The organism is Rahnella sp. AA, from assembly GCF_002834385.1.
Classification (GTDB): Bacteria; Pseudomonadota; Gammaproteobacteria; order Enterobacterales; family Enterobacteriaceae; genus Rahnella.
In genome coordinates, this window is sequence record NZ_PITQ01000001.1 from 115,344 (window position 1) to 230,686 (window position 115,343).

Annotated in this window: 111 protein-coding genes and 1 other RNA gene (2 of these 112 cut by a window edge); 50 read left to right on the forward strand and 62 right to left on the reverse strand. The window is 51.8% G+C overall.

Translation table 11 applies throughout. The features are described 5' to 3' along the window. The 6 genes from CWS43_RS00520 to msrP all read right to left on the reverse strand — a co-directional run. Positions 1–39: the start of a M60 family metallopeptidase gene (locus tag CWS43_RS00520; RefSeq protein ID WP_101074927.1), read on the reverse strand. The gene continues 1,884 nt to the left of window position 1, outside the view; 39 of the gene's 1,923 nt are visible here — the first part of the coding sequence; the start codon lies at positions 37–39; its stop codon lies off the left edge, out of view. Between the two features lie 192 nt (positions 40–231). Continuing rightward, positions 232–1,581, reverse strand: a complete 1,350-nt coding sequence (gene accC / locus CWS43_RS00525; protein ID WP_101074928.1) for an acetyl-CoA carboxylase biotin carboxylase subunit — start codon at positions 1,579–1,581, stop codon at positions 232–234. Between the two features lie 11 nt (positions 1,582–1,592). Beyond that, the gene (gene accB / locus CWS43_RS00530; protein WP_101074929.1) at positions 1,593–2,057 is read right to left on the reverse strand and encodes an acetyl-CoA carboxylase biotin carboxyl carrier protein; all 465 of its coding nucleotides are present in this window, start codon (positions 2,055–2,057) and stop codon (positions 1,593–1,595) included. Between the two features lie 32 nt (positions 2,058–2,089). Next, a complete protein-coding gene (gene aroQ / locus CWS43_RS00535; protein WP_013577295.1) occupies positions 2,090–2,542 on the reverse strand; it encodes a type II 3-dehydroquinate dehydratase in 453 nt (150 codons plus the stop codon). A 241-nt stretch (positions 2,543–2,783) separates the two neighbouring features. Continuing rightward, positions 2,784–3,386 (reverse strand): protein-methionine-sulfoxide reductase heme-binding subunit MsrQ, encoded by a 603-nt coding sequence (gene msrQ / locus CWS43_RS00540; RefSeq protein ID WP_101074930.1) that lies wholly within the window; start codon positions 3,384–3,386, stop codon positions 2,784–2,786. Positions 3,387–3,402: 16 nt separating this feature from the next. Then, on the reverse strand, positions 3,403–4,404 hold the full coding sequence (gene msrP, locus CWS43_RS00545) for a protein-methionine-sulfoxide reductase catalytic subunit MsrP (protein WP_101074931.1): 1,002 nt from the start codon (positions 4,402–4,404) through the stop codon (positions 3,403–3,405). Positions 4,405–4,798: 394 nt separating this feature from the next. Here msrP and csrD point away from each other — a divergent pair, with 394 nt between their 5' ends. From csrD to tldD, 8 genes are all read left to right on the forward strand, one after another. Beyond that, the gene (gene csrD, locus CWS43_RS00550) at positions 4,799–6,733 is read left to right on the forward strand and encodes an RNase E specificity factor CsrD (protein WP_101074932.1); all 1,935 of its coding nucleotides are present in this window, start codon (positions 4,799–4,801) and stop codon (positions 6,731–6,733) included. Between the two features lie 355 nt (positions 6,734–7,088). Continuing rightward, the gene (gene mreB / locus CWS43_RS00560; RefSeq protein WP_013577291.1) at positions 7,089–8,132 is read left to right on the forward strand and encodes a rod shape-determining protein MreB; all 1,044 of its coding nucleotides are present in this window, start codon (positions 7,089–7,091) and stop codon (positions 8,130–8,132) included. Between the two features lie 255 nt (positions 8,133–8,387). Beyond that, positions 8,388–9,395, forward strand: a complete 1,008-nt coding sequence (gene mreC / locus CWS43_RS00565; protein WP_101074933.1) for a rod shape-determining protein MreC — start codon at positions 8,388–8,390, stop codon at positions 9,393–9,395. Further along, positions 9,392–9,880, forward strand: coding sequence for a rod shape-determining protein MreD (mreD, locus tag CWS43_RS00570; protein WP_101074934.1), 489 nt, complete (start codon positions 9,392–9,394; stop codon positions 9,878–9,880). Before mreC ends, mreD begins: the two co-directional genes overlap by 4 nt. 7 nt (positions 9,881–9,887) lie before the next feature. Beyond that, entirely contained in the window at positions 9,888–10,481 is a 594-nt protein-coding gene (locus tag CWS43_RS00575; protein WP_101074935.1) for a nucleoside triphosphate pyrophosphatase, read from the forward strand. Continuing rightward, complete coding sequence (gene rng, locus CWS43_RS00580; protein ID WP_013577287.1) at positions 10,471–11,940, forward strand: ribonuclease G; 1,470 nt, start codon at positions 10,471–10,473, stop codon at positions 11,938–11,940. The genes CWS43_RS00575 and rng overlap by 11 nt, the downstream gene beginning before the upstream one ends. A gap of 98 nt (positions 11,941–12,038) precedes the next feature. Then, a complete protein-coding gene (gene yhdP, locus CWS43_RS00585) occupies positions 12,039–15,866 on the forward strand; it encodes an AsmA2 domain-containing protein YhdP (RefSeq protein WP_101074936.1) in 3,828 nt (1,275 codons plus the stop codon). Positions 15,867–16,008: 142 nt separating this feature from the next. Beyond that, a complete protein-coding gene (tldD, locus tag CWS43_RS00590; RefSeq protein WP_101074937.1) occupies positions 16,009–17,454 on the forward strand; it encodes a metalloprotease TldD in 1,446 nt (481 codons plus the stop codon). A gap of 46 nt (positions 17,455–17,500) precedes the next feature. Here tldD and aaeR read toward each other — a convergent pair whose 3' ends face one another. Next, positions 17,501–18,451, reverse strand: a complete 951-nt coding sequence (aaeR, locus tag CWS43_RS00595; RefSeq protein WP_101074938.1) for an HTH-type transcriptional activator AaeR — start codon at positions 18,449–18,451, stop codon at positions 17,501–17,503. Between the two features lie 286 nt (positions 18,452–18,737). Here aaeR and aaeX point away from each other — a divergent pair, with 286 nt between their 5' ends. The 3 genes from aaeX to aaeB are packed head-to-tail and all read left to right on the forward strand — an operon-like array spanning position 18,738 to position 21,853. After that, positions 18,738–18,941, forward strand: coding sequence for a p-hydroxybenzoic acid efflux pump operon protein AaeX (gene aaeX / locus CWS43_RS00600; protein WP_101074939.1), 204 nt, complete (start codon positions 18,738–18,740; stop codon positions 18,939–18,941). 7 nt (positions 18,942–18,948) lie between these two features. Continuing rightward, the gene (aaeA, locus tag CWS43_RS00605) at positions 18,949–19,884 is read left to right on the forward strand and encodes a p-hydroxybenzoic acid efflux pump subunit AaeA (RefSeq protein ID WP_101074940.1); all 936 of its coding nucleotides are present in this window, start codon (positions 18,949–18,951) and stop codon (positions 19,882–19,884) included. 10 nt (positions 19,885–19,894) lie between these two features. Then, positions 19,895–21,853: a p-hydroxybenzoic acid efflux pump subunit AaeB gene (gene aaeB / locus CWS43_RS00610; protein WP_101074941.1), complete on the forward strand. Its 1,959-nt coding sequence runs from the start codon at positions 19,895–19,897 to the stop codon at positions 21,851–21,853. Positions 21,854–22,323: 470 nt separating this feature from the next. Here the strand turns inward: aaeB and CWS43_RS27445 are convergent, their stop codons facing one another. Beyond that, the gene (locus tag CWS43_RS27445; RefSeq protein WP_232776595.1) at positions 22,324–22,827 is read right to left on the reverse strand and encodes a substrate-binding domain-containing protein; all 504 of its coding nucleotides are present in this window, start codon (positions 22,825–22,827) and stop codon (positions 22,324–22,326) included. Further along, positions 22,824–23,228 carry a LysR family transcriptional regulator gene (locus CWS43_RS27450; RefSeq protein WP_232776597.1) on the reverse strand — a complete coding sequence of 135 codons (405 nt, stop codon included), beginning with the start codon at positions 23,226–23,228 and terminating at the stop codon, positions 22,824–22,826. Before CWS43_RS27450 ends, CWS43_RS27445 begins: the two co-directional genes overlap by 4 nt. A 519-nt stretch (positions 23,229–23,747) precedes the next feature. On the opposite strand from CWS43_RS27450, the gene CWS43_RS00620 reads away from it, so the two are divergent. After that, positions 23,748–24,926 carry an MFS transporter gene (locus CWS43_RS00620; protein WP_101074942.1) on the forward strand — a complete coding sequence of 393 codons (1,179 nt, stop codon included), beginning with the start codon at positions 23,748–23,750 and terminating at the stop codon, positions 24,924–24,926. 245 nt (positions 24,927–25,171) lie between these two features. Here the strand turns inward: CWS43_RS00620 and CWS43_RS00625 are convergent, their stop codons facing one another. Together CWS43_RS00625 and CWS43_RS00630 are read right to left on the reverse strand one after the other, a co-directional pair. After that, positions 25,172–25,753, reverse strand: coding sequence for a maltose acetyltransferase domain-containing protein (locus tag CWS43_RS00625; RefSeq protein ID WP_101074943.1), 582 nt, complete (start codon positions 25,751–25,753; stop codon positions 25,172–25,174). Positions 25,754–25,844: 91 nt separating this feature from the next. After that, positions 25,845–27,443 carry an APC family permease gene (locus CWS43_RS00630; protein ID WP_101074944.1) on the reverse strand — a complete coding sequence of 533 codons (1,599 nt, stop codon included), beginning with the start codon at positions 27,441–27,443 and terminating at the stop codon, positions 25,845–25,847. A gap of 555 nt (positions 27,444–27,998) precedes the next feature. On the opposite strand from CWS43_RS00630, the gene CWS43_RS00635 reads away from it, so the two are divergent. Continuing rightward, entirely contained in the window at positions 27,999–28,448 is a 450-nt protein-coding gene (locus tag CWS43_RS00635; RefSeq protein ID WP_101074945.1) for a ribonuclease domain-containing protein, read from the forward strand. Positions 28,449–28,453: 5 nt separating this feature from the next. After that, positions 28,454–28,747 (forward strand): barstar family protein, encoded by a 294-nt coding sequence (locus CWS43_RS00640; protein WP_101074946.1) that lies wholly within the window; start codon positions 28,454–28,456, stop codon positions 28,745–28,747. Between the two features lie 47 nt (positions 28,748–28,794). Here CWS43_RS00640 and yjgA read toward each other — a convergent pair whose 3' ends face one another. After that, on the reverse strand, positions 28,795–29,346 hold the full coding sequence (gene yjgA / locus CWS43_RS00645) for a ribosome biogenesis factor YjgA (RefSeq protein WP_101074947.1): 552 nt from the start codon (positions 29,344–29,346) through the stop codon (positions 28,795–28,797). Between the two features lie 216 nt (positions 29,347–29,562). On the opposite strand from yjgA, the gene pmbA reads away from it, so the two are divergent. Next, positions 29,563–30,903, forward strand: coding sequence for a metalloprotease PmbA (gene pmbA, locus CWS43_RS00650; RefSeq protein WP_101074948.1), 1,341 nt, complete (start codon positions 29,563–29,565; stop codon positions 30,901–30,903). 162 nt (positions 30,904–31,065) lie between these two features. Further along, on the forward strand, positions 31,066–31,452 hold the full coding sequence (gene cybC / locus CWS43_RS00655) for a cytochrome b562 (protein ID WP_101074949.1): 387 nt from the start codon (positions 31,066–31,068) through the stop codon (positions 31,450–31,452). A gap of 685 nt (positions 31,453–32,137) precedes the next feature. Here the strand turns inward: cybC and rnk are convergent. Beyond that, complete coding sequence (gene rnk, locus CWS43_RS00660; RefSeq protein WP_101074950.1) at positions 32,138–32,548, reverse strand: nucleoside diphosphate kinase regulator; 411 nt, start codon at positions 32,546–32,548, stop codon at positions 32,138–32,140. Positions 32,549–32,947: 399 nt separating this feature from the next. Between rnk and CWS43_RS00665 the strand changes: the two genes are divergently transcribed. From CWS43_RS00665 to CWS43_RS00705, 9 genes are all read left to right on the forward strand, one after another. Further along, complete coding sequence (locus CWS43_RS00665) at positions 32,948–33,298, forward strand: PRD domain-containing protein (RefSeq protein WP_101074951.1); 351 nt, start codon at positions 32,948–32,950, stop codon at positions 33,296–33,298. A gap of 46 nt (positions 33,299–33,344) precedes the next feature. Further along, a complete protein-coding gene (locus tag CWS43_RS00670; RefSeq protein ID WP_101074952.1) occupies positions 33,345–33,710 on the forward strand; it encodes an SFCGS family glycine-rich protein in 366 nt (121 codons plus the stop codon). Further along, a complete protein-coding gene (locus CWS43_RS00675; RefSeq protein WP_101074953.1) occupies positions 33,710–34,009 on the forward strand; it encodes a DUF4312 family protein in 300 nt (99 codons plus the stop codon). The genes CWS43_RS00670 and CWS43_RS00675 overlap by 1 nt, the downstream gene beginning before the upstream one ends. A 32-nt stretch (positions 34,010–34,041) precedes the next feature. After that, the gene (locus CWS43_RS00680; protein ID WP_101074954.1) at positions 34,042–34,818 is read left to right on the forward strand and encodes a DUF4311 domain-containing protein; all 777 of its coding nucleotides are present in this window, start codon (positions 34,042–34,044) and stop codon (positions 34,816–34,818) included. 12 nt (positions 34,819–34,830) lie between these two features. After that, positions 34,831–35,478 carry a DUF4310 family protein gene (locus tag CWS43_RS00685; protein ID WP_101074955.1) on the forward strand — a complete coding sequence of 216 codons (648 nt, stop codon included), beginning with the start codon at positions 34,831–34,833 and terminating at the stop codon, positions 35,476–35,478. A 70-nt stretch (positions 35,479–35,548) separates the two neighbouring features. Next, a complete protein-coding gene (locus tag CWS43_RS00690) occupies positions 35,549–36,682 on the forward strand; it encodes an amidohydrolase/deacetylase family metallohydrolase (protein ID WP_101074956.1) in 1,134 nt (377 codons plus the stop codon). Beyond that, positions 36,672–37,799: a DgaE family pyridoxal phosphate-dependent ammonia lyase gene (locus tag CWS43_RS00695; protein WP_101074957.1), complete on the forward strand. Its 1,128-nt coding sequence runs from the start codon at positions 36,672–36,674 to the stop codon at positions 37,797–37,799. Before CWS43_RS00690 ends, CWS43_RS00695 begins: the two co-directional genes overlap by 11 nt. Next, positions 37,796–38,536: a KDGP aldolase family protein gene (locus CWS43_RS00700; protein WP_101074958.1), complete on the forward strand. Its 741-nt coding sequence runs from the start codon at positions 37,796–37,798 to the stop codon at positions 38,534–38,536. Before CWS43_RS00695 ends, CWS43_RS00700 begins: the two co-directional genes overlap by 4 nt. A 128-nt stretch (positions 38,537–38,664) precedes the next feature. Next, positions 38,665–40,584, forward strand: coding sequence for a transcription antiterminator (locus CWS43_RS00705; RefSeq protein ID WP_198555751.1), 1,920 nt, complete (start codon positions 38,665–38,667; stop codon positions 40,582–40,584). Positions 40,585–40,718: 134 nt separating this feature from the next. Here CWS43_RS00705 and npr read toward each other — a convergent pair whose 3' ends face one another. The 11 genes from npr to CWS43_RS00760 form a co-directional block, all read right to left on the reverse strand. After that, positions 40,719–40,991, reverse strand: a complete 273-nt coding sequence (gene npr, locus CWS43_RS00710) for a PTS phosphocarrier protein NPr (RefSeq protein WP_056776243.1) — start codon at positions 40,989–40,991, stop codon at positions 40,719–40,721. After that, positions 40,988–41,842, reverse strand: a complete 855-nt coding sequence (gene rapZ, locus CWS43_RS00715) for an RNase adapter RapZ (RefSeq protein WP_101074959.1) — start codon at positions 41,840–41,842, stop codon at positions 40,988–40,990. The genes npr and rapZ overlap by 4 nt, the downstream gene beginning before the upstream one ends. A 145-nt stretch (positions 41,843–41,987) precedes the next feature. Further along, complete coding sequence (ptsN, locus tag CWS43_RS00720; RefSeq protein WP_198555752.1) at positions 41,988–42,470, reverse strand: PTS IIA-like nitrogen regulatory protein PtsN; 483 nt, start codon at positions 42,468–42,470, stop codon at positions 41,988–41,990. A gap of 98 nt (positions 42,471–42,568) precedes the next feature. Next, positions 42,569–42,856, reverse strand: coding sequence for a ribosome hibernation promoting factor (gene hpf, locus CWS43_RS00725; RefSeq protein ID WP_101074961.1), 288 nt, complete (start codon positions 42,854–42,856; stop codon positions 42,569–42,571). Between the two features lie 23 nt (positions 42,857–42,879). Further along, entirely contained in the window at positions 42,880–44,313 is a 1,434-nt protein-coding gene (rpoN, locus tag CWS43_RS00730; RefSeq protein WP_101074962.1) for an RNA polymerase factor sigma-54, read from the reverse strand. Positions 44,314–44,415: 102 nt separating this feature from the next. Beyond that, positions 44,416–45,141, reverse strand: coding sequence for an LPS export ABC transporter ATP-binding protein (gene lptB, locus CWS43_RS00735; protein ID WP_101074963.1), 726 nt, complete (start codon positions 45,139–45,141; stop codon positions 44,416–44,418). Between the two features lie 6 nt (positions 45,142–45,147). Beyond that, positions 45,148–45,705 carry a lipopolysaccharide ABC transporter substrate-binding protein LptA gene (gene lptA / locus CWS43_RS00740; protein WP_101074964.1) on the reverse strand — a complete coding sequence of 186 codons (558 nt, stop codon included), beginning with the start codon at positions 45,703–45,705 and terminating at the stop codon, positions 45,148–45,150. Next, positions 45,683–46,252: an LPS export ABC transporter periplasmic protein LptC gene (gene lptC / locus CWS43_RS00745; RefSeq protein WP_101074965.1), complete on the reverse strand. Its 570-nt coding sequence runs from the start codon at positions 46,250–46,252 to the stop codon at positions 45,683–45,685. Before lptC ends, lptA begins: the two co-directional genes overlap by 23 nt. Then, the gene (gene kdsC / locus CWS43_RS00750; RefSeq protein WP_101074966.1) at positions 46,249–46,815 is read right to left on the reverse strand and encodes a 3-deoxy-manno-octulosonate-8-phosphatase KdsC; all 567 of its coding nucleotides are present in this window, start codon (positions 46,813–46,815) and stop codon (positions 46,249–46,251) included. The genes lptC and kdsC overlap by 4 nt, the downstream gene beginning before the upstream one ends. Positions 46,816–46,831: 16 nt before the next feature. Further along, entirely contained in the window at positions 46,832–47,818 is a 987-nt protein-coding gene (gene kdsD, locus CWS43_RS00755) for an arabinose-5-phosphate isomerase KdsD (RefSeq protein ID WP_101074967.1), read from the reverse strand. 19 nt (positions 47,819–47,837) lie between these two features. After that, positions 47,838–48,815: a calcium/sodium antiporter gene (locus tag CWS43_RS00760; RefSeq protein WP_101074968.1), complete on the reverse strand. Its 978-nt coding sequence runs from the start codon at positions 48,813–48,815 to the stop codon at positions 47,838–47,840. A 308-nt stretch (positions 48,816–49,123) separates the two neighbouring features. Between CWS43_RS00760 and mlaF the strand changes: the two genes are divergently transcribed. From mlaF to murA, 7 genes are all read left to right on the forward strand, one after another. Further along, positions 49,124–49,927 (forward strand): phospholipid ABC transporter ATP-binding protein MlaF, encoded by an 804-nt coding sequence (gene mlaF, locus CWS43_RS00765; protein WP_101074969.1) that lies wholly within the window; start codon positions 49,124–49,126, stop codon positions 49,925–49,927. A gap of 15 nt (positions 49,928–49,942) precedes the next feature. Then, positions 49,943–50,740, forward strand: a complete 798-nt coding sequence (gene mlaE / locus CWS43_RS00770; RefSeq protein ID WP_101074970.1) for a lipid asymmetry maintenance ABC transporter permease subunit MlaE — start codon at positions 49,943–49,945, stop codon at positions 50,738–50,740. Between the two features lie 3 nt (positions 50,741–50,743). Next, positions 50,744–51,292 (forward strand): outer membrane lipid asymmetry maintenance protein MlaD, encoded by a 549-nt coding sequence (mlaD, locus tag CWS43_RS00775; RefSeq protein ID WP_101074971.1) that lies wholly within the window; start codon positions 50,744–50,746, stop codon positions 51,290–51,292. Between the two features lie 41 nt (positions 51,293–51,333). Further along, positions 51,334–51,966: a phospholipid-binding protein MlaC gene (mlaC, locus tag CWS43_RS00780; RefSeq protein ID WP_101074972.1), complete on the forward strand. Its 633-nt coding sequence runs from the start codon at positions 51,334–51,336 to the stop codon at positions 51,964–51,966. After that, positions 51,963–52,271 carry a lipid asymmetry maintenance protein MlaB gene (gene mlaB / locus CWS43_RS00785; RefSeq protein WP_101074973.1) on the forward strand — a complete coding sequence of 103 codons (309 nt, stop codon included), beginning with the start codon at positions 51,963–51,965 and terminating at the stop codon, positions 52,269–52,271. The genes mlaC and mlaB overlap by 4 nt, the downstream gene beginning before the upstream one ends. A 160-nt stretch (positions 52,272–52,431) precedes the next feature. After that, positions 52,432–52,686: a BolA family iron metabolism protein IbaG gene (gene ibaG, locus CWS43_RS00790; RefSeq protein ID WP_013577246.1), complete on the forward strand. Its 255-nt coding sequence runs from the start codon at positions 52,432–52,434 to the stop codon at positions 52,684–52,686. Between the two features lie 65 nt (positions 52,687–52,751). Beyond that, complete coding sequence (gene murA, locus CWS43_RS00795; protein WP_101074974.1) at positions 52,752–54,011, forward strand: UDP-N-acetylglucosamine 1-carboxyvinyltransferase; 1,260 nt, start codon at positions 52,752–52,754, stop codon at positions 54,009–54,011. Between the two features lie 81 nt (positions 54,012–54,092). On the opposite strand, the gene degS is transcribed toward murA, so the two are convergent. From degS to zapG, 3 genes are all read right to left on the reverse strand, one after another. Beyond that, positions 54,093–55,160 (reverse strand): outer membrane-stress sensor serine endopeptidase DegS, encoded by a 1,068-nt coding sequence (gene degS, locus CWS43_RS00800; RefSeq protein WP_101074975.1) that lies wholly within the window; start codon positions 55,158–55,160, stop codon positions 54,093–54,095. A gap of 87 nt (positions 55,161–55,247) precedes the next feature. Further along, positions 55,248–56,615 (reverse strand): serine endoprotease DegQ, encoded by a 1,368-nt coding sequence (gene degQ, locus CWS43_RS00805; protein WP_101074976.1) that lies wholly within the window; start codon positions 56,613–56,615, stop codon positions 55,248–55,250. A gap of 158 nt (positions 56,616–56,773) precedes the next feature. Further along, positions 56,774–57,175, reverse strand: a complete 402-nt coding sequence (gene zapG, locus CWS43_RS00810) for a Z-ring associated protein ZapG (RefSeq protein ID WP_101074977.1) — start codon at positions 57,173–57,175, stop codon at positions 56,774–56,776. A 285-nt stretch (positions 57,176–57,460) separates the two neighbouring features. Between zapG and zapE the strand changes: the two genes are divergently transcribed. From zapE to sspB, 5 genes are all read left to right on the forward strand, one after another. Beyond that, positions 57,461–58,600 carry a cell division protein ZapE gene (gene zapE / locus CWS43_RS00815; RefSeq protein WP_101075761.1) on the forward strand — a complete coding sequence of 380 codons (1,140 nt, stop codon included), beginning with the start codon at positions 57,461–57,463 and terminating at the stop codon, positions 58,598–58,600. A gap of 318 nt (positions 58,601–58,918) precedes the next feature. Beyond that, positions 58,919–59,347, forward strand: coding sequence for a 50S ribosomal protein L13 (gene rplM / locus CWS43_RS00825; protein ID WP_013577239.1), 429 nt, complete (start codon positions 58,919–58,921; stop codon positions 59,345–59,347). Positions 59,348–59,363: 16 nt separating this feature from the next. Next, entirely contained in the window at positions 59,364–59,756 is a 393-nt protein-coding gene (gene rpsI / locus CWS43_RS00830; protein WP_017494267.1) for a 30S ribosomal protein S9, read from the forward strand. 334 nt (positions 59,757–60,090) lie between these two features. Further along, on the forward strand, positions 60,091–60,732 hold the full coding sequence (gene sspA / locus CWS43_RS00835) for a stringent starvation protein SspA (RefSeq protein WP_101074979.1): 642 nt from the start codon (positions 60,091–60,093) through the stop codon (positions 60,730–60,732). Between the two features lie 3 nt (positions 60,733–60,735). Further along, complete coding sequence (gene sspB / locus CWS43_RS00840) at positions 60,736–61,230, forward strand: ClpXP protease specificity-enhancing factor (RefSeq protein ID WP_101074980.1); 495 nt, start codon at positions 60,736–60,738, stop codon at positions 61,228–61,230. A gap of 137 nt (positions 61,231–61,367) precedes the next feature. On the opposite strand, the gene CWS43_RS00845 is transcribed toward sspB, so the two are convergent. Continuing rightward, positions 61,368–62,786 carry a glutamate synthase small subunit gene (locus CWS43_RS00845; RefSeq protein WP_101074981.1) on the reverse strand — a complete coding sequence of 473 codons (1,419 nt, stop codon included), beginning with the start codon at positions 62,784–62,786 and terminating at the stop codon, positions 61,368–61,370. Between the two features lie 9 nt (positions 62,787–62,795). Beyond that, positions 62,796–67,253, reverse strand: coding sequence for a glutamate synthase large subunit (gene gltB, locus CWS43_RS00850; protein WP_101074982.1), 4,458 nt, complete (start codon positions 67,251–67,253; stop codon positions 62,796–62,798). Positions 67,254–68,125: 872 nt separating this feature from the next. On the opposite strand from gltB, the gene arcB reads away from it, so the two are divergent. Both arcB and mtgA read left to right on the forward strand, forming a co-directional pair. Further along, complete coding sequence (gene arcB / locus CWS43_RS00855) at positions 68,126–70,468, forward strand: aerobic respiration two-component sensor histidine kinase ArcB (protein WP_101074983.1); 2,343 nt, start codon at positions 68,126–68,128, stop codon at positions 70,466–70,468. 895 nt (positions 70,469–71,363) lie between these two features. Then, positions 71,364–72,086: a monofunctional biosynthetic peptidoglycan transglycosylase gene (gene mtgA / locus CWS43_RS00860; RefSeq protein WP_101074984.1), complete on the forward strand. Its 723-nt coding sequence runs from the start codon at positions 71,364–71,366 to the stop codon at positions 72,084–72,086. A gap of 65 nt (positions 72,087–72,151) precedes the next feature. Here mtgA and dolP read toward each other — a convergent pair whose 3' ends face one another. The 4 genes from dolP to CWS43_RS00880 form a co-directional block, all read right to left on the reverse strand. Continuing rightward, on the reverse strand, positions 72,152–72,727 hold the full coding sequence (gene dolP, locus CWS43_RS00865; protein ID WP_101074985.1) for a division/outer membrane stress-associated lipid-binding lipoprotein: 576 nt from the start codon (positions 72,725–72,727) through the stop codon (positions 72,152–72,154). Positions 72,728–72,736: 9 nt separating this feature from the next. Beyond that, positions 72,737–73,327 (reverse strand): DnaA initiator-associating protein DiaA, encoded by a 591-nt coding sequence (diaA, locus tag CWS43_RS00870; RefSeq protein ID WP_013577230.1) that lies wholly within the window; start codon positions 73,325–73,327, stop codon positions 72,737–72,739. Between the two features lie 30 nt (positions 73,328–73,357). Further along, a complete protein-coding gene (locus CWS43_RS00875; RefSeq protein ID WP_101074986.1) occupies positions 73,358–73,726 on the reverse strand; it encodes a YraN family protein in 369 nt (122 codons plus the stop codon). A gap of 65 nt (positions 73,727–73,791) precedes the next feature. After that, positions 73,792–75,816: a penicillin-binding protein activator gene (locus CWS43_RS00880; protein ID WP_101074987.1), complete on the reverse strand. Its 2,025-nt coding sequence runs from the start codon at positions 75,814–75,816 to the stop codon at positions 73,792–73,794. A gap of 61 nt (positions 75,817–75,877) precedes the next feature. Here CWS43_RS00880 and rsmI point away from each other — a divergent pair, with 61 nt between their 5' ends. Further along, positions 75,878–76,747 carry a 16S rRNA (cytidine(1402)-2'-O)-methyltransferase gene (gene rsmI, locus CWS43_RS00885; protein ID WP_101074988.1) on the forward strand — a complete coding sequence of 290 codons (870 nt, stop codon included), beginning with the start codon at positions 75,878–75,880 and terminating at the stop codon, positions 76,745–76,747. Between the two features lie 25 nt (positions 76,748–76,772). Further along, positions 76,773–77,151, forward strand: an RNA gene (gene rnpB, locus CWS43_RS00890) — RNase P RNA component class A. A gap of 86 nt (positions 77,152–77,237) precedes the next feature. Here the strand turns inward: rnpB and CWS43_RS00895 are convergent. Then, complete coding sequence (locus CWS43_RS00895; protein ID WP_101074989.1) at positions 77,238–77,942, reverse strand: pirin family protein; 705 nt, start codon at positions 77,940–77,942, stop codon at positions 77,238–77,240. Positions 77,943–78,052: 110 nt separating this feature from the next. Between CWS43_RS00895 and CWS43_RS00900 the strand changes: the two genes are divergently transcribed. Beyond that, on the forward strand, positions 78,053–78,958 hold the full coding sequence (locus CWS43_RS00900; RefSeq protein WP_101074990.1) for a LysR family transcriptional regulator: 906 nt from the start codon (positions 78,053–78,055) through the stop codon (positions 78,956–78,958). Between the two features lie 56 nt (positions 78,959–79,014). Here CWS43_RS00900 and CWS43_RS00905 read toward each other — a convergent pair whose 3' ends face one another. The 10 genes from CWS43_RS00905 to CWS43_RS00950 all read right to left on the reverse strand — a co-directional run bounded on the left by CWS43_RS00905 (position 79,015) and on the right by CWS43_RS00950 (position 86,005). Next, the gene (locus tag CWS43_RS00905; RefSeq protein ID WP_101074991.1) at positions 79,015–80,001 is read right to left on the reverse strand and encodes a glutathione S-transferase family protein; all 987 of its coding nucleotides are present in this window, start codon (positions 79,999–80,001) and stop codon (positions 79,015–79,017) included. A gap of 133 nt (positions 80,002–80,134) precedes the next feature. Beyond that, positions 80,135–80,527, reverse strand: a complete 393-nt coding sequence (locus CWS43_RS00910) for a DoxX family protein (protein WP_101074992.1) — start codon at positions 80,525–80,527, stop codon at positions 80,135–80,137. A gap of 242 nt (positions 80,528–80,769) precedes the next feature. After that, positions 80,770–81,054, reverse strand: coding sequence for a YqjK-like family protein (locus tag CWS43_RS00915; protein ID WP_101074993.1), 285 nt, complete (start codon positions 81,052–81,054; stop codon positions 80,770–80,772). Continuing rightward, positions 81,051–81,458 carry a phage holin family protein gene (locus CWS43_RS00920; protein WP_101074994.1) on the reverse strand — a complete coding sequence of 136 codons (408 nt, stop codon included), beginning with the start codon at positions 81,456–81,458 and terminating at the stop codon, positions 81,051–81,053. The genes CWS43_RS00915 and CWS43_RS00920 overlap by 4 nt, the downstream gene beginning before the upstream one ends. Before the next feature lie 2 nt (positions 81,459–81,460). After that, complete coding sequence (locus CWS43_RS00925; RefSeq protein ID WP_101074995.1) at positions 81,461–81,763, reverse strand: YqjD family protein; 303 nt, start codon at positions 81,761–81,763, stop codon at positions 81,461–81,463. A gap of 148 nt (positions 81,764–81,911) precedes the next feature. After that, positions 81,912–82,289, reverse strand: a complete 378-nt coding sequence (locus CWS43_RS00930) for a DUF1090 domain-containing protein (RefSeq protein WP_101074996.1) — start codon at positions 82,287–82,289, stop codon at positions 81,912–81,914. A 20-nt stretch (positions 82,290–82,309) separates the two neighbouring features. Beyond that, positions 82,310–82,693 carry an EnvZ/OmpR regulon moderator MzrA gene (gene mzrA / locus CWS43_RS00935; RefSeq protein WP_101074997.1) on the reverse strand — a complete coding sequence of 128 codons (384 nt, stop codon included), beginning with the start codon at positions 82,691–82,693 and terminating at the stop codon, positions 82,310–82,312. Continuing rightward, the gene (locus CWS43_RS00940) at positions 82,690–83,373 is read right to left on the reverse strand and encodes a DedA family protein (protein ID WP_101074998.1); all 684 of its coding nucleotides are present in this window, start codon (positions 83,371–83,373) and stop codon (positions 82,690–82,692) included. Before CWS43_RS00940 ends, mzrA begins: the two co-directional genes overlap by 4 nt. Positions 83,374–83,746: 373 nt before the next feature. Further along, complete coding sequence (exuR, locus tag CWS43_RS00945) at positions 83,747–84,523, reverse strand: transcriptional regulator ExuR (RefSeq protein WP_101074999.1); 777 nt, start codon at positions 84,521–84,523, stop codon at positions 83,747–83,749. 189 nt (positions 84,524–84,712) lie between these two features. Further along, positions 84,713–86,005, reverse strand: a complete 1,293-nt coding sequence (locus tag CWS43_RS00950; protein WP_101075000.1) for an MFS transporter — start codon at positions 86,003–86,005, stop codon at positions 84,713–84,715. 971 nt (positions 86,006–86,976) lie between these two features. Here CWS43_RS00950 and uxaC point away from each other — a divergent pair. The 4 genes from uxaC (at position 86,977) to CWS43_RS00970 (ending at position 92,139) form a co-directional block, all read left to right on the forward strand. After that, positions 86,977–88,389, forward strand: a complete 1,413-nt coding sequence (gene uxaC / locus CWS43_RS00955; RefSeq protein ID WP_101075001.1) for a glucuronate isomerase — start codon at positions 86,977–86,979, stop codon at positions 88,387–88,389. A gap of 141 nt (positions 88,390–88,530) precedes the next feature. After that, on the forward strand, positions 88,531–89,982 hold the full coding sequence (locus CWS43_RS00960; RefSeq protein ID WP_101075002.1) for a tagaturonate reductase: 1,452 nt from the start codon (positions 88,531–88,533) through the stop codon (positions 89,980–89,982). 10 nt (positions 89,983–89,992) lie between these two features. Further along, a complete protein-coding gene (locus CWS43_RS00965) occupies positions 89,993–91,483 on the forward strand; it encodes a UxaA family hydrolase (RefSeq protein ID WP_101075003.1) in 1,491 nt (496 codons plus the stop codon). 92 nt (positions 91,484–91,575) lie between these two features. Beyond that, a complete protein-coding gene (locus tag CWS43_RS00970) occupies positions 91,576–92,139 on the forward strand; it encodes a YgjV family protein (RefSeq protein WP_101075004.1) in 564 nt (187 codons plus the stop codon). Positions 92,140–92,163: 24 nt separating this feature from the next. Here CWS43_RS00970 and CWS43_RS00975 read toward each other — a convergent pair whose 3' ends face one another. The 13 genes from CWS43_RS00975 to arcA all read right to left on the reverse strand — a co-directional run bounded on the left by CWS43_RS00975 (position 92,164) and on the right by arcA (position 103,746). After that, positions 92,164–92,895 carry a proteasome-type protease gene (locus CWS43_RS00975; RefSeq protein WP_101075005.1) on the reverse strand — a complete coding sequence of 244 codons (732 nt, stop codon included), beginning with the start codon at positions 92,893–92,895 and terminating at the stop codon, positions 92,164–92,166. 31 nt (positions 92,896–92,926) lie between these two features. After that, entirely contained in the window at positions 92,927–93,721 is a 795-nt protein-coding gene (locus CWS43_RS00980; RefSeq protein ID WP_101075006.1) for a transglutaminase family protein, read from the reverse strand. After that, entirely contained in the window at positions 93,721–94,662 is a 942-nt protein-coding gene (locus CWS43_RS00985) for an alpha-E domain-containing protein (protein WP_101075007.1), read from the reverse strand. The genes CWS43_RS00980 and CWS43_RS00985 overlap by 1 nt, the downstream gene beginning before the upstream one ends. Further along, entirely contained in the window at positions 94,656–96,107 is a 1,452-nt protein-coding gene (locus tag CWS43_RS00990) for a circularly permuted type 2 ATP-grasp protein (RefSeq protein WP_101075008.1), read from the reverse strand. The genes CWS43_RS00985 and CWS43_RS00990 overlap by 7 nt, the downstream gene beginning before the upstream one ends. A 300-nt stretch (positions 96,108–96,407) precedes the next feature. Next, positions 96,408–96,794, reverse strand: a complete 387-nt coding sequence (gene ridA / locus CWS43_RS00995) for a 2-iminobutanoate/2-iminopropanoate deaminase (RefSeq protein ID WP_101075009.1) — start codon at positions 96,792–96,794, stop codon at positions 96,408–96,410. 53 nt (positions 96,795–96,847) lie between these two features. Then, positions 96,848–97,312, reverse strand: a complete 465-nt coding sequence (gene pyrI, locus CWS43_RS01000) for an aspartate carbamoyltransferase regulatory subunit (protein ID WP_101075010.1) — start codon at positions 97,310–97,312, stop codon at positions 96,848–96,850. Between the two features lie 19 nt (positions 97,313–97,331). After that, complete coding sequence (gene pyrB / locus CWS43_RS01005; protein ID WP_101075011.1) at positions 97,332–98,267, reverse strand: aspartate carbamoyltransferase; 936 nt, start codon at positions 98,265–98,267, stop codon at positions 97,332–97,334. Positions 98,268–98,269: 2 nt separating this feature from the next. Beyond that, positions 98,270–98,464: a hypothetical protein gene (locus CWS43_RS01010; RefSeq protein ID WP_101075012.1), complete on the reverse strand. Its 195-nt coding sequence runs from the start codon at positions 98,462–98,464 to the stop codon at positions 98,270–98,272. Positions 98,465–98,530: 66 nt separating this feature from the next. Beyond that, entirely contained in the window at positions 98,531–99,037 is a 507-nt protein-coding gene (locus CWS43_RS01015; protein WP_101075013.1) for an arginine repressor, read from the reverse strand. 62 nt (positions 99,038–99,099) lie between these two features. Then, positions 99,100–100,503: a YfcC family protein gene (locus tag CWS43_RS01020; protein WP_101075014.1), complete on the reverse strand. Its 1,404-nt coding sequence runs from the start codon at positions 100,501–100,503 to the stop codon at positions 99,100–99,102. 55 nt (positions 100,504–100,558) lie between these two features. Beyond that, positions 100,559–101,566, reverse strand: coding sequence for an ornithine carbamoyltransferase (gene argF, locus CWS43_RS01025; protein WP_101075015.1), 1,008 nt, complete (start codon positions 101,564–101,566; stop codon positions 100,559–100,561). Positions 101,567–101,590: 24 nt separating this feature from the next. After that, positions 101,591–102,502, reverse strand: a complete 912-nt coding sequence (gene arcC / locus CWS43_RS01030) for a carbamate kinase (protein ID WP_101075016.1) — start codon at positions 102,500–102,502, stop codon at positions 101,591–101,593. A 23-nt stretch (positions 102,503–102,525) separates the two neighbouring features. Beyond that, complete coding sequence (gene arcA / locus CWS43_RS01035) at positions 102,526–103,746, reverse strand: arginine deiminase (protein ID WP_101075017.1); 1,221 nt, start codon at positions 103,744–103,746, stop codon at positions 102,526–102,528. 690 nt (positions 103,747–104,436) lie between these two features. Between arcA and CWS43_RS01040 the strand changes: the two genes are divergently transcribed. Then, positions 104,437–104,907 carry a YhcH/YjgK/YiaL family protein gene (locus tag CWS43_RS01040; RefSeq protein WP_101075762.1) on the forward strand — a complete coding sequence of 157 codons (471 nt, stop codon included), beginning with the start codon at positions 104,437–104,439 and terminating at the stop codon, positions 104,905–104,907. 7 nt (positions 104,908–104,914) lie between these two features. Here the strand turns inward: CWS43_RS01040 and CWS43_RS01045 are convergent, their stop codons facing one another. Together CWS43_RS01045 and argF (CWS43_RS01050) are read right to left on the reverse strand one after the other, a co-directional pair. Continuing rightward, positions 104,915–106,687 carry an alpha-amylase family glycosyl hydrolase gene (locus tag CWS43_RS01045; RefSeq protein WP_101075018.1) on the reverse strand — a complete coding sequence of 591 codons (1,773 nt, stop codon included), beginning with the start codon at positions 106,685–106,687 and terminating at the stop codon, positions 104,915–104,917. Positions 106,688–106,848: 161 nt separating this feature from the next. Further along, positions 106,849–107,856, reverse strand: coding sequence for an ornithine carbamoyltransferase (argF, locus tag CWS43_RS01050; protein ID WP_101075019.1), 1,008 nt, complete (start codon positions 107,854–107,856; stop codon positions 106,849–106,851). Between the two features lie 168 nt (positions 107,857–108,024). Here argF (CWS43_RS01050) and rraB point away from each other — a divergent pair, with 168 nt between their 5' ends. The 3 genes from rraB to CWS43_RS01065 all read left to right on the forward strand — a co-directional run bounded on the left by rraB (position 108,025) and on the right by CWS43_RS01065 (position 111,654). Further along, positions 108,025–108,450: a ribonuclease E inhibitor RraB gene (gene rraB, locus CWS43_RS01055; protein ID WP_101075020.1), complete on the forward strand. Its 426-nt coding sequence runs from the start codon at positions 108,025–108,027 to the stop codon at positions 108,448–108,450. A gap of 198 nt (positions 108,451–108,648) precedes the next feature. Beyond that, positions 108,649–110,079, forward strand: coding sequence for a glycoside-pentoside-hexuronide (GPH):cation symporter (locus CWS43_RS01060; RefSeq protein WP_101075021.1), 1,431 nt, complete (start codon positions 108,649–108,651; stop codon positions 110,077–110,079). Between the two features lie 15 nt (positions 110,080–110,094). After that, a complete protein-coding gene (locus tag CWS43_RS01065; RefSeq protein WP_101075022.1) occupies positions 110,095–111,654 on the forward strand; it encodes a glycoside hydrolase 43 family protein in 1,560 nt (519 codons plus the stop codon). Between the two features lie 57 nt (positions 111,655–111,711). Here the strand turns inward: CWS43_RS01065 and CWS43_RS01070 are convergent, their stop codons facing one another. The 3 genes from CWS43_RS01070 to CWS43_RS01080 form a co-directional block, all read right to left on the reverse strand. Continuing rightward, positions 111,712–113,145, reverse strand: coding sequence for a 6-phospho-beta-glucosidase (locus tag CWS43_RS01070; protein ID WP_101075023.1), 1,434 nt, complete (start codon positions 113,143–113,145; stop codon positions 111,712–111,714). A gap of 57 nt (positions 113,146–113,202) precedes the next feature. Beyond that, positions 113,203–114,735 (reverse strand): PTS transporter subunit EIIC, encoded by a 1,533-nt coding sequence (locus CWS43_RS01075; RefSeq protein WP_101075024.1) that lies wholly within the window; start codon positions 114,733–114,735, stop codon positions 113,203–113,205. Between the two features lie 147 nt (positions 114,736–114,882). Continuing rightward, positions 114,883–115,343, reverse strand: the 3' portion of a protein-coding gene (locus CWS43_RS01080; protein WP_101075025.1) for a MurR/RpiR family transcriptional regulator. The gene runs 280 nt beyond the window's last position; only the last 461 of its 741 coding nucleotides appear in the window; the start codon falls outside the window, past its right edge; it ends in the stop codon at positions 114,883–114,885.

Genomic DNA, 115,343 nt, shown 5'->3' on the forward strand with positions numbered 1-115,343 from the left:
GAATAATAAACGCCTTTTAGATAATTTTTTAATATACATTAGCTACTCCTTGCTCTAAATAATAGGACAGGAATATTAGCAGAATAATAAGGCGATTTTAACTATAGATTTATTAGTCGAAATTTGATGAGTATATTATTTATATCAATATCAATATCAATATCAATATCAATATCAATATCAATATCAATAAAAAAACCTCAACGGATTCGTTGAGGTTTTATCGAGGAATTATTTTTCCTGCAAACCGAGTTTCTTTTCCAGATAGTGGATATTGGTTCCACCGTGCTGGAAGTTCTCGTCGTCCATGATACGCATTTGCAGTTCAATGTTGGTTTTGATGCCGTCAATGATCAGCTCAGCCAGCGCATTTTTCATGCGGGCAATAGCCACTTCACGGGTTTCACCGTAAGTGATCAGTTTACCAATCATGGAATCGTAGTACGGAGGCACAGTGTAGCCTGCGTAAATGTGCGATTCCCAACGAACACCGAAACCACCAGGCGCATGGAAACGAGTGATTTTGCCCGGGCTCGGCAGGAAGGTGTTGGGATCTTCCGCGTTAATACGGCATTCCACCGCATGGCCTTTGACATGCACGTCGCTTTGTTTGATTGAAAGAGGTTGGCCGGACGCAATGCGCAGCTGCTCTTTAATCAAATCCACACCGGTGATCATCTCGGTAACCGGATGCTCAACCTGGATACGGGTGTTCATTTCGATGAAGAAGAACTCACCGTTTTCGTACAGGAACTCGAAAGTACCCGCACCGCGGTAGCCGATATCCACACAGGCTTTGGAACAACGTTCGCCGATGAAACGACGCAGTTCTTCCGTAATGCCTGGTGCTGGCGCTTCTTCCACCACTTTCTGGTGACGACGCTGCATGGAGCAGTCACGTTCAGCCAGATACACGGCGTTGCCCTGACCATCTGCCAGTACCTGAATTTCCACGTGACGTGGGTTTTCCAGGTACTTTTCCATGTAAACCATGTCGTTGTTGAAAGCCGCTTTGGCTTCCGCACGGGTCATGTTGATGGACTGTTCAAGGTCTTTATCGCTACGCACAACACGCATACCACGACCACCGCCGCCGCCAGAGGCTTTGATGATGACCGGATAACCGATGCGTTTTGCGAAGCCACGGTTTAAATCCATGTCGTCGCCCAGCGGGCCGTCAGAGCCGGGCACGCAAGGTACGCCGGCGGCTTTCATCGCGTGGATTGCGGAAACTTTGTCACCCATCAGGCGGATAGTTTCAGCTTTCGGGCCGATGAAGATAAAGCCAGAACGTTCAACCTGCTCTGCGAAGTCCGCATTCTCGGACAGGAAACCGTAGCCAGGGTGGATAGCCACCGCGCCAGTGATTTCCGCCGCTGCGATGATGGCAGGGATGTTCAGATAGCTTTTTACTGAAGGTGCAGGGCCGATACAGACGGTTTCGTCTGCCAGCAGCACGTGTTTCAGGTCGCGGTCAGCGGTGGAGTGCACTGCAACGGTTTTGATGCCCATTTCTTTACAGGCACGCAAAATACGCAGGGCAATCTCGCCGCGGTTCGCGATAACAATTTTATCTACCATGGTACGCCTCGTTATTCGATGACGACCAGCGGCTCGTCGAACTCAACCGGTTGGCCGCTTTCTACCAGAATTGCTTTAACAACACCGGATTTGTCTGCTTCGATTTGGTTCATCATTTTCATCGCTTCAACGATACACAGGGTATCGCCCGCGGTGACTTTCTGACCCACTTCGATGAAGGCTTTTGCGTCAGGGCTTGGCGTGCGGTAGAACGTACCCACCATTGGAGAACGAACGATGTGACCACTGATTGCCGCTGGAGCCGCTTCTGCAGGCGCAGCCGCTGGCGCAACCGCAGTAGCCAGGCCTGGCTGTGGTTGCGCAGGCATAGCATAAGCCTGTTGCATCATAGGATAAGCCTGCACAGGTGCAGCACGGCTGATACGAACTGACTCTTCACCTTCAGAAATTTCCAGTTCAGAAATACCTGATTCTTCAACCAGTTCGATCAGTTTTTTGATTTTACGAATATCCATGGGTGTGATTCCGTACTCTTTTTGCGTAGAAATTAGTGGGTTTTTGACAAGCGGTTAACCGCTGCCTGTAATGCAAAGTGGTAACCATCTGCGCCAAGTCCGCAAATAACGCCCACTGCGATGTCGGAAAGATAGGAATGATGCCGGAACGCTTCACGGGCATGTACATTCGACAGATGGATTTCGATAAACGGAATCGACACCCCCAGTAATGCATCGCGCAGCGCCACGCTGGTATGGGTAAAGGCCGCGGGATTGATCAATATAAAATCGACATTTCCGCGTGCCTGATGAATACGTTCAATCAGGACATGTTCTGCGTTCGATTGCAGATGGCTCAGTGCCACATCAGCGGCAGCAGCCTGAACTTCCAAACCTTTAACAATATCGTTGAGCGTGGTGTGTCCGTACGTTTCAGGCTCACGGGTGCCTAACAAATTCAGGTTAGGACCGTTAAGTAGCAAAATGTCAAACTTATGCGCCATTGTGAGCCTATCTCCGGCAATTAGACAAAGATTGTAGAAAATACCCTGATGTCACCGATTTGTCACCTATTTCGCGGCAAATAGACCCGTCTCTTCGGCATGAGGTCGGGCATTATAATGATATCGTGGCAATTCGCAGCTAAATACTGGTCTTATCAGCGAAGATAATCAACCCTCGTCCAGCGAATGAGAGTCTGATTGCCGAAATTATGAGGGGCAGAACACAGAAAAGTTCCGGCACTTATCGCAACCACTGGCGGAATTTTTTATAGCGAAATGCCAGCAAGATGACGGCAAGTGTTGCGTAAATGATCGGTTGCGGCGACAACACTTTCACCGACCAAAGGTAGTGGATCGGCGCAAGAATTGCGATCAGATAGATAAAGTTATGCAACTTTTGCCAGGATGCGCCCATTTTACGCTGCGCCCACAGCGTGGAGGTGCAGGCCAGCGCCAGCAGCAAGATCCAGCAGATAATCCCCAGCGTGAGGTACGGGCGCGAAATCAGTTCGCTGCCGAGCAGGCGGACATTGTTAATGCCCAGTTCCAGGAACGAATAACTGAGAAGATGCAGAGTTCCCCACGCAAAACACCATAAACCCAGCAAACGGCGGGTGCGGATAAGCAGCGGCTGTTTGCCATAGCGCGCGACGGGCGTGACCAGCAGCGTCACCAGTAAAAATTTCAGAGTCATCCTACCGGTAAAATGCTGAATATCTTTCGCCGGATCGGCGCTGAACCAGCCCTGATCGACAGAAAGTACAAGCCAGAAAAACGGCAAAATGGCCGCAAGGTAGATGACCACTTTCAGCCAGGTGATATTTGCAGGGTTCAAACGACGCATAATAAAGCAGCCTTCTTTAATAGAACTTCCGTAAATCCATACCGTGATACAGCGAGGCGACCTGTTCGGCATAACCGTTGAAGAGCAGCGTCGGCTGGCGCTGAACGTCGAGCAATCCGCCTGAACCGATAAACCGTTCGGTGGCCTGCGACCAGCGCGGATGATCAACATGCGGATTCACGTTGGCGTAAAAACCGTATTCATTGTTCGCAATCTGGTTCCAGGTCGTCGGTGGTTCGTCGTGGGTGAATTTGATGCTCACGATCGACTTAATCCCCTTGAAACCGTATTTCCACGGCACAGTCAGGCGAATGGGCGCACCGTTTTGCGGCGGCAATGCTTTGCCGTAAACGCCGACGGTCAGCATCGTCAGCGGATGCATTGCCTCATCTATACGTAATCCTTCGACATAGGGATAGTCCAGGCCGCCGCCAATAAACCGGTCTTTCTGCCCCGGCATATGTGCCGGATCATAAAGAGTGGTGAACGCGACATATCGCGCATTGCTGGTCGGTTCGGCCAGTTTGAGCAGGGAACTCAGCGGGAACCCGACCCATGGCACTACCATTGACCAGGCTTCCACGCAGCGCATGCGGTAGATTCGCTCCTCCAGCGGGAAGCGTTTCATGATGTCGTCCATATCGAGTGTGAGCGGTTTAGCCACTTCACCGTCGATTTTTATCGTCCAGGGCGACGTCACGAGCTGCCCGGCGTTGGCCGCCGGGTCGGCTTTATCCAACCCGAACTCGTAGAAGTTGTTGTAGCCTTCCACTTTATCTTCCGGGGTAAGTGCGAGTGAATTCTGATACGCCGCAGGTTTGGTGAAATCCAGCGGTTTACCTGCGGGCGCTGGCGGGCGGTCATGGCCTTTGAACCAGGAAAGAATATCTGCCTGTGCACTGGCCGGGATCGCCAGCGCGGCGGCGCTGATCCCCAGCGCCTGCAAAACCTTCCGGCGATCCTGGAAGATATCCTCGGGGGTGACATCGGCTTCCGTCAGTTTGCGAAGTTTGGACATTACAGTCTCCGGTATTCATCTTATTAATGTTTTTATGATTATGTAGACAGCATGGCGTGAAACCTGAGGTTTTGCGAGATACGCACGAAAATACGCTAATTCAAAATCCGCAAAGAGACTCTGTTCCTGCCAATCTATAAGAATTATAAATTGATTAACTTTTGAGTTGCTATGCTATGAATGTATGTAAATGCAACCTTCCGGGGTACAAAACGGGCGAAGCGGGGCGGATATCATCCCGGGCCGGTGAAACCCCGAAACATTCCTTCATGTCTGTTTGGTAAATTTCTCCTGCTGGCGGGTTTTTCTGTTTTATAGTAGCGGCGTTTTTTCGTAGCAGGCTTAGAGAATAAGGGCACTGTTTCCACCTCACCGTAGCGAGTAAGGCACAGGGATGCGATTTACTACCAGACTATCGGCACTCATTTCGATGTTAGTTGCGCTGGCAATGTTGTTAATGTTGCTCGGCGTGACGTTTAGTTTTATCTATCTGAACAAGCAAAGTACCGAACAGCATCTGCAGGCGCTGGCGACGACTTATGATCAGTCATTACTGACGCATACTCCGGCTGAAGCAGAACGATGGTTGCCACAGGCGATGCGCATGCTGGATGTCACGGATATTGAGGTAAAACTCGATAACTCAACGGTTTATGAATACCACGAGCGCCCTGATTTACACCGTTCCTGGGACAGTGCGATACCTGAGTATGAAACGGCCATCTTGCCGCTGATGCAAAACCACGCGATGTCGCTATACATCTCTTATATCGATCCGGTCAGCAGTTATCTCCGTTCCCTGCGTTCTACCTTCACCATCGGTGTTGCCATTCTGGTGATGATTGGCATGCTGCTGCTTAGTTTTCGCTGGTTGCGTCAGGAAACGGATGGCGTCGAAAAGCTGGAAGATCGCGCCGTAAGGATTTTACGGGGAGAACGCGACGGGCTGACAGGCCACGTTGGTGAGTGGCCACACTCAGCCAGCAGTGCAATAGACCTGTTGCTGACTGACCTGAATGAGGCTCGTGAACAACGCAGCCGTGTGGATACGCTGATCCGCGCTTATGCCCAGCAGGATGCCCAAACCGGGCTCAGCAACCGGCTGTTTTTTGATAACCAGCTGGCGACGCAACTGGAAGAAAAAGGTGCACACGGTGTGATGATGCTATTACGCCTGCCTGATTTCGACACGATGCGCGAAACCCACGGACAGGTTGTAGTAGAGGAAATGCGCTCGGCAATGGTGAATTTGTTATCGACGTTCGTCATGCGCCATGTCGATGCGTTGTTGGCGCGGTATTTCCACAGTGATTTTGCCGTTTTGCTCCCGCACCGCACGTTAAAAGAAGCTGAAGTCATGGCCACCCAACTGGTGAATGCGCTGGGTGTTCTGCCCACTTCCTCGCGGATTGACCGGGATGCGCTGATGTATATCGGCATCAGTGCGTATCGGTTTGGCCAGACGCCGGATCAGGTGATGGACATGGTTGAGCAGGCTACGCGGCATGCGGCATTTCAGGGCAGCAATAGCTGGTTTATCTACGACAAAAATGTCCCTGAAAAAGGGAGAGGAAGCGTGCGCTGGCGGACTCTGCTCGAAAATACGCTGGCGCGGGGTGGCCCGCGTTTGTATCAAAAACCCTCATTCACCCGGGATAGTAAACCGGATCATCGGGAGATACAGCGTCGTGTTTTCGACGGCGAGCAGGAACTGCTGGCTGCGGAGTTTATCCCTCTGGTTGTACAGTTTGGATTATCACAAAGTTTTGACCGGGTCATGTTAAGTCAGATTATTCCGTTACTTAATCGCTGGCCGGATGAAATATTAGCATTTCACCTGACGGTTGATTCATTATTGCAGCGGTCGTTTGTTCGCTGGCTGCGCGATACGTTGCTCCAGTGTGAAAGAAAACAACGAAATCGTATTTTGATTGAACTTGCAGAGGCAGATCTCTGTCAACATACCGACCGCCTGCGCCCTGCAATCAGATTGCTGCAAGGTTTAGGCTGTCGTCTGGCTGTTTCGCAGGCCGGTCTGACGGTTGTCAGCACCTCTTATCTGAAAACTTTCCCGGTGGAGAGAGTCAAACTTCACCCCGGGCTGGTTCGCGATATTGATAAAAGGATTGAGAATCAGCTTTTTGTACAAAGTTTGCTCAGTGCGTGCGAAGGGACTCAGGCTCTGGTTTTTGCCTCTGGTGTGCGAACAAAAGAGGAGTGGGCTGTTCTGCTGAAAAGCGGGATCCACGGCGGTCAGGGGGATTTTTTTGCTGTACCGGAGCCCGTTGAACCGGTCGGTAAAAAATATTCACACAACCGCGATGTTTAAGTGACCGTTAATGGATTATTTAACGTAGAATGAGCCAGCTTTTGACCGACTCCCTTACCTGGTGTCCGGCGCTTATTATCCGGCCGCAGGCGGACGGGAAATTTCGGTGAAAGTGTAAGAATTTATGTGCGGTGTTGCTACTTCACCTGGGTGTCTGCCCGAGGTAAACCGAGCCTGCGATACAGAATTATTTCGCAGTGCCATCAGCCTCAAAAAGTAACAACCAGTGAATGGCGACATCGCGGACAATTTTCACGGAAGCAGGACGTTTTTGCGCCTTGTCGCTGCTTCGCGTGGTTGGTAAAGTAGGCGGATTTTATTTTCCGCCCCCAGCTTGCAGGATTATCCTTTCGTTATGTTTAAGAAATTTCGTGGCATGTTTTCCAACGACTTGTCCATCGACCTGGGTACCGCCAATACCCTTATCTATGTAAAAGGACAAGGCATCGTGCTGAATGAGCCATCTGTAGTGGCTATTCGTCAGGATCGTGCTGGTTCACCTAAAAGCGTTGCTGCTGTTGGTCACGACGCAAAACAGATGCTGGGGCGTACTCCTGGCAATATCGCAGCTATTCGTCCAATGAAAGACGGCGTTATCGCTGATTTCTTCGTGACAGAGAAAATGCTGCAACACTTCATCAAGCAAGTTCACAGCAACAGCTTCATGCGTCCAAGTCCGCGTGTGCTGGTGTGCGTGCCCGTTGGTGCAACGCAGGTTGAGCGTCGTGCTATTCGTGAATCTGCGCAAGGCGCAGGTGCGCGTGAAGTGTTCCTGATTGAAGAACCGATGGCTGCAGCAATTGGTGCAGGCCTGCCAGTCTCAGAAGCCACTGGTTCAATGGTTGTCGATATCGGTGGTGGTACTACCGAAGTGGCGGTGATCTCCCTGAACGGCGTGGTGTATTCTTCTTCTGTCCGTATTGGTGGTGACCGTTTCGACGAAGCTATCATTAATTACGTACGCCGCAACTATGGCTCATTGATTGGTGAAGCCACGGCTGAGCGTATCAAGCACAGCATCGGTTCTGCTTACCCTGGCGATGAAGTGCACGAAATCGAAGTGCGCGGTCGTAACCTGGCCGAAGGTGTTCCACGCGGCTTCACACTGAACTCCAATGAAATCCTGGAAGCGTTGCAAGAGCCGTTGACCGGTATCGTCAGTGCTGTGATGGTTGCCCTGGAACAGTGTCCGCCTGAACTGGCTTCCGACATTTCCGAGCGTGGCATGGTGCTGACCGGTGGTGGCGCATTGCTGCGCAACCTCGACCGCCTGCTGATGGAAGAAACAGGTATTCCTGTCGTGGTCGCAGAAGATCCACTGACCTGCGTAGCCCGCGGTGGTGGTAAAGCATTAGAAATGATCGACATGCACGGCGGCGACTTATTCAGCGAAGAGTAATTCAGCGAAGATTGCTCATCTGAGTCAATTTTGTTGTGAGCAAGAATAGTCTGCCCGGGAAGGTGGTTGTCCGTCAGGTAAAACCTGCAACGTGAAGTGTGCAGTGTTCAATGTGGATACGTATAAACACTGTCTGAGCTATGAGTGCTTAGGCAGTGTTTTGACTATCCCATAGATTACCGCCCCTTTTCTGTCAGATGACGTCTTGACTTCGACTGGCTGAAACCTTCTGTTGCCGAGGAACTCGCATATTTTATGAAGCCAATTTTTAGCAGGGGGCCTTCCCTGCAACTGCGACTTTTTTTGGCTATTCTTACGGCCATTACTCTGATTGTTGCCGACAGTAAAATAGGTACGTTTGTTAAAATTCGCACCTATATGGATACTGCCGTCAGTCCCTTCTATTTTTTGTCCAATGCCCCGCGTGAATTCTTAGATCAGATTTCTGCCACTTTTGCGACCCGTGGTCAGATGGAGCTCGAAAACCGCGCTTTACGTCAGGAATTATTGCTGAAAAACAGTGACCTGATGCTGCTTGGTCAATACAAACAAGAAAATGCCCGTTTGCGTGAACTGCTGGGATCACCGTTGCGCCAGGATGAGCACAAAATGGTGACGCAGGTACTGTCTACCAGTAATGATCCCTACAGCGATCAGGTCGTCATCGATAAAGGCAGCAACAATGGCGTTTATATCGGGCAACCGGTTATTAGCGACAAAGGCGTTGTCGGTCAGGTTGTGGCCGTTGCCGCACTGACCAGTCGCGTACTGTTAATTTGTGATGCTTCACACGCGTTGCCGATCCAGGTGCTGCGTAATGATATCCGCGTGATTGCAGCCGGCAGCGGTTGTGCCGACGATCTGCAGCTTGAGCATCTGCCAAGCAATACTGATATTCGTGTCGGTGATGTGTTGGTGACGTCCGGTCTGGGCGGTCGCTTCCCTGAGGGTTACCCGGTCGGCGTGGTGTCTTCTGTCAAAGTGGACAACCAGCGCGCTTACACCGTTATTCAGGCTCGTCCTACCGCAGGGCTTCAACGTTTGCGTTATCTGTTGCTGCTGTGGGGTTCTGATCGTAATGGCGATCATCCGCTGCCGCCGGATGAAGTTCACCGCGTCGCCAATGAACGCCTGATGCAAATGATGCCACAAGTGTTGCCACAACCGGGGGATATGGGGCCACCTGCGCCTGTCCCTCCACCGGCCACCGGCACTGTGACCGGCCCAGCCGGAGCGTCTCCTGCTGCGGGAGCGACGCAATGAACAGCTACCGGAGCCACGGGCGTTGGATTATTTGGCTATCCTTCTTAATAGCCATGCTGCTGCAGGTAATGCCGTGGCCTGAACAGATTTACATGTTCAGGCCATCATGGCTGATGCTGATCCTGATTTACTGGGTGATGGCGTTACCGCATCGCGTCAACGTGGGCACCGGTTTCGTTGTCGGTTTTATCATGGATTTGATCCTGGGATCGACGCTGGGGATTCGGGCGCTGGCATTTGCCATCGCGGCCTATCTTGTAGCATTCAAATTCCAGCTATTTCGTAATCTGGCGCTCTGGCAGCAGGCCCTGATTGTCATGGTCATTTCGCTGGCTGTGGATGTTATGGTGTTCTGGGGCGAGTTCCTGGTTGTGAATGTTTCATTCCGGCCTGAAGTTTTTTGGAGCAGCGCGGTTGACGGCATTCTGTGGCCGTGGCTGTTTTTGCTGATGCGTAAAATTCGTCGTCAGTTCGCTGTGCAATGAGGATGTTATGACCGCACTTTACCTTGCTTCCGGATCACCACGCCGCCGTGAATTACTGGCCTTGCTTGAACTGCCTTTTGAGCGCCTGGTGACCGAAGTGGCGGAAGAGCGTCAGCCTGATGAAGCACCGCAACATTACGTTTTACGGCTCGCAGAAGATAAAGCGAGAGCCGGCGTGGTGGTCGCAGCAGAAGATTTGCCTGTGCTGGGCGCGGATACGATTGTCGTCCTTGACGGTAAAGTGTTGGAAAAGCCGCGTGACGAAGCGCAAGCTGCTGTTATGCTTAAGGCATTGTCTGGCAGACAGCATCAGGTCATGACCGCCATTGCATTTGCTGACAGGCGAGATTGCCTCAATACGTTGGTTGTGACAGATGTCACCTTCCGTTCACTATCCTCCGAAGACATTGCACATTATATTCTGAGCGGTGAGCCCATGGATAAAGCGGGCGCTTATGGAATTCAGGGAAAGGGCGGTTGTTTCGTCCGTGAAATTCGCGGCAGTTACTATGCAGTTGTGGGGCTTCCTCTGGTGGAAACCCGGGAACTGCTAAATGAATTTTCTGCCTTACGCGAGCTTAGGAGAAAACATGACAGCTGAATTACTGGTCAATGTCACCCCGTCTGAAACCCGCGTGGCTTACATTGACGGTGGCATTTTGCAGGAAATCCACATTGAGCGTGAGACCAAGCGCGGGATTGCCGGCAACATCTATAAAGGGCGAATCAGCCGTGTCCTGCCGGGAATGCAGGCGGCGTTTGTCGATATTGGCCTTGAAAAGGCAGCCTTTTTACACGCTTCAGACATTATGCCGCACACCGAATGTGTGGCGCGTGATGAACAGAAAAATTTCCATGTGCGTGACATCGCAGAACTGGTGCATCAGGGGCAGGATCTGATGGTACAGGTGGTGAAAGACCCGCTGGGCACCAAAGGTGCGCGCCTGACGACGGATATCACTCTGCCTTCCCGCTATCTGGTATTTATGCCTGGCGCATCACACGTGGGTGTATCACAACGCATTGAAAGCGAAGCAGAACGTGACCGCCTCAAACGTATTGTTTCAGAATATTGTGATGAGCACGGCGGTTACATAATTCGCACCGCTGCCGAAGGCGTGGGCGAAGAAGAACTGAAACAGGATGCCGCCTATTTAAAACGCCTGTGGACCAAAGTCATGGAACGCAAGCGCCGCAATAAAACCAAGTGCAAGCTGTATGGCGAACTGGCGCTGGCGCACAGGGTGCTGCGTGATTTTGCCGGCGAGGCGCTGGACCGCATCCGCGTTGACTCACGCCTGACGTATGAATTGCTGGTGGAGTTCACCAGTGAATACATGCCCGAAATGACCAGCAAGCTGGAGCATTACAGCGGCAAACAGCCAATCTTCGACCTGTTCGATGTCGAGAACGAGATACAGCGTGCGCTGGAGCGCAAGGTCGAGCTGAAATCCGGCGGCTATCTGATCATCGACCAGACCGAAGCCATGACCACCGTAGATATCAACACCGGTGCATTCGTTGGCCATCGTAATCTGGAAGACACTATCTTCAATACCAACACCGAAGCGACGCAGGCTATTGCCCGCCAGCTCCGGTTGCGTAATCTCGGTGGCATTATCATCATCGACTTTATTGATATGTCGAATGAGGATCACCGTCGCCGCGTGTTGCACAGCCTGGAGCAGGCACTGTCTAAGGATCGCGTGAAAACCGGCATCCACGGTTTCTCTGCACTCGGCCTGGTGGAGATGACCCGCAAGCGTACCCGCGAAAGCGTGGAGCACGTATTGTGCAGCGATTGTCCGACCTGTCACGCGCGTGGCACGGTGAAAACGGTCGAAACCGTCTGCTATGAAATTCTGCGTGAAATTGTGCGTGTCCATCATGCCTATGATTCTGACCGGTTCCTGGTTTATGCCTCTGCTGCGGTGGGGGAAGCTCTCAAGGGAGAAGAATCCCACGCACTGGCCGAAGTGGAAATTTTCGTCGGCAAGCAGGTTAAGGTGCAAATTGAGCCGCTCTACAGCCAGGAACAGTTCGACGTCGTGATGATGTGATCTGATGGCGACTGGCCTGAAGCATCAAGAAGTTAAAGGTTTCCATTGCCGTCTGTGCGGGTGAAAACCAGCATGGAATGGAAAACAAGGAGAGAGGTTTGAGGCGACTGCCCGGTATTTTATTAACCACCAGCGCAACCCTTGTCGTGATAGTGGCTTTGGTGATCAGTGGCTTGCGTCTGGCATTGCCTCAGCTTACCCGCTTTCAGGATCAACTGGTCGGGAAGGTAGAGTCCGTGACGGGGGTGCCGGTTCAGTTGTCGCAAATCAGCGCCAGTTGGAAAACCTTTGGCCCGATCATGGAGATCCGCGGCCTTCAGGTGACATTGCCGGATTCAAAGTGGCAGGTGCAGCGCATCACGATGGCGCTGGACGTCTGGCAGTCATTGCTGCATCTGCGCTGGCAGTTCCGTGATCTGACCTTTTACAATTTACAACTGGATTTAAACAGCACGCTCGGTGGCGATGCTAATAAAGGCAACGGCATTCAGCCAAACCGCATCAGCGATATTTTCCTCAAGCAGGTTGACCATTTTGACCTGCGCAACAGCCGCATTTCCTTCATGACCCCTTCCGGCCCGCGTGCAGAATTTGATATTCCGCAACTGACCTGGCTAAACACCCATAACCGCCACCGTGCGGAAGGGCAGCTCAGCCTGTCTAGTTTTAACGGCCAGCATGGTGTTGTTCAGCTGCGTATGGATCTCAACGATACCAATGGCCTGCTCAATAACGGAAAAATCTACCTGCAGGCTGATGATATCGACATGAAACCGTGGTTTAGCCGCTGGCTGAAGAACAATACCGGTCTGGAAAATGCCAATTTCAGCCTCGCGGCATGGCTGACTGTGCGTAATGGCGATATTTATGCGGGCGATGCCTTACTGAAAAATGGTTCAGCAGTCTGGAAAAATGGTGACGATGAACACCGTCTGGACGTCGATAATCTGACTCTGCACGGCAACCGCCAGGGTAATGGCTGGCAGGTTGGGACGAAACAGCTGAATCTGAAAACAGATGGCGTCGCGTGGCCGAAAGGCCGTCTTGATGTGCTTTATCTGCCGGAAAATAACGAATTCCTTGGCCCGTCTCAGGGCGAAGAACTGCGTGTTCGTGGTACAGACCTGCAACTGGAACGCTTAGGGCCGGTGATCCCGACGATTTCCTTCCTGACGCCAGCCCTGATGGCGCGTTGGCAGGATCTGAAACCCGCCGGGCATATCGACAGCCTTGCTGTGGATATTCCGCTCAGGCAGCCGGATCAGGCGCGTTTTGATGCGAGCTGGCACGATGTGAGCTGGCAACGCTGGGAATTGCTGCCGGGCGTCAATCATTTTAGCGGAAGCCTGAAAGGTAGTGTGGCGGGCGGCCAGTTAAGCGTTAATTTGCAGAACAGCCTGTTACCGTATGGCGAAATGTTCCGTGCACCACTGGAGGTCAGCGCTGCAACAGGTACGTTTAACTGGGCAAACGGTAAGGATGGCTGGGCGTTGTGGGGCAAAGACGTTGACGTTAAAGCGAATGCGCTATGGGCGAAAGGCGATTTTCGTTACAACCAGCCGGCACAGGGCCAGCCCTGGCTGAATATACTCGCGGGTATCCGTCTGTACGACGCCGGGCAGGCATGGCGTTACTTCCCTGAGCCGCTGATGGGCCAGCATCTGACGAACTATCTGAGCGCCGCCATTCAGGCGGGGCAGGTCGATAATGCGACGCTGACCTTTAATGGTAACCCACATGATTTCCCGTTCAGGAAGAATGAAGGCCAGTTTGAAGTATGGGTACCGCTGCGCCATTCAACCTTCCAGTTTGAGCCGGAATGGCCTGCGCTGACGGATCTGGATATTGATCTCGATTTCCTCAACGATGGCCTGTTTATGAAGGCTGCACACACCAAACTGGGCAACGTTGATGGCAATAATGTGGTTGCCAATATTCCTGACTATCTGAAAGAAAAACTATTTATCGATTCTGATCTGCAAGGGCAGGGTAAAGATATCGGTGATTATTTCATGAATACCCCGCTGCATGACACGTTAGGGGCGGCTTTGCAGGAGCTGCAAATTGGTGGTGATGTGAATGGTCGCTTACATCTGGATATTCCGCTAAACGGCGATCAGGTTCGTGCTTCAGGCGGCGTGACGCTTAACGACAACAGCCTGTTCATCAAGCCCTTGAGCAGTAAAATCAGCCATCTTAGCGGGCAGTTCAGCTATGACAACGGGAACTTGCAAAGCAATCAGCTTACCGGAAACTGGTTCGGGCAACCTCTGAATGTGATGTTCAGCACCCGGGAACAACCGGATGATTTCAACGTTCAGGTTGGTCTGGATGCTAACTGGCAATTGTCAAAAATCCCCGGCCTGCCCGCCGCTGCCGCAAGTAAGATTTCAGGCGGAGCACCGTGGAAAGGGGATGTGAATATCACCTTGCCGCATAAAGGAACGCCGACCTATACCGTCGATGTGAGCGCGGATTTAAAAGATGTAAGCAGTCACTTACCGGATCCTCTTTCCAAAAAAGCCGGGGGCGCATTGCCGCTGGTTGTGCACGCGAAAGGGGATATGCACAGTTTCAATCTGGAAGGTGTACTGGCTGGAAAAGACCATTTCAACAGCCTCTGGCTGCTGGGTAAACAGCTGAAACTGGATCGCGCATCGTGGCAGGCAAATACTAAAAAAACGCCGCCACTGCCAGATGACAGCAGCCTGACACTTCATCTGCCACCGTTAGATGGTGAAAGCTGGCTCGGCCTGCTGTCGCCGGATAAAGCGACTCAGGATACAAACAGTAAGCTGGCCGGTTTTAGTTTCCCGCATCAGATCGTTCTGACCACGCCAGCTCTCACTCTGGGCGGGCAGGTTTGGAATGATCTGACCCTCAGCTCTGTTCAGGCGCGGCAGGGGATGGAAGTCACGGCCAAAGGTAAAGAAATCGATGGCACGCTGAATATGAATGACAACGGTCCGTGGCTGGCGAATCTGAAATATGTCTATTTCAACCCGCAATGGACGGTGGCGGATGTCGCGGGCAGCGGTCAGCCATCGGGCAATCCGTTTGCAGCAGATAAAGTCTCGTTTGCGAACTGGCCAGCGTTGCAGATTCGCTGTGAAGCCTGCTGGTTCCTCGGGCAGAATTTCCGCAAAGTCAATGCTGACCTGACGCCGCAGGGCGATCAGCTGATGCTGCGCAACGGCCTGATTGACACCGGCGTGGCGCGGCTCGACGTACAGGGCGACTGGACGCAGAACGGGCAAGGTGAAAATACCGGCCTTAAAGGTAAGCTCAGCGGCAAAAATATTGAGCAGGCGATGTCATTCTTTGGCGTGACCACGCCGCTGAAAGGCGCGCCGTTTGACGTGAACTTCGATCTCCACTGGAAATCAGTGCCATGGAAACCGGATGTCAGCACGCTGAACGGCACGCTGAAAAACGATTTAGGCAAAGGGGAAATTGCGGATATTGGCGGCGGTCGCGCCGGGCAGTTGCTGCGCCTGGTCAGCTTTGATGCCTTGCTACGCAAGCTGCGCCTCGATTTCAGCGATACTTTCGGGCAGGGCTTCTATTTCGATTCGATCAAATCTACGGCCTGGATAAAAGACGGTACGCTGCATACTGATGACCTGCTGGTCGACGGGCTGGCGGCCGATATCGCGATTACCGGCAAAGTAAACTTTGTGAATCAGCAACTGGATCTGGAGGCCGTGATTGCCCCAGAAATTTCAGCAACGGTCGGTGTCGCGACGGCGTTCGTGATAAACCCGGTGGTGGGTGTCGCGGTCTTCGCGGCCAGTAAGGTGCTGGCACCGCTGTGGAATAAAATATCGCTGATCCGCTACCAGATTAGCGGCACCATTGCAGAGCCGCATATCAATGAAATTCTGCGCAAGCCCGTTGAACAGCCAAAAGCGGCCACAGCACAGTAATTCCCCTGCGACGGCGGCAGGAAACCTCGTTCGGGCTGTGTTAGGCTGTTAATAACCTTGTAACAATGGATTGTCTGGCGAGCTGGCGATTTATATCACGCCCGGCCCGCCGGATTTTCGTCTAAAAAGAGAGTGAACATCTATGAGTCTGGCCTTAGTCAGTGAGCAGTTACTAACTGCTAATAATCTGAGTCATCAGGATCTGTTTTCCGTTTTGGGCCAGTTGTCTGAACGTCGCCTCGATTATGCCGATCTCTTTTTCCAGTCCAGTTTTCATGAAGCCTGGGTGATCGAAGACAGCATCATTAAAGACGGTTCTTACAATATTGATCAGGGCGTTGGCGTCCGTGCGGTCAGTGGTGAAAAAACCGGTTTTGCTTACGCTGATCAAATCACGCTCAATGCTCTGAACCAAAGTGCCAACGCTGCCCGCAGCATCGTGCGCGAGCAGGGGAATGGCAAAGCGCATACGCTGGGTGAAATCGCGTATAAATCCCTTTATTCACCACTCGATCCGCTGCAAAGCCTGTCGCGTGAAGCCAAAATTGACCTGCTGCACCGCGTCGACAAAATTGCCCGCGCTGTCGATAAACGCGTGCAGGAAGTCAGCGCCAGCATTACCGGTGTCTATGAAACCGTGCTGGTCGCCGCAACCGACGGCACGCTGGCGGCAGATATCCGTCCGCTGGTGCGCCTGTCTGTCAGCGTGCTGGTCGAACAGGACGGTCGTCGTGAACGTGGTTCCAGCGGCGGCGGCGGTCGTGTCGGTTATGATTATTTCCTCGAAACCGTCAACGGTGAAGTGCGGGCCGAAGCCTTTGCCCGCGACGCCGTGCGTATGGCGTTGCTAAACCTGACTGCCGTGGCAGCACCTGCTGGCGGCATGCCTGTAGTGCTTGGCGCAGGCTGGCCGGGCGTGCTGTTGCACGAAGCGGTCGGGCACGGTCTCGAAGGTGATTTCAACCGTCGCGGAACGTCAGTCTTCAGCGGCCAGATGGGTAAACTCGTGGCTTCTGAGCTGTGTACGGTTGTTGATGACGGCACAATGCCAGGTCTGCGCGGATCGCTGGCCATCGACGATGAAGGCGTGCCGGGGCAATACAACGTGCTCATCGAAAACGGTGTGCTGAAAGGCTATATGCAGGACAAGCTGAATGCGCGCCTGATGGGCGTTGCGCCAACCGGTAATGGCCGCCGCGAATCCTATGCGCACCTGCCGATGCCGCGCATGACCAACACCTATATGCTGGCCGGCAAATCAACGCCGGAAGATATTATCAGCAGCGTGGAATACGGCTTGTATGCACCGAACTTTGGCGGCGGTCAGGTCGATATCACCTCCGGCAAATTCGTGTTCTCCACCTCTGAAGCCTATCTGATTGAAAAAGGCCGCATCACCAAACCGGTGAAAGGCGCAACGCTGATTGGTTCCGGCATCGAAGCGATGCAGCAGATTTCCATGGTCGGTAACGATCTGTCCATCGATAAAGGCGTGGGCGTGTGCGGTAAAGAAGGTCAGAGCCTTCCGGTCGGCGTCGGTCAGCCGACCCTGAAACTGGATAATCTGACGGTGGGTGGTACGGCATAAACTCAGATTTTTCAGTCATTAGTCTCCCTTTCACCGGGGAGGCTATTTATTTTCCCGTCGGGTTCCACTGTGTCCCTTTTTTCCCCTGCCGGTAGCCCTGATACACCTTGCTTACCCGTTTGAAATAGTCAGTCAGATAATCAATACAAACCTGCACTTTTAACGGCAGTTTGTCCTTTTCTGTGTACAGCGCGTAGACCGGTCTCGGGTCTGACTGATAGCTTCTGAAAAGAATTTCCACATCACCCGCGTTGATTTCCTCAATCACCCACATCAGCGGTACATAGGCGATGCCGACACCGGCTTTCAGCCAGCGGATCATGGTCTGCGAATCGTTGGTAACGAAGCGTCCCTGAGGCGTAATGCGTGTAGAAATGCCTTCAGGAGCAATAAGCTCAAACTCGCTGTCCGGGCGGACGCTGTATTCCAGCCACGAGAAATTCACCATATCGGCGGGCTTTTCCGGTGTACCGTGCTGTGCCAGATAGCTGCGCGCCGCGCATACCACCATTGGCATTGAGCCCAAACGGGTGGAAAACAGGCTGGAATCCTGCAACGCGCCTACGCGGATCACCACGTCCAGCCCGTCGGCTATTAAATCCGGTGCCGGAATACCGGTGACCAGATTCACCGTCAGGCCGGGGTATTCGGTCAGCATTTCAGCAGTCATCGCAGCAAGAACATTTTGTGCCATTGTCGATGAACTGCCGATGCGCAACGTACCGGTTGGCGTGTTGTTAAAGGCGTACAATTGTTCATGCACTTCGCGAACGTCATGCAACATTTTCCGGCAGCCCTGATAATAAAGTTTACCGGCTTCTGTCAGGCCGATACTGCGGGTGCTTCGGTTTAGTAGCTTGATTTGTAATTCATTTTCCAGTTTTGAAATCGTCTGGCTGATGGCGGAAACGCTCATCTCGAGGCGTCGTGCAGCCGCGGTAAAAGAACCGCTTTCCACCACCTGAGCAAAGATTGACATGCGTTTTAATCGGTCCATTGTTAACTCTGGCTTAAAAGTGATTTAGATCACAGAATGTTGATTACTTGATAATAAGCACGCTAATATACTCATCCGGGCGATAAAACTCAGGTTTCTAATTTCCTGAATCAATGCTTACCTTCGCACACTTCCCTGGCAACCCCACAGTTCCACCGAGCATTTCCCAGTGAATTATTTATCTCCGGGGATGCGTGGCATTGCCTAAAATAATGAATAATGCGTGCGCGGGGCGAGCAGGTCTGCCCGTAGTCACTGCTGCTGGTAATAATGTAAGGAATTTTTGATGAGTTTGCTTCCGGTAATGGTGATTTTCGGATTGTCGTTTCCTCCGGTATTTTTTGAAATACTGCTGGCGCTGGTGGTGTTTTTCCTGCTCCGGCGGTTATTACAACCGACAGGGATATATGACTTTGTCTGGCATCCGGCGTTGTTTAACACAGCTTTGTATTGCTGCCTTTTTTACCTGATCTCCTGCTTGTTCGTCTGAGGCCGTTGTGAAAAATTTTTCCATAAAAATAATACGTTATGTCATCACGCTGATCCTTGTCGTGCTGGCCGTCATCGCAATTTTCAAGGCCTGGGCGTTTTATACTGAATCGCCGTGGACCCGTGATGCCAAATTTACCGCTGACGTTGTGTCTATCGCTCCCGATGTCACCGGTCTGATTACCGATGTGCCGGTCATTGATAACCAGTTTGTGAAAAAAGAGCAGGTACTGTTCAAAATCGATCAGCCCCGCTATCAGCAGGCTCTGGACGAAGCGAGCGCTGACGTCGCTTATTATCAGGCGCTGGCCTCTGAGAAAAAACGTGAAGCCGGGCGCCGTGTGAAACTGGGCGTGCAGGCAATGTCGCAGGAAGAAATCGATCAGGCCAATAACGTCTTACAAACGGCTGAACATCAGTTAGCGAAAGCTCAGGCAGCGCGTGATCTGGCGGTACTGGATTTAGAGCGTACCGTGGTGGTTGCACCTGCTGATGGTTGGGTGACCAACCTCACGGTGCATCCGGGTAACTACATCAACCGGGGTTCTACGGCCGTGGCGCTGGTGAAGAAAAACTCTTTCTACATTCTGGCGTATCTGGAAGAGACCAAATTACCGGGCCTGAAGAAAGGTGACCGCGCAGAAATCACGCCGCTGGGCAGTAACCGCATCATGCACGGTACGGTAGACAGCGTTGCGGCTGCGGTGACCAACAGTTCTTCTTCTGCCGCGACCAATGGCCTGGCGACTATCGACAGCAACCTTGAGTGGGTGCGTCTGGCGCAGCGTGTGCCGGTTAAAATCCTGCTTGATGATGAAGACCAGCAACACCCTTATCCGGCAGGTACGACGGCAACCGTCGTGATTACCGGCAGTCATGATCGTAAACAAGATGAAGGTTCTCCGTTCCTTCGCCTCCTGCATCGTTTGAGAGAGTTTGGTTAAGGCCGCAAAGATGAATAGCGTACTTATCCCGCGCGTGCGTTTTGCCTGCAAGCTGACGTTCGCCATACTCGGTGCACTGGTGCTCGGGTTTTACTTGCAACTCGAAACCCCGCGCTGGTCTGCCATGACCGCGGCCATTGTGACCTCGGGGCCCGCGCTGGTGGCGGGTGGGGAACCTTTTGCCGGGGCTATTCGTCACCGTGGTTTCCTGCGTGTTATCGGGACGTTCATCGGCTGTCTTGCCGCGCTGGTGATTGTGATTGCCACCGCGCGCGCACCAGTTGTCATGCTGCTTTTATGCTGTATCTGGGCGGGTATCTGCACCTGGTGGTCCTCGCTGGTGCGGGTTGAAAACTCTTATGCGCTGGGACTGGCGGGTTATACCGCGTTGATTATCGTGGTCACGTCCGCCAGTACGCCGTTACAGACTCCGCAGTTTGCGGTTGAACGTTGCAGCGAAATTGTGATTGGGATTTGCTGTGCGATCGTCGCCGACCTGCTGTTTTCTCCACGTTCTATCAAAAAAGATATCGACCGCGCGGTTAGCCAGCTGATGCTTGATCAGTTCGCGCTGATGCGTATTTGCGTGAATAACGCAACGAAAGAAGAAATAGATAAGTCGTGGAATAATCTGGTGAAAAGTACCACGGCCCTGAATGGGATGCGTAACAGCCTGATGATGGAATCATCCCGCTGGCAGCGCTGTAACCGTCGCCTGAAAGCATTGCATAGCACGTCGCTGAGCATGATCACGCAGGCGTGCGAAACTTACCTGATTATGCAAACTACGCCGGAGCGGCTTTCCCCTGAACTGAAAGAGATGTTCGATAAGCCTGCAGAAAACGTGGCGGATGTTCACCGCCGGCTCAAACAGTTGCGCCAGATCGTTGCCGGTATGCACAGTGATAACGTGCTGGTCACTGTCAGTGCGTGGGCGGGCGCAGGCACCCGTGCGTTGTTGTTGGTGAAAGGTATTCAGACCAACAGCAGTATTAGCAGCATTGAAAGCAGTGTGCTGGATGGCGAGGTTGTCGTGCGGCCTGCGTCAGCCGAGCGCCATCATGCGATGGTCAATGGCCTGCGGACGTTTATCGCCACGGCGATCGGTTGCCTGATGTGGTTGTGGACCGGCTGGACGTCAGGCAGTGGTTGCGTCGTCATTATCGCTGTTGTGACTTCGCTCGCCATGCGTACGCCGAACCCGAAAGGGATGGCGATGGACTTTATTGTCGGCATGCTGCTGGCGATACCGGTTGGCTCAATGATGTTCATGCTGATCATGCCCGCGACGCAGCAAAGCTTGTTCCTGTTATGTCTGATGCTGGGCATTTTTACTTTCTTTATTGGCATTGAGGTGACGAAACGGCGTCTTGGCATGCTCGGGCTGCTGGCGGGTACTATCAACATTCTGGTGCTCAGCAACCCGATGGTGTTCAACGTGACGTCATTTCTCGATAACGCGACAGGCCAGGCGATTGGGACTGTCATTGCGATGGCCGTATTGCTGATTGTTCGCGATAAATCTCGTGAAAAAACCGGCCGCACGCTGCTTAACCGCTTTATGAGCAGTGCGGTATCCGCGCTGACGACCAAAGCGTACCGCCGTCGGGAAAATCATCTTCCGGCGCTCTATCATCAGCTGAACCAACTGCTGGTGATGTTCCCGAATGACATCGGGAAATACCGTCTGGCGTTGCAACTGATCATTGCGCATCAGCGCATGAAGATGGCAGAAATACCGGCCAGCGATGAGCTTTCGGCATTCCATAAGAAAATCCGTAACACGGCAGATCATGTGGTGTCGTCATCCGGTGAAGGTAAACGCACCTATTATTATCAGCGTTTGCTGAAGGAACTTGGCGAGTATCAGGAAAAGCTGGTCGAATATGATGCCCCGCTAAAAGTCACCGAACCGGTGCGGCGTCTGACGGATATGCTGCATCGTTATCAGCATTCATTTCTGGCCTGACCGGAAGAGAATTAAAAAAATAGCGTGCCGGATAAATATCCGGCGTAAATTTCTTTACCTGATTTCATGTCTTCAGGCTCCTGGATACTTATCTAAGGATGATAATTGTGTTGGAAGCATCGGCATTACCAAGTATTACCTATGCAAAAGGTCGGTTTTTTGAGTGACCCTGACCCAAATGCCATCCTGGGGTTAAATTCCTAACCCTTAACGATATTGCTGATGACTTTGCAAAACGTAGTCCACGTAAAAAATAACTCAAGATTTTCAGAGTAAGTAGTTCAAATATTTATTGAAAATTATCATTTTCAAACACCTGATGCACTGCATTGGGTGTTTGGGTATACCTCCGATGGGTATAATTCCTTGGTTAAGGAATGTCCTGATAACACTAATATATGTCCAGAACATTCCATTTTTTCTCTGATTTTAAGCAATCATATAGTGTATTTCTGAATTTTTATTAGAGGTTAGTTCGGCTCAAAAATGCCCGTTTCTGCAATGCTTAAAATGTGTTCTTTAATAAACATGACTCTTGGTTGGCGTAATGCGGATTCGTTCCAAACTAAATAAATATCGTTTTCAGGCATTTTTACACCGATATTAATTTGTATAATCCTCCCTGCAGCGATCTCTTCCTGGCACAAGTATTCAGGCATAACGGTCCAGCCGCTATGTTCACGAATCATTCTTTCTACAATACGCAAGTCTGGAACTGTGATGGAGGCTTGCATATTGGTCACAGCTCCAAAAAGTTGCTGAAAAACTTCCCGGATTAATGGTAATTGTTCGTCATAGGCTATCAGAGGTAGGCTTTCTAATAATTTTGCTGTAACTTCTTTTTCTTTAAAATAAGTCGCCATTGTTGCTGAAGCCACGATTATAAGTTTCTCTTTCCCTATAACTTTATACCCAAATTTTTGAGCATCAGGTTTTGATGTCGTTATTGCTATCTGGCTTATACCATCGTTCAAGCTTGCATATATTTTTTTCTATCTCCAGTAAGTAACTTAAATCTGAGTTCATTATGGACAACAGGCGAAAATAGCTTTGCGGATTTAGCCCAGAGTAGTTCTGCTGGGCCAATGATAGTAACAACACCAGATATTTTTTTCCTCCGACCACGCATTAAGGTAAGTTTTGCTTCAATTGCATCAAGATTGTGACCAATATGCCTTGCCAGTTCATCGGCTTCAGCTGTAGGAATAACCCCATGTGATCGGCGGGTAAAAAGCACACTTCCTGTAAGTGATTCAAGAGAGTGAACATGTGAAGAGACAGCAGGTTGGCTTATGCCAAGTTGGTTTGCTGCTTTTGAAATTGACCCCGCCCGGTAAACATCGAGAAAACTGCGTAGTTGAACCAGGTAGCTCATTTTATTTCCTAATGTTAACAATATGTTGGTTAGTAGGTCTGTTTAATTTTGTGCCTTGCGATTGCTGGTCGTGAATTTATTTTTCAACTCATTTTAATTATACAATTCAATTAGTTATATTCTGATGTGATTTCATTTCTGATTACAATTAATAATCAATAGACAGGTCTGGTGTTCAGTTTCAGTAGCATGGAAAAGATGTCTGTTTTTTAGGTGGGGAATATTTTCCCCTTCACAAAAATTAATTTTTATTGGTGTGAATGTGGTTTTTGTTCATTGAAATTCATCTCCTATATCGAAAAGTGCAGATCAGTCATGGAATCATGCAGAATAATTATCATATCCATAAGGTTTTCGGCTTAGTTGTATGTTGTACTCCTCACGCTATTAAAAACCACTGATATAATCATATATTAGTTCTCATCGAAATTTTTATTATTATTGTTATACCACTATTCATAATACATTCCGGGATGTTGCCAGCGAGCAAAAGCCTTTTTACTTCCCGGGGATTTTAAAATGCCTCTTGTTATTTATGTTTTCTCTCTGTGCGCTTTCGCATTAGGGTTGACTGAATTTTTGGTTATTGGTTTGGTTTCTGTTATTTCTGCTGACTTGCATTCTTCCATTGAATCAGTAGGGCTGACGGTAACGGCATATGCAATTGGGGCAACCATAGGTGCTCCTTTTTTGACGGCATTGACTTCAAAGTGGTCGCGTAAGACATTGATGTTAGTAACAATGATTGTTTTTTCAGCTGGTAGTCTTGCGGCAACATTATCTATTAACATTCATATGATGTTGATTTCGAGATTTATTGCCGGTTTGGCCCACGGTCTGTTTTTGGCTGTCTCTGCCAGCGTGGCGATTCAGCTCGTTGTTCCCGAAAAGAGAGGCGCCGCAGTTGCCCGTGTATTTGCAGGGTTAACGTTGGCTTTAGCATTCGGTGTGCCTTTGGGCACGTATTTGGGAAGTCTTATTTCGTGGCAGTCAAGTTTCATGTCGGTAACAATTTGTGGGATTATCGGGCTTTTGGGATTATTTTTCCTGATGCCTGATATTCAGGTAGAAAGTCCAGAGGGTATGGGAGAACCCTTAGACGCGTTAAGAAATATTTTTAATCCAACTTTATTGTTAGGTGCACTAATTACCGTTTTTGGGTATACAGGTGCATTTACTCTGTATACGTATATCTCTCCCCTGCTTTTAGAAATCACAAAGGTCAGCATGCCCGTCGCAAGTTCTATGATGCTGATTTATGGTTTTTTTGCAGCTATTGGTAACATATTGGGTGGGAAATTATCTGATAGCCTGGGCGTAGATAAGGCAGTAGCCTGGATTATGCTGTCTCTTGCTCTAACGTTGGTGGGTATTAATTTCTTTGCCATGAACATGACTATTATGTGTATATTTATTGGGGGGATGGGGGCCATCTCATACGCTGCTGTTCCTGCTATGCAAACAAGGGTTATATCGATCGCTCATCGCTATGTGCCTGGCGCAGTTCCCGTCGCTTCAGGGTTGAATATTGCCGGATTTAATTCCGGGATTGCATTGGGTTCTTTACTGGGTGGATTTATAATCACAACGGTTGGGATTCAGTATCTGGCAATTGGAGGAGCAGTGATTACTTTTTCTGGTCTGCTGGTTCTTATACTTTTCCCTATATCTAAAAAGCCTGTGAGTAATGAAATCTAAACGATCTCCCTTTTGCTCAAATGAAGTTTAGGTCTTATCGGTATTAACCGCATACCAGCAAATTATTACCTGGATTTTGGACAACACAAGATATTCAATCATCCATCCTGTTGAGCAGAGTGTGTATTGAGACCGGCTGGTGAGCCTCAATACGTACTTTGTTTTGAAATAACATCGCGGGGGCGGCTTTAAGAACGGCCATTCCGTATAGGGCTTTGCAGCCCTTTTCTATTGTGTTTCCCCATTCATTCTTCAAACACCTCGCGATCTTTCGCCGTTATCTTACGTATAACCCGGCACGGTACACCTGCTGCGACAACATCCGGTGGAATGGATTTTGTGACGACGCTGCCCGCACCAATCACGCTGTTACGGCCGATAGTGACACCCGGATTTACAATCACGCCAGTACCCAGCCAGACGTTATCTTCGATGACAACCGGCAGGGAAAACTGTTGCCCGGTGGCGCGGATTTCCGGGTCTATCGGGTGTCCGGCCGTCGCGAGTGTGACGTTCGGCGCCATCATCACGTTATCGCCAATGGTCACGGTGGCGTCATCGACCACCGTGAGATTGAAGTTAGCGTAAAAGTGATTGCCAATATGAATATGCGTGCCGTAAGCGACACGCAGCGGCGGCTCTATCCAGCAGGATTCTCCCAGGCTGCCCATGATATTTTTGAGCAGCCGCTGGCGTTTTTCCTCCTCGCACGGACGCGTGTGGTTGAAATCATACACCCGCTCTTTTCCTGCCTGCCGCTCTTGCGGTAATCCTTCACCCATGTCTGTATACAGCTCGCCGATATTCATTTTTTCGCGCGTCGACATCATTTCTTCCTTTGCAAGATTAACGGGCCAATGCCTGCAGTTTACTCACCTGAAAAAGAAATGTGAACGTACGACAATTATCACCGCCTAACTATGCGACACGGGTCTCACGAGGACGGCTAACCGATGTATCGTCTTCCTCTTCTTCCTGCGGGATTTCCAGTTTTTCATGCCCTGAAGCGATGCCCCAGTAATAGCAAACCAGCGTGACCACGACGACCAGTATCATATCCAGCGGGCTGGATATCGCTCCGGTTCCACCGTATGTACCGAAGTAAGACAGGATGAAAATAGCGACGTAATATGCCAGAAGCCACCATGCGCTCTGCACATCGCGTTTGAAGTGCTGATCTTTCTTGCCAAATAATACATACGCCACCCACGCGATGACCAGTATCGGGATCAGCAATTCATTCACTGACCAGCCACTCCAGTAAACCAGCAGGGTGCTGGCTAAAAATGCCAGCGGACTGAGCAAACCGAATACGGGAAGTTTGAATGGACGCTTCAGTGCCGGTAACCGTGAGCGCATAACACCTGCGTTGATTGGCCCCGGCATATAAGTGAATACGGTTGCGGAGGTAACTGCACCGATAAGCCCGCCCCAAACCTGGAATTCAGACGGCAGTGTCCAGGCGATGGCCAGTATCAGTGACAACCAGAGCGCACCGCGTGGCACGCCTGATTTCGGGTCAACTTTGGCGAAAACAGAGAACAGATGGCCGTTCTTCGCCCAGGCAAACAACACCCGCGACGCGCCGGCCAGATAAATATTCCCGGTGCCGGCAGGAGAAATAACGGCATCGATCAAAATCAGGTTAATCAGCCAGGTAATCCCCAGGCTGCGTGCCAGATCGGCATACGGTGACTGGAAGATAGTTTTCAGACCGACCCAACCATGAGCGCTGAGAATGTCGGACGGCACTGCGCCCATGAAAGCGAACTGCAATAAAATATAGATAACAAAGCTGATGCCAATCGCGAGCATGATAGCGATCGGAATATTGCGCTGCGGGTTTTTCGCCTCGCTGGCGAAATCGACCGCCTGTCGAAAGCCAAGGTACGCAAAAACGATACCCGCACCGGTCAGCGAGGAAAAGATCCCGTGTACACCGCCCGGCGCAGTCCCTGGCACGCGCAGATTGCCGCCGTGAAAATAGCCGAACAACGTCACAATCACCATCAGCGGTACAATGAATTTGAACGTCGTGATGATGGTATTGATACGTCCGAAGAAACTGACGCTCCAGTAATTAAGCAGGAAAAAACACACCAGCAGAATGATTTGCATGACGAAGCCAAGACCGGTCGGGCTGCCGTCGGTTTGCCCTAATGCCGGCCACCAGTACATTGCGTACTGACGCACCGCTTCCACTTCGACCCCTGCGGTGCTGGTGTACGCCAGCAGAGAGCTGACACCAATCACAAAGCCGACCACGTTGCCGTGTGTGTAATTTGGGTAACGCACAAACCCGCCTGCCCGCGGAATAGCTGCCGACAATTCAGCGAAGACCAACCCGATCAGCAACACCATTACGGCACCCAGCAGCCAGGCCCATCCGGTTAATCCGCCCGCGTAGCCGGAACTGGTCAGTGCCGCGTACAACCATCCTGAGCCGATCATTGAGCCGACACCAAGTAAGGTCAGATCCACCAGGCCTAATTTTTTTTTCAAAGTCCCCTGAGTCATAGAATCCTCTTTAGGGTTGAATTTTTGAGAAGACGACAGAAACGTTCGCTGCCAAAAAAGGAATTGCACCAGCGTATGGATCCCGATGCAGTGAGGTATTGAGCATGAATCGTGCCAGTAGTGTGACTTACATCACGTTCTGGCGCTGAGGGATAAAATCACACTGTGCTTATGGTTTGCATGCTATCTGATGGCGCAAAAAAAGCCTGAAGAGGGTCACATGGTGCACCTGCAGGGTGCAGGCGGGTGTTGTGATTGTGTGGTGTTTTATATAAATATCAGAATAAAAATCCACTGTAACTGAATGTTACAAGCATGGAACGCTGAAACCCTTTTGGCATCGCCTTCTTTTTTAGAGGCTATACTTACTACCCGTTCATGCTTTGTACGGCATCAATTACGAGGGTTTCCTGCATCCGCCGTGATCAAAACGGTCAGTGCATCCTTTTATTCAGGAGCGGTTATCAGGAAATTTGTAACCCGGCTTTCCTGATAACCGGTTTTAGGAAACAATAAACAGAACGGTTCGTTTCTGTTTATGTATAAAGGACGTCAATGAAGGTATTTAACGGGTTGTACTTGCGTAATCTGATGCTGGCCGTGGCCGTTATACTGGGGCTGGCCGGTGTTGCCGGGCAAGTTGTCGCAAAATCGACATACAATCAGGGCACAATCGTTTCGGGCACCGATGAGCAAACGGTGGTGAGCTATTTGCGCCAAAATCACAGACTACCTGAATACTACATCACCAAGAAAAAGGCACGGGAAGCGGGCTGGGATGCGCGTGCAGGAAATCTGTGCGACGTCTTGCCGGGAAAAGCCATCGGCGGGGATCGTTTCTCAAACCGGGAAGGGCGTTTGCCGGCGGCTAACAAACGCGTATGGCGTGAGGCAGATATCAACTATCGCTGCGGACGCCGCGGCGCTGACCGCGTGCTGTTTGCCAGCGACGGACTGATTTATGTCAGCCGTAACCATTATCAGAATTTTGTTCGGGTGGAGTAATGTCGATGAAAAAAGTGAGCTTCGATTTTAATCACATCCCGGATTTACCCGCATTCTACGGCGAGTTTGCCCGTCAGTTTGAACTGACCGACGAATTCGGCGCGAATCTGGACGCACTCTGGGACGAGGTGACCGGCGCAATAGCGCTACCGGTTGAAATTGATTTCTTAAATCTGAACGCAAGCCGCAAACGGCGCTTTGGTGCGTTGATTCTGCTGTTTGAAGAGGCGGAAGAAGAACTGGAAGGCGAGCTGCGGCTGAACCTGCTGGAAAAACCTGCCGCGAAAGCGAAAGGGTAAAAAGAAAAAACCCGCCATTTCGGTGACTCATAAGGCGGGTTTTTATTTTAGTCCTGGCCTTCAGCCAGTTCGCGCAGATACTGGAAAATCTGGCGGTAAGATTTTGGCGGCTTGTTCGTCGCTTTCTCTTTTTGCGCGTTGCGGATCAGCGCGCGAAGTTGCTGACGGTCAGCTTCCGGATAGAGAACTAAAACGGAAGGAATGACATCGTCGCCTTCTTCGACCAGACGGTCACGCAGCATTTCCAGTTTATGGAACAGCGAAACCTGCTGGTTGTGGCGGTTTTTCAGTTTATCCAGCGCGGTCTGGATCGGCTCAACGTCACGGGAACGCAGCATTTTACCGATCAGCTGCATCTGGCGGCGACGGCCTTCTTTCTTGATCTTCTGCGCAAGATTGATGGCAGCGCGGAGATCTTCATCCAGCGGCAATTTGTCGAGCGAGTTATTACCCAGATCAACCATTTCTGCACCGAGATCTTTCAGCGCCTCGGCGTCACGTTTGATTTCACTTTTACTGACCCAGATGATCTCATCATCTTCTTCGTTCGCGTTGTTATCCGGAACGTCGTCGTGCCAGTCGTCAATTTTCTTTGTCATGGGCGCTTCCTCTTAACGAGGTAATCCTGTCAGTTTGATTGTGCTTTATTGCTTCGGCCGCATTATGCCACAGTCCTCTATATTCTGTTGCAACTTCGGTTTAACACTGTCGGACTGAAAGCGAAATTATGGCGAGTCTCTGTTAGACTCAAAGGTATTCGTTTTCATAAAGCAGTGTAGAACAATCCCTTTTATCTCATAAGCGATGGCATGCCGATGAACGTAGTCAATCAAGTTGCGCAGCAGCGTAAAACCCTGGAACAGGCCGTATCTCAGGCACTGGAGCTGGCGAAAGCAGGCTCAGACGCCGCGGAAGTTGCGGTCAGCAAAACCACCGGTATCGGCGTCAGCACGCGTTTTGGCGAAGTTGAGAACGTAGAATTCAACAGCGATGGTGCGCTAGGCATCACTGTGTATTACCAGAACCGTAAGGGCAGTGCGTCTTCCACCGATTTAAGCCCGGATGCAATTTCCCGCACCGTGCAGGCTGCGCTGGATATCGCCCGTTATACGTCACCGGATCCGTTCGCGGGCGTGGCGGATAAGGAAATGCTGGCCTTCGATGCGCCGGATTTGGATCTTTTCCACCCGGAAGAGCTGGATCCGGATCGCAGTATCGAACTGGCCGCGCGCGCTGAACAGGCCGCGCTGAAAGCCGATAAACGCATCACCAATACCGAAGGCGGCAGTTTCAACAGCCACTACGGCATCCGCGTTTTCGGCAACAGCCACGGCATGTTGCAGAGCTATTGCTCGACGCGTCACTCCATTTCTGCGTCGGTTATTGCCGAGCATGAAGGCGATATGGAACGCGATTACGCCTATTCCATCGCCCGTAAAATGAGCGACCTGAAAGACCCTGAATGGGTTGGCGAAGAGTGCGCACGCCGCACGTTGTCGCGCCTGGCTCCGCGTAAGTTACCGACCATGCAGGCGCCGGTTCTGTTCGCGTCTGAAGTCGCGACTGGCCTCTTCGGGCATCTTGTCGGCGCGATCAGCGGCGGCAGCATTTACCGTAAATCGTCATTCCTGCTCGACAGCCTCGGCAAGCAAATTCTGCCGGAATGGCTGACCATTGAAGAGCATCCGCATCTGCTGCAAGGTCTGGCTTCGACGCCGTTCGACAGCGAAGGTGTGCGCACCGAACGCCGTGACATCGTCAAAGACGGCGTGCTGCAAAACTGGCTGATGACCTGTTATTCCGCGCGTAAGCTCGGTCTGCAAACCACCGGCCATGCGGGCGGCATCCACAACTGGCGCATTGCCGGTCAGGGTGACGACTTCGCCGGTATGCTGCGTAAGCTCGACAAAGGTCTGGTTGTTACCGAACTGATGGGACAGGGCGTCAGCGGCGTGACCGGTGACTATTCCCGCGGTGCGGCAGGTTTCTGGGTCGAGAATGGCGAGATCCAGTATCCGGTGAGCGAAATCACTATCGCCGGTAATCTGAAAGACATGTGGCGCAATATGGTTGCCATCGGCAGCGATATTGAAACCCGCAGCAATATTCAGTGCGGCTCCGTACTGTTGCCTGCGATGAAAATCGCCGGCGAATAATCCTGACTTAAAGGCAGCGATCGCCCGATCGCTGCTTCCTTCTTTACTACCTTTCTTTACAAAAAATTCATCCCGTTTTCCTCTCTCTCAGCCTATTTTTATAAAGCCTTACAAGCAATGTCGTTTTAACTAACAAATAAATAACAATAGAGAGAAAAGAATATGCGCAAACAACTGATGGCGTTGGCGGTAATAGCCCTGTTAGGAAGCAGTACGGCGGTTCTGGCCGCAGATTTAGAAACGGACATGGACACGATTGCCGATAACTACAGCAAAGTGCTGAAGACCAGCGATCAGGCAGAACTGACGACCAGCCTGGCGAACATGAAAGCGGCAGCGGAAGACGCGAAAAAAGCCACACCGCCGAAGCTGAAAGGCAAAGCGCCGGACAGCCCTGAGATTCAGGATTACCACAAGGGGCTGGATACGCTGATTGGGCAGATTGATTCGGCATCAGCGTTGGCGAAAGCCGGCAAGGTAGATGAAGCGAAGAAAGAAGCCGAAGGGTTCAAGGCTACGCGTAATGAGAACCACAAGAAGTTTAAATAAGCAGATGGCCGCTGCTTGAGGCGGCTTTTCATGCTGATAGCAGCGTAAGTTTCGGTTTCTCAATAACGGTTATCACATGGCCTTTCGCGCCGAAACCGAGCAGAGAGGAAAGTGCTTTTCCTCTCTGCACTCTCCTCGCTTTTTTTACTGCGCGCTACCGCTGGCTGGCTATGTTTCAGTTGCCATAATTATTGCCGCGAAATCTTGCCGCTGCGCGGTTCCCTTACTCGGTTTCGAGCCATGGGTCTCGAAACTCTCGCTCGGCAAACTTTCTGAAAGCGGCTAGAGGCTTTTATAAAAGACAAAGTCATAGTGATTCTTAGATCAAAATTAGTGAGGTTGTGAATTAGAAAGTATCTGGCCGCTTTCAAAACGACGTCGAATGAGTGGTGAGAAACGGCGCGGGTCATTTTCGCGTTGGTTCGAACCCGAAGTGAGAGAACCGCGCAGCGGCGGCGTTTGCGGCACTAGCCGTAGTTGCTGAAACATAGTTAGCGAGCGACAGCGCGCAGTGAAAGAGCCGGAGATTTTTAAGAGGCGCGGCGATAGGCGCCTCTTAAAGCCAGTGTGGGTGGCAACCCACGACCTTGACCTTAAAGCCAGTTTGGGTGGCAGCCCAAGGTTTTGACCTGGGTGGTAACTCAAGGTTGACAGTAAAAGCCGCCATTGCAGCGGCCTCTGCAAATTAACGCCGTAATTCCCCTGCCGCCTCCGGCTGATACAACAACTCCAGTACCTCGATCCGGCTGTCTTCTCCGTTCGGCATCTTCCATGTGATACTTCCACCCACGCGCAAGCCCAGCAACGCTGCACCAAGCGGCGCCATCACGGAAAGCTGTTCGTTGCTGTCTTTCAGCGCCGCAGGATAGACCAGCGTACGGATGTGCTCTTCGCCTTCTTTACCTTCCGTAAAGCGAACCTTGCTGTTCATCGTTACCACGTCGGTCGGGATCTGCTCGGGCGGCAAAATCTCTGCGCGATCTAACTCTTCATTCAGTGCATCGGCCACCGGGCTGCTGGCAAAAGCCGGTTGCGCCAGCAGTGTATCTAGGCGTTCTGCGTCAAGTTCGCTGATGATCAGTGTCGGTTTACTCATAACATTCTCCATGGTTCCTTTTGCATCACCCGCTTCATGCGTGTGGGGTGCCGGTCGGCAAAAAACAACACCCCCGCGGGTGAGCGCGGGGGTGTCAGTGTTCTGCATGTGTTCTTTGATACTAGGCACTCTTTAAGCGAAATGAAAGCGTTGTGAGGGAATTAATCCGCATTGCGAAAAATCCGATTACCAGTGAAATACGCTGCTACAGGCGGTAATACTCAGTGATATGACGACTTAACTTTTTGTTTTGCGAATTAGATCTGCTCAGCTCACCGTATTTCCACTTCGAACTGGAAAAAGACCCTCTACACAGGAACTCTCTCCAGGGTTAGGGTAAAGACAGACGAAATCAACGGCTGAAAATAGAAAGTCAGGCAAGGAGAGAGGTAACCGCGAGTGAATAACGGAACCGCATCTGTGAAAAGTATCGGGCAGGCAGAATTGGAAGATGCTCCGGCGATAACAGAGAAAGTATTAAAAGATATTCAGGCGATGCAAAGTGCGAAGAATATCTACACCACAGATGTTCAGTTGCAGATGTTAACGTCACACGTTAAAGCCATGGTATTACGCTCAATCACTGGCGAACCATTGCCTGAAGTCGAAAAAGATTTATTTGACGAAATTTCTGATGAGTCCATGCAAATGGCAGAAGAAGTGGTCAGCTGGTTCGGAAATTTACCGATTGAGGAAGCCTATTTACTCTCGGTGCATTTCGAAGTCGCGAGAGACAACGAACCGAAATAACCCTGATATTTGTTTTAACGAATTAACCAAACTGGAGATGTCAATTATGGGACAAGTATTAGTTGTGATCGGCGACCGTTTAGGTAAAGGCCAGAAAGTGGCAGCAGGCGTGGAAGCGGCTGGCGGAAGAGCCATTGTTGTCCCTGGTATGGCAGCAGATATGAAACTTGGCGACGTGATGAAAGCAGAAGGCGCGACCTTCGGTATTTCCTTCTGCGGCAGCGGCGGCGCCGGTGCGATTACCGCACAAAACAAATACGGATATAAAGCCAGGTACGGAATGCGTTCAGTGGATGAAGGTGTAACGGCAATTAACGAAGGCTGTCTGGTATTAGGGTTCGGATTTATGGATAAAGAAGAACTGGGTCAGCGTCTGGTTGAAGCTTATAACAAGAAGCATGGTCAGGCGTGATGAAGCAACAATTAACTACAACAGTTCGGGTTGAAGGAAAGGGCGAAAATAAGGCTGCCGCCTTTTCTTCCGCACTGAGTCAGGTTCAGAGGACGGTTCTCAAATCTTCGGCCAATAATGTCTTACTGCGCATCGAACCGCAGGACGTCAAGGTTATTACGGCCGAGGAATCAGTAAAAAGAGAAAAGTTTCTGTTCTTTTTTCTGGCCAGGGAAAGAAAGAGTTATTACGTGGCGTTAGACATTACCGTCAACCTGACTGTTATTAATACGGAACAGGTAGTTTTTGTCACGAAATAAAAACGTTAGCTATAAATGACAAGGATATACTGATGTTTTTAATTATTTTATTTAAGTCGCTTATTATCGGCGGACTGGTTGGCGTGGGGGTAGGTGCAGGTGCTGCACGTATGTTCCACGCGCCTACCGTGCAAGGGATGGGGGCTTTTCGTACTCTTGGGGAATTAAATTCCTGTGAAGGCGATCCGGCTTCGCATTTCTCATTTGGTCTGGGCTTCTTCTTTAACGCCTGGGCTTCTTCCGTTGCGGCGGGGTCTTTCACACAGGACGTCGACCACCGCATCATCCCTCACTGGGCGACCGCTGCCCTGATGTTCAAAAACCGCAATGTGGCTGAAACCATGCACGACCCGCGCAAGATGGCGATTGCGGGCGGCATCATCGGCATGATTGTGGTGGCTTTCCTGAATACCACCGCGTCTGCGGTTCCTGCGGCTTTACAGGTGACGGCGATTAAAGTGCTGGTGCCTGCGGCCAACCTGCTGGTGAACACCGTGATGCCCGTAATTTTCTGGCTGGCGGCAATCGATGCAGGACGTCGTTCCGGTTTCTGGGCCACCATTTTCGGCGGTCTGGCGCAGATGATTATGGGTAACGCCGTGCCAGGTCTGGTGCTGGGTATTCTGATCGGGAAAGGCGTTGAAGAAAGCGGCTGGAACCGCGTCACCAAAGTGATGATGGCGGCGATTATCGCGCTGTTCGCACTCAGCGGCTTCTTCCGCGGTTTCGACGTCAAACTGTTGCAGTCTTTCATGCTGGATGTTCCCGCGTGGCTGAACGGCATTCACAACTCACTCAGCGGCAAGTAAGGGAGCATGACAATGGAAGAACAAGCCAAACGTGGTTTCTGGTACGCCGAGTGGTCGTTCCCGATCTTCGTCGGTCTGCTGTCCTCTGGCGTTTTCGCCGGGACGCACATGTATTACCTGTACGGCATTGGTGCTTTTAACGAAGTGGCGTTTGTTTCGATGCTGCGTTCAGGCATGGATACCGGCGTGTATGGCGCGGTTGCGGCCTTCGGTGCCAGTTTCCTGTTTGCCCGCATTATCGAAGGTTCGCTGGTCGGTATTCTGGATATCGGCGGCGCGATCCAGACCGGTATTGGTCTGGGCGTTCCGGCACTGTTGCTCGGCGCGGGGATTATCTTCCCGGTGGCGAACTTTGCCGCCTCACTGGTGACCGGCCTGATCCTCGGTTTAGCCGTGGGTTACATCATCATTCTGGCGCGTAAATTCACCATCAATCAGAGCAACTCCACCTACGGTGCTGACGTGATGATGGGTGCGGGTAACGCCTCCGGCCGTTTCCTCGGGCCGTTGATTATTCTCTCCGCGATGGCCGCGTCGATTCCAATCGGCCTGGGTTCACTGCTTGGCGCGCTGGGCTTCTACCTGTGGCAGAAACCGATCACCGGCGGTGCCATTCTCGGTGCGATGGTGCTGGGCGCTATCTTCCCGGTATCACTGTAAGTACTTCAATAAGAAAGCAGTAATCAGGCGTCAGGATTTCTCTGGCGCCTGAGATTATGGAGAACGTCGTATGTATGACTTAATCATCCGACAGGCAAAAAGCACAGACGGCAGCCTGACTGATATTGCAATTCGGGGCGGCAAGTTCGCCGCCATCGGCACGCTGGCGCCCGACGCCACCGCCCGCCAGACACTCGACCTCCAAGGCAAGGTTTACGCCAGCGCCGGTTGGATCGACTCCCACGTTCACTGTTACCCAAAATCGCCGATTTATCATGACGACGCTGACCTGATCGGCGTGGCCTGCGGTGTCACCACCGTGGCCGATGCCGGAAGCACCGGTGCAAATGACGTCGACGATTTTTATAAGATTACCCTCGAGGCGAAAACCAACGTCTTTGCGTTTCTGAATATCGCCCGCACCGGCATTGTCACGCAGAACGAACTGGCCGATATGGCGCAGATCGACAAAGTTGGCGTGCGGGACGCCATTGCGCGCAACCCCGGTTTTATCATCGGGATCAAAGCGCGAATGAGCAGCAGCGTCGTCGGCCAGAACGGTATCAAGCCGCTGGTTCGCGCGAAAGAAATTCAGCAGGAAAATAATGATTTACCGCTGATGGTTCATATCGGGAATAACCCGCCGAACCTCGATGAAATCGCGGACTTGCTGACTTCCGGCGACATCATTACGCACTGCTATAACGGCAAACCGAACCGGATCCTGTCACCGGAAGGCGTGCTGCGCGATTCGATTAAACGCGCGCTGAGCCGTGGCGTGCTGCTCGATGTCGGGCACGGCAGCGCCAGTTTCAGTTTTGAAGTGGCAGAACTGGCCATCAGGCAGGGCATTTTGCCCCACACCATCAGCTCCGATATTTACTGCCGCAACCGCATGAACGGGCCGGTTCACAGCCTGGCGACGGTGATGTCCAAATTCTTTAGCGTGGGCATGACGCTGACGCAGGTGATTGACTGCGTCACCTCTCACGCCGCCGATGCTTTACGCCTGCCTGCAAAAGGGCGTCTTGAAGTGGGCGCTGACGCCGATCTGACGCTGTTTGAACAGCGTTTTGCGCCGCAGGTGTTTGTCGATTCCGAAGGTCAGTCCGTGAAGGGCGAAAGTTTGCTGGTACCTCTGGCCGCCGTGGTCGCAGGTGTCACTCTGTTAACCGAAGAAGGGAAATCTGCTCATGTCTTCTGAACAATCTTTGTATGAAAAATATCAGCTGAAACAGGTTATTAACGCGTCCGGTCGCATGACGGCGCTCGGGGTTTCCACGCCGCGTGAAGAGGTGGCGGCGGTGGTGAATACCGGCCTGAATCATTATTTCGAGATGAAGGATCTTGTGAACAAAACCGGTGCCTACATCGCTAAATTGCTGAATGTCGAAAACGCGGTGGTGGTGTCCTGTGCGTCTGCCGGGATTGCGCAGTCGGTCGCGGCGGTGATTGTGAAAGATGATGCCTGGCTGCTGGAAAACCTGCACGCGGCGCCGCTGGAAATCCCTCACGACATCGTGCTGCCAAAAGGCCACAACGTGAATTTCGGTGCGCCGGTAGGCACGATGGTGACGATGGGCGGCGGCAAAGTAGTGGAAGCCGGTTATGCCAACGAATGCTCTGCGGCGCAGCTTGCGGCCTGCATTACGCCACGCACGGCGGCCATTCTGTACATCAAATCCCACCATTCCGTACAGAAAAGCATTCTGTCCGTGGAAGAGGCGGCGCAGGTTGCCCGCGAACATAATCTGCCGCTGATTGTGGATGCAGCGGCCGAGGAAGACCTGACCTGTTATTACGAAATGGGTGCAGATCTGGTGATTTACAGCGGCGCGAAAGCCATCGAGGGCCCGACCAGCGGTCTGGTGCTGGGCAAAAAACAATATGTCGAATGGGTGAAGCTGCAATCCGGTGGCATCGGTCGTGCGATGAAAGTCGGCAAAGAAGGCATTCTTGGCCTGACGCAGGCGATTGAAAGTTACATCACGCTGCCGAAAACCACCGGGCAGGAAATGGTCGACAAAATGACGCCATTTATTGCCAGCCTGAATGAAATCAATGGCGTGACCGGCCGCGTAGTCTGGGACAGCGCGGGGCGCGATATCGCCCGTACCGAAATTACGTTCGATGAAGCAGTTCTGGGCTGGAAAACCAAAGCCATCGTGGACGCCATGAAAAACGGCGATATCGCCATTTACTTCCGTGGCTACCGCGCCAACGAAGGCAAGATTGAAGTCGACGTTCGCAGCGTGACGCCGCCGCAGCTCGCCATTGTCGCCGACCGTTTCAAACAACTTTTCAGTGGAGAGAAAGCATGAAGCTGACCCCAAATTTCTATCGTGACCGCGTCTGTCTGAACGTTCTGGCAGGGTCAAAAGACAATGCCCGGGATATCTACGAAGCCGCAGAAGGGCATGTGCTGGTCGGTGTGCTTTCCAAAAACTACGCGGATGTCACAAGCGCCGCCGCCGACATGAAGGAATATGCCGCGCTTATCGAAAACGCGCTGTCCGTAGGCCTGGGCGCGGGCGATCCGCGTCAGTCGCGGATGGTCAGCCAGATTTCCCAGCAGGTTCAGCCGCAGCATGTGAATCAGGTATTCACCGGCGTCGGCACCAGCCGTGCGCTGCTCGGCCAGAACGACAGTGTGGTCAACGGCCTGATTTCGCCGACCGGCAAAGCCGGTTTCGTCAAAATTAACACCGGGCCGCTGAGTTCCGCAGCCAGTGACGCGATTGTGCCGGTGGAAACTGCGATTGCGCTGCTCAAAGACATGGGCGGCAGCTCGGTGAAATATTTCCCGATGGGCGGCCTGAAAACCCGTGAAGAATTCGCTGCCGTGGCGCGTGCCTGTGCTGAACAGGATTTCTGGCTGGAGCCGACCGGTGGTATCGATCTGGAAAACTTCGAGCCGATTATGGAAATCGCGCTGGCCGCTGGCGTGACCAAAATCATCCCGCATATCTACAGCTCTATTATCGACAGCGCGACCGGCAATACCCGTCCTGACGATGTGAAAACCCTGCTGGCCAGCGTCAAAAAGCTGATTGGCTGAACAGCCTGACGTCTTCTTTATCGTGTAACATCATTGCAAAGTCATTTACTCAATGAATTAATAGATTATTAATATTGCCGGATACAAACAGGTATCCGGCACTGGCATTTGGTATTCCAGGAAGAATAATGGTGAGATTTCCCAATCAACGGCTGGCGCAATTGTTTGATGCACTGCAAACCGAGACCCTGCCTCAGGATGAGCTGGCAAAACGCCTGGCGGTATCGACAAGAACGGTGCGTGCTGATATCACTGCGCTCAATGAAATCATTGCCGGTTACGGCGCAACGTTTGTCCACAACCGGGGATGCGGATATCAGCTGCGCATCGACGATCAGGCGTTGTTTTCGTCGTTGCAGCAATCAACGCAACGTAAACCTAACCCGACGCCGCGCACCGCTGCGGAGCGGGTGAAGACGTTGCTGATCCGCTTTTTGACCTCAGCTTTTTCATTAAAGCTGGAAGATCTGGCCGATGAATGGTTTGTCAGCCGGGGAACCCTGCAAAATGATATGGCTGAGGTGAGAGAGCATCTGGCGCGCTATCACCTGAATATCGAAACCAAACCGCGATACGGCATGAAGCTGTTCGGTGCGGAACTGGCGATCCGTGCCTGTCTGACCGATTTATTGTTCCAGCTCGATGCCGAAGAACAGGCTAACCCGCTGCTGAAGGCCGAAAGTCTGGAGCCGGAAGCGCTGGTTCCGTTAACGCGTTTCATGCATCAGCTGCTGACGCAGTCTTCTATTCAGCTCACCGATGAAGGTGAGCAATATCTGATTCTTTATTGCGCCGTGGCGATCAAACGTATAACCGGCGGTTACCCGCTGACGGATTTTGATGCCGAAGACGGCGACCCGGCGGTGAAGCAGGTTTCTGTGCGACTGGCGGCAGAGCTGAAAAATCTGGTCGGAAAGGAAATTCCGGCCTCGGAGGAGGCGTATCTGCGGGTGAATATTGCCGCGCGCCGGGTACAGAAAATTTTGCCGACGGACATTAACGCCGACGACGATGAATCGCTGGTTGATTACATTCTTTCGTACATCAATTCGCACTATAACTATGATTTGCAAGGCGATAAGCAGCTGCGTGCGGACCTGCTGACGCACATCAAAACCATGATTACGCGGGTGAAATACCAGATTAATATCCCGAACCCGCTGCTGAGCAACATCAAACAGCATTATCCGATGGCGTATGACGTTACGCTGGCGGCGGTGTCGAGCTGGGGGAAATACACGCCGTACACGCTGAGCGAGAATGAAATTGGTTTTCTGGTGCTGCATATCGGCGTCGGGCTGGAGCGGCATTACAACATTGGCTACCAGCGCCATCCGCAGGTCATGCTGGTCTGTGATACCGGTAATTCGACCATCCGTATGATTCAGGCGCAGATTAACCGCAAATATCCGCAACTGGTGATGAAACAGATCGTTTCGCTGCGCGATTACGAGCAACTGGAACACATCGACGAAGATTTTATTATCTCCAACGCCCGCATTACTGAGAAGAATAAGCCGGTGGTGGTGCTGTCGCCGTTCCCGACGGAATACCAGATGGAGCAGCTCGGCAAGCTGGTGCTGGTCGATCGCACCCGGCCTTATATGCTGGAAAAATTCTTCGATGAAAAACACTTTATGATCGTCAATGAGCCGATGACGCAGGCGGAGCTTTTCCGCCATGTGTGTTCGCAGCTTGAAGAGGAAGGGTACGTCGATCAGACGTTTTACCCGTCGGTGGTGGAACGTGAGGAAATTATCTCGACCATGCTGGGCGAAGGTATTGCGCTGCCGCACTCGCTGGGTTTGCTGGCGAAGAAAACCGTGGTTATCACGCTGCTATCACCGCAGGGCATTGCCTGGGGCGAAGGAGAAACGGCGCACGTGATTTTCCTGCTGGCGATCAGCAAGGCAGATTACGAAGAGGCGATGGCGATTTACGATTTGTTCGTGACGTTTGTGCGGGAGCGTTCGATGAGCCGGCTGCTGAGCAGTGAGAATTTTGAAAGCTTCAAGGCCATTGCGATCGATTGCCTTTCACGAATTTAAAATCTTACTTATCCCCAAAATAGTTCGAGTTGCAGGAAGGCGGCAAACGAAGGAGTCCCGATGAGCTTACACGAGTAAGTGATTCGGGTGACTGAGCGCAGCCAACGCACCTGCAACTTGAAATATGACGGGGATTAGTCCTCGTCGAAACCGGAGTTGATGAGATTAACGACGGCGGTCAGCGCCTGTTCTTCGTCGGGGCCGGTGGCTTCGATTTCAATCTGCTGGCCTTTCGGAGAATCCAGCATCAGCAGGGCGATCACGCTGCTGGCTTCCGCCTCAATGCCTGTGCCGTTGCGCAGCATCACTTCTGACTCAAAGCTCTGCACCAGTTCAAATAACTTCATCGCCGGACGGGCATGCATCCCTAACCGGTTTTTGATTTCTACCGTTTGTTTAACCGTCATGATTTACGTTTTTCCAGCGTGCGATGGCGGGACTGGACGTTCTTCCCGCGGGAACGGAAATAGTCAGCCAGCTGTTCTGCGATATACACCGAACGGTGTTTACCGCCGGTACAGCCAATGGCGACGGTCAGATAGCTGCGGTTGTTGGTTTCCAGTGCGGGCAGCCATTGTTCAAGGTAGCTGCGCGTCTGGTAGATAAAATTATGCACTTCGGTATGACGGTCGAGGAACGCGGCAACCGGTTTGTCGAGACCGGTCATCGGGCGCAGTTTCGGATCCCAGTGCGGGTTCGGCAGGAAGCGCACGTCGAAGACGTAATCTGCATCAATTGGAATGCCGTGTTTGAAACCAAAGGATTCAAAAACCATAGTCAGTTCACGTTCGCGTTTGCCCAGAAGGCGTGTACGCAGCATTTCAGCCAGTTCGTGAACAGACATCTCGGAGGTGTCGATGATCAGATCCGCGGAAGAACGCAAAGGTTCAAGCAGATCAGCTTCTTCATCGATAGCACTTTCAAGGGACAGGTTTTTGCTGGAAAGCGGGTGCAGACGACGGGTGTCGCTGTAACGGCGGATCAGGGTATTTCGGTCAGCATCGAGGAACAACAGCTGCGGCGAGAAGCTTTCCGGCAGCTGTGACATCGCATGTTCATAAACTTCCGGTGTTTCTGGCATGTTACGCACGTCAATGCTGACGGCCGCAGACGTATTACGCTCAACGAGGGTCTGGGCAAGCTGCGGCAGTAACACTACCGGCAGGTTATCCACGCAGTAAAAACCCATGTCTTCTAATGCCCTAAGGGCAACCGATTTCCCGGAACCGGAACGGCCGCTGACAATCATCAGCACCATGGTGTCACTCCCCTGGCATTCAGTGTTCAGAATTCGCTCATCCCGGCATTAACCGGGAACCATCATTGGTAAAATCGTGCCAGCCAAAAAGTGGCGGCTGGCTTAAACGGTATTGCGTAATTTGACTCAAAACAGGCCGGCGACTTTACTCGTTTTCGGTCATGATCTGAAAGAGTTCTTCGTCACTTTGCGCACCACGCAGGCGACGACACACCCCTTTATCTGCCAGTTTTTTTGCAACCAAAGACAGGGTATGTAAATGGGTTTTACATTGATCTGCCGGAACCAGCAAGGCAAAAAGCAGATCCACAGGCTGATTATCGATAGCATCAAAAGCGATCGGTTGATCGAGCTGGATGAATACCCCGACAGCGCGTAAAGTATCTTCTTCCAGCTTGCCGTGCGGGATAGCGATCCCGGCACCGATCCCGGTGCTGCCCATGCGTTCACGGGTCAAAATGGCGTCGAAAATCACTTGTGGCGACAAATTTAATTGCCTGGCTGCCAGTTCGCTGATGATTTCCAGCGCACGTTTTTTGCTGGCGCAATGAACGCCGCTTTTGGTGCATTCGGCATTAAGCACCGACGTTAATTGCATTGCAGTATCGTTAATCATGTCATCTTTCACTTTTGCGCTGTTTCACCCTTAAAGCTATATCGGCTCGTTTCCCGAAGGTCACAAGCCGATGCCCGAAGGTTTGTAGCACAGGGTTGGCTACATGAATATCAGTGCTGTTTCAGTTTATCTTTATGTTTGTTCAGCTGGCGGGCCAGTTTATCAACCAGACCGTCAATCGCCGCGTACATATCCTGATGTTCCGAGGTGGCATGCAACTCGCCTCCATTCACATGCAACGTTGCTTCCGCAACTTTCTGCACTTTTTCCACACTCAAAACCACATACACCTGATTAATCCTGTCGAAATACTGCTCAAGCTTAGCCAGTTTCAGGGTTATAAATTCTCTCAGGGGGTCGGTTATCTCAATGTGATGTCCGGTAATGTTGAGCTGCATAATGTCTTCCTTCTCTGTTGAGGTCAAACTAACTGTTTACGTTGGTTTGAGGGCGGGATGGACAAAGACTCTCGGTATTTGGCGACGGTCCGTCGTGCCACCATAATTCCCTGATCGGAAAGCAGGGTGGCTAACTTACTGTCACTGAGCGGTTTTACAGGATTCTCCGCTGCGATTAATTTCTTCACCAGCGCCCGGATCGCGGTTGACGATGCCTCGCCGCCGCTGTCGGTACTGACATGGCTGGAGAAGAAATATTTAAGTTCGAAAATGCCACGCGGGCTGTGCAGGAACTTTTGCGTCGTTACGCGTGAGATTGTCGATTCGTGCATTTCCACGGCGCTGGCGATGTCGGCCAGTACCATGGGTTTCATGTACTCTTCACCTAACTCAAAGAACGTCTGTTGCTGCTCAACAATGCAGCGCGTCACTTTCAGCAGTGTGTCGTTACGGCTTTCCAGGCTTTTGATCAGCCATTTGGCTTCCTGCAAATTGCTGCGGATAAACTGCCCGTCGCTGTCGCTGCGTGCGGAGCTCCCCATCGCAGCGTATTGCTGGTTGATCTTCAAACGCGGAATGCTGTCGGAATTCAGTTCCACTGTCCAGACTCCCGATACCTTGCGCACGAGCACATCCGGGATCACGTATTCGGATTCACCGGTATTGATCGACTGGCCCGGCCGCGGATCAAGAGACTGAATCAGAAGCATGGCTCCTTTCAGTGTATCTTCTTTTAGCCGGGTTGAACGCATAAGTGCTCGGAAATCATGGTTTGCCAGCAAATCCAGATGTTCGCTGATGATCAGACGGGCTTCGGCGATAAAAGGGGTGTCAGTGGCGTACTGAGAAAGCTGAATGAGCAGGCAGTCACGCAGATCACGCGCAGCGACACCCACCGGGTCAAAACGCTGAACGCGTTTCAAAACGGCTTCCACCTCCTCCATGCTGACGTTTTCGTCACCGATGCTTTCGAGGATATCGTCAAGAGAAACCGTCAGATAGCCGGTATCGTCCACGGCATCGACAATTGATGTGGCGATGGCGGCGTCAGTATCCGAAAACGGGGTCAGTTCAACCTGCCACATCAGGTAATCCTGAAGCGTCTGCGTGGTTTCGCCCTGATAAATCGGCAACTCATCATCGCTGTAATCGTTGCCAGTGCCGGAAGGTGTACCCGCGGTATAAATCTCGTCCCAGGTCGCGTCCAGCGGAAGCTCTTCTGGCATGTCTTTTTGCTCGAGCGCCTCGCGGGTGTCCAGACCTTCGCTGTCCGTGGTTTCTACCGCATCAATCTCATCATGCAGGTCAGTTTGTTCCAGCAGAGGGTTGCTCTCCAGCGCCAGTTGGATCTCCTGTTGGAGCTCAAGCGTGGACAATTGCAACAGGCGGATGGCCTGTTGTAACTGAGGAGTCATTGCCAGTTGTTGGCTGAGTCTGAGTTGCAAACCTTGCTTCATATCTTGGCTTTATTTCCGTTGATGAGTGAAAACGGCAACACTTCTGTCAGAGACGGCCTGTTTCAGTGTAGGTGGAAACAGGCAGGGTTCCGGCGGCACGGATCACAGACGGAATTCTTCACCAAGATAAACACGTTTAACCTGTTCATCAGCAAGAATGTCGGCTGGCGTGCCGTGGGCGATCAATTTCCCCTGACTGACGATATACGCACGCTCACAAACATCGAGTGTTTCGCGAACGTTATGGTCAGTGATCAGTACGCCGAGGCCGCTGTCACGCAAATGTTCAATGATTTTTTTGATGTCGATAACTGAAATTGGGTCAACACCGGCGAACGGTTCATCCAGCAGGATAAACTTAGGGTTCGCTGCCAGAGCACGGGCAATTTCAACACGACGACGTTCACCGCCGGACAATGATTGACCGAGGTTATCGCGCAAATGGGAAATATGAAACTCTTCCATTAATTCGTTAGCGCGATCGTTACGCTGATCTTTAGTCAGGTCATCGCGGATTTGCAGAACGGCCATCAGGTTATCAAATACGCTGAGGCGGCGGAAAATGGACGCTTCCTGAGGAAGATAACCAATGCCGCGTCGGGCGCGGGTGTGCAACGGAAGGAGGCTGATGTCTTCATCATCGATAACAATACGGCCTGCGTCGCGTTGTACAATACCGACGACCATATAAAACGTCGTGGTTTTACCCGCACCGTTCGGCCCTAATAACCCGACGATTTCACCTGAATTGACCATCAGGCTGACATCTTCAACGACCTTTCGGCCTTTGTATGCCTTGGCCAGATTCTCTGCGATTAATTTTGCCATAAAATATCAGTTACTCTTTTTGGTCGGCTGGCCGCCCGCGGCAGGCGCTTTTTGTTGCAACTGCGAAGGGACCAGAACGGTCGTCACACGGTTACCTTTATCACTAAAGGCTTCCATTTGCTGTTTCTGCACCAGATAGGTAATACGGTCGCCTTTCACGTTGCTGTCGAGCTGTTCAAGGTAAGCGTTACCGGTCAGGGTTACGAGATCGTTTTCCACTTCATAGCGGACTTTCTGCGCATGGCCTTTCACCGGCTTGCCGTTGTCCTGCATCTGGTAGAACGTGACCGGATTGCCGTAACCTTCCACCACTTCTTTGCCGGATACGCCCTGAGGACGGATCACGACAACTTTATCGGCTTTTACCTGAATAGTGCCCTGATTGACCACAACGTTACCGGTGAAGGTAGCGGTGTTGGTGTTCACATCCAGCGCCTGATTGGCGGAATCAATGGTGATCGGCTTCGTCGTGTCGTCTTTTAATGCAAATGCCGGAATGCTGACGGCTAACAATGAGCTGACGATCAGGAGATTACGGATTTTATTTTTTGCTTTGAATTTCATAAGAGGTCGTTACCTTTTCGATCAGCTCTGCTGTTTTATCACGCAGATTACCACGCATTTTCATGCCGTTAGATGTAAAACCTGTTCCATAAAGCGTTACTTCATCATCAGAGGCAACGTCCTGTGTCGTCAGGTTAACCCGTGCATTATCCGTTTTGATTCTTTGCAACTGTGATGTCTCAGGTGTCAGGCTGTCTGCCTGCACATGCCCGTAAAGATAGAGCATTTTATCCTGAGTCAACTTGGCTTTATCAGAACGTAGCACCCAGGTCGGAACTTTATTCTTGTCATACATGGTCGCTACCGGGTTGGTAAACCATGTCACCTGATCCGCGGTGTAATATTTTACCTGGTCGGAGACGAGTTTATACGTCAGGCTGCCCAGAGGGTCATACACCATCGTGACCGTGTGGGAACTTTGATAAGTCGGATCCTGATCGTTTACCGTCTGCGGGACGTCATTGCTGTTGTCAGACAATGACCAGCCAATCAGGACCAATACAATGGCTGTCAGTGCCAGAATAACCCAAAGTTTTGCTTTGCTCATATCGACAGCCCTTTGGCGTCCTCCAGCTTACCCTGTGCCAGCAGAATCAGGTCACATAATTCGCGTACTGCGCCACGACCCCCTGCAATACGGGTGACGTAATGTGCTTTGGGCAACAGAATGGGATGTGCATCCTGAACGGCGACCGAAAGCCCTGCTTCAGCCATCACCGGCCAGTCGATCAGGTCATCGCCGATGTAAGCCACTTCTTCAGCCCGAAGAGACAGTGTATCTAACAGTTCACGGAAGGCCAAAAGCTTATCCGATTGCCCCTGATACAAATGGCGTATGCCCAGGGTTTTAGCGCGATCTTCCAGTAATTTCGCATTTCGGCCTGTAATAATCGCCACCTCAATGCCGGATGTCAGCAGGCAGCGAATACCATAACCGTCACGGACGTTAAAACTTTTCAGCTCTTCTCCCTGATTTCCCATGTAGATCAGACCATCAGACATGACGCCATCCACATCACAAATCAGCAGGCGGATAGCTTGCGCTCGTTCAAGCACCTGGGTGCTGACCGGGCCGTAGCAGGTTTCCACCAGGGCTGGGCTATTACTCATTCAGGGCATTCCTCAATTAAACTACGCCAGCGCGCAGCATATCGTGCATATGTAACACACCCAGCAACTGGTCACCATCGGCAACCATCACGCAGGTTATGTGTTTTTCCTGCATTAAATTTAGCGCATCGACCGCCAGAAGAGACGGACGGACACGAATACCACCGGTGGTCATCACATCGGCAATCGATGCGTTGTTGATGTTAACGCCCATATCAAAAATGCGGCGTAAGTCACCATCGGTGAAGATCCCTTCGATTCTCATCAAATCGTTACAGATTACCGTCATACCCAGGTTCTTGCGGGTAATTTCCAGCAGGGCGTCACGCAAAGAGGCATCGCGGCTCACGTGCGGGATTTCTTCGCCGGTGTGCATGATATCGCTGACGCGCAGTAAGAGCTTGCGACCCAGTGCTCCGCCGGGATGTGACAAGGCGAAATCTTCCGGGGTGAAACCACGGGCTTCGAGCAATGCAACGGCCAGCGCATCACCCATCACCAACACTGCGGTAGTGCTGCTGGTAGGTGCCAGGCCTAGCGGACAGGCCTCTTTGGGAACACGCACGCAAAGGTGAACATCAGCCGCTTTGCCCATTGTGCTTTCCGGATTGGATGTCATGCAAATAAGTGTGATGTTCAGGCGTTTTAATACCGGGATCAGCCCCAAAATTTCGTGGGCTTCACCTGAATTGGAGATAAGGATCACCACATCCTGTTTCGACACCATCCCTAAATCGCCATGGCTGGCTTCACCCGGATGGACAAAGAATGACGGCGTGCCCGTGCTGGCAAACGTGGCGGCCATCTTACGACCAATGTGTCCTGATTTGCCCATTCCCATGACGACGACTTTCCCTGCGCAGGCGAAGATTTTTTCACAGGCACGGGTGAAGTCACCGTTAATGTATTGATCTAACTGCTCAAGTCCTTCACGTTCTGTTTTTAGCACATCACGCCCGACGGCCTGAAAATCGAAGTCGGAGGCGAAGGTATAGTTAGCCATAGTCAGTTCCTGACAGAGTTCAGAAGGCAATGCTATCCGGTACAAGGAACAACACTGTCATATAGGCGATAAATCCACACAGTAATAGTGCGCCGGCTAAGTGGCCGATACGATGTTTGCGCATCAGGCATAGCCCGGAAAGCACGACACTGACCGCCAGCATGACCCAGTAATCGCGATGAAACGCATCCGGGTTAAATGAGCCTGGCGCAACCAGCGCGGGTAATCCCAGCACCAGACAGGTGTTAAAAATGTTGGCCCCAATGATATTGCCCAGTGCGATATCATCTTCCCCTTTAATTGCCCCGGCAATAAAGGTCGCCAGCTCCGGCAAACTGGTGCCGATGGCGATGACGGTGAGGCCGATCACCAGTTCGCTGACACCAAAATAGCGGGCAATGACGGTACTGTTGTCGACAATCATGCCCGATGCCAGGGGCATGATGATAAAGCCCAGGGCCAGCCACAGAAAAGCGACGGTATTGCTACTGTCTTGTGGCAGTTCGGACATTTGCTCATACGTGAGTGTGTCCAGCCCCTCTTTTTCGGCTGCCCGGGCGATTTTTATCACCAGCATCATAAATACGGCGGCGCTCGCCAGCAGCAGAACGCCATCTAAGCGACTGAGTTCTCCGTCACTTAACACAAAACCGCACAGCGCAGTGACCAGTAACAATAGAGGGAGTTCGCGGCGTAATATATCAGAACGAACGGAAAGTGGATGAATCAGGGCTGCACCGCCCAAAATCAGAAGAATATTAATGATATTCGAACCAATTGCGTTTCCAACAGCCAAATCCATCTGATCGTTGATGGCTGCCGTGGTGGAAACCACCAGCTCAGGAAGGGATATTCCGACACCGACGACGGTCATGCCGATCACCAGCGGAGGTATGCCCATCGAGCGTGCCAACACTGCGGCTCCGTACACCAGACGATCGGCGGCGTAAACAAGCAGTAACAGGCCGACAATCATCAGTACGATAGCGAGAAGCATGAAACATCCTTTATTGGGTATAATGCGAGGTTCGTTGCCTTGTAAAGGCAGCCGATTCCTTCGTCAACATGAGCTAAGGCAACATTTTGTCTGAAAACGACGCCAGCAGGTTCCTGTATGTTAGACGATGAAGGCTTTTATTTTAAAATGGTAATTCATCGATTTTGACCATCTGTGGCAAAAAAGTAAATCGATGGCAACTTTGGTAACGAAACTGGGGTAAGTTTTTGTAAAAATACCAAAGTTATACGACACCCTATGCGGGTCAGACGTATTCTTAGCGAAAGCATTCCGAAGGAATAAACTGAATGAGTCAAAGCGAATCGAATCTGGTTGAGATCAAAGGCATGAGTTTTGTGCGCGGCGATCGTCCCATTTTTGAAGAGATAAACATGACAGTGCCACGGGGTAAGGTCACCGCAATTATGGGGCCTTCGGGGATAGGCAAGACAACATTGTTGCGCCTTATCGGCGGGCAGCTTGCCCCTGACCGCGGCGAAATCTGGTTTGACGGGGACAATATCCCTGCGTTGTCTCGTCGTAAGCTGTACGAATCCCGCAAAAAAATGAGCATGTTGTTTCAGTCCGGTGCATTGTTTACTGACCTCACTGTGTTCGAGAATGTCGCGTTTCCGTTGCGTGAGCACAGTAAGTTGCCGGAAGAATTGCTGCGCAGCACGGTGACAATGAAACTGGAAGCGGTAGGCCTGCGGGGTGCCGGTGATCTGATGCCCGCCGAATTGTCGGGTGGGATGGCGCGCCGCGTTGCCCTGGCGCGTGCCATTGCGCTTGATCCTGAGCTGATTATGTTCGACGAACCTTTCGTGGGTCAGGATCCGATTACCATGGGCGTGCTGGTCAAACTCATCGATGAGCTGAACCATGCGCTGGGCGTGACCTGTATTGTGGTTTCCCACGATGTGCCTGAGGTTCTGAGCATCGCAGATTATGCTTACATCGTTGCCGCACAGCGTGTGATTGCTGAAGGTACGCCAGAGGAGCTGCAAAATAATCCTGATCCGCGCGTTCGCCAGTTCCTCGACGGTATTGCCGATGGACCGGTTCCTTTCCGTTTCCCTGCCGGTGATTACAAAACCGAGCTGCTCGGATGATGGAGTTTTCTATTCATGTTATTTGTTTTGAAAATAACTGAGGCGTTAGCCTCAGTCGGGCGTCGTGGGATAAACACCTGTGCGTCTTTCGGGCGCGCTGGCCTGATGCTCTTCAGGGCGCTGGTCGGTAAGCCACAGTTCGCAAGGCAATGGCCTCTGCTGGTTAAGCAACTTTACAGCGTTGGCGTGCTCTCTTTGTTAATCATTCTGGTCTCAGGCCTGTTTATTGGCATGGTGCTTGGCCTGCAGGGATATCTGATTTTAACCACCTACAGCGCCGAGGCTAGCCTGGGTATGATGGTGGCGCTTTCGTTGTTGCGTGAACTTGGACCGGTCGTCACTGCCTTGCTGTTTGCGGGGCGGGCGGGGTCAGCACTGACCGCTGAACTGGGCCTGATGAAAGCGACCGAGCAGATCTCCAGCCTGGAAATGATGGCGATTGACCCGCTGCGCCGCGTTGTGGCTCCGCGCTTCTGGGCGGGCCTGATTTCTATGCCATTGCTGACGGCGATTTTTGTTGCCGTTGGGATCTGGGGCGGTTCGTTGGTGGGGGTGGACTGGAAGGGGATCGACAGCGGTTTCTTCTGGTCTGCAATGCAAACTGCCGTAGACTGGCGGACTGACCTGCTTAACTGCCTGATTAAAAGCCTTGTTTTCGCTATCACCGTGACCTGGATTGCGTTGTTCAATGGCTATGATGCGATACCGACGTCCGAAGGGATTAGCCGGGCAACGACACGTACTGTGGTGCATTCGTCACTGGCGGTGCTGGGATTGGATTTTGTGCTGACAGCACTGATGTTTGGAAATTAAACCATGCAAACGAAAAAGAGTGAGATTTGGGTTGGCGCATTTTTAATCATTGCGCTGATTGCGATCGTTTTTCTGTGTCTCAAAGTGGCCGATATCCGTTCGATTGGCTCGGATCCGACCTACCGTATTTCTGCGGATTTTGACAATATTGGCGGCCTGAAAAGCGGTTCACCAGTGAAAGTCGGCGGCGTAGTGATCGGCCGTGTCAGCAGTATTACGCTGGATAAAAACTATTCCCCACGCGTGGAAATGGATATCGACCAGAAATACAACCAGATCCCGAGCACCAGTACGCTGGCGATCCGCACCTCTGGTTTGTTGGGCGAACAATTTCTGGCGCTGAATATTGGTTTTGAAGACCCGGACATGGGGACGACTATCCTTAAAAACGGTGGCGTTATTCAGGACACTAAATCCGCGCTGGTTCTCGAAGACCTGATTGGACAGTTCCTTTACAAGAGCGGTGACGGCAAGTCGGATACCAACACCGGCGGGGCGACGGCGGCACCAGCACCTGATGCGAATACGGCTCCACAACCGGCTGCTCACTAAGCACTGGCTATCACGGATTCTCCATAAAAGAGGAAATAGATATGTTTAAACGTTTAGTTATCGCCGCGTTGTTGGTGGTTATGGCTCCGCTGGCCAATGCGGCTGTGGATAAAACTAACCCTTACAGCGTGATGAATGAAGCGGCGAATAAAACCTTCACTCGCCTTAAAACCGAACAGCCGAAAATTAAGCAAGACCCTAACTATCTGCGCCAGATCGTTCGCGATGAGCTGCTGCCGTACGTGCAGATTAAATACGCCGGTGCGCTGGTGTTAGGCCGTTATTACCAGCAGGCGACACCTGCCCAGCGTAATGCTTATTTCGCGGCGTTCTCTGATTACCTGCAACAGGCTTATGGTCAGGCGCTGGCCATGTACAACGGCCAGAGTTATACCGTGCAGCCCGAGCAGTCTTACGCAGGTAAAGACATCATCGCTATCCGTGTCACCATTACTGATCCCAATGGTCGTCCTCCCGTTCGCCTGGATTTCCAGTGGCGCAAAAACAGCATCACTAATGAGTGGCAGGCTTATGACATGATCGCCGAAGGCGTTAGCATGATTTCGACCAAGCAGAACGAATGGGCGGATATCTTGCGTCAGAAAGGTATTGATGGCCTGACTGCACGCCTGAAACAAGCTGCTGCCGAACCGATCACGCTGGATAAACAATGAGTGACGCATTGCGCTGGGAATCGCAGCCGCCGCGGCTAACGCTGCTCGGCGAACTGGATCGTGAAACGCTGGTGCCATTTTGGGATATCCGTAAGAAGCTGATGTCTGGCATCAATTGTCTGGATGTCTCCGGGCTGGAGCGCGTGGATTCTTCAGGTTTGGCGTTGTTAGTACACCTGCGTGAAGAAGCCAGCCAGCAAGGTGTGTCACTGGCGATTGCGGGTATTACCGACCGGCTGCATACACTGATTGCTTTATATAATCTTCAGGGCATTATCCCGACTGACTCACTGGAAAATAAGTGAACAGTTACGGGAGGTTAGGTGGCGGGATGTAAATCGTTGCCTTAATGTCCACAAAGCCCCTGTGCGAAACTCTTCCTCAGGGGCTTTTTCGTGGTTTAAGATTTGGTCCGATCCCTATAAGATATCGGGCTGTTATGATTCTTCAGAAGAATAGATCCCTATGGAAACAAGTGAAATTAAAGATGTGCTGATGAACGCATTGGCACTGGATGAAGCACACATTACTGGCGATGGCAGTCATTTTCAGGCCATTGTCGTTGGTGCGATGTTTGATGGCATGAGCCGCGTGAAAAAACAACAGACCGTTTACGCGCCGCTGATGGAATACATCGCCGACAATCGAATTCATGCGCTGTCTATTAAGGCTTATACCCCGGAAGAATGGGCGCGTGACCGTAAACTGAGCGGTTTATAAGACTGCCGGAGTTCCGGCAGCTTCCTCGTATTTGCTAAATACTTGAAATTAAGAGAGCAGTCATAATGGATAAATTTCGTGTACAGGGTGGGACTCGTCTTAGCGGCGAAGTCACTATCTCTGGTGCAAAAAATGCAGCACTTCCTATTTTGTTTGCCGCACTGCTTGCTGAAGAACCCGTTGAGCTTCAGAACGTTCCCCACCTGAAAGACATTGACACCACCATCAAACTGCTGAGCCAGCTCGGTACTAAAATCGAACGCAATGGCTCGGTGTTTGTCGATGCCAGCACAGTTAACGAGTTTTGTGCACCTTACGACCTGGTGAAAACTATGCGTGCTTCCATCTGGGCTCTTGGGCCTCTGGTGGCACGTTTTGGGCGTGGTGAGGTTTCCCTGCCTGGCGGCTGCGCGATTGGTGCACGTCCTGTTGACCTGCACATTACTGGCCTGGAACAGCTCGGTGCGACCATCGTGCTGGAAGAAGGCTACGTAAAAGCGTCAGTGGATGGCCGTCTGAAGGGCGCGCACATCGTGATGGACAAAGTCAGCGTGGGCGCGACCGTGACCATCATGAGCGCTGCGACGCTGGCGGAAGGCACGACCATTATTGAAAACGCCGCGCGTGAGCCGGAAATTGTCGATACCGCTAATTTCCTGAATACGCTGGGTGCAAAAATCACCGGCGCAGGTACTGATAAAATCACCATTGATGGCGTTGCACGCCTGGGTGGCGGTGTTTATCGCGTAGTGCCTGACCGTATCGAAACGGGCACATTCCTGGTGGCAGCTGCCATTTCCGGTGGCAAAATTACCTGCCGCGAAGCCCGTCCTGACACGCTGGATGCCGTGCTGGCAAAACTGCGTGAAGCCGGTGCGGATATCGAAGTGGGTGAAGACTGGATCAGCCTCGATATGCATGGCAAACGCGCCAAAGCGGTCACTTTCCGCACCGCACCGCATCCGGGGTTCCCGACCGATATGCAGGCACAATTCAGCCTGCTGAATCTGGTGGCGGAAGGTACAGGTGTGATTACTGAAACTATCTTCGAAAACCGCTTCATGCACATCCCTGAGCTTATCCGTATGGGCGCGCATGCGGAAATCGAAGGCAGCACCCTGATTTGCCACGGCGTTGAAAAACTGTCTGGCGCGCAGGTGATGGCGACCGATTTACGTGCGTCAGCCAGCCTGGTTCTGGCAGGCTGTATCGCGGAAGGCGTTACCGTTGTTGACCGTATTTATCACATCGACCGTGGCTACGAGCGTATCGAAGATAAACTGCGTCAGCTCGGCGCTAAAATTGAGCGTTTCAAAGGCGAGTAATCTTTACGCCGCACGCAATAAAAAAGCCGGAAGGGGAGACCTTTCCGGCTTTTTTCGTTATTTGTTCAGCGGGTACGGATATCAGTGTTCAGGGTATTCCTGCACAGTAATCTGCAAGGTCAGTTTTTGCCCATCGCGTATGATTTCCACCGGAATAACAGTACCAGGACGCACTTCGGCAACCTGATCCATTGTCTCGATAGCGGAGACAGCCGGTTTGTTATTAACGTTAACAATCACATCGCGAACTTGCATGCCCGCATTTGCCGCAGGGCCATTTGGTGTCACCTCGTTAACGACAATCCCCTGTATACGATCCAACCCGCTGTTCGGGCCATGCAGAGGAGAAACCTCGCGCCCGCTGATCCCGATATAACCACGGATCACTCGGCCATCGCGTATCAGTTTGCCCATGACTTTGGTTGCCAGAGCCGTTGGGATGGCAAAACCGATCCCTTCAGGCGTCGCGCCATCGTTGCTCTGATCAAAGGACAGTGTATTAATTCCCATCAGCTCGCCCAGTGAATTCACCAACGCACCGCCGGAGTTTCCCTGGTTGATAGATGCATCTGTTTGCAGAAAATTTTGGCGGCCTGAAGGGCTAAGACCAATACGTCCGGTCGCGCTGATAATGCCTTGTGTGACGGTCTGCCCGAGGTTATACGGGTTACCGATAGCCATGACGACATCACCCACATGAGGGGTACGGCGCGGATTAATCGGGATCACAGGAAGATTGCCGGCGTTAATTTTCAGCACGGCCAGATCCGTGAGGCTGTCAGAACCCACCAGCAACGCTTCAAACACGCGGCCATCTTGCAGGGCCACGATGATTTGGTCGGCATTATTGATAACGTGTTTATTCGTCAGGATATAACCGTTGTCATTCATGATCACACCGGATCCCAGCGTGCGAATAGCCAGCTCATTTTGAGAGCTGTTGCCCATGTTGCGGTTGTATACGTTGACGACGGCAGGTGCCGCGTGGCGGACCCCTGCGTTATAGCTGACGGGTTCCTCGCTGTTCTGGGCGAAATTGTTATCAAAGAGCGGCTCTGTAATGTTTTTACGCAGCACAGGCACGGCGGCCAGCAAAATGCCGGCAACAATCAGGCCGATAACAGCGGATCTCAAAAGCTTAACAAACATGGATGTATGGGATGCGAGATGAAAAGTGACTGCAGAATAGCATGAGTTAACCGGACGCAGCAGTATCTGCGTCCGATTTTCAACCCTTTACGGCATGAATAAGTAGATATTTTGGCCTTTACGTACAATGCTCAGGGCAATCAGATCGGGTTTGCTTTCAAGGATTTTACGCAAAGCCGCCAGATTCTCGAGTGGCTCGCGGTTTACCCCGATAATCACATCGTCTTTCTCAAGACCAATCTGATCCGCTGGCGTGCCTTTTTTCACGTCATCAACATGTACGCCTTTGCCGTTTTTATCGGTCGGGTCGCTCAGCGTGACGCCCTGAAGTGCCGGGTTGAGCTTCTCAATACTGACTTCTACCGCCGGGCTTTTATCCAGTGTGACGCTCACTGTCACCGGCTTACCTTCGCGCAGCAAGCCAATCTGCATGGTGACGCCAGGGCCTGCGGTACCCACTTTCGCACGCAATTCCGCGAAGCTGCTCAGGGTTTTTCCCTGCAACGTGATCAGTACGTCACCAGGTTTAATGCCCGCTTTCGCCGCAGCAGAATCAGGCAGAACTTCGTTGACGAATGCTCCACGCTGGCTGTCCAGTTTAAATGCCTGCGCCAGTTCAGGTGTCATTTCACTGCCACGGATCCCCAGCAGGCCGCGCTTCACTTCACCGAACTCGATCAACTGGTGGCTTAGGTTTTTCGCCATATTAACCGGGATTGCGAAACCAATACCGACGCTGCCGCCCTGGGAAGAGATAATGGCGGTGTTGATGCCAATCAGCTCGCCTTTCAGGTCAAGCAATGCGCCACCGGAGTTCCCACGGTTAATCGAGGCATCGGTTTGGATAAAGTTTTCCAACCCTTCAAGATTCAGGCCACTGCGACCCAATGCCGAAACAATTCCGGATGTGACGGTCTGGCCGAGGCCAAACGGGTTACCCACGGCAACGGCAAAATCACCGACGCGCAGGTTGTCGGAATCCGCCATCGTGATTTGGGTGAGATTTTTAGCATCAATCAGCTGAATCACGGCGATGTCGGATTGATCGTCTTTACCAATAAGTTTGGCTTTGTATTCACGGCCGTCATTAAGCTGAACGCTGATTTTGTCTGCGTTATTCACCACATGATTGTTGGTGAGCACGTAACCTTTTGCTGCATCAATGATGACGCCAGAGCCCAGACCTTCAAACGGCTGCGGGCCGGGATTTGGTTCAGGATCTTGCTGGCCGAAGAAGAATTTATATTCCGGTGGTACATCTGCACTCGGTGGTTGGGTGCCGGATACCTGAACACCAACTACGGCAGGCAAGACTTTCTCCAGCATCGGAGCAAGGCTTGGTAACGGTTGTCCCTGAACTTCCGTCGGTAAAGCAGCATTCGCCATAGGCGCAGAAGCGAAAGTTAATCCAAGGCTAACAGCTAACACACTGAGCAAATATGACTTTTTCTTCATCACGATAACTCTCTCGCTTTCTGTAATGGACGTCAGGTTTGGGCAATAGAACAGTGATTCACAGCACGGGAAGGATCAGGTCGGGAGAACGTCGCGTGCATGAAGCATACGACGTTTTGAGTACCGGCGCGGTGAACCGCACCGGTTAATGACATCTGTTATTTACGAACAGGACGCTCGCCGCGCAGCAAGCCTGATGCGCCATCAGAATAATCACGTGGCATCTGGACCGGAACCTGATCGTTATCGGCTTCAGAGCCTGTCAGGCGGTAGTTGAACGGATTTTCCTGTTCTGGCATATCGGGCAGCAGGTTGTTGGAACTCTTTGCCATATGCTGATAAAGCTGGCGGTAATCTGTCGCCATGTTATCAAGCAACTCAGCGCTGCGGGCAAAGTGGCCCACCAGTTCCTGACGATATTCATCGAGTTCTGCTTTGCTTTTCTCCAGCTCGTTTTTCATGACTTGTTGATCACGTAATTTACGATTACCAAAGCGCATCGCTACCGCACCAATCGCGATACCGACCACTAATCCAATGAGCGCATACTCCCAGGTCATAATGACTCCTATTTTGACTTCGTTGTCCCGCAGGGCTTTTTCACGTAACTTTTATGACTTAACTTTTTTGGACAATAGTTTTAACGTAATTGTCACACGAATTCGTCATGCAATAGCTCCACTATAACCGTTAACCTTGTCAGAGTGGAATCCTGCCGGGAAAATCACTGCTCCCTGTCGTTTTTTTCATACACAGACGGCAGGGAAATGCGGCGAACCCACAGTAAAAAAGCGGCTAAACAACGTGAAAAACGTAAAATTTTTTTCTCAGGGACGTTAACTAACATGCAACCCAAATCACCCCTTATTCTTTATCAGAGTGCCGTTGATGCCGGAGAGTTCCAGCCGGATGCCGTTCAGCAGCAGGCCGTCGGTCAGCTTGACGTTATTTATCAGGCGCTTTCCGCTTTGCCCGTTGCCTCGCCAGCCCCTGCTGCGCGCGGTGGCTTGCTGGGCCGTTTGTTCGGTAAAGCGCCGGTAAAAACCGCCCAACGCCCGGTTCAGGGGCTGTATATGTGGGGCGGCGTCGGGCGCGGTAAAACCTGGCTGATGGATTTGTTTTTCCACAGTCTGCCCGGTGAACGCAAACTGCGCCTGCATTTCCACCGCTTTATGCTGCGTGTCCATGAAGAACTGACGCAGCTTCAGGGCCAGGAAGATCCGCTGGAAGTCATCGCCGATAAATTCAAAACCGAAACCGATGTTCTGTGTTTCGACGAGTTTTTTGTCTCGGATATTACCGACGCTATGCTGCTGGCGACGCTGTTGCAGGCGTTATTTGCGCGCGGCATCACGCTGATTGCGACGTCCAACATTCCGCCAGATCAGCTGTACCGTAACGGATTGCAGCGCGCACGGTTCCTGCCCGCCATTGATCTGATTAAGGAGTACTGCGATGTGCTGAATGTGGACGCGGGCATTGATTATCGTCTGCGCACATTAACGCAGGCGAATTTATGGCTGTCTCCGGCAGGTCCTGAAGCGACGGTTGCGATGCAAAGCATGCTGGGGAAACTGACCGGTAACCACAGCGGAGATTCTGGTGCTGAACCGGTGATGCTGGAAGTGAATCACCGGCCGTTGCAGGCGCTCGCGGCGGTAGACGGCGTTCTGGCGGTAGAATTCCATACCTTATGTGAAGAAGCGCGCAGCCAGCTCGACTATATTGCGCTGTCGAAAATCTACCACAGCGTGTTGCTGCATAACGTTCCTGTGATGGCTGCTGACAGCGAGAATGCGGCGCGGCGTTTTCTGGCGCTGGTCGATGAGTTCTACGAACGCCATGTGAAACTGGTGATTTCAGCAGCGGTACCGATGTTTGAGATTTATCAGGGCGAGCGTCTGAAGTTTGAATATCAGCGCTGTCTGTCGCGCCTGCAGGAGATGCAAAGCGAGGAATACCTCAAACGTCCGCATCTGCCGTGATTTTAGGTTGATTATTATTTGTTCGATTTGTGATATAAAAGCGTCTGTCGTTTTTGCAAGGCGAACCCTCCGGGCGACTTGAGGGAAATCTTTCTTTTTGTCGAAAAAGGGTTCGATCTTTGCAGAGGACTTCTCTATAATCTTGCGACCCCACGTTACTACAAAGTTTTTTTCCCGAAACTTTATAAGTGCCAGCATTGGCTATTCGAAGGGGTAGGTTTGCTGGACGATGGTCGTGTGAACCTCAAATACTTATTTTATAAACAAGTAAGCGTTCGGGTGTTCGCCAACGTGTAACTTTAATTGGGTAAGCTTTTAATGAAAACTTTTACAGCTAAACCGGAAACCGTACAACGTGACTGGTTCGTAGTTGACGCTACCGGCAAGACCTTAGGTCGCCTGGCCACTGAACTGGCCCGCCGTCTGCGTGGCAAACATAAAGCGGAATACACTCCGCACGTTGATACTGGTGATTACATCATCGTTCTGAACGCAGAAAAAGTTGCTGTAACCGGCAACAAGCGTAACGACAAGATTTATTACCATCACACTGGCCACATCGGTGGTATCAAGCAAGCGACCTTTGAAGAGATGATCGCTCGCCGTCCTGAACGCGTGATCGAGCTCGCGGTTAAAGGCATGTTGCCAAAGGGCCCGTTGGGTCGTGCAATGTACCGTAAAATGAAAGTTTACGCGGGTAACGAGCACACTCATGCGGCGCAACAACCGCAAGTTCTTGACATTTAATTCGGGATTATAGGCAATGGCTGAAAATCAATACTACGGCACTGGTCGCCGCAAAAGCTCCGCCGCTCGTGTTTTCATCAAACCGGGTAGTGGTAACATCGTAATTAACCAGCGTAGCCTGGAACAGTACTTTGGTCGTGAAACTGCCCGCATGGTAGTTCGTCAACCACTGGAACTGGTCGACATGGTTGAGAAATTCGACCTGTACATCACTGTTAAAGGTGGTGGTATCTCCGGTCAAGCTGGTGCTATCCGTCACGGTATCACCCGTGCACTGATGGAATATGACGAAAATCTGCGTTCTGAGCTGCGTAAAGCTGGCTTCGTAACTCGCGATGCTCGTCAGGTTGAACGTAAGAAAGTCGGTCTGCGTAAAGCACGTCGTCGTCCTCAGTTCTCCAAACGTTAATTTTCTGCTGCTTACGCAGCTCAGTGCTTCGGCACGAAAATCAGCGTCAAAAACCCGGTGTTTCACCGGGTTTTTTTATGCCTGTGATTCAGGCTTTCAGGAGAAAATGATCTCCTGACACACAATTCCCCATGAAATCGTCTCACCGTCCCCCACAGCCTGCTTAAAATCTGGTAAACTATCACACACTTTTGTGCCTATTCGCCGAGCAGTTGACGTTGCCGCGCTTCCTGGCTGGGTTCGCCTTGCCTATGGTTGTCTATGAAACTACGGGACAAAAACTGCAGGCTGGCGATAACTCGCTGTAATATTCTAGATAAACTTGGAGGTTTTCATGGCTGTCGCTGCCAACAAACGTTCGGTAATGACGCTGTTTTCCGGCCCGACCGACATTTTTAGCCATCAAGTACGTATCGTACTGGCGGAAAAAGGTGTCAGTGTCGAGATCGAGCAGGTTGAGATGGATCACCTGCCGCAGGATCTTATTGACCTCAACCCGTATCGCACCGTTCCAACGCTGGTCGATCGTGAGCTGACCCTGTTCGAATCCCGCATCATTATGGAATATCTTGATGAGCGTTTCCCGCACCCACCACTGATGCCGGTTTACCCGGTTGCCCGTGGCGAGAGCCGTCTGATGATGCATCGCATCGAAAACGACTGGTACTCTCTGATGCGTCAAATCGAACAAGGTTCTGCGACCGAAGCAGATGCTGCGCGTAAACAACTTCGCGAAGAGTTGCTGGCGATTGCGCCAATTTTCTCTTATATGCCTTACTTCAAAAGCGAAGAGTTCAGCCTGGTTGATTGCTACCTGGCTCCGCTGCTGTGGCGTTTGCCAGAACTGGGTATCGAGTTGTCAGGTGCCGGTTCTAAAGAGCTGAAAGGCTATATGACTCGCGTCTTTGAACGTGATGCGTTCCTGGCTTCCCTGACTGAAGCTGAGCGCGAAATGCGTTTGCATACCCGAGGTTAAGGTATGGAGATGACCGACATGACTCCGCGTCGCCCCTATTTGCTACGGGCTTTTTATGACTGGCTGCTAGACAACCAGTTAACTCCGCATCTGGTGGTTGACGTGACGATGCCTGGCGTGATGGTGCCGATGGAGTTTGCGCGTGACGGACAAATTGTTCTGAACGTTGCACCGCGTGCTGTCGGCAATCTCGAACTGGGCAACGACGATGTACGCTTCAATGCACGTTTTGGCGGCGTACCGCGTAACGTTTTTGTCCCAATTGCCGCCGTTTTGGCCATTTATGCCCGTGAGAATGGTGCAGGTACCATGTTCGAACCTGAGCCTGCTTACGAAGCTGAAGGTGCCTTTGATGGCGATCTGAGCGTAGAAGAGCCGTCAGAGCCAACGATGTCAGTCATTGATGGCGATTTGCCCGATGTGGCTGAAGACGATTCGGATGACGAGCCGCCGACTCCGCCACGCGGTGGTCGCCCGGCACTGCGCGTTGTGAAATAACACCGCGCTTGTCATCTCATCCGGCTAAAACCCTGCGTTGCTACGCGGGGTTTTTTATTGCCTGAATTTGGCCTCAGGCGTTCTCTTACTCAATAAAAAAGGCCGCTTTCGCGGCCTTCGTGAAGAACAAAATGAAATTACACTTCGAGGTAATTCATGATGCCTTCTGCGGCCTTTCGGCCTTCGGCAATCGCCGTGACTACCAGATCAGAACCGCGAACCGCATCGCCACCAGCGAAGATTTTCGGGTTGCTGGTCTGGAAAGCGTTGTCGCTGCCTTCCGGTGCCACAATGCGCCCGGATGAATCGAGCTCAACGTCGTGCGATGCCAGCCATTCCATTTTATGAGGGCGGAAGCCAAACGCCATGACCACAGCATCGGCTTCCATCACGTGCTCGGAGCCGGCTACGATTTCTGCACGACGACGGCCCGCTGCGTCTGGCGCACCGAGTTCAGTGCGGGCCATTCGCACGCCACACACGCGGCCAGAATCGTTCAGTTCGATGCTCAGCGGTTGCAGGTTGAACTTGAAATCAACGCCTTCTTCGCGGGCATTCTTCACTTCACGACGAGAGCCTGGCATGTTCTCTTCGTCACGGCGATACGCACAGGTCACATGCGTTGCGCCCTGACGGATTGAAGTACGCACACAGTCCATTGCGGTATCACCACCGCCCAGAACCACAACGCGTTTCTTATCCATCGTGACGTAAGGCTCTTCCTGGCTGTCGTCGTAGCCCATCAGCTGTTTGGTGTTAGCGATGAGGAACGGCAGGGCGTCGTAAACACCCGGCGCGTCTTCGTTCTGTAAGCCACCGCGCATTGACTGATAAGTTCCGACGCCGAGGAAGACAGAATCATATTCTGCCAGCAGGGCTTCAATCGTGATGTCTTTACCGACTTCCGTATTGAGCTGGAACTCGATACCCATCTCGGTGAAGATTTCACGACGCTTGGTCATCACTGATTTTTCCAGCTTGAAGGCCGGAATACCGAATGTCAGCAAGCCGCCGATTTCCGGGTGACGATCGTAAACCACTGCTTTCACGCCGTTACGGGTCAGCACGTCAGCACAGGCTAAGCCTGCCGGACCTGCGCCGATAATTGCCACACGTTTACCGGTCGGGTGTACGTGAGACATATCCGGACGCCAGCCCATTTCGATCGCTTTATCGTTGATGTAGCGCTCGATGTTACCGATAGTCACCGCGCCGAATTCATCATTCAGCGTGCAGGAACCTTCGCAAAGTCGGTCCTGCGGACAAACGCGTCCGCAAACTTCCGGCAGGCTGTTGGTCTGGTGCGCGAGATCTGCCGCTTCCATGATGCGGCCTTCGTTTGCCAGCTTCAGCCAGTTCGGAATGTAGTTATGTACCGGACATTTCCATTCGCAGTAAGGGTTACCACAAGACAGGCAGCGGTCTGCCTGCGATGCAGCCTGAGTTGCTGAGAACGGCTCGTAAATTTCCACAAACTCAATTTTACGGATCTTCAGCGCTTTTTTAGGCGGATCAACACGCTGTAAGTCGACAAATTGATAAACGTTTTGACTCATCTTAACCTCTTACTGCGCTTGTACCCGCAGCTCAGCTGCGGAACGACTACGGTGACCCAACAATGCTTTGACATCACTGGACTTCGGTTTTATCAGGGCAAATTTAGGCGCCCATTCCGGCCAGTTCGCCAAAATCTCTTCACCACGGGTCGATGCGGTCAACTGTACGTGTTCGATGATCAAACCGCGCAGATGCTCTTCATGGATAGCCAGGTCGGCCACTTCCAGGACTTCAACCAGTTCCGGGTTAACGCGTTTGCGGAATTCGCCGTCTTCATCGAGAACGTAAGCGAAACCACCGGTCATGCCTGCGCCAAAGTTAACGCCGGTACGACCCAGAACACACACAATACCGCCGGTCATGTATTCACAACCGTTATCGCCGATGCCTTCAACCACGGTGATAGCACCGGAGTTACGCACCGCGAAACGCTCGCCCGCACGGCCAGCCGCAAACATCTTGCCGCCGGTTGCGCCATATAGACAGGTGTTACCGATAATGCTGGCTTCGTGGCTGCGGAACGCTGAACCGATTGGCGGACGAATCGCAATCCGGCCACCGGCCATGCCTTTGCCCACGTAGTCGTTCGCGTCACCGGTCAGCATTAAATCTACGCCGCCTGCGTTCCAGACGCCAAAGCTTTGACCTGCGGTGCCGTTAAAGTTAATACGTACCGGATCTGCCGCCATGCCCTGATCGCCATGCTTTTCAGCAATCGCGCCGGACAATGTCGCACCGACTGAACGGTCAGTGTTGCGGATATCGAAGTAGAACGCTTTGCTCTGCTTAGAATCGATATGTGGCGCAGCCTGTTCCAGAATATCTTTGTTCAGCTGGCCTTTGTCGAACGCCGGGTTGCCTTCAGTGCAGTACACCGCTTTGCCTTCGTGCGGCGTCGCGGTTGCCAGCATCGCAGACAGATCCAGATTGTTTTGTTTCGCCGTGAAGCCATCCAGTTCGGTGAGCAGATCGGTACGACCAATCAGATCCACCAGCTGGCTGACACCCAGTTCGGCCATGATTTCACGGGTTTCCTGCGTGATAAACTTGAAGTAGTTCGTCACACGTTCTGGCAGGCCGTGATAATGGTTACGACGCAGTTTGTCATCCTGAGTTGCCACACCCGTTGCGCAGTTATTCAGGTGGCAAATACGCAGGTATTTACAACCCAGCGCGACCATCGGGCCGGTACCGAAACCGAAGCTTTCAGCGCCCAGGATTGCCGCTTTGATGATGTCCAGACCGGTTTTCAGGCCGCCATCAACTTGTAAACGAATTTTGTGACGCAGGCCGTTAGCCACCAGCGCCTGCTGTGTTTCCACCAGGCCCAGTTCCCACGGACAGCCCGCGTATTTGACCGAAGACAGCGGGCTTGCGCCGGTGCCGCCGTCGTAACCTGCGATAGTGATCAGGTCTGCATACGCTTTCGCCACGCCGACCGCAATGGTGCCAACGCCCGGTTCTGAAACCAGTTTCACCGAAATCATTGCTTTCGGGTTGACCTGTTTCAAGTCGAAGATCAGCTGTGCCAGATCCTCGATGGAATAAATATCGTGGTGAGGCGGTGGAGAAATCAGGGTCACGCCCGGCACGGAATAACGCAGCTTCGCGATGTACGGCGTCACTTTGTCACCCGGCAACTGGCCGCCTTCGCCTGGTTTTGCACCTTGCGCCACTTTGATCTGAATAACGTCAGCATTCACCAGATACGCTGGCGTCACGCCGAATCGACCCGACGCTACCTGTTTGATGCGTGATACTTTATTGGTGCCGTAACGCGCAGGGTCTTCGCCACCTTCGCCGGAGTTAGAACGTCCGCCGATGCTGTTCATCGCTTCGGCCAGAGACTCATGCGCTTCAGGGCTTAACGCACCGATAGACATTGCCGCGGTATCGAAACGGGTAAACAGACCTTCAGCCGGTTCTACCTGATCAACCGGAATCGGCTGGCCTTTCGGCGTGACTTTCAGCAAGTCGCGCAGTGTCGCCACCGGGCGCTCGTTCACCAGTTTTGCGTAAGCTTTATAATCGTCGTAATCGCCGCTGTTCACTGCGGTTTGCAGCGTGGTGACGACGTCAGGGTTGTACGCGTGATATTCGCCGCCGTGGACAAATTTCAGCAGACCGCCCTGATCCAAAGTTTTGCGTTTCAGCCAGGCGCGTTTGGACAGGTTCAGCAGATCCTGTTCAAAGTCGCTGTAACCGGCACCGCCTATGCGGCTGACCACGCCGTTGAAGCAGGTGTTGCACAAATCTTTCGCCAGGCCGACGGCTTCAAACAGTTTCGAACAACGGTAAGAGGCGACGGTGGAAATGCCCATTTTGGACATGATTTTGTACAGACCTTTGTTGATGCCGTTACGGTAGTTCAGCATCACTTCACGGTATTTTTTCTCGATGACCTGCGAATCCACCAGCTTGGCCAGCGTTTCGTAGGCCAGATATGGATAAACCGCGGTCGCACCGAAGCCGATCAGCACGGCAAAGTGGTGCGGGTCGCGTGCGCTGGCGGTTTCAACAATGATGTTGGCGTCGCAGCGCAGGCTTTTTTCCACCAGACGCAACTGCAACGCGCCGACGGCCATTGGCGCAGGAAGTGGCAAGCGGTTTGGTGCAATGTTGCGGTCAGACAGCACCAGCAGAACCGCGCCGTTACGCACTTTCTGTTCGCCTTCGTCACAGAGCTTCTGGACGAACTGCTCCATATTCTGCTCGGTCGGATCGTAAGTCAGATCCAGCGTTTCCGCTCGATAGTGTTTGCTGTCGAGCGTGGTCAGCTGTTTGAAATCAGACCACAGCAGGATTGGCGATTTGAAACTCAGACGGTGTGCCTGACCTTCAGCTTCGCAAAATACGTTCATTTCGCGGCCAATGCTGGTCGCCAGAGACATCACGTGCGCTTCACGTAGCGGGTCGATTGGCGGGTTGGTCACCTGCGCAAATTGCTGGCGGAAGTAGTCATACACGATGCGAGGACGGCTGGAGAGCACGGCAAATGGCGTATCGTCGCCCATTGAACCGACGGCTTCCTGACCGTTCTCACCCAACACGCGGATGATCTGATCTAATTCTTCGCTGCTGTAGCCAAACTGTTTCTGGAAGGTTTCCAGCGTGCTGTCATCGAGCTCGCGGCTGCCGACCTGATCTTCAGCCAGATCTTCAAACGGCACCAGACGCTGAACGTTTTTCTCCATCCATTGCTTATAGGGATGGCGGCCTTTCAGGTCGTTATCCGTTTCTGCCGAGTGGTGGATTTTACCGCTGCGGGTATCGATCACCATCAGTTCGCCCGGGCCAACGCGGCCTTTCTCAACGACTTCATCAGGCTGGTAATCCCAGATCCCGACTTCTGACGCGCAGGTGATCAGCTTGTCTTTGGTGATGACATAACGCGCCGGACGCAAACCGTTACGGTCGAGGTTACAGGCGGCGTAGCGGCCATCTGACATCACGATACCGGCCGGGCCATCCCACGGCTCCATGTGCATGGAGTTAAAGTCGAAGAACGCGCGTAAATCGTCGTCCATATCCGGGTTTTGCTGCCAGGCTGGCGGAACCAGCAAACGCATGGCGCGCAGCAAATCCATACCGCCGGCCAGGAACAGTTCCAGCATGTTGTCCAGCGAACTGGAGTCCGAGCCGGTTTCATTCACGAACGGTGAGGCGTCTTGCAGATCGGGGATCAGCGGCGTTTTGAATTTATACGCACGGGCGCGGGCCCACTGGCGGTTACCGGTGATGGTGTTGATTTCGCCGTTGTGCGCCAGATAGCGGAAAGGCTGAGCCAGTTGCCAGCGCGGTACGGTGTTGGTCGAGAAACGCTGGTGGAACAGGCAAATTGCTGATTCCAGGCGCAGGTCGGCCAGGTCTAAATAGAAGCGTGGCAGATCCGCAGGCATACACAGGCCTTTGTAGATCGTAACCACGTTGGAGAAACTGCACACATAGAAGTCTTTATCCTGAATGCGTTTCTCAATACGGCGGCGCGCCATGTACAGACGGCGTTCCATGTCACGCGGACGCCAGCCGGCGGGTGCGTTAACAAAAATTTGTTCGATACGAGGCAGGGAGGAAAGCGCGATTTCACCGAGTACGTCCGGGTTAGTCGGAACGTCACGCCAGCCCACCACGGACAGCGTCTCGTTTTGCAACTCTTCTTCAACAATGCGGCGGCTCGCCTCAGCTTCTTTTTCATCTTTGCTGAGGAACAGCATGCCGACGGCATAGTTCTTCGCCAGGCGCCAGCCGCGCTCTTCGGCAATCATGCGGAAGAAGCGGTCAGGTTTTTGTAAATGCAGGCCGCAACCGTCGCCGGTCTTGCCGTCAGCAAGGATCGCGCCACGGTGTTGCATACGGGCCAGTGCGTGGATCGCGGTACGCACGACCTTATGGCTAGGTTCGCCTTCTATATGGGCGATCAGGCCGAAACCACAGTTGTCCCTCTCTTGGGATTTATCGTACAACATAACGTGAACCTCCCCAGGCTCTGCGAGACTCACACACCAAACGCGAGTGGACTTATTCACAGAGTTTATCCGCAATAGCGCGCACTCTTGCGGTGCGTTTATTGCCCGGACATCTCCGTCAAAGGCCTCTCGTGATGGTTCTCACAAGTGGTGGTTGACTTGTTTTAATGAGGGAGTCTTCAATTACTGCATAAATATGACGAGTTGCTCACCCGTCGAGATTGCTTCCAGCGGACTCCCAACTTAGCGAGAAAGCACAGACAGGTCAAATGGCGATTTAAGTTATATTAAAAGTGATATAAAGGCATTTAATTATATGAAAAATATACTAATTATGGCATTTTCATTGGCATATTTTCGATGTGGATACGCGCATAAAGTGTGAGCTGACTCACTATAGGAAAAGCTTAAGATCTCCGCACCGTGCTGGCAGACTCGTAATTACCAGTATTTTATACTGGAAAATGCTGACCCTATGCGGTTTGTCACTGTTTTTAACCTGACAGTAATAATGTGTTAGTCCGGTATTTGTAATAAGAATTATTCATACTGCCATGAATGACTTTATTTGCAGTAATAATGAATAGTTATGCCTGCGCGAAATGCGCCGAGGGGAAAGTAATTCGGATGATAAAAGGATAAAGATGTTGGGCGAACGGCAGTTGGCCGCGTTATCAGCTCAATAAAGCCGGCCGATATTAATAATATCACCCTACAGAATAGTCAATAACTCTGCCCTTATTTCCTGCATTGCACCATGACAAGCCCTTACAAGGTGCATCTCACAAACTTTGTGCTCAATTCCTCCCCTGTTCTCACGCCGGGAATATTTTGCGGTATGATTCAGTCGACTTCGTTTTAAGGGAACCGTTATGAAGCAAATCCGGGTTTTAGCGCAGTATTATGTCGATCTGATGGTCAAGCTGGGGCTGGTGAGATTCTCACTGTTGCTGGCGTCCGCACTGGTTGTACTGGCCATGATTGTCCAGATGGCAGTCACCATGCTCCTGCGCGGGCAGGTTGAAAGTATCGACGTTGTTCGCTCCATTTTCTTTGGTTTGCTGATTACGCCCTGGGCCGTGTATTTCCTGTCGGTGGTCGTGGAGCAACTTGAGGAATCACGCCAGCGTTTAGCGCGTCTGGTGGATAAGCTCGAAGAAATGCGCCACCGTGACCTCGAACTGAATCAGCAACTGAAAGACAACATTACGCAACTGAATCAGGAAATTGCTGACCGTGTGAAAGCGGAAGAAGCCCGTCTTGCCGTGGTCGATAAGCTCAAACTCGAAATGCAGCACCGCGAACAGGCACAAATCGAGCTGAGCCAGCAATCTGCATTATTACGCTCTTTCCTTGATGCTTCCCCTGACCTGGTTTACTACCGAAACGAAGATAAAGAATTCTCGGGCTGCAACCGTGCGATGGAATTGCTGACCGGCAAAAGTGAAAAACAGCTGATCGGTTTGACGCCCGATGATGTTTATACACCGGACATTGCCGAAAAAGTGGTGGAAACCGATGAGAAAGTTTTTCGTCACAATGTTTCCCTGACGTACGAACAATGGCTGGTGTACCCGGACGGGCGTAAGGCGTGCTTCGAGCTGCGCAAAGTGCCTTTTTATGACCGTATTGGTAAGCGACATGGCCTGATGGGCTTTGGGCGCGATATAACTGAGCGTAAGCGCTATCAGGACGCGTTAGAGAATGCCAGCCGTGAGAAGACAACCTTTATCTCAACGATCAGCCATGAGCTGCGTACGCCGCTTAACGGCATTGTCGGGCTGAGCCGCATTCTGCTGGATACCGAACTCGACAAAGAACAGCACAGCTACCTGAAAACCATTCACGTCAGTGCGATCACGCTCGGGAATATCTTCAACGACATTATCGAAATGGACAAAATTGAGCGCCGCAAAGTGCAGCTCGATAATCAACCGGTCGATTTTACCGAATTCCTCTCTGACCTCGAAAATCTCTCTGGCCTGCTGGCCCAGCCGAAAGGGCTGAAATTCATTATGGAACCGGATTTGCCGTTGCCGCGCAGTATTACGACGGACGGCACACGTTTACGCCAGATCCTGTGGAACCTGATTGGTAACGCCGTCAAATTCACCCGTGAAGGTGAAATTGTGCTGAGCGTTCATTACGAAGCCAACGACATGCTGCGTTTTGTCGTCCGCGACTCCGGGATGGGCATTCCACAAGATGAGCAGGATAAAATCTTTGCTATGTATTATCAGGTGAAAGATCAGAACGGCGGTAAACCTGCAACGGGAACCGGCATCGGGCTGGCTGTTTCAAAACGCCTGGCACAAACCATGGGCGGCGATATTACTGTCAGCAGCGAGCCGGGCAAGGGGTCCTGCTTCACGCTGACCGTCCGTGCGCCAACGCTGGACGCGCCGGTCGCGGAAGTGGATGACGACGAGGATATGCCGCTGCCCGCGCTGCATGTGCTGCTGGTAGAAGATATTGAGCTGAACGTGATTGTGGCGCGTTCGGTGCTGGAGAAACTCGGGAACAGCGTGGAAGTGGCCATGAACGGCCATGATGCCCTGGAGATGTTTGATCCTGACGAATTTGATCTGGTGTTGCTGGACATCCAGTTGCCGGATATGACCGGGCTGGATATCGCCCGCAAACTGCGTAACGACTATGCGGGCAAACATCTGCCGCCGCTGATTGCGCTGACTGCCAACGTTCTGAAAGATAAAAAAGAGTATCTCGACGCCGGAATGGACGATGTGCTGAGCAAGCCGCTGTCCGTTACTGCGCTGACCGCCATGATCCAGCAGTTCTGGGATCACCAGCCTGAAGTTTCCTCCGTAGTAGAAAAGGAACCTGCCGTAATGAAAAACAGCGAATCGTTGCTTGATACCGCCATGCTTGACCAGTACATCGAACTGGTTGGGGCGAAACTGATTTACCAGAGCGCGGATATGTTTGAAAAGATGATGCCGGGTTATCTTGCGGTTCTCGATTCCAACATGACGGCGCGTGATCAAAAAGGTATTGCCGAAGAAGGGCACAAAATTAAGGGTGCGGCAGGGTCTGTTGGCCTGAAGCACTTGCAACAACTGGCGCAACAAATTCAGACGCCAACACTACCGGCATGGTGGGATAACGTTCAGGAATGGGTTGATGAGCTGAAAGCTGAATGGCGCAATGATATACAGGTGTTGCGTGACTGGACGGCAAACGCTGAAAAAAAATAACCCCAGCCGAGGCCGGGGTGCGCGAATACAGCGCCAACACCAGGGAAAGAGGTAACCCACGATAGTTTTTAGGGTTCGGTTTTCGCAGGTCTTGGAATTCAGTCTTAAAGTCTAATACATCCTGTAGCAATCAACATAACAAATATAAGCAGAACTGTTACAACATTCATTAAAAACTGTGATGTAGATTAGTCTTTGTCTATACAAAACATCAAGCCTTTATCGCAGGATTTTTGACATCATACAAATGATGCATGTTGATGTTGTTTTGGCGACATGCAATTTTGTTTATGGAACTGCCCAATCGCAGGGGGTTTTACCTGTGATTTTTCGGTTTTTCTGGCTATGGAACCGGTTGTTTAAAATTGAAATTTACATTCAACTTTATGTTATTTATTGTTTTTGTTGCATTTCCTTCATGCGGAGTACTCAAAGTCCAACTGCATGCAGATATTTATTTTAAGTGAAAAAATTTCACTTAGAGGAAAGCACTTTTTATCTTCCAAAAGAGCATTAACATTGCGTGTTTTTTGCTGTTTTCGGGTTCCTGATTTGACTTAGGGTGTGCGTCAGTTGTGGAATAATCGATGAGAATTTATTCACTTTGAGAAAACGTATTCATAAGATTTGTTAATCTATTTTTTATCGTATCAGTTACAAAAAAAATACTTTTCTGTTGAAAATGCCACCCGGCCTCAATGTTTGAAAATTTGAGTAAAATGATGGAACTCATTGATGATAATGATCAAAATGACATTTTAAATACTACATGTAAGCAAATGTTTTATCACAATCGTTTAATTGTTAGCAATATTACTGATTCTATCGCTAGCCTGAATGACGGACTTATTATTGAGATTGATTAGATGGTCAGATGTGTTGTGGAAAGCGTTGAATGAATAAATTTGCTGGAAAGGGCCTATTGCGTAAGCCATTTTTATGGCTGAAACGCGCTTTGATACTGTTACTCTGCTTATGGGTAGCGGGCATCATTCTTTTTTCATTTTTACCCGTACCCTTCTCTGCCGTGATGATCGAACGTCAGGTTTCAGCCTGGCTTACGGGGGACTTTGGTTATGTTGCGCATTCCGACTGGGTGCCTATGGATGAAATTTCAGCGCCAATGGCTCTGGCCGTTATGGCGTCGGAAGATCAAAAATTCCCTGAACATTGGGGCTTTGATATGGAAGCCATACAGTCCGTACTCGATAAAGAGGGAGGGAAAATGCGCGGTGCATCGACTTTGTCGCAACAAACGGCCAAGAATTTATTCCTCTGGGACGGTCGTAGTTGGGTGAGAAAAGGGCTGGAAGCGGGGCTGACCGTGGGGATTGAAACGGTCTGGACAAAACGCCGTATCCTGACAGTTTATCTGAATATTGTTGAGTTTGGCGACGGTGTGTTTGGTGTCGAGCAAGCCGCTCAACATTTCTTCCATAAACCTGCCAGCCGCCTGACGGCTTCGCAGGCCGCATTGCTGGCTGCTGTATTGCCGAATCCGCATCTGTTTAAGGTCAACGCGCCGTCGGCATACGTGCTACGCCGCCAGCAATGGATCCTGAGGCAAATGAGCCAACTCGGTGGAGAATCTTTCCTGCAAGAACATAAGCTGCATTGAATTGTGCCCATTTTCGGGCGTAAAAAAGGACAGCATGAGCTGTCCTTTATGTTTTAACGATGGGATTATTTAACGTAAGTAAACGCCGTTGTGACGTGTTTAACGCCACTTACGCCCGCAGCAATACCCGCCGCTGATTTCCCTTCTTCCTGCGTGACCAGGCCGAGCAGGAACACTTCGCCATTCTCGGTCGTGACTTTAACGTTGGAAGATTTAACCGAATCGCTGGTCAGCAACTGAGAGCGAACTTTCGTTGTGATCCACGTATCGACAGAGGCGGTGCCCATGCTGACCGGTTTGCCGGTGCGGATCTCGTTATACACTTCCGTTGCGCCTTCAACGCCCATCGCAATTTGTTTTGCACGGGAAGCCATATCCGCGGACGGTGCCTGACCGGTTAACAGGACTTTGCCCTGATACGCGGTGGCGACAATTCGGGCCTCGTCTTTCAATTGCTTATCTTTACTTACCGCGTTGGAAACACGCGCTTCCAGCGTGCTGTCATCAACCTGAGTGCCTACCGTTCGCGGGTCAGTGGTGGTTTTCGTTGCGACACCTGCCGCACCAACTACTGCTGCGGCGACGCAGCCTTGTAACAGAAGGGCGCTTAACAATACAGCAAAGAGAGGGCTCGCCTTCATTTGATCTCCTTAATCGTCCTGGTGTGGGAACAGCGTGTTATCTATCAGGTCACAGAGGCAGTTTACTGTGAGCATATGCATTTCCTGAATGCGGGCGCTGCGATGAGAGGGAATACGGATCTCAACATCGTGAGGGCCCAGCAAACCCGCCAGTTCGCCGCCGTCATAACCTGTTAATGCGACAATCGTCATATCACGGGTGACCGCTGCTTCAACGGCTTTGACAATATCACGGCTGTTGCCGCGGGTAGAAATCGCCAGCAAAACATCACCCGCCTGACCTAAGGCGCGCACCTGTTTTGCATAGATTTCTTCGTGCAGACGGTCATTAGCAATTGCCGTCAACACAATATTGTCTGCACATAGTGAGATTGCAGGAAGGCTGGGACGTTCAGTTTCAAAACGATTAATCAGACTGGCGGAAAAATGCTGCGCATTTGCCGCAGAGGTGCCGTTACCACAGCACAGGATTTTGTTGCCGTTGAGCAGTGATTGCACCAGTGTCATCGCTGCACGGGAAATCGCGTCAGGCAAGGCTTCGGCCGCTGCAATCTGGGTTTGGATACTTTCGGTAAAGCAGACTTTGATTCTATCCAGCACGGTTTTTCGTCCAGTCAGTCGTCGTAATATTTATTCCGCATTGAATGCATCGGGCAGCCATTCTAACTGGCTGCCGGTGATGGCTAAAACATCAAAACGGCAAGGTGATGTGTCAAAGCTTGCGTTGTGGCCTGCAAGCCAAAAAGATGCCGCGCGTAACAGGCGCTGCTGTTTTTGACGCGTGACGCTGGCCGCCGCGCCACCAAAGTTTGCATTGCGCCGGTAGCGAACCTCAACAAACACCCAGGTTTGCTGGTCACGCATGATCAGGTCAATTTCACCTGCGCGGCAGGCCACATTGGCCGCCACAAAGGTTAACCCGGCTCTTTCAAGATAGCGTCGCGCGTAAGCCTCGTATTGTGCCCCGCACGACCGCGTTTTTGACAAAAAATTTATCATCAGTACGTCCTTGTACTTGTTAGTGCAGAGAATTCCGTTTTCTCAGCGCCGGTTATCGCTGTTTTTCACGAAGAAACCGGAACCAGCGAGCCCTGGCGGTATTGCAGCCACGGCAGTTTGCGATGGATAACGCAGTTGCTGTTGGCGCTTAAATCCCCGGTGCTGCCAGAGACCTGGAAGCCAGGAAGAGTCCGCATTTGTGAGAAGTGATTTGCCAGACTCCAGGCATCAATCCCCATCGCATACAGGCGAACCAGCGAGTAATCGTTGCCGAATTTCGCTGCGGCCTGCTGCATCAGTGCAGGGTTAGAACCCGCCAGTAAAGGAATGTCGCTAAATTCCACGCCTTCCATCTCCAGACGATAATCCGGGCCGGCTCCCGCCTGATAGCTGCGTGAGCTTGCATAGACAGACGGATGAGAACGACCATTAACCGCCAGATCCAGCATTGGTTTAATCAGCGTCAGTTCGCCCTGAGTCGCCACGACATAAACGGAATCCACCGCGCCACCTGTGCTGCCTTGTGTAATTTGCGCATCTGTAGGCGGAGCCGGAATGGTAATCCCGCCAATAGTCACGCCCTGTGCCTGCGCCGGTGTGGCTGCATCGCTTGCGGTGACCGGCGTACCGGTCAGGCGGATGCCGCTGCCGATAGATGAACGTAATTCACCGGCAGAGCCCAGCCCTTGTTTCAGAACCGTCTGTCCGCCCAGTTTCTGCCATTCATTGGCAAATGCCTGCGCAATACGGTCACCAAAGGCGCCGCGGGGTACCAGCAACAATGGCGAACGTTTCTGTTCTGCCCACATATGGCGGGCCGCATCTTGTGCCTCATCTTCCGGCGAGAGCGCAAAGTAACAGATATTCGGACTATTTTTCTCAGTTTCTGGCTGATTGAGCGCTAAAACATTCAGAGGCGTCTGGGTGTTACCCAGCTCATTTACCTGATCTTTCAGCAGCGGGCCGACCACCAGCGTCGCGCCATCCTGCTGTGCCTGCGTCAGTAACGCCGCCAGAGGCTGACCATTTGTGTCGTACACTTTTACCTGCGCATTACTGCTGGCTACCGGCGCAGTGGTCGGTGTGGCCGCTGGCTGCGCCTGAGACGGATCGGTTTGTGGCTGTGCTGCGCCATCCGTCGGCGCTGAAGGGCTGAGCGCCGCATTCGGGTCTGCCGGGGGCTGCGCGTTAGGATCCGCAGGTGCCGTTTGTGGGGCGGGCTGGCTCACCTGACCATTCATTGCGGCGTTAAAACCTTGCTGGATGGCATTACCGTAAACCTGCGCTGGCCCGCTCATTGGCAGGAACAGTGCGATTTTACCGGTAGATGCCGGTTGGAAAGTCAGCACGTTGTTGAGCTGCGTGGGCAACGTCACCGCAGCCGGGTTCACCGGATAACGACGCTGCCAGTCTTTGATACCAGCTTTCAATAGATCAGGATCCTGCTTGTTGCTTTGCCAGACACTCAGTAAATCCAGCCAGCCTTGCAGGGTATTTTCATCCGCGTTAATCACGATGCTGTTAACATCCTGCGCGGACATTTGCGTCAGTGCGGCCCAGGTTTCATCGATGTTGGTCTGATGAAGCTGGCCCTGGAGGAGTGGCTCTTGCGCAATGTATGCACGGATTAAACCCAGGCTGGTACGCCCCTGGCTGGCATCGATTTGAGCCTGATAGTAGCGGGCCTTTTGATCGTTGGTCAGATTGGAAGGATCCAACTGGCCCAGGAGGCTGGCCGCTGCCGGATAATTCTTCTGTGCAATCTGGACTTCAGCGCTGGTCAGTTGTTGTTCTACGGTTTGTGCCGCAGTCAGGTTCTGAGGTACCTGAGCCAGCTGCGCTGCCGCTTCAGGCACTTTGCCTTCGCGTATCAGGGCACGCACTGCAAGCAATTGCCAGTCAGCCTTGTTATCATCACCGCTTTGCTGTGCCTGCTGCAGATAATAGTCAGAACTGCCAGCTGCTGCGCCCTGGACACTTTCAGTCGGTGCCTGTGGTGCCTGACCGGAACAGCTGGCGAGAAGCATAGCCACGATGATGGCAGGGAGTAAACGTCCCGAACGGGTACGAAAGGTCATTGAGGAAGGCATTCAGTTTCCAGTGATGTTTTTTCAAGATGCTCAATATTAAATCGGCAATCCGGATGAAACAATGAATCAAGACGATCAAGCAGATATTTCTGCCTCAACGCTGTATATCGTACCGACGCCAATTGGCAATTTAGGGGACATTACCCAACGCGCGCTGACCGTTCTGAACAGTGTAGATTTGATTGCCGCGGAAGACACCCGGCATACAGGATTGCTGCTGCAACATTTCGCGATTAACGCGAAAATGTATCCGCTACATGACCACAACGAACAGCAGAAAGCCGAGCATTTACTGGCGAAATTGCAGGAAGGCCAGACTATTGCGCTGGTTTCTGATGCCGGTACACCATTGATTAATGACCCCGGTTATCACCTTGTACGTCGTTGTCGTGAAGCGGGGATCCGTGTCGTTCCTTTACCGGGCGCTTGCGCGGCAATAACGGCGCTGTGCGCAGCCGGTTTACCGTCAGATCGTTTCTGTTACGAAGGGTTTCTGCCAGCCAAAACCAAATCCCGCAAAGACACATTGCTGGCATTAATCGAAGAGCCGCGCACGCTGATTTTCTATGAATCCACCCATCGTCTGATCGACAGTTTGCAGGATATGGTCGACGTCTGGGGGCCGCAGCGTTATGTGGTTCTGGCGCGCGAACTGACCAAAACCTGGGAAAACATTCACGGTGCGCCAGTCGGCGAACTGCTGGCGTGGGTGCAGGAAGTGGAAACCCGCCGCCGCGGCGAAATGGTGCTGATTGTGGAAGGCCATAAAGTCGATGTGGAAGCGTTGCCTGCTGAAGCCCTGCGCACGCTGGCGCTGCTGCAAAAAGAGTTACCGTTGAAAAAGGCCGCCGCGCTGGCCGCAGAAATCCACGGGGTGAAGAAGAATGCGTTGTATAAATACGCGCTTGATGAGCAAGAGGGTGACAAATAGGGCGTAATACCCTATTATCCGCCGCGGAGTTGACCAGACAGTCGCCGCTTCACTGCCGTCCCTTTCGGGGGAGACAGGTGGAGGGGAGGAAAGTCCGGGCTCCATAGGGCAGGGTGCCAGGTAACGCCTGGGAAGCGCGAGCTTACGACAAGTGCAACAGAGAGCAAACCGCCGATGGCCCACGCAAGTGGGATCAGGTAAGGGTGAAAGGGTGCGGTAAGAGCGCACCGCGCGGCTGGCAACAGTTCGTGGCAAGGTAAACTCCACCCGGAGCAAGGCCAAATAGGGGTTCACATGGTACGGCCCGTACTGAACCCGGGTAGGCTGCTTGAGCCAGTGAGCGATTGCTGGCCTAGACGAATGACTGTCCACGACAGAACCCGGCTTAACGGTCAACTCCCTCGTCAAAAGAAAGCCCGTGCAGAGTTATCTGCGCGGGCTTTCGTCTTTCTGCGATTTGTAAAATCCGCAAATCCGTTACCTGCGAAGGTTAAACCGGCATGTCGATCAGCAATGCGCGAAGCGGCGTGCTGGCAGAAACGGTCAGGCTGTTTTCCTGATGGATAAACGCACCGTCGCCGCAGGCCAGTTTTTGTGATTCGTGGCTGACCGCGCCCAGCGCATCAACCTGGCCGTGAATCGATTGCAGATACGCCCGCGGGCCACGGATCGGCATGGAAATCTGTTCGCCCGGTTTTAAATCCAGATGATGTATCCAGACATTTTGCCGCAATTGCAGGCTGCCGTTTTCACCATCCGGCGACGCCAGCAGGAAATGTTTCGCATCCGGCAGCGTCATTTTCTGGGTTAGCGGATTCTCATGTTCCGGGCAGGCATCCAGCCATAATTGCATCCGCGTCAGTGGCTGGCTACTACTGGTGTTGAGCTCGCTGTAACTGACATTGGCTTGTGTCGATAGCAGCGCCGCTTCACCGGCTTCGACCCGCACGCTGTTACCTTCGCTGTCGCGGTATTCCGCCGAGCCCTGTAAAACCAGATTCAGAACATCAACGCGCGGATAAGTCCGTGGCTGGAAACTCGCACCCGGCGCCAGCACTTCCTGATTCAGGACGCGCAGCGACGCATAGCCCATCAGCTTCGGATCAAAGTAATGTCCAAAGGAGAAAGTGTAACGTGCCTGCAGCCAACCAAAGTCAGCGGTGCCGCACTCTTTTGCCGTTCTGCTGGTGATCATGGCGGTCGCCTCTCTTAAAAATTTAGATGTATAAATGGTAAGCGTCTGGACGTGTGATTGTTAGCCAGTTAATCTGGTCGCTATATTCAAATTTCCTGACAGAGAAAAGAATGGCTAAGGATCGCGCACTCACACTGGAAGCATTACGGGTCATGGATGCGATTGACCGCAGAGGAAGTTTTGCCGCCGCCGCTGATGAGCTGGGCCGCGTACCGTCTGCGTTGAGCTACACCATGCAAAAGCTGGAAGAAGAGCTGGACGTGGTGTTATTTGACCGTTCAGGTCATCGGACAAAATTCACCAATGTGGGCCGGATGTTGCTTGAGCGTGGCCGCGTGCTGCTCGAAGCCGCCGACAAACTGACCGTCGATGCCGAAGCGCTGGCGCGTGGCTGGGAAACGCACATCACGATCGTTTGCGAAGCCTTATCCCCGGCGGCGCAATTATTCCCGCTGATTGAGAAACTGGCGCTGAAAGCCAACACGCAGGTTTCACTGATTACCGAAGTGCTGGCGGGGGCGTGGGAGCGCCTTGAGCAGGGGCGTGCGGATATTGTTATCGCGCCCGATATGCATTTCCGTTCCTCGACAGAAATTAACAGCCGCAAACTTTATAAGCAGGTCAGCGTTTACGTGGCTGCGCCGGATCATCCGATTCATCTGGAAGCCGAGCCGCTGTCTGAAGTCAGCCGCGTTAAATATCGCGGGATTGCGGTGGCGGATACGGCGCGTGAACGCCCGGTGCTCACCGTGCAACTGCTCGATAAGCAACAACGTCTGACGGTCAGTACCATCGAAGAAAAACGTAAAGCGCTGCTGGCCGGATTAGGCGTTGCGACGATGCCTTATCCGATGGTTGAGCAAGATATTGCCGAAGGGCGTTTGCGGGTGGTCAGTGCGGAATATAACCGTGAAATCGACATCATTATGGCGTGGCGTCGCGACAGCATGGGTGAGGCGAAAGCCTGGTTCCTGCGTGAAATTCCACGGTTGCTGGCAACGCGCGAAGCGAAGTGAATAAACGTGACTGGCATTCTTCCCCCTTTAAAAAAGGGGGAAGAATGCCAGTGTGATTAGCTGAAACGGATATCGCGGCCGTGCGGTGATTCTAAATCCTGCGCCGGACCGGTAGAGATAATTCCGTAAGGGTTAATCGTGGCGTGGCTGCGGTAATAGTGATTGCGGATATGCGCAAAATCCACGGTTTCACGAATGCCCTGCAGCTGGTAGATATCGCGCAGAAAACCGTACAGATTCGGATAATCGCTGATGCGGTGACGGTCGCATTTGAAATGCGTGACGTAGACCGGATCAAAGCGAACCAGCGTGGTCCACAGACGAAGATCGGCTTCGGTGAGTTTGTTGCCGGTCAGATAACGGTGCTTACCCAGTAATTCCTCAGCGCGTTCCAGCGCATCAAACACGCCATTTACCGCTTCGTCGTATGCGTCCTGAGAGGTTGCAAAACCGGCTTTATAGACGCCGTTATTAATCTGCGGATAGACCCACTCATTAATCGCGTCGATCTCAGTGCGCAGGTTTTGCGGGTAATAATCACCTGCTTTCGCACCGATGGCATCAAAAGCACTGTTGAACATACGGATGATGTCTGAAGATTCGTTGCTGACAATCGTCTGCTGTTTTTTGTCCCACAGGATAGGCACGGTCACGCGGCCGGTGTAATCATTTTGCGCACGCAGATAGATTTCATACGCGTAATTCAGATGATACAAATCATCACCGGTGGCGGCGGGGAAATCGGTGCCAAACGTCCAGCCGTGTTCCAGCATCAGTGGGTGAACCACAGAGACAGGGATAATGTCTTCGAGCCCTTTCAGGGCGCGCATCAGCAGTGTCCGGTGTGCCCACGGACAGGCCAGTGAAACATAAAGATGGTAGCGGTCGCGCTCAGCGGTAAACCCCCCCACGCCGTGCTCGCCCGGTGCGCCATCGGGTGTGATCCAGTTACGGAACTGCGCGACAGAACGTTTGAAATGACCGCCGGTAGATTTGGTGTCATACCAGGTGTCCTGCCATTTACCTTCGACCAGTTGTCCCATGATATTTTCCTTACTGTCAGTGATCTTTCAGAATTAAAAAGGGCGAGGTGATTAATCACATCGCCCTGCAGGTGCTTTTTATTGTCTTATTTAATTATAGCTTGGATACAGCTCCCTGGTGCCGGAGCCGTAATTACCAGTTTTTCTTGATCAGGCGGTCAATGCTGAATGCGCCAGGACCTGAAGCAAACAGGACGAAGAAACCACCGGCGATGGACAGGTTTTTCATGAACATCATTTGGTTCACGCCCTGCGCAAAATCAGTGTGGAAGATCAGGGCAGTCAGGATAGTGAAGATTGCCGTGATCAGCGCTGTGGTACGGGTAAAGAAGCCAAACAGGATAGCCAAACCGCCGCCAAATTCTAACAAGATAGTCAGTGGCAGGAAGAAGCTTGGAACGCCCATGGAAGTCATATAACCCGCAGTCGCGGTGTAGCCGTTGATTTTTCCCCAGCCAGCAACGATGAACAGGATTGGCATAAGGATACGGGCTACCAGTAAAGCTGTGTCTTGTAACTTAGTCATTTTCTTCTCCAAAACGTAGTGTGCCCAAATTGAGCTTAAAGTGTTACCGGCCCGGTCAGAAAATGTTTCTCGCCGTTACCGCCTCAGTTGATGATGAGATAATAAGTCGAACGATTACGGTTTGTTAGCAAGTAAAACTGTTGGAATGATTCAAATAAATTGAATGGAGGAAGGATTGTTATTCAAAAAGAAAAGGGTCAGATGAATATTCATCCGACCCTTTTATACGAAGACCACAGAGCTTACTTACTGGCGAAAGTCTTGCGCAGCAGCCGCACGGTTCCCCAGATGCCAAACGCCCGCCGTGACCAGCGCACAATGCTGCTGGGATGGCGGATGCCGTAAACGGCAATCAGGCTGGAGCCCACGACCAGATATTTCCGCATATCGACAATCTTTACCCAGCCGCGGTCAATTTTCGCGGTGGCATCCAGCCAGTCAGAGCCCGCAGCAGACAGCTCTGCTCGCTGGCGATCAATCTGGCGCAGAAGCCTGACTTTTTCGATAGCGCGGTCCGGGATACTCATCGCTCTTCATCCTTTTCCAGCAACGCCCGGTCAACATCCAGCTGTTTGCGGGTGAGGCTCAAAAGCGTTGAACGTTTAGCCTTTGCCAGCGTCATCGCGCCCAGAATTACGGCGAGAAGCAACAGAACGCCGGTTGCGGTGCCGATGGCCACCAGCCGGTACGCCGGATCAATCGCCCAGAAGAGAAGAACCAGCAAACTCATCAGGCCAAAAGCGGTGAAAATCAGGGTAATACCCGCCATGAGCAGTAATTGGAAAATATTGGCCTTTTCCTCTTCCAGCTCAATAACGGCCAGCCTGACACGCGTTTCAACCATGCCTACAACCACGGTGGCAATACGTGAAACGATGTCAAAAAGCCCTTTACCCGGTCCTTGTGGTGAAGGTTTTATCGGTTCAGGCATAATTAGCGACGAGCTAAAAGAACGCCAATGACAACGCCGACTGCGGCACCAATACCGACGCCAGTCCAGGGTTTTTCATGTACGTAATCGTCAGCCTTACCGGCAATTTCTTTGGTCTGATAAGCGATTTTATCGCCCGTATCGCTCAAACGAGCGCGGGTATCTTTGAGCAAGGATTCTGCTTTACCACGCAGTTTATCGAGTTCAGCTTTCGGCTTATCGGTAGAGGTCTGGAGAACTTCTTCCAGGGTGTCTGCCAATGACTTGAGTTCAGCGCGCAGTTGTTCTGATGTATTACTAGCCATGTGTAAGTCACTCCATACGTTAACTGATTCGAACTTTTAACATAGCGGATATTCAGGTGATCGCAAATGCGAATTATCTGTTTCAAAAAGCAAGATCGCTGAAAAATCCGTTAAAGCGGGCTGCAATTTTTCTTCTGAGAGAAAGAAATTACCTGCCTTCTGCGTGTTTCAGTTCTGACTGTGCTTCTTCCAGTTTTTGCTGTTTTTTGATGATCTTGTCATGGTCGCCTTTCGCCTGAGCCTCTTTCAGCTCCTGCTCACGTTCACTGACTTTTTTGCGTTGTTCATCAATACGTTTTTGGTTTTCAGCTTTCAGCCCGGCATCCGTACAATGCGCTTTGTTTTCACGCAAGGCTTTCTCAAGCCCCTCAATGCGGTTCTGGTTTTTATGCAACCGGGCTTCATCGATTTGTTTCTGTATTTCCTGTTGTTTGGTTGCACAGCTTTCTGGCTGAGCCGCAGCAAAGCTGGCAGAAGTGAACAGTAATGCAGGAATCAAAGTGCATGTTGCGAGGGTAAATTTCATTATTGAGCTTCCTTGTGATGCTATCCAAATTTCAGACGGTCACGATCCAGTTTAGCCACCCAGGGCTTAGTATGGGGTGGTTCACAGTACTGAATGACAAATCCGGCGGGTAAAATATCCTGTAATACCGCTTCTGCTATCTTGCGCTGTGAGGCTGAATCCAGCTGTATAACTAAGCCATCATCCAGTGGTGTGATGCTTTTAATGTGGATGCCACGCTGACTGAGCCCCTGATAGACATAAAAACCATCAGGCAGTGCGACCCCCGCTCTGGCCGGGCGAATTTGCAGGGCACTGGCGGGCATCGGCAGGCGCGATACCGCCAGACCTATCATCGAGGCCGCAGCCAGCAACATGAATAAGGCCGGCCAGATAAACGAGCGTTTCGCCAATCTGAGATTCATGATGCGCTTTTGCCCTTATTCTGGCGGTCAGCGTGTTTTTTGCGCCACAGCACAATAATGGAACCGACCAAGCCGCCGATCAGCAACAGAACGGGCAGCAACATCAGGCAGTTCATTACCTGATCTTCATATTTGAGAAACAGCGGAGTCTTGCCCAGAAAATACCCGAGCGAAGTCAGGATAAGGATCCACAGTAACCCGCTGACCCAGTTGAAAAACTGGAAACGGCTGTTGCTGAGGCCTGACAAACCGGCAATGGTTGGCAGGAGGGTGCGTACAAATGCTAAAAAGCGGCCCACTAATAAGGCGGAAAGGCCATGCTTGTGGAAAAGAGCATGCGCACGTTCGTGGTATTGAACGGGCAAATGTGCGAGCCAGCTTTGTACTATCCGGGTATTCCCCAGCCATTTCCCCTGAGCGTAACTAAGCCAGCAGCCGAGGCTTGCGGCGGATGTCAGCAGGAAAATGGTTAACGGAAAATTCATGGCATCTTTAGCGATCAATACGCCGACCAGGATCAGCAGGCTGTCGCCGGGTAAAAATGCCGCAGGAAGCAGACCGTTTTCGAGAAAAATGATCATAAATAAAATCAGGTACAGCGCCCAGACCAGAGAAGGATCGGCCAGGGTTTTATAATCTTGTTGCCAAAGGGCGTCGATAAGCGAACTGATAATTTCCATCTTTGATGAAAAACTCCATAATTTTCAGTGGGTCAGCAAAGTGCATCAGCGGAGAATTTGTCTCGACGCTGCCTGTATTGCTGAGAAGGTTGCCTCTTCCCTGGCGGATTATCTGGTCATGCGTTAATCGGGGGCTTACACGTTGTTGAGCGTGATTTCACACGGCTAAACGGGTAAAAAAAGTGGTCTAACTGTAACAAAATAACAATAACTCAGACAGGTAAATATAGCGCGTTGAGACCGATCATTTAAGTCTGAAGCACGTTTCGGAAAGGGTTTTACATTGACTGACACTACTCGACAGTGTCTGACAGGATGGAGGGATAATAAGATAAAAGGCAGGTTAGTGAGATAAACCTGCCTTAAGGGGAATTTATTTTGTGTTGAGCAAAGGCGGATCGAGATGAACGACCGGGTTTTCTGAATAAAGATAACGGTCTACGTTAAATTCGAAATCGTCGCTGGTCGCACGGAAAAGCATTTGTTTAGTGTTTTCCAGATGCTGCCACATGGCGAGCTTCGACGCATGCGGATCGCGGCGAATCAGTGCTTTAAGGATCAGGTCGTGATCTTCGCACCAGCTTTCAATCGATTTCTCATCGATGTGTTCGTGCAGCTTGCGCCAGTAAGGGTTATGCAACCGCTGGCTCCACATTTTTTCAACGATAGTGGAGAGCGCGTTGTTCTGCGTGGCCTGCGCCACCTGCACGTGGAATTTCAAATCCCATTCAGAATCGCGAAAACGGTCTTCCTGGCGGGCGTGCTCCTGAATTTCCATCAGGCGCATGATGTCCTGCTTTGTCACCTGTGTTGCGGCAAATTCAGCGATATTACTTTCAATTAGCTGACGCGCTTGCAAGAGTTCAAATGGGCCGGCGGTGCCAAACTCACTGCCAGAATCCGGAACAACCAGATGACGCTGCTGGTTAGACATCACATGAATGCCCGACCCTTTACGGACTTCCACATAACCTTCAACTTCCAGCATGATAATCGCTTCACGCACGACGGTGCGGCTGACATCCATTTCATCGGAAATCAGCCGTTCGGCGGGTAATTTATCGCCAACCGGATACAAACCTGTTTCGATTCGTTCCTTGAGTGTGGCAGCCAGTTGTTGGTAAAGGCGTCTGGTGTCTGTGGATTCCATATGAGTGCTCTTTAAAGTAGTGAAACCTGCAAGAAGTGAATGTCGGACAGACCTGTGAACTTATTATACAAGTGCCAGTATACGTTTTACGAAAGGTTGATGCACCGTGCATTAGACAGAAAGGCATTGGAGAAGTGTCAGAGAAATGCAAAGCCCGGCAAAGACGCTTACCGGGCTATTATTCGTTGATCAGGCTTTCGCAGTGTGCAGCGGAGCCGGTGCAGCTTCAACGGCTGAACGGTTCTGCAGTACAGTCCAGATGATGATGGCGCCGAGCAAATCGAAGACTGCAAGGGCTGCAAACAGCGGGCTGAAACCGATGGTGTCAGCCAGTGCACCGACCACCAGGGCGAACATCGTACTTGCCATCCAGGCGGCCATACCGGTCAGGCCGTTAGCCGTTGCCACTTCGTTACGACCAAACACGTCGGAAGACAGAGTGATTAACGCGCCGGACAGTGACTGGTGAGCAAAACCACCGACGCACAGCAACGCGATGGCTGCGTATGGGCTGGTGAACAAGCCAATCATCCCCGGGCCGATCATCAGGACTGCACCCATCGTAACCACCATTTTACGGGAGACGATCAGGTTAACTTTGAAGTACTTCTGGAACAGCGGAGGCAGATAGCCACCGAGGATACAGCCGAGGTCAGCGAACAGCATCGGCATCCAGGCAAACATTGCGATTTCTTTCAGGTTAAAGCCATACACTTTGAACATGAACAGCGGGATCCAGGCGTTGAATGTGCCCCAGGCCGGTTCCGCCAGGAAGCGAGGCAGCGCGATGCCCCAGAACTGGCGGTTACGCAGGATTTCCCAGGCTGACATTTTCTTGCCATTGTTGGTCTGATGCTGTGCTTCCTGACCTTCCAGGATGTAATCGCGTTCTTCAGTGCTGAGTTTCTTTTGATCTTTAGGGTGTTTGTAGAATACCAGCCAGCTCAGTGCCCAGATCATGCTTAGCGCACCGGTAATAATGAAAGCCAGCTGCCAGCTGTGCATCACGATACACCAGACAACCAGAGGAGGGGCAATCATCCCGCCGATCGAAGAACCGACGTTAAAATAGCCTACGGCAATAGAGCGTTCTTTTGCCGGGAACCATTCACTACTGGCTTTCAGGCCCGCAGGGATCATGGCAGCTTCCGCCATACCGACCGCGCCGCGGGCGATGGCCAGGCCACCCCAACTGCTTGCCAGTGCGGTGGCCATACAGAAAACAGCCCACAGAATAGCAAACATTGCATAACCGACTTTCGTCCCCATCACGTCAAGGACGTAACCGGCAACCGGCTGCATTAGCGTATAGCAGGCAGAATAGGCGGCAATAATATAAGAATATTGTTGAGTACTGATATTCAGCTGACTCATTAACGTCGGTGCTGCAGCGGCGATGGCGTTACGTGTTAAATAACCTAATACAGTGCCGCATGTCACCAGTGCGATCATGTACCAGCGTAACCCTTTGATCTTACCCATTTAACTCTCTCCCAGTAAATAATCCGGCGATGACAGCGTCAGGCTGCCACGGCGTATTTCACACCACCTGAATAAGCGTGGGTTCTGGCTTTCCTTAAAGTGATTTCCGGGAACCTCGCTGCCAGATGATTTACTGGGAGCAGCCCGATGTATTTACGCACTGGTTTATTGTTATCTGTGCGTAAGGGTCCGATGAACTTCCTGAACACCAGAATTGTTGCTTCGCCATGGGGCTGATTGCGCCTGGGAAGTGTTTTGCCCGGGCAACAGCGAAAGGATGTGGCAGGTAATCTCTGACGCTCTTGTCCGGGCGAAGCAAAGATAACTTGTCATACAGATTTAAAATTTGAATGACATCACAAAACCACATTTAAATTGTGTGGTTACTTAAGTTTTTTAAGCAAGTAGTTAATTTGTTGATTTTAAAGGTTTGTATTTATTTAATTAGATCCGCTTCACACTTTTATGTGAATGCTTAACACGGAGCACCGGATCGTCTAAACGTAATTGGTGTAACAACTTCACGTAGTGATCACATTTATACCGAACAGTTAATAAACAATCAGAACCTGACAGATATGGCTGATAATGTGGGCAGAGGGAATCAGCGCGTTGTGGAAGGGCATCTGTCAGGCGGCAGCAAGGGAGGAAAGTCGCATTCTAAAAATTTGTAAAGCCAGAAAAGGTGCAGGCCTTGTTTTGTCACATTTGGTACGAAATTAACTTGTCATACAGATTTAAAGTTTGAGTGACATCACAAAATGACACTCTAATTGTGAGGATAATAAGCAGCAGTACCTGATGACGCTAAAGTCATTATTTTACAGCGAATTAGTTTGTATTTTTGGAATGAAATCAGTCGTTTTAGCGACGTTATGCCGCTAAAAAGTACTGGACGATAGCTTAAATTGGTGTGATAACTTCGCACCATTGAGTGATAACTCTACAGAATTCATGATGAGGAACCTAAGATGGCGCAGTTTTTAACGGAAGATTTCCTTCTCGACACCGAATTCGCACGTCGCCTGTATCACGACTACGCGAAAGATGAGCCAATTTTTGACTACCACTGCCATTTGCCGCCAGAGCTTATCGCGCAGAACTATAAATTTAAAAACTTGTATGACATTTGGCTGAAAGGCGACCACTACAAATGGCGTGCAATGCGCACTAACGGTGTTGCTGAACGTATGTGTACCGGCGATGCCACTGACCGCGAAAAATTTGACGCGTGGGCGGCAACCGTTCCTCACACCATCGGTAATCCACTTTACCACTGGACGCACCTTGAGCTGCGTCGTCCGTTCGGTATTACCGGCAAACTGCTTTCCCCTGCCACTGCAGGCGAAATCTGGGAACGTGGTAATGAATTGCTGGCACAGGATAATTTCTCTGCCCGCGGCATTATGAAACAGATGAACGTGAAAATGGTCGGTACCACCGATGACCCGATCGATTCTCTGGAACACCATAAAGCCGTCGCGCAAGACACCAGCTTTGATATCAAAGTGCTGCCAAGCTGGCGCCCGGACAAAGCTTTCAACATCGAAGCGGCTACCTTTGCAGATTACGTGAAGAAACTGGAAGCCGCGGCTGACGTTTCCATCACCCGTTTCAGCGACCTGCTTGACGCGCTGAAAAAACGTATGGATCACTTCGCGGCGCACGGCTGCAAAGTTTCTGACCATGCGCTGGATGTTGTGGTATACGGCGAAGCGGATGACGCCACGCTGGACGGCATTCTGGCCCGCCGCCTGAGCGGTGAAACGCCAACCACAGAAGAAATCGCTCAGTTTAAAACCGGCGTGTTGCTGTATCTGGCTTCTGAATATCAACGCCGTGAATGGGTACAGCAGTACCACATTGGCGCGTTGCGCAATAACAACACCCGTATGTTCCAGCTGATTGGCGCGGATGTGGGTTTCGACTCCATCAATGACCAGCCGCTGGCAGAACCGCTGTCCAAACTGCTGGGCGCGCAAGGCCTGGCCGGTGGCCTGCCAAAAACCATTCTGTACTGCCTGAACCCGCATGATAACGAAGTGATCGGCACCATGGTCGGTAACTTCCAGGGCGAAGGGATGCCGGGAAAAATGCAGTTCGGCTCCGGCTGGTGGTTTAACGATCAGAAAGACGGCATGCAGCGTCAGATGACGCAGCTGGCCAACCTGGGGCTGTTGAGCCGTTTCGTCGGCATGCTGACGGACAGTCGTAGTTTCCTGTCTTACACCCGCCATGAATATTTCCGTCGCATCCTGTGCCAGATGATCGGCCACTGGGTGGAAGCAGGGGAAGCGCCTGCGGATATCGAATTGCTGGGCAGCATGGTGAGAAATATCTGTTTCGACAATGCGAAACAGTATTTCCAGATTGAGCTGAACTAAGAAGTACGATGGAGCGCAGATCCCTGCGCTCCTGAAATAAATGCAGTAATAACAACTAACTATCCCAATATAGAACGACGGCCACGGGACAATCTGATGTCCTCAAAGACCGGAGTCTGAGCAAATTAAGGTGAATGTGAGATGCAAAGGTTAAATCGCCGTGACTTCCCTGGCCGTCATCATCCCGACAAAATTATTCAGTTCGGTGAAGGTAACTTTTTGCGGGCGTTTGTCGACTGGCAAATAGACTTGCTGAATGAACATACCGATCTGAATGCCGGTATCGTCGTTGTCCGCCCGATTGACACCGATTTCCCGCCTTCGCTCAGTACTCAGGATGGCCTGTACACCACGATTATCAGTGGTCTGAATGAGCAGGGTGAAACCGTGCGCGACACGCGCATCATTCGTTCCGTAAACCGTGAAATCAATATTTATCATCAGTTTGATGAATATCTGGCACTGGCCCGCGACCCGAATATCCGCTTTGTGTTTTCTAACACCACCGAAGCGGGTATCAGCTATGTCGAAAACGACAGCCTGAACGACGCGCCTCCGGCCAGCTTCCCGGCCAAACTGACCCGACTGCTGTTCGAGCGCTTCACTCACTTCTCCGGTGCCGCCGATAAAGGCTGGGTACTGCTGCCTTGTGAACTGATTGACTACAACGGTGAGGCCTTGCAGGAACTGGTGTTGCGTTACGCGCAGCAATGGGCATTACCGGCGGCATTTACACAGTGGCTGGAAAACAGCAACACCTTCTGCTCGACGCTGGTTGACCGCATAGTGACGGGTTACCCGCGCAGCGAAATCGACAGTTTGCAGGAAGAACTCGGTTATCAGGACAGCTTCTTTGACAGCGCAGAGCATTTCTACCTGTTCGTGATCCAGGGGCCAAAAAGCCTGGCTCAGGAACTGCGTCTGGATAAACTGCCGCTGAATATCCGTCTGGTCGACGACATCAAACCGTATAAAGAACGCAAAGTGGCGATCCTCAACGGCGCGCACACGGCGCTGGTGCCGGTGGCATTTCTGTCCGGGCTGAATACAGTCGGTGAGTCAATGAACGACCCGCAGATCAGCCGCTTCGTCGAACTGGCGATTGCCGAAGAAATTTCGCCGGTTCTGGACCTGCCGCAGGATGAACTGACGTCATTTGCGCAGGCGGTATTGAGCCGTTTCCGCAACCCGTTCATTCAGCATCAGCTGCTGTCTATTGCGCTGAACGGCATGACCAAATACCGCACCCGTATTCTGCCGCAGTTGCTGGCAAGCCAGGAAAAGAATGGCATCTTGCCTCCGCGCCTGACCTTTGCCCTGGCTGCACTCCTGGCATTTTACCGTGGCGAACGTAACGGCGAAATCTATCCGTTGCAGGACGATGCACACTGGCTGAGCCGTTTCTCCGAGCTGTGGGGCAACGTACGTAATGGCAGTTTGCCGCTGGTCGGCCTGGTCGAAATCGTGCTGGCTGATGAAGAACACTGGGGACGCGATCTCAATACCGTGCCTGGCCTGGTAACTAAAGTAACCGAACAATTGCAGGCCATTGAAGACCGTGGCATGCGCGATGCGCTGGCGGCTTACAGCTAAGAGAGCAACTATGCAAAGTATCATTCAAATTCATACTGCTGATAACGTCGCTGTGGCTTTGCGCGATATCGAAGCCGGTGAGCAGGTCGACGCGGGCGGTTATGCTGTGGTTCTGGCTCAACCTGTTTCCCGTGGTCATAAGTTTGCCCTGCGCCCGATTGCGGCGGGGGAAAACATTGTGAAATATGGCCTGCCGATTGGTCATGCGCTGGCCGCGATTGAGCCGGGTGTCCACATTCACTCGCAAAACGGCAAAACCAATCTTAGCGATCTGGATCAGTACCAGTATCAACCGGATTTCGCGACGCTGCCGGATCAAATGGCCGATCGCGAAGTGCAGATCTACCGCCGTAAAAACGGTCAGGTCGGGATCCGTAATGAAATTTGGCTGATCCCAACGGTGGGCTGCGTGAACGGCATTGCCCGCCAGATCCAGTCACGTTTTCTGAAAGAAACCAATGATGCAGAAGGCACCGACGGCGTCTTCCTGTTCACCCATCCGTTTGGCTGTTCGCAACTGGGCGATGACCACGTAAACACCCGCACTATGCTGCAAAATATGGTGCGCCATCCGAACGCGGGCGCTGTGCTGGTGATTGGTCTGGGTTGTGAAAACAATCAGGTGGACGTCTTCCGCGAAACGCTGGGTGAAGTTGACGAAGATCGCGTGCGTTTTATGACGCTGCAAAAATTTGACGACGAAGTGGAAGCCGGTCTGGAACGTCTGCGTGAGCTGTATGCCGCCATGCGTGACGACAAACGCGAAACCGGTAAACTCAGCGAGCTGAAATTTGGGTTGGAATGTGGGGGGTCTGACGGCCTGTCCGGCATTACCGCGAACCCGCTGCTCGGGCGTTTCTCTGACTACGTGATCGCCAATGGCGGCACGTCCGTACTGACTGAAGTCCCTGAAATGTTTGGTGCGGAACGTATTCTGATGAGCCGCTGCCGTGATGAATCAACGTTTGAAAAGACGGTTCACATGGTCAACGATTTCAAACAGTATTTCATCGAGCATAATCAGCCAATTTACGAGAACCCGTCTCCGGGTAACAAAGCGGGTGGCATCACCACGCTGGAAGAAAAATCGTTGGGCTGTACGCAGAAAGCAGGGCAAAGTCCGGTTATGGACGTGCTGAAATACGGTGAACGTTTGACGACGCCGGGCCTGAATCTGCTGAGTGCACCCGGTAACGACGCCGTGGCAACCAGCGCGCTGGCTGGTGCCGGTTGTCATATGGTGCTGTTCAGTACCGGTCGCGGTACGCCTTACGGCGGTTTTGTGCCAACGGTAAAACTGGCTACTAACAGTGAACTGGCGGCTAAAAAACCACACTGGATCGATTTCGATGCAGGGCGTTTGATCCACGATGTCAGTATGGATCAGTTGCTGGGTGAGTTTGTGGATCTGATCGTTGCGATCGCGGATGGCCGTAAAGCCAAAAATGAAATTAACGATTTCCGCGAACTGGCGATCTTTAAAAGCGGCGTCACATTGTAACTCTTCCGGATACTCGTTAGAATGAAACGGCGTTTCAAATATGAAGCGCCGTTTGCTTTTTCAACGAACCCTACGAATGAGATTTTCGAAAAATGACGTATTACTGGTTTGCCCAGTCAGTCGGTGTTGTGGCCTTCGTGGTCGGCATCACGATGTTTTTCAACCGCAGCGACCGCCGCTTCAAACAACAACTTTCCGCCTACAGCGCCATTATCGGCGTGCATTTCCTGATGATGGGAGCCGCACCGGCAGGCATGAGTGCGTTGCTCAATTCCCTGCGTACCCTGATTTCCCTGCGCACGCGTAATCAGTGGATTATGGTGATTTTCATCGTCCTGACGCTGGTTCTGGGTCTGAGCCGCGCGCATCACTGGGTAGAATTATTGCCAGTCGGCGCAACGGTCGTCAGCACCTGGGCGCTGTTTCGCACCAGCGGGCTGACCACGCGTTGTATTATGTGGTGCTCGACCTGCTGCTGGGTGTTTCACAACATCTGGCTTGGTTCGATCGGCGGGTCACTGATCGAAGGCAGTTTCCTCATCATGAACGGTTTTAACATTATCCGTTTCCGCCGGCTTCAGTTGCGCGGAATCGATCCGTTTGAGGTCGAGAAAAAGATTGTGAAGAAGATGGAAGAAAATAAAGCAGCGGAGTGAAGATTCACTCCGCCTGAAGAGCATTTACTCGTCTAATTTCAGCGGCGGCAACTGAGCAAATATACTCAGTAAGCCTTCGCCCCAGCCTTTGCGGATCATGTCAAAGTACGGATGCGTTTCCGTGATGCGGTGTTGCTGCGCCGCACTGTAGCTGTCGGTAGGGTACGTCATCACATCCAGTGGCAGGCCGACAGACAGATTACTGCGTAATGTCGAATCCATCGAAATCAGCGCGCATTGCATCGCCTGATCCAGTGCAGTGTCGTAGTTCAGCACGCGATCGATAATCGGTTTGCCGTACTTGCTTTCACCAATCTGGAAATAGGGCGTATCCTGTGTCGCCTCGATAAAATTCCCTTGCGGATAGACATGGAACAACCGTAAGCCTTCACCTTTAATCTGGCCGCCGAGCAGCAGATTGCAGCTGAAATCCGTGTTTCCGCCCTGGTTCGCGCCACTGTCACGGGCGATCACTTCCCGCACCGTTTCCCCCAGCAAACTCGCCGCATCGTAGAGTGATTCGACGTTGAGCAGGTTTTCCCGCTCATCATCTAAGCAACGGCGATGCAGCAGGCTGATAATGCTCTGTGTGGTCGCCAGATTTCCGGCGCTCTGGATCACCAGCATGCGTTCATCGCTTTGATGAAAAACGTGCAGTTTGCGGAAGGTGGAAATATGGTCCACTCCGGCGTTGGTGCGTGAGTCTGAAACAAACACCAGGCCAGAGGACAAGCGCATGGCCACACAGTAAGTCATAAAAAAATCTTCCTATTTCAAACAGTCAGGGTTATTGCGGAACGTCGAGCATGGCAACGGCCGCGACAGTGCGCATGTCTTCGCTTCCTCCACCTAACCGGATACCGCGGACCGGGCACGCATCAAGATAATCTATGCCGATAGCCAGTTTCAAATGCTGATTCGGTTTGCAGGTATTGTTGGTGACATCAAAGCTCTGCCAGCGGTCATCCAGCCAGGCTTCTGCCCAGGCGTGCATGGCAACATGTGTCGAATCTTCTGAATACAGATAGCCACTGACGTAACGTGCCGGGATCCCCAGGCTGCGGCAGCAAGCGAGGAAAACGTGGGTATGATCCTGACACACCCCCTGTTGTGCGGAAAACGCCTGCGATGCGCTGTCTTTTACGCTGGTCGTGCCAGGGCTGTAAGGCATTTTCAGCAGTAATTCGCCCATCAGGTTGCACAGGCTTTCATGCTGATCCTGCGGGCGATAATACCGGTTGGCGAAATCACGGATCGCGCCGTCGGCCTGCGTCAGCGGGCTGGTGCGTAAAAACACCAGCGGCGAAAGGTGCCCGCAATTGTCGTCTTCTCTGTTGTCTTCAATTTCGACCACGCCGTTGGCTTCGATGGTGATCGCCTGATGCGGTTGATCCAGCGTCAGCACGTGTAGCACGTTGCCGTAAGCATCCAGCGTGCGGGTGGCGTATTCCGGCAGCGTCAGGTCCCATGAAAGGATTTTCTGATGGCTGGAATCCTGCGGGGTCAGGCGCAGATATTGCGTGCTGTGTTTAACCTGCTGCGCATAGGTGTAATGCGTCTGATGACTGACATTCAGTTTCATTATTGTGCCTCCAGATAGGTTTGATGAATGCTCTCAGCGATGGCGTTGGTCTGGTCAAGAAACTGCATTAACCAGGGGCTGAGGCCCATTTCGACTATCTCTTCCATTTCGGTGAAGCGCAGCTGAGCATGCAGGGTATGAACGCGGCGACGCGGCAAATTGCCTGCTGACCCGCCGATTTCCTCCAGCTGTTCGGCCATGATTTCTACGCAGGACAACAGGGATCGCGGCAGTTCGCGGCGCAGCACCAGCAGTTCGGCAATGCGTTTCTGGCTGAGCTGCTGTTTATAGAGCGTGTGGAACGCTTCGCGGGCACTGACGGCGCGCAATAGGGTGTCCATCCGGTAGTATTCGCGCACCGGATCTTCATCTGCATTGAGCAACTGATTTTTAGCGTCCAGCAGCCTGGCGGTGCTGTCAGCGCGTTCAAGCATTGTGCCAAGCCGGATGAAATTCAGCGCGTCGCTGCGCAGCAACGTGCCAAACATCGCGCCACGGAACAGATGTGAGCGCTCCTTAACCCAGTCGAAGAATGAATCCGCGCCCGCCGAACCGACGCCCTGACGACGGATCAGTTTCATCTCAATCCAGGTGGCGTTAATGCTTTCCCACACTTCGGAAGACAGACTGCCTCGCACCGCATGAGCATTGTTCCAGGCCATTTGCAGACAGCTGAAAATGCTGCTGTGGTTGAAACTGTCCAGCGCGAAAAAGTTGAGCAGATTGCCCATTGTTTCCTGCGGATAGTGTTCATTGAATAATGTGCGGGTGCCGGTCATGGTGAGCGGAACCAGCAGATCGTTATTTTCATCGCGGGCACTGACGTCACGGATCGACATCATCGACAGCTTGTTGGTTACGTCCAGCAGGCGTGCGATATTTTCGGCACGTTCCAGATAACGTGCCATCCAGTACAGTTCGCTGGCTGTTCTGCTTAGCATGCGCCATCCTCCGTCGAATCTTCTTCCAGTACCCAGGTATCTTTGGTGCCGCCGCCCTGCGATGAGTTCACCACCAGCGAGCCTTCAGCCAGCGCAACGCGGGTTAAGCCGCCCGGCACCAGACGAATTTCAGCGCCGGTCAGCGCAAAAGGCCGTAAATCGATATGCCGCGGAGCCAGACCGTTTTCCACAAACGTCGGGCAGGTGGAAAGTGCCAGTGTTTCCTGCGCGATGTAGTTTTCAGGCCGTGTTTTCAGCAACTGGCGGAAACGCTCGATTTCAGCCTTGCTGGCGGTCGGGCCGATCAGCATGCCGTAGCCGCCTGCACCGTGGACCTCTTTCACCACCATTCTTTCCAGATTCGCCAGCACAAAAGACAGGTCAGATTCTTTGCGGCATTGCCAGGTGGGCACGTTATTGAGGATTGGATCTTCGGCCAGATAGTAGCGGATCATGTCCGGTACATAAGGATAAATGGATTTGTCATCGGCGACGCCGGTGCCAATCGCATTCGCCAGCACCACGCCACCGGCGCGATAAACCGACAGCAGCCCGGGAACGCCGAGCATTGAATCAGCGCGAAACGCCAGAGGATCGAGGAAGGCGTCGTCGATGCGACGGTAGATCACATCAATTTTGCACGGGCCCGCGGTTGTGCGCATAAACACGGCGCCGTCTTTCACGAATAAATCGACGCTTTCCACCAGTTCAACGCCCATTTGCTGCGCGAGGAAGCTGTGTTCGAAATACGCGCTGTTAAAGCGGCCTGGTGTCAGGACGACTACCGTCGGATCATTCACCGTAGTGCTTTCGCGCAAAGTTTGCAGCAGATGGGAAGGGTAGCGGGAAACCGGCGCAATGCGCTGTTCTGCAAACAGTTCCGGGTATAACCGCATCATCATTTTGCGGTTTTCCATCATGTAAGAAACGCCGGACGGCGTGCGCAGATTATCTTCAAGCACGTAATATTCACCGTCGCCGCCCCGCACCATATCGGTTCCGGCAATGTGCGCATAAGTATCACGGTGAAGATCGATGCCCTGCATGCAGGGTTGATACTGATCGTTTGCCAGAACCTGTTCGGCCGGGACGATCCCCGCTTTCAGTATTTTTTGATCATGATAGATATCGTGTAAAAAAGCATTCAGTGCCTGAACGCGCTGACGAATACCGCGATCGAGCATTTGCCATTCGCTGGCGGGAATGATGCGCGGCACGCTGTCGAACGGGATCAGACGTTCCGCACCATCATCTTCGCCATAAACATTAAAGGTAATCCCCACCCGGTGGAACAACAGCGCGGCTTCCTCTTTTTTGCGCTGGACTGCCTGTTGGTCGGCTTGCTGCAACCACTGCCAGTAGGCCTGATAATGGCTGCGGTGTTTCCCTTCAGCCATTAACATCTCATCAAAAAAGGGTGAATCGGAAAGGTCAATCTTGATCATCATCACCTCACAAACTGGACAGGCTGCAATTGAATCGTTCAATAACAATGAAGATCAGGCATAAAGTGTGCCAGCGTGCAAAACCTGCTGAAAATCAGGGGAAAAGAACCCGGACTGCCCCGTTTCGGTGCGGTGACATTTTTGATTGACTAAAAAGAGGGCAAAAATGATCGGGTTACCGTAAGTATGGTCGCTGATGAAGCAACCGCCACCGGCAGCCGGAAAACATAAGAAACGTGAACGGACAGGCGAAAAAAAACCAGCCCGCAGGCTGGTCTGTTCGAAGTACGGCTGACGCGATTAACGACGTACTGCGATGGCTTCGATTTCGATTTTCACGTCTTTTGGCAGACGGGCAACTTCAACGCATGAACGGGCCGGGAAAGGCGCTTTATGTTCGGTGAAGAAAGCTTCGTACGTGGCGTTAACCGTGGCGAAGTCGTTCAGATCTTTCACGAAAACAGTCGTTTTCACGATATCTGAAACTTTCAGGCCAGCGGCTTCAACGATAGCCTGGACGTTTTCCAGAGACTGACGCGCCTGAGCGGCGATATCGTCGGCCACTGCGCCGGTTTTAGGATCTACAGGGATCTGGCCTGAGGTGATGATCATGCTACCCAAATCTACGCCCTGAACATAAGGACCGATTGCGGCGGGTGCGTTTTCAGTGCTGATTTCGCGGGACATACTGTCTCCTGATTATGAGTGATTGGGAACGGAATTCGCGCCAGTATAAAGGGTTAATCGTTGTTCAGCACCACCTGATGCTCAAACTCTTTCTCGCAATATTTGCATTTCAGATGCACGCCGTCTGCACGCTGTTTCACGGCAAAGCTGGAGTCCACCGGTTCAAAACGGCTGATGCAGTTGCCGTTCGGGCAGCGCAGAACGCCGATAATGCGGTCCGGTAAAGTCGGCATCAGCTTCTTCACCACTTCATAGTTATCGATGCGGTTGACCGTCGCACGCGGGGCATACACCGCCAGTTGATTAACCTGCTCGTCGGTCAGGAACGTGTTCTCAATTTTGATGATATCTTTGCGGCCAAGTTCGCCGGAGGGCAAATTCAGGCCGACGGTGACACGCTGCTCTGTTTGGGTAAACTTGAACAGTGACAGCAGCTTAAAGCCGACCTGTGCCGGAATGTGGTCGATGACCGTACCGCATTTGATCGCTTCAACCTGAAGTTTATTGTCGTGAGTCATAATCGTTTTCTCCCCAAGTTTACTGTGCTGTATCTGCGTTCAGAACCAGTGCCAGAAGTGCCTGACGTGCAAAAATCCCGTTACCGGCCTGCTGGAAATACCAGGCATATGGCGTTTTATCGACATCCGGCGTGATTTCGTCGATGCGTGGCAGCGGGTGAAGCACTTTCAGGTGCGGCTGAGCGCCGTTCAGATCCGCCGCGCGCAGGACAAACTGCGCTTTGACGTTGGCATATTCAGACGGGTCCAGACGTTCTTTCTGTACGCGGGTCATGTACAGAATGTCGATTTCCGGCACAACTTCATCGATGCTGCTGTGCAGGCTGTATTCGATGCCTTTCTCTTCCAGCAACGCCAGAATGTAACCCGGCATGGCGAGCGCGTCGGGCGCGATAAAGTAGAAGCGGTTGCCGTTAAATTTCGCCAGCGCCTGCGCCAGAGAATGCACGGTACGGCCATATTTCAGGTCGCCGACCATCGCGATTTTGATGTTATCAAGACGGCCCTGGGTTTCCTGAATGGTGAACAAATCCAGCAAGGTTTGCGTCGGGTGCTGGTTTGCGCCGTCACCGGCGTTAAGAACCGGAATACCGCCGGAGAATTCTGTCGCCAGACGCGCCGCGCCTTCCTGCGGGTGGCGCATCACGATGGCATCCACGTAGGTACTGATCACCGAGATGGTGTCGGCCAGCGTCTCACCTTTCTTGCCCAGCGAAGTATTGCTGCTGTCGGAGAAACCGACCACCGACGCACCCAGACGATGCATTGATGTTTCAAACGACAGACGCGTGCGGGTTGAGGCTTCGAAGAAACAACTGGCGATCACTTTGTGTTTCAATAATTCAGGCTGCGGATTGGCTTTCAGGCTGGCGGCGGTATCGAGTACCAGTTCCAGCTCTTCGCGGCTGAGATCGTTGATAGAAATGATGTCTTTCTGATACAGCGGGTTGGCCATAGTCATTCTCCTGTTTCTTTGCTCTCAAAAGAGAAGCACTCAAATTTTGGACAAAAAAAAGCCCCTGCAATGAGGGGCCTTTCTTTTTGATCGCCTTTCAGCTGATCGACAATGCAACGGAAGAACAACGGCAGCGGGCTGCCTGATGGCACGGCGTTTGGTCGATCGTCTGAGCACAAAACGTGGCGATTGTTCATAGGTTCTCCCGGCAAATTGTGGCGCATTATACGCGCGTCACCGGTGACATCAAGCGGAAAAATAGACTAAGGCAAACGGTTGCTGCTCAGGTTTCCTTTGACCATCAGTACCTGCCTGATTAACTGACAAACCTGCGCGATCTCGCGGGTTTCCCGTGGCGCGACGAAGACGGCGGTGCTGGATGCGATGACGCCGAGTACCTCATGCAATCCCTGATGGTCAATAATTTTCCCCACCGCTCGCCCGTAGCCCGACGACACATGTACGATGACAAACTGCGGGTTGTAATCCACGCTGGTCACCATTTCCGTGACCGGGCGCAGCGCATCGGGAACTGGCTGATATTGCTCATTCAGCGCATACATTTTTTTGCCTTTGGCATTCTGGATCTTGACCACCCCCAGCGTTTTCAGCAGCCGCGATACCGTGGACTGGCTGATATTCCGGTATCCCGCACGCTGAAATTCACGGCGCAGCGCTTCCTGTGAAGCAAAACTTTTGCTGGCGATCAGCCGGTGACACAAGATCAACTGTTTGTGTTCTTTTTCAAGTGCAGACAACGTTCTTTTCATGGTCATATTCCCTGGTGAATAAAGGACGTCAACATGGCAAAAAAATCATCGTCAACAAAGGGTTAAAACAAAGAACCCAGACTCAGCGCTAACATTAGCAATACCAGCAGGATCCCGAGCAAAGGCGCAACCCATTTCAGCCAGCGGACATAGGGCACGCGCGCAATGGCCAGACCGCCCATGACGACCGCTGATGTCGGCGTCACCAGGTTCACAAGACCGGAGGCTGACTGATATGCGGTGACCACCAGTTCGCGGCCGATGTGCGCAAAATTGGCCAGTGGCGCCATGATAGGCATGGTCATCACGGCCAGACCCGATGACGATGGCACCAGAAAAGACAACACCACTTCGAGCAAAAACATGACATTGATGAACACCACACTGGAGAGCCCGGAAACAATGTTTTCGGCGCTGTGCAAAATGGTGTGTGTGATCATGCCGTTATCCATCACGACCACGATACCGCGCGCGATCCCGATGATCAGCGCGACGCCGAGAAGATCACGTGCGCCGTCGATGAAGGTGGTGGTCAGCTCGGTTTCGCTCATCCGGGCAATCAACCCGACAAAGATGGCGGCGGCAAGAAAGACGGCGGAGATTTCGCCCATCCACCAGCCTTTGACGGAGACGCCATAAATCATTACGACAAAGGCCAGCGCGAAGATCGTTAAAACGATTTTCCGTACGCCGGTAAACGGTAGCCGCTCTTCGCGACGATCGCCGAGGAAGTGTTCGCGGTTTGATTCCCATTGATCGGCGACGATTGACAGCGACGGGTCCCGACGAACTTTACGGGCGTAGCGCATCACCCATACAACGCATATCAGCCAGCCGGCCACCAGAATGACTGCGCGCAGGCCGATGCCACTGGTGAAAGGAATGCCGGCGGCATTGGCGGCGATCACGGTAGCAAAGGGATTAATGGTGGAACCGAGGGTTCCGATACCTGCGCCGAGCAAAACTGTCGCGGCGGCTACCAGCGGGTCGAAGCGGGCGGCCATCATGACCGGCACCAGCAGGGTGTAAAATGGCAGAGATTCCTCGGCCATGCCATAAATGGTACCCCCGGCGGCAAACAGCGCCATCAGGATCGGGATCATCCATTCTTCTTTGCCGCGCAGGCGATGTGTCACCCGTTCAATCCCCGCATCAATGGCACCGGTTTTGGTCACCACGCCGAGAAAACCGCCGATAATGAGGATAAACAACGCCACGTCAATTGCGCCCGCCTGCCCGGTAACGTGGTTATAAAGGCCATCAATGGGGGCCAGAAAGATATCGATAATCCCCTGAGGATTACCGGCAACGGCGTGATAAGTGCCGGAAACCGGGACTTCTTTCCCCAGGCCGGCGTTCATCGCCATGTTGTATTCACCGGCGGGGATAATCCAGCTCAGGCCCGCGACGACGGCGATAAGAATAAAAAGAATGGTGTAGGCGGAAGGAAATTTGAATGTACGCATCAACATAATCCTTAAAAAAGGCGTGAAGACCTCAGACGGGCTTCACGCAAAAAATTCAGGCATTGCCCAAGGTGGCCACCATGACCGCTTTTATGGTGTGCATGCGGTTTTCGGCCTCATCGAACACAATGGAATGCGCCGACTCGAAAACGTCATCCGTCACTTCCAACCCTTTCATTCCATAGGCGATTTCCAGCTCTTTTCCGAGGGTGGTTTCTTCGTTGTGAAACGCGGGCAGGCAGTGCATGAATTTCACATCAGGATTGCCGGTGGCTTTGATGACGGCGGCATTGACCTGATACGGCGTCATCAGGCTGATGCGTTCGGCCCAGGCGGATTTGGCTTCACCCATCGAAACCCAGACATCGGTGTAGAGGAAGTCCACCCCGTTCACGCCTTCATCGACGTGCTCGGTCAGCAAAATGCGGGCACCGGTGGTTCCGGAGATTTTCCGACACTCACTGACCAGCGCAGCGTCAGGCCAGAAGGATTTCGGCGCGACCAGGCGGATATCCATACCCATTTTAGCGGCGCCGACCATCAGCGAATTGCCCATGTTGTTTCGTGCATCGCCCAGATAGGCAAAGCTTAATTCGCTGAGTTGTTTTCCCGGCGCGTGTTCGAGCATGGTCATCAGGTCGGCGAGAATCTGTGTGGGATGAAATTCATCCGTCAGCCCGTTCCAGACCGGAACGCCGGAAAACTCGGCCAGCTCCTCAACAATCCTTTGCGCAAAACCCCGGTATTCAATGCCGTCGTACATCCGGCCCAGCACACGGGCGGTGTCTTTCATCGACTCTTTATGACCAATCTGGCTGCCGCTCGGGCCGAGATACGTCACTTTTGCTCCCTGATCGAAAGCCGCCACTTCAAACGCACAGCGGGTTCGTGTGGACGTTTTTTCGAAAATCAGCGCGATATTTTTGCCGAGTAAATGCTGCTGCTCCCGGCCACTCTTTTTGTATGTTTTCAGGGTAAAGGCGAGATTAATCAGTTGCTGGATTTCATCCGGCGTAAAATCCAGAAGCTTGAGAAAATGACGGTTTTTTAAGGTGTTATTCATAGTTTTATTCCTTTAATGATGTTATTACGACGCACGGATGCAGGTGCCTCTCAGGCCCGCAAGAATCGCTTTGCCGTCGGTCAGGGCGCCGATCCCGGCTAACCCGTGGCAGGCATCGACAAACTGGCAGGCCGCGGCGATTTTTGGACCCATAGAGCCCGCATCGAAGGTCATTCCGGCCAGGTCGCGTGTGGTGGTCTGTTGAAGCGGGCGCTGCGTTGGTTTTCCCCAGTCGAGGTACACCGCATCAGCGTCGGTGAGGATCAGAAGCGCATCGGCGTGCAGTTGCCGGGCGAGCAGGGCGGCGGAGAGATCTTTATCGATGACCGCTTCCGCGCCCTCCAGCCCTTCAGCGGTTTTGCAGACCGGAATGCCGCCTCCGCCATTGCAAATAACCAGATGTCCGTCCTGAAGCAGCGTGTTGATCGCGTCGGTTTCGATAATGCTCAGCGGTTGCGGCGAGGCCACGACGCGGCGGAAATGCTGCCCGTCCGCTTTCATCGTCCAGCCCTTTTCTGCGGCCAGCGCAGCAGACTGTTCGCGGGTATAAACCGGCCCGATGTATTTGGTCGGATGATTGAAAGCCGGATCCAGCGGGCTGATTTCCACCTGTGTGAGCAGCGTGCAAACGCGGATTTCCGGCAGGCAATTTTTCAATTCCTGTTGCAGGAGATAGCCGATCATTCCCTGCGTCTGGGCGACCAAAATATCCAGCGGATAAGGCGAAACGGCGGTATAAGCACTGTTTTGCAGCGCCAGTAATCCGACCTGCGGTCCGTTGCCGTGAACCAGCACAACACGCCATTGCTGACACAATGCGCTGAGTGTTTCCGCCGCCAGCTGAATATTTTTCCGCTGAATGCTGGCTTCCAAAGGTTCGCCGCGACGCAGCAATGCATTGCCGCCCAGTGCGACGACCAGTGTGGGTTTTGTCATGGTATTTTCCCTGGTGTGGTTTTTCAGATGTCGTCGCGTTCCAGCGGGCAACTCATGCAACGAGCGCCGCCACGGCCACGCCCGAGTTCATCTCCCGGAATAGGCAGTACGGTGATCCCGGCCTTATCGTATTTTTCGTTGGTCCACGTATTGCGCTCATAGCCAATCACGACGCCGGGACGTACGGTCAGTACGTTGTTGGCGTCATTCCACTGTTCGCGTTCGGCTTCAAAACTGTCGCCACCGGTGGTGATCAGTTTCACTTCATCCAGCCCAAGCGCTTTTTCGATGGCTTTCAGGAAATGCGGTTCTTCCTGACGACGCAGGCCGCCGCGGCCGTCATCGGTCAGCGTCCAGCACTGGGTAGTGTCACGTACGACTTCGGGATAAACCGAGAAAGTGTCGATATCGATGTGGGTCATGACGGTGTCGAGATGCATACAGGCGCGGTGTTTTGGTAATTCCAGCGCGATAACTTTGGTCGCCTGCTGATGTTTAAACAGAGAACGGGCGAGGAACTCAACGCCCTGCGGTGTGGTTCTTTCTGACATCCCGATTAATACTGCGCCGCGGCCAATGACCAGGACGTCGCCGCCTTCCAGCGTGGCGTGGTCGTAATTGAAATCACCGTCACCAAAATAAGTAATAAATTCGTTATCGCTGAATAATGGATGCCAGCGATATATGGCACGCAGATTATTAGTTTCGCGTTTTCTTGCTGCTTTGGCCATCGGGTTTACGGAAACCCCGTTATATATCCAGCAAGATGCATCGCGGGTAAATAAATGATTCGGCAGCGGCTTAATAATAAAGTCATTCTCCATATGGGTATCAACGACCATATTGTGGATAGTCGAAGGAATTTCGTTATAAGTTAATCCGCCGCTCATGAGTCGCGCCGTTTGCCGGTGAGGAAGATCGGCCAGCCAGCCACGGATCTCTTCGGCAAACTGCGGCCCCAGACGGTAGTCGGAGATCTGCATATTCAGCAGCCAGTCTTTGGCCTCGCGATTATCCAGCGTTTCGGTCAGTAAATCGGTCAGAAGCAGAACTTCAACCCCTTGCTGGCGCAGTGTCTGGCTGAAAATATCATGTTCTTTACCGGCTCTCTCAACGGAAAGTACGTCATCAAATAACAGTTCCTGGCAATTCGAAGGGGTTAAGCGTTGCAAGCTTAAATTAGGCCGGTGCAGCATGACGCTATGCAGTTGACCTATTTCAGAACCGACATAATGCCTTTTCATATTTATTCCTTTCTTATGAAAAAAGTAATCTGGTTAATATTTCAGGCAAAACGATACCTTGATGAATAAATGAATTTATTCAACTGTTCTTCATCTCGTCTGGAACGAAGTGAATAATATTCCGCTGAAGCATTTAAGATGTGATTTTGGTCTCATCAGAATGAATGAATACAATTGAGTGATAATTAATTGATGATGCGCATTGTTTATTTTATTAATCACTTATCCGTTGTGAATAAATAACGTATGAAGGGAGTAATTATTTTGCCTGTAAGCAAAATGACTGGTTGGGATATAATTTATGCAATCGTAATGTATTGAAATAAAGGAGTTTAAATTATCATCCGCATAGGGATTAAATTTGTTTGAATAAAAATCCTAAAAATGGGAAATAATCTAAATAATTATTGTGATTTTAAGCGGTTTTTTATATTTGTCGTTTTGTGACCGGCAGAGGAGTTTTTGAAAATATCTTTTTAGACCAGTCACCTGGTCGCGGGTATTTGTGGCTGACGATGCAATCTATGCGCTACGGATGCATAACCATCCTTCTAAGGCTCGCATAAAACCGGAAAAATTTATTTGTGCGAAAAAGGGAAATCTTGATCTGAAAGGTAGCCACCCGCATACGAAGAGGATTATTATTTATGAAACAACGTTTCACTAATGAATCACTCTCACGAGGTTATGATGATCACCGGAAACATCCACCAGCTGCATTTAGTGCCGTATTTGCCTGCCGAACTGCGCGAAGCGATTGAATACGTCAAACGACATATCACGCCAGAAACCCCGTTGGGTAAGCACGATATCCGCGGCAATGAAGTCTTTGTGCTGATTTCCAACGATTCGACCGCGCCGCAGGCTGAACGACGTGCTGAATTTCACGCGCGTAATCTGGATATTCAGATCGTCCTGAACGGCACTGAAGGCATGACATTCAGCAATTTACCGGCCGGTTATATTGATACCGACTGGCTGGAAGATAAAGACATCGCTTTTCTGGCTGCCGGTGAGCAGGAAAAAACGATGATCATGCAGGCGGGCGATTTCGTCGTGTTTTATCCGGGTGAAGTGCATAAACCACTGTGCGCCGTCGGTGAACCCGCCAACGTGCGCAAAGCCGTTGTGAAAATGGATGTCGGCGCTTTAAACGCTTAACGCTTCATTAGTGCTTAGTGCGTTTAAATAATTTCATCCGCCAGCGACGTAGCCTGCCGAGACGTTCTGGTGCTTTGAGTTTATGTTTGATCCACACGACCTGCCACGGCTGGAGTCGCATCTGGCCGTTAAACACTTCTCCGCCAATCAGATCTTTGCCTTCCACCGCCAGCTTCAGCACTTGTGAATGATCGCTGATGTTAAACACGCAGGTGATCCGATCTTCGCTTTTCGGATCATAACGTTCCATGGCGAATAACGATTTGCCCAGATCAAACACGCGCTGGCCTGCCTGCGGTGAAAACGCCGGATGCGCGCGGCGGTGTTTAATCAGTTCCTGTAAGCCGTAAAATACGCGGGAGCGCAGGCTGTCTTTCTTTTCAAGTTCCGCCTCCAGCGTGCCCAGTTCCAGCTTTTTACGGTTGATACGGCGGTTGATCCCCGACTGATGCATCCCGTCGAGATCGTTCTCGCTGCCGAGCAGGCTGTGGATATAAATCGCCGGGACGCCGATAAACGACAGCAACAGTGCCTGCGCCGCCAGGAATTTACGGGCTTTCAGTTCAACATCATCTTCCGGCTCGGTCAGCGCGCTCAGGTAATTAATATTCAGCTCATACGGCGAATGTGTGCCGTCACCGTTGTCTTTATAGGAGACGCGACCTTCTTTGCGCAGCGTTTCCTGTGCCATGTATTTGCGTTCATCGTCGGTGAGGAAAGTTTCCGTCGGGCGCAGACCAATGCCGTCGTGACTCGCCAGAAAGTTGAAATACGTGGTGTCCGGGTAACGCGCTTCCGCATTCAGGCTTTGTGCCCATTTAGTCAGCGTCGTGGTGTCCTGACGTAAAAATGCGTGAAGCGTCAGCGGTGGCAGCGGGAACTGATACACCATGTGTGCTTCATCGCCTTCACCGAAGTAGCTGATGTTTTCGTGATGCGGCACGTTGGTTTCGGTGATGAGCCGTGTACCGGGGATCACTTCGTCGAGGATCGTACGCCAGACTTTAATGATGTTGTGCGCCTGCGGCATGTGAATGCAGCGCGTGCCCACTTCCTTCCAGATATACCCGATAGCGTCGAGGCGTATTGACTGCCCGCCGCTGGCCGCGTACTGCAACAGCACGTCAATGCTTTCGAGCAGCACCTGCGGGTTTTTGAAATTGATATCCACCTGATCTTCGCTAAACGTTGTCCACAGATACAGCTCGGTGCCGTCCGCTTTGATAAAAGGCGTCAATAATGGCAAAGCGCGCGGACGCACCACGCGGCTGTAATCCAGCTCCGGATTCGAGGCAATAAAGTAATCTTTGTAATACGGATCGTCGTGCAGATAGCCTTTCATCCACTCGCTTGAGCGGGAAATGTGGTTGATCACGCAGTCAAACATCAGATTGAAGTTGGCTGAAAGGTGATGAATATCAGACCAGCCGCCGAGATGTTCATCGACCCGGCGGTAGTCGATCACGCTGAAACCGTCGTCCGAGCTGTAGGGATACATCGGTAATATATGGATATCGCTGATAATTTCGCGCAGATAGGTGTTGGCGAAATGGTTGAGCGTCGCCAGCGGGGGGTGTTCGCCGTGACGAATATTATCGCCATAGGTAATCAGATAAATATTGGTGCCATCCACCCAGCCGGTGGTGCGGTGTTTGCCGTAGTTCCATTTGTCAGCGAGGTGCAGGATTTTTTTCAGCAGGTCGGCGATGTGTTCCCTGGGGTAGAGCCTGCTCAACAGGCTTTCCAGCCGCAAGACATACTCAAGATTCACTGAGCTCATAGGGATTCCTTCTTACTGCGTTTTTGTTCTTCTGATGAAAGCGCTCTAAAAAGGTTAGTTGAAAATGACGGGGCCTGACGGCCGAAGGGTGAGATAGCAGAGGATTTTGGGAAAATTAAACGGCATCACTTTGCCTTGTCGCAAAATAATGCCGGATAAAATCAGACGCTGCCGAGGGTGGCGACCATCACGGCTTTGATGGTGTGCAGACGGTTTTCTGCCTGATCGAAGACCACGCTGTGGCTTGATTCGAACACTTCGTCGGTGACTTCCATACCGCCGTGCAGGCCGTATTCTTCCGCCATTTGTTTACCGAGCGTGGTCTGGTCATCGTGAAACGCGGGCAGACAGTGCAGGAATTTCACCTTTGGATTGCCGGTCAGCGCCAGCATGGCGCTGTTAACCTGATAAGGGCGCAGCAGGTTAATGCGTTCTTTCCAGGCCTCTTTCGGTTCGCCCATCGATACCCAAACGTCGGTATACAGGAAATCCGCGTCTTTCACGCCAGCCGCAATATCTTCGGTCAGCGTGATGTTGCCACCATTTTCTTTTGCCAGATGTTGGCAGGTCGCGACCAGCTCAGCATCCGGCCAGCAGGCGGAAGGCGCGACAAGACGTAAATCCAGCCCGCATAGCGCGGCGGCTTCCAGCAGCGAGTTCCCCATATTGTTGCGGGTATCGCCCAGGTAGGCGAGGCGCATGCCTTTCAGTGGTTTGCCGGGCAAGTGCTCCTGCATGGTCAGCAGGTCGGCCAGCAACTGCGTCGGGTGGAATTCGTCGGTTAATCCGTTCCACACCGGTACGCCAGCATATTGTGCGAGAGTTTCCACTTTTGCCTGGCCGTAACCGCGATACTGAATACCGTCATACATCCGTCCGAGCACGCGGGCAGTATCTTTCATCGACTCTTTATGGCCAATCTGGCTGCCGCTTGGGCCGAGATAGGTGACTTTCGCCCCCTGATCGTATGCGGCAACTTCGAAAGAGCATCGGGTGCGGGTTGAGTCTTTTTCGAAGATGAGCGCGATGTTTTTGCCTTGCAGGCGGGCTTTCTCGGTGCCGTTTTTCTTAGCGGCTTTTAATTCTGCGGAAAGCTTCAGCAGTGACGAAATCTCTGACGGGGTAAAATCCAGTAACCTGAGAAAATGACGTTTACTCAACAAACTCATGATGTCGCTCCATAGCGCGTTAGCATTTCGGATTGAATTTAAATTCAATTTAAATGTATGAATATGCAATTGCAACCCCGCAGCAAAAACTTTGTCGTTTATAGTGGAGACGCGCCCTGCGGTGTGTGAAAATAGCGGTCAAACGTCACATTGATTGAGGACAGAGATATGGCAAACCGTGAATTGCTGGAAGAACAACGTGAAGAGACTCGCTTAATCATCGAAGAGCTGCTGGATGATGGCAGTGATCCTGACGCGCTTTACACCATCGAACACCATTTATCTTCAGAGAAGTTTGAAGTTCTGGAGAAAGCGGCAGTCGAAGCTTTCAAGCTGGGTTATGAAGTCACTGACGCTGAAGAACTGGAAGTTGAAGATGGTTCTGTTGTGATGTGCTGTGACGTGATCAGCGAAATTGCGCTGAAAGCGGAACTTATCGATGCCCAGGTTGAGCAACTGATGAATCTGGCCGAAGCCAACGGCGTCAACTACGACGGCTGGGGCACTTACTTCGAAGGCGATGACGACGAAGAAGGTGAGGAAGGCGAAGACGAAGATTTCGTCGATGAAGATGATGACGGGAAACGTCATTAATTCTTTCAGATACAGACCAAAAGGCTGCTTATTTAAGCAGCCTTTTTTATTTATCCAGAACCTTACGCCTTTGTGAGAAGCCTCTCGTTTGGAAAATTTCGTAAACCATAAATAAAATATGGTTAAATTAAACACAGCTACCAAAAGCTAACATACCAATTCAAAAAGATATTCTACCTGATGGTATGGAGTCAGATTATGGCCGCTGTAAAAAAATTGTCTGTTATAGAAAAGCTGGGTTTTGGTATGGGAGATGCTGCCTGCGGGATCGTCTATTCCTCCGTCACGATGTTCCTGACTTATTTTTATACGGACATTTATGGCCTTTCTGCTGCTGCCGTTGGGGTGATGTTTTTGGTCACCCGCATCCTTGATGCCGTCAGCGATCCTCTCACCGGGATTGTCGCTGATCGGGTAAAAACGCGCTGGGGGCATTTTCGTCCCTGGCTTATCTGGTTTGCCATTCCTTATGCGGTTCTGGCTGTGATGACCTTCACCACGCCTGATTTTGGCCATTCAGGCAAACTTCTCTATGCCTATATCACTTATTCACTGCTGATGCTGTGTTACACCTTTATCAATATCCCCTACTGTGCGCTGGGCGGTGTAATTACAACGGATGATAAAGATCGCCTTTCCGCACAATCTTACCGTTTCACTATTTCATCACTGGCGGGGTTGCTGGTTTCTGTCGGAACGCTGTGGTTGGTCGATTATTTTGGTAAAGAAAATCTTCAGGCCGGATATCAGGCAACCATGGCCGTGATGGGGGCGATTGCGGTTTGTATGTTGGTATTTTGTTTCTGCTTCACCAAAGAGAGAATCTCGGCCGAAGACACTCGTCAGGTGTCTGTACGCAGCGACTTAAAAAACCTGTTGTCGAACGACCAGTGGCGGATTGTAGCTATCATCACTTTCTTTTCCAGCATGGCTGGCGTAATGCGTAGTTCAGCCACTTTGTATTACGCCACTTATCTGATGTTGGATAAAGGGCATAGTCTGCTCAGCGGTACGACGATGAAAAGTACCTTTATCACCACCAGTGTCGTGGGGACAATTTTTGGCGCGATGGCGGCAGGGTATTTTGCCAAACGCTTCAGTACATTAACGATGTTTAAAAATATCAATCTGTTGCTGGTTTTGGCCGGCGTCGTGATGTTCTTTGTATCGCCGAAATTCCTGCCGGTTATCTTCCCGCTGTATTTCATTATCGGGTTCTTACATCAGATGTATCAGCCGTTTAAGTGGAACATGATGGCCAATGCGGCCGATTACGGCGAGTGGAAAACCGGGCGTCGCATTACCGGGCTTTCTTTCTCCGGCAACTTATTCGCTTTAAAACTGGGTATGGCTTTTGCCGGGGCTTTCGTCGGATTTTCACTGGGCTGGTTTGGTTACCATGCTGGCGCTGAAACGCAAACGGCTCTCGCCACGACGGGTATTATTGGCCTTCTGACTGTCGGGCCTTCAGTGTCTTATCTGATCCTTTATTTCCTTTCCCGTTTCTACAAACTTGATGATGCCACAATGAAAAATATTCAAGCCGATTTGGCAAAACGCAACGGGGACATTGCTGGTCAACAGGATTACGAACCGGAGCAGATCCCGGTTGTTCTGGTAGCGAAATAACACGGGAAGGTACCAATGAATGGCGTATTAAATTCAGTCTGGCAGGCCGATTTGGGGGACGGGTGTTATCAGAATCCTGTTTTGCATGCCGATTATTCAGATCCGGATATTGTTTGCATAGGTGACGATATCTACATGGTGGCTTCAAGTTTCAATCATATTCCCGGCCTGCCTGTTTTGCACTCCAGGGATATGGTGAGCTGGACGATTATCAACCACGTTGTGCCAAGAATTAATTTTCCTGCGTATGACAGCGTGCAGCCAGGAAAAGGAATTTGGGCTCCGAGTATTCGTTACCATGACGGATTATTTTGGGTATTTTACAGTATGCCGGATGAAGGTATTTTTATGTCCTATGCTGAAAATCCGGCACTAACCTGGAGCGAGCCGCATTGCATTAAAGCTGTTAAAGGCTGGATCGATCCTTGCCCGTTTTGGGATAACAACGGGCGGGCATGGCTGGTACACGCATTTGCTTACAGCCGTTCGGGAATTAAGCATCAGTTACAACTCTGCGAGATGTCGCCCGATGCCCGATCATTACTCGACGCCGGGCATATCATTTTTGACGGTACGGTTTCGCACCCTACGATTGAGGGGCCGAAGGTGTATCAGCGCAATGGCTGGTATTACATTTTCGCCCCTGCAGGCGGTGTTGAAAGTGGTTGGCAAACGGTATTACGTTCGCGTCAGATCACCGGGCCATTTGAAACCCTGGACGTATTGCATCAGGGCCGTTCAGGAGTGAACGGCCCACATCAGGGTGGCTGGGTTGAGCTGAAAAACGGTAAATGCTGGTTTATGCATTTTCAGGATGCTGCACACGCGGGACGTGTTGTGCATCTGCAACCTATGCACTGGCGCGACGATGACTGGCCTGGAATCGGCGAGAATATTAACGCACAAGGGCTTGGAGAGCCTGTATCAACTCACAGTAAGCCTGTCATTCTCCACACCGGCAGGCCTTACGGGCCACAAACTACGGACAACTTTGCGGAAGGAAACTATGGTTTACAGTGGCAGTGGCAAGCAAATCCGCACAGCCGTTGGGTTATTCCTTCCCGAACCGGTTTGACGCTGACGTGCCAGCCTTTTGGCGCACGTTTTATCTACGATACTCCGCAGCTGTTGTTGCAAAAATTTCCCGCGCCGGAATTTGTGGCCGAGACATTACTCTCGCCCGATTTTCTGCATGTCGGGGAACAAAGCGGTCTGATTGTTTATGGCGAAAGATACGCCGCGATTTCAGTTTGCCAGGAGGAGAACCAGCAGGCGCTGGTATTTGATTTCGGCTGGATGAGCGATGCGGGTATTTTGAATCAGAAAAGAACCGTTGTGGGCATGTTGAATAGCGATCAGCCGGTCTTCATCAAAGTAAAAGTATCCGCCCGGGGTGTATGTCATTTCTTCTACAAGCAAGCCGGAGAGGCTGAATGGCGAGCGATTATTCCGTCATTTTCGGCTTCAGCGGGTAAATGGGTAGGGGCAAAAATCGGTATTTATTCTGCATCAGCGAGCGAAAATTTAAACTGCGGTTGCAGCCGGTTTGACTATTTTTCAATCTCGGGTCATTAGCTGAAAAATAAAGCCAGCCGGTCTCACCGGCTGGCTCTTTTTCAGTGATATTAAGGGTTAAAGCACTTCCCCGTTACTGCCAATCACTTTCTGATACCAGCCGAAGCTCTCTTTTTTAGAGCGCGCCATCGTGCCGGTGCCGTCGTCATTTTTATCTACGTGGATAAAGCCGTAGCGCTTGCTGTACTGGCCGGTCGTGAAGGATACACAATCGATGCAGCCCCACGGCGTATACCCCATCAGTTCAACGCCATCTTCCAGCACGGCTTTCTTCATCTGCTCGATATGCGCTTTCAGATAAGCGATACGGTAATCATCGTGAATGACGCCGTCTTCGCCCGCTTTATCGATAGCGCCAAAACCGTTTTCGACGATAAACAATGGTTTCTGATAACGCTCATAAAGAATATTCAGGGTGTAGCGCAGGCCAACCGGGTCAATCTGCCAGCCCCAGTCGGAAGCTTTTACGTGCGGATTCGGTACGCTGCCCGCGAAGCCGGACAAACCGTTGTCATCGCTCGGGTTATGCGCCGAAATCGCGTTACTCATGTAGTAGCTCAGGCCGATGTAATCCGCGCAACCGTCGCGCAGCGCCTGCAAATCGCCGTCTTCCATTTTGATATTGAAACCACGACGTTCCCACTCTTTCAGCGCGTACGCCGGATAATAACCGCGCATATGGACATCGCTGAACAGGAAGCGTTCGTGCATGGCTTCAACCGAATACATCACGTCGTCAGGATGGCAGGAGAACGGATACAGCGGCACCATGGCGATCATGCAGCCAATCTGGAAATCCGGGTTGATCTGATGGCCGAGTTTGACCACTTTGGCGCTCGCCACAAACTGATGATGCAGCACCTGGTACATGGTTTCTTCCGGATTTTCCTGTTCGGTGAACACCACGCCGGAGCAGCAATAACCGAACAGCGGATACTTCCAGTTACGCTGGTTGTTGATCTCGTTGAAGGTCATCCAGTATTTCACTTTGCCTTTGTAGCGTTCCATCACGACCTGGCTGAAGCGTACAAAGAAATCGACGACCTGACGGTTTTTCCAGCCACCGTATTCTTTCACCAGATGCCACGGCATTTCGAAGTGGGAAAGGGTGATCACCGGTTCGATATTATGTTTGAGCAGTTCATCAAACATATCGTCGTAAAATTGCAGACCGGCTTCATTTGGCTGTAATTCGTCGCCGTTCGGGAAAATGCGTGTCCAGGCAATCGAGGTGCGGAAACACTTGAAACCCATTTCGGCAAATAACGCGATGTCTTCTTTGTAGTGTGAATAAAAATCGACAGCTTCGTGGTTAGGGTAGCTGTAACCTTCCAGCACGCCGTCGGTCATTACACGATCAACGCCGTGTGCGCCGCCGGAAAGTACGTCGCAGATGCTCACGCCTTTGCCGCCTTTATTCCAGCCGCCTTCAACCTGATGTGCCGCAACTGCGCCGCCCCATAAGAAATCTTTCGGTAACTGTTGACTCATTTTCGTTCTCCCTTGAGGCGGGCTGTAGCAGCCCGCGTGGTAAATGTAATATCCGGTTTAATTCATTTCTGCCTGTGCGGCGCGCTGACTTTCAGCTTGGATCTTTTTCGTGGCCGCCACATCGGGCTCATCTTTGAAACCGACCAGCCAGGTAAACAAGGCGCCGAGAACAAAGGCGACGGTAATCGACAGCAGGAAACCGAGGAACTGCGGCATGTGGCCTTCTTTGAAGAACACCGGCAATACCGCAATCCCCGGCAGGCAATAGCTCCATGAAACGGCATTGAAAGAACCGGCAATCGCACCGCCGATACCGCCTGCTACGCAACTGCACAGGAAAGGTTTTTTCAGGCGCAGGGCCACACCGTAAATTGCCGGTTCAGTAATCCCGAACAGGCCGGTGACGCCAGCGGAAAGGGAGATCCCTTTCATTTCACGGTTACGGGTTTTCAGGTAAACGCCAAACATGCTGCCGGTCATCGCGAATACGGCTGAGGCTTGCAGACCGGTGAAGGTGTCGTAGCCCAGCGTTGCGTAGTTACCGACGGTAACCGGCGTAATGCCCCAGTGAACGCCGAGTGTGACCAGCGGTTGCCAGAAAGCACCGACAACGAAACCGGCAATGGTCGGGCTGAGGTGATAGAGATAGTTGTAAACGCCGCCAATCGCGCCGCCGATCAGGTTGCCGATCGGGCCGAACACCAGAAGCGTCATCGGTACCATAATGGCGATACAAAACATCGGGGTGAACAGATTGCGGATGACGACCGGCAACACTTTGTTGAAGAAGCGTTCGACGTAAGACATCGCCCAGACCATCAGGATGATCGGAATAACGGACGCGGTATAGCTTAGATATTTCACCGGTATCCCGAGGAAATCGAGCGTTGGCGAAGCCAGCGGAATGCCGACAATATTCGTCAGGATGCTGGCGATTTCCGGATTGTTCACGGCTTCGCGCATCAGTTGCTGCATGGCCGGGTCAGCGGAGTTGATCGAGGTGATTTTGAACGCGGTCAGCATGTTCATATAATCAGGGCTGATCAGCGCACAGGCCGTAATGACAGCGGTAAATGGATGAACGTTGAATTTTTTTGCCGCCGTAAACGCGATCATGACCGGCAGGAAGGTAAATGCCGTCCAGGAAACGAAATTGAGAATACGGTAGGTGCCGCTGCTTGCATCCATAATCCCGACGGCCGCGAGGAAAGAAATAATCCCCTGTAAAATACCGCAGGCGGCGAGCTGATAAAGGAATGGGGTGAAGATACTGGAAATGACATCCATCACGCGGCTGACGATACCAACGTTTGGCGCAGAGACCGGAGCGTTTTCATCAATGTGAATCAGTTTCAGAACCTGTTTATAAGCGTCGCTGACGTGGTTACCAATTACCACCTGCATCTGACCACCGGCTTCGATTACGGTAATAACGCCTTTAACGCGTTTTAATTCTTCTTTATCAACAGAACTATTATCTTTCAGAACAAAGCGTAAACGGGTAGCGCAATGTGTGATGCTAATCACATTATTTTCGCCGCCAATATATTTAACAATATCCTGAGCTGTCTGAGCGTAATCAATAGCCATTATTTATTATTCTCCTGCGGGTATACAGAGGTGAGCTTTTTTGTTTTTTTACTCGTTGGCAGGAGTGTAGCAAAAGAAAGGGTATTGTCACGATATAACAAAAAACAGGAAAGGTAATATGTCACATCTTTAAAACACCCTGTTTTTTCATTGCGCTGAGTCACGTTTTATTAAAGGTAATTTCTTTCCAATCGTTTCGATAATATAAAGTACGGGGATCTGCGTTGTAATATTGTACTGACCTTCTAATACAATTTGCGGCATGTGGTAGGAGATGTTGAGGTCTGCCATACGCGCCAGCGTTGAGTTCTCGCTGTTTGTCAGGCTGATGATCTGGCAGTTGTGCTGGCTGAACTGTGTGGCGAACCGTAATACTTCCTCCGTCTCTCCTGAGACAGAAAGAATAATAGCGATGGCATCTTTATACATATCGCTGTTAATCGGGAAATAAGGATCGTCAATAAAGGTACTGAATTTCCCGACGTTAGAGAAAAAACGTGCGCTGTATTTTCCTAATGAACCCGATGTACCCACGCCGACGAATATAATTCGCTGCGCATTTGCAATTTGCCTGGCTGCCTGATCCAGTAATTCATCAAATTCGCTGT

Coding starts and splice junctions, on each gene's coding strand:
- accC (WP_101074928.1), bottom strand. CDS start 1,581: ATGGTAGATAAAATTGTTATCGCGAACCGCGGCGAGATTGCCCTGCGT.
- accB (WP_101074929.1), bottom strand. CDS start 2,057: ATGGATATTCGTAAAATCAAAAAACTGATCGAACTGGTTGAAGAATCA.
- aroQ (WP_013577295.1), bottom strand. CDS start 2,542: ATGGCGCATAAGTTTGACATTTTGCTACTTAACGGTCCTAACCTGAAT.
- msrQ (WP_101074930.1), bottom strand. CDS start 3,386: ATGCGTCGTTTGAACCCTGCAAATATCACCTGGCTGAAAGTGGTCATC.
- msrP (WP_101074931.1), bottom strand. CDS start 4,404: ATGTCCAAACTTCGCAAACTGACGGAAGCCGATGTCACCCCCGAGGAT.
- csrD (WP_101074932.1), top strand. CDS start 4,799: ATGCGATTTACTACCAGACTATCGGCACTCATTTCGATGTTAGTTGCG.
- mreB (WP_013577291.1), top strand. CDS start 7,089: ATGTTTAAGAAATTTCGTGGCATGTTTTCCAACGACTTGTCCATCGAC.
- mreC (WP_101074933.1), top strand. CDS start 8,388: ATGAAGCCAATTTTTAGCAGGGGGCCTTCCCTGCAACTGCGACTTTTT.
- mreD (WP_101074934.1), top strand. CDS start 9,392: ATGAACAGCTACCGGAGCCACGGGCGTTGGATTATTTGGCTATCCTTC.
- CWS43_RS00575 (WP_101074935.1), top strand. CDS start 9,888: ATGACCGCACTTTACCTTGCTTCCGGATCACCACGCCGCCGTGAATTA.
- rng (WP_013577287.1), top strand. CDS start 10,471: ATGACAGCTGAATTACTGGTCAATGTCACCCCGTCTGAAACCCGCGTG.
- tldD (WP_101074937.1), top strand. CDS start 16,009: ATGAGTCTGGCCTTAGTCAGTGAGCAGTTACTAACTGCTAATAATCTG.
- aaeR (WP_101074938.1), bottom strand. CDS start 18,451: ATGGACCGATTAAAACGCATGTCAATCTTTGCTCAGGTGGTGGAAAGC.
- aaeX (WP_101074939.1), top strand. CDS start 18,738: ATGAGTTTGCTTCCGGTAATGGTGATTTTCGGATTGTCGTTTCCTCCG.
- aaeB (WP_101074941.1), top strand. CDS start 19,895: ATGAATAGCGTACTTATCCCGCGCGTGCGTTTTGCCTGCAAGCTGACG.
- CWS43_RS27450 (WP_232776597.1), bottom strand. CDS start 23,228: ATGAGCTACCTGGTTCAACTACGCAGTTTTCTCGATGTTTACCGGGCG.
- CWS43_RS00620 (WP_101074942.1), top strand. CDS start 23,748: ATGCCTCTTGTTATTTATGTTTTCTCTCTGTGCGCTTTCGCATTAGGG.
- CWS43_RS00625 (WP_101074943.1), bottom strand. CDS start 25,753: ATGTCGACGCGCGAAAAAATGAATATCGGCGAGCTGTATACAGACATG.
- CWS43_RS00630 (WP_101074944.1), bottom strand. CDS start 27,443: ATGACTCAGGGGACTTTGAAAAAAAAATTAGGCCTGGTGGATCTGACC.
- CWS43_RS00635 (WP_101074945.1), top strand. CDS start 27,999: ATGAAGGTATTTAACGGGTTGTACTTGCGTAATCTGATGCTGGCCGTG.
- CWS43_RS00640 (WP_101074946.1), top strand. CDS start 28,454: ATGAAAAAAGTGAGCTTCGATTTTAATCACATCCCGGATTTACCCGCA.
- yjgA (WP_101074947.1), bottom strand. CDS start 29,346: ATGACAAAGAAAATTGACGACTGGCACGACGACGTTCCGGATAACAAC.
- pmbA (WP_101074948.1), top strand. CDS start 29,563: ATGAACGTAGTCAATCAAGTTGCGCAGCAGCGTAAAACCCTGGAACAG.
- cybC (WP_101074949.1), top strand. CDS start 31,066: ATGCGCAAACAACTGATGGCGTTGGCGGTAATAGCCCTGTTAGGAAGC.
- rnk (WP_101074950.1), bottom strand. CDS start 32,548: ATGAGTAAACCGACACTGATCATCAGCGAACTTGACGCAGAACGCCTA.
- CWS43_RS00670 (WP_101074952.1), top strand. CDS start 33,345: ATGGGACAAGTATTAGTTGTGATCGGCGACCGTTTAGGTAAAGGCCAG.
- CWS43_RS00675 (WP_101074953.1), top strand. CDS start 33,710: ATGAAGCAACAATTAACTACAACAGTTCGGGTTGAAGGAAAGGGCGAA.
- CWS43_RS00680 (WP_101074954.1), top strand. CDS start 34,042: ATGTTTTTAATTATTTTATTTAAGTCGCTTATTATCGGCGGACTGGTT.
- CWS43_RS00685 (WP_101074955.1), top strand. CDS start 34,831: ATGGAAGAACAAGCCAAACGTGGTTTCTGGTACGCCGAGTGGTCGTTC.
- CWS43_RS00690 (WP_101074956.1), top strand. CDS start 35,549: ATGTATGACTTAATCATCCGACAGGCAAAAAGCACAGACGGCAGCCTG.
- CWS43_RS00695 (WP_101074957.1), top strand. CDS start 36,672: ATGTCTTCTGAACAATCTTTGTATGAAAAATATCAGCTGAAACAGGTT.
- CWS43_RS00700 (WP_101074958.1), top strand. CDS start 37,796: ATGAAGCTGACCCCAAATTTCTATCGTGACCGCGTCTGTCTGAACGTT.
- CWS43_RS00705 (WP_198555751.1), top strand. CDS start 38,665: ATGGTGAGATTTCCCAATCAACGGCTGGCGCAATTGTTTGATGCACTG.
- npr (WP_056776243.1), bottom strand. CDS start 40,991: ATGACGGTTAAACAAACGGTAGAAATCAAAAACCGGTTAGGGATGCAT.
- rapZ (WP_101074959.1), bottom strand. CDS start 41,842: ATGGTGCTGATGATTGTCAGCGGCCGTTCCGGTTCCGGGAAATCGGTT.
- hpf (WP_101074961.1), bottom strand. CDS start 42,856: ATGCAGCTCAACATTACCGGACATCACATTGAGATAACCGACCCCCTG.
- rpoN (WP_101074962.1), bottom strand. CDS start 44,313: ATGAAGCAAGGTTTGCAACTCAGACTCAGCCAACAACTGGCAATGACT.
- lptB (WP_101074963.1), bottom strand. CDS start 45,141: ATGGCAAAATTAATCGCAGAGAATCTGGCCAAGGCATACAAAGGCCGA.
- lptA (WP_101074964.1), bottom strand. CDS start 45,705: ATGAAATTCAAAGCAAAAAATAAAATCCGTAATCTCCTGATCGTCAGC.
- lptC (WP_101074965.1), bottom strand. CDS start 46,252: ATGAGCAAAGCAAAACTTTGGGTTATTCTGGCACTGACAGCCATTGTA.
- kdsC (WP_101074966.1), bottom strand. CDS start 46,815: ATGAGTAATAGCCCAGCCCTGGTGGAAACCTGCTACGGCCCGGTCAGC.
- kdsD (WP_101074967.1), bottom strand. CDS start 47,818: ATGGCTAACTATACCTTCGCCTCCGACTTCGATTTTCAGGCCGTCGGG.
- CWS43_RS00760 (WP_101074968.1), bottom strand. CDS start 48,815: ATGCTTCTCGCTATCGTACTGATGATTGTCGGCCTGTTACTGCTTGTT.
- mlaF (WP_101074969.1), top strand. CDS start 49,124: ATGAGTCAAAGCGAATCGAATCTGGTTGAGATCAAAGGCATGAGTTTT.
- mlaE (WP_101074970.1), top strand. CDS start 49,943: ATGTTATTTGTTTTGAAAATAACTGAGGCGTTAGCCTCAGTCGGGCGT.
- mlaD (WP_101074971.1), top strand. CDS start 50,744: ATGCAAACGAAAAAGAGTGAGATTTGGGTTGGCGCATTTTTAATCATT.
- mlaC (WP_101074972.1), top strand. CDS start 51,334: ATGTTTAAACGTTTAGTTATCGCCGCGTTGTTGGTGGTTATGGCTCCG.
- mlaB (WP_101074973.1), top strand. CDS start 51,963: ATGAGTGACGCATTGCGCTGGGAATCGCAGCCGCCGCGGCTAACGCTG.
- ibaG (WP_013577246.1), top strand. CDS start 52,432: ATGGAAACAAGTGAAATTAAAGATGTGCTGATGAACGCATTGGCACTG.
- murA (WP_101074974.1), top strand. CDS start 52,752: ATGGATAAATTTCGTGTACAGGGTGGGACTCGTCTTAGCGGCGAAGTC.
- degS (WP_101074975.1), bottom strand. CDS start 55,160: ATGTTTGTTAAGCTTTTGAGATCCGCTGTTATCGGCCTGATTGTTGCC.
- degQ (WP_101074976.1), bottom strand. CDS start 56,615: ATGAAGAAAAAGTCATATTTGCTCAGTGTGTTAGCTGTTAGCCTTGGA.
- zapG (WP_101074977.1), bottom strand. CDS start 57,175: ATGACCTGGGAGTATGCGCTCATTGGATTAGTGGTCGGTATCGCGATT.
- zapE (WP_101075761.1), top strand. CDS start 57,461: ATGCAACCCAAATCACCCCTTATTCTTTATCAGAGTGCCGTTGATGCC.
- rplM (WP_013577239.1), top strand. CDS start 58,919: ATGAAAACTTTTACAGCTAAACCGGAAACCGTACAACGTGACTGGTTC.
- rpsI (WP_017494267.1), top strand. CDS start 59,364: ATGGCTGAAAATCAATACTACGGCACTGGTCGCCGCAAAAGCTCCGCC.
- sspA (WP_101074979.1), top strand. CDS start 60,091: ATGGCTGTCGCTGCCAACAAACGTTCGGTAATGACGCTGTTTTCCGGC.
- sspB (WP_101074980.1), top strand. CDS start 60,736: ATGGAGATGACCGACATGACTCCGCGTCGCCCCTATTTGCTACGGGCT.
- CWS43_RS00845 (WP_101074981.1), bottom strand. CDS start 62,786: ATGAGTCAAAACGTTTATCAATTTGTCGACTTACAGCGTGTTGATCCG.
- gltB (WP_101074982.1), bottom strand. CDS start 67,253: ATGTTGTACGATAAATCCCAAGAGAGGGACAACTGTGGTTTCGGCCTG.
- arcB (WP_101074983.1), top strand. CDS start 68,126: ATGAAGCAAATCCGGGTTTTAGCGCAGTATTATGTCGATCTGATGGTC.
- mtgA (WP_101074984.1), top strand. CDS start 71,364: ATGAATAAATTTGCTGGAAAGGGCCTATTGCGTAAGCCATTTTTATGG.
- dolP (WP_101074985.1), bottom strand. CDS start 72,727: ATGAAGGCGAGCCCTCTCTTTGCTGTATTGTTAAGCGCCCTTCTGTTA.
- CWS43_RS00875 (WP_101074986.1), bottom strand. CDS start 73,726: ATGATAAATTTTTTGTCAAAAACGCGGTCGTGCGGGGCACAATACGAG.
- CWS43_RS00880 (WP_101074987.1), bottom strand. CDS start 75,816: ATGCCTTCCTCAATGACCTTTCGTACCCGTTCGGGACGTTTACTCCCT.
- rsmI (WP_101074988.1), top strand. CDS start 75,878: ATGAATCAAGACGATCAAGCAGATATTTCTGCCTCAACGCTGTATATC.
- CWS43_RS00895 (WP_101074989.1), bottom strand. CDS start 77,942: ATGATCACCAGCAGAACGGCAAAAGAGTGCGGCACCGCTGACTTTGGT.
- CWS43_RS00900 (WP_101074990.1), top strand. CDS start 78,053: ATGGCTAAGGATCGCGCACTCACACTGGAAGCATTACGGGTCATGGAT.
- CWS43_RS00905 (WP_101074991.1), bottom strand. CDS start 80,001: ATGGGACAACTGGTCGAAGGTAAATGGCAGGACACCTGGTATGACACC.
- CWS43_RS00910 (WP_101074992.1), bottom strand. CDS start 80,527: ATGACTAAGTTACAAGACACAGCTTTACTGGTAGCCCGTATCCTTATG.
- CWS43_RS00915 (WP_101074993.1), bottom strand. CDS start 81,054: ATGAGTATCCCGGACCGCGCTATCGAAAAAGTCAGGCTTCTGCGCCAG.
- CWS43_RS00920 (WP_101074994.1), bottom strand. CDS start 81,458: ATGCCTGAACCGATAAAACCTTCACCACAAGGACCGGGTAAAGGGCTT.
- CWS43_RS00925 (WP_101074995.1), bottom strand. CDS start 81,763: ATGGCTAGTAATACATCAGAACAACTGCGCGCTGAACTCAAGTCATTG.
- CWS43_RS00930 (WP_101074996.1), bottom strand. CDS start 82,289: ATGAAATTTACCCTCGCAACATGCACTTTGATTCCTGCATTACTGTTC.
- mzrA (WP_101074997.1), bottom strand. CDS start 82,693: ATGAATCTCAGATTGGCGAAACGCTCGTTTATCTGGCCGGCCTTATTC.
- CWS43_RS00940 (WP_101074998.1), bottom strand. CDS start 83,373: ATGGAAATTATCAGTTCGCTTATCGACGCCCTTTGGCAACAAGATTAT.
- exuR (WP_101074999.1), bottom strand. CDS start 84,523: ATGGAATCCACAGACACCAGACGCCTTTACCAACAACTGGCTGCCACA.
- CWS43_RS00950 (WP_101075000.1), bottom strand. CDS start 86,005: ATGGGTAAGATCAAAGGGTTACGCTGGTACATGATCGCACTGGTGACA.
- uxaC (WP_101075001.1), top strand. CDS start 86,977: ATGGCGCAGTTTTTAACGGAAGATTTCCTTCTCGACACCGAATTCGCA.
- CWS43_RS00960 (WP_101075002.1), top strand. CDS start 88,531: ATGCAAAGGTTAAATCGCCGTGACTTCCCTGGCCGTCATCATCCCGAC.
- CWS43_RS00965 (WP_101075003.1), top strand. CDS start 89,993: ATGCAAAGTATCATTCAAATTCATACTGCTGATAACGTCGCTGTGGCT.
- CWS43_RS00970 (WP_101075004.1), top strand. CDS start 91,576: ATGACGTATTACTGGTTTGCCCAGTCAGTCGGTGTTGTGGCCTTCGTG.
- CWS43_RS00975 (WP_101075005.1), bottom strand. CDS start 92,895: ATGACTTACTGTGTGGCCATGCGCTTGTCCTCTGGCCTGGTGTTTGTT.
- CWS43_RS00980 (WP_101075006.1), bottom strand. CDS start 93,721: ATGAAACTGAATGTCAGTCATCAGACGCATTACACCTATGCGCAGCAG.
- CWS43_RS00985 (WP_101075007.1), bottom strand. CDS start 94,662: ATGCTAAGCAGAACAGCCAGCGAACTGTACTGGATGGCACGTTATCTG.
- CWS43_RS00990 (WP_101075008.1), bottom strand. CDS start 96,107: ATGATCAAGATTGACCTTTCCGATTCACCCTTTTTTGATGAGATGTTA.
- ridA (WP_101075009.1), bottom strand. CDS start 96,794: ATGTCCCGCGAAATCAGCACTGAAAACGCACCCGCCGCAATCGGTCCT.
- pyrI (WP_101075010.1), bottom strand. CDS start 97,312: ATGACTCACGACAATAAACTTCAGGTTGAAGCGATCAAATGCGGTACG.
- pyrB (WP_101075011.1), bottom strand. CDS start 98,267: ATGGCCAACCCGCTGTATCAGAAAGACATCATTTCTATCAACGATCTC.
- CWS43_RS01010 (WP_101075012.1), bottom strand. CDS start 98,464: ATGAACAATCGCCACGTTTTGTGCTCAGACGATCGACCAAACGCCGTG.
- CWS43_RS01015 (WP_101075013.1), bottom strand. CDS start 99,037: ATGAAAAGAACGTTGTCTGCACTTGAAAAAGAACACAAACAGTTGATC.
- CWS43_RS01020 (WP_101075014.1), bottom strand. CDS start 100,503: ATGCGTACATTCAAATTTCCTTCCGCCTACACCATTCTTTTTATTCTT.
- argF (WP_101075015.1), bottom strand. CDS start 101,566: ATGAATAACACCTTAAAAAACCGTCATTTTCTCAAGCTTCTGGATTTT.
- arcC (WP_101075016.1), bottom strand. CDS start 102,502: ATGACAAAACCCACACTGGTCGTCGCACTGGGCGGCAATGCATTGCTG.
- arcA (WP_101075017.1), bottom strand. CDS start 103,746: ATGAAAAGGCATTATGTCGGTTCTGAAATAGGTCAACTGCATAGCGTC.
- CWS43_RS01040 (WP_101075762.1), top strand. CDS start 104,437: ATGATCACCGGAAACATCCACCAGCTGCATTTAGTGCCGTATTTGCCT.
- CWS43_RS01045 (WP_101075018.1), bottom strand. CDS start 106,687: ATGAGCTCAGTGAATCTTGAGTATGTCTTGCGGCTGGAAAGCCTGTTG.
- argF (WP_101075019.1), bottom strand. CDS start 107,856: ATGAGTTTGTTGAGTAAACGTCATTTTCTCAGGTTACTGGATTTTACC.
- rraB (WP_101075020.1), top strand. CDS start 108,025: ATGGCAAACCGTGAATTGCTGGAAGAACAACGTGAAGAGACTCGCTTA.
- CWS43_RS01060 (WP_101075021.1), top strand. CDS start 108,649: ATGGCCGCTGTAAAAAAATTGTCTGTTATAGAAAAGCTGGGTTTTGGT.
- CWS43_RS01065 (WP_101075022.1), top strand. CDS start 110,095: ATGAATGGCGTATTAAATTCAGTCTGGCAGGCCGATTTGGGGGACGGG.
- CWS43_RS01070 (WP_101075023.1), bottom strand. CDS start 113,145: ATGAGTCAACAGTTACCGAAAGATTTCTTATGGGGCGGCGCAGTTGCG.
- CWS43_RS01075 (WP_101075024.1), bottom strand. CDS start 114,735: ATGGCTATTGATTACGCTCAGACAGCTCAGGATATTGTTAAATATATT.